At 60.7% G+C, this 114,446-nt stretch carries 98 protein-coding genes and 7 pseudogenes (2 of these 105 running past the window's edge); 56 read left to right on the top strand and 49 right to left on the bottom strand.

Annotated elements, in window-relative coordinates; translation table 11 throughout:
• The 3 genes in view from AABM54_RS26560 to cfaB are tightly spaced (at most 54 nt apart) and all read left to right on the top strand, a layout consistent with a single transcriptional unit that may run on beyond the window.
• A protein-coding gene (locus AABM54_RS26560; protein WP_347902835.1) for a DUF692 domain-containing protein crosses the window boundary here: on the top strand, positions 1-350 show its final stretch. It extends 496 nt beyond the left edge of the window; only the last 350 of its 846 coding nucleotides appear in the window; the start codon falls outside the window, past its left edge; the stop codon is at positions 348-350.
• On the top strand, positions 341-1,159 hold the full coding sequence (locus tag AABM54_RS26555; RefSeq protein WP_347902834.1) for a DNA-binding domain-containing protein: 819 nt from the start codon (positions 341-343) through the stop codon (positions 1,157-1,159). Before AABM54_RS26560 ends, AABM54_RS26555 begins: the two co-directional genes overlap by 10 nt.
• Before the next feature lie 54 nt (positions 1,160-1,213).
• On the top strand, positions 1,214-2,398 hold the full coding sequence (cfaB, locus tag AABM54_RS26550) for a C17 cyclopropane fatty acid synthase CfaB (protein WP_347902833.1): 1,185 nt from the start codon (positions 1,214-1,216) through the stop codon (positions 2,396-2,398).
• Here cfaB and cls read toward each other — a convergent pair.
• Positions 2,395-3,834 (bottom strand): cardiolipin synthase, encoded by a 1,440-nt coding sequence (gene cls / locus AABM54_RS26545; protein WP_347902832.1) that lies wholly within the window; start codon positions 3,832-3,834, stop codon positions 2,395-2,397. The genes cfaB and cls overlap by 4 nt on opposite strands.
• A gap of 131 nt (positions 3,835-3,965) precedes the next feature.
• Between cls and AABM54_RS26540 the strand changes: the two genes are divergently transcribed.
• Positions 3,966-4,487: a DUF3617 domain-containing protein gene (locus tag AABM54_RS26540; protein WP_347902830.1), complete on the top strand. Its 522-nt coding sequence runs from the start codon at positions 3,966-3,968 to the stop codon at positions 4,485-4,487.
• A gap of 40 nt (positions 4,488-4,527) precedes the next feature.
• Here AABM54_RS26540 and AABM54_RS26535 read toward each other — a convergent pair whose 3' ends face one another.
• From AABM54_RS26535 to folE2, 4 genes are read right to left on the bottom strand one after another with little or no spacing between them, the layout of a single operon-like run.
• Entirely contained in the window at positions 4,528-5,502 is a 975-nt protein-coding gene (locus AABM54_RS26535) for a His/Gly/Thr/Pro-type tRNA ligase C-terminal domain-containing protein (RefSeq protein WP_347902828.1), read from the bottom strand.
• Between the two features lie 36 nt (positions 5,503-5,538).
• Positions 5,539-6,876: a dihydroorotase gene (locus AABM54_RS26530; protein WP_347902827.1), complete on the bottom strand. Its 1,338-nt coding sequence runs from the start codon at positions 6,874-6,876 to the stop codon at positions 5,539-5,541.
• 2 nt (positions 6,877-6,878) lie between these two features.
• Positions 6,879-7,439 (bottom strand): DapH/DapD/GlmU-related protein, encoded by a 561-nt coding sequence (locus AABM54_RS26525; protein WP_347902826.1) that lies wholly within the window; start codon positions 7,437-7,439, stop codon positions 6,879-6,881.
• Between the two features lie 25 nt (positions 7,440-7,464).
• The gene (folE2, locus tag AABM54_RS26520) at positions 7,465-8,361 is read right to left on the bottom strand and encodes a GTP cyclohydrolase FolE2 (RefSeq protein ID WP_347902825.1); all 897 of its coding nucleotides are present in this window, start codon (positions 8,359-8,361) and stop codon (positions 7,465-7,467) included.
• Between the two features lie 86 nt (positions 8,362-8,447).
• Here folE2 and AABM54_RS26515 point away from each other — a divergent pair, with 86 nt between their 5' ends.
• Positions 8,448-9,659: an N-acetylmuramoyl-L-alanine amidase gene (locus tag AABM54_RS26515; protein WP_347902824.1), complete on the top strand. Its 1,212-nt coding sequence runs from the start codon at positions 8,448-8,450 to the stop codon at positions 9,657-9,659.
• Here AABM54_RS26515 and AABM54_RS26510 read toward each other — a convergent pair.
• Complete coding sequence (locus AABM54_RS26510) at positions 9,656-10,033, bottom strand: glutamine synthetase (protein WP_347902823.1); 378 nt, start codon at positions 10,031-10,033, stop codon at positions 9,656-9,658. The genes AABM54_RS26515 and AABM54_RS26510 overlap by 4 nt on opposite strands.
• Positions 10,034-10,154: 121 nt before the next feature.
• Between AABM54_RS26510 and dksA the strand changes: the two genes are divergently transcribed.
• The 3 genes from dksA to AABM54_RS26495 are packed head-to-tail and all read left to right on the top strand — an operon-like array spanning position 10,155 to position 12,424.
• Entirely contained in the window at positions 10,155-10,559 is a 405-nt protein-coding gene (dksA, locus tag AABM54_RS26505; RefSeq protein ID WP_347902822.1) for an RNA polymerase-binding protein DksA, read from the top strand.
• 27 nt (positions 10,560-10,586) lie between these two features.
• Positions 10,587-11,795, top strand: a complete 1,209-nt coding sequence (gene zigA, locus AABM54_RS26500; RefSeq protein WP_347902821.1) for a zinc metallochaperone GTPase ZigA — start codon at positions 10,587-10,589, stop codon at positions 11,793-11,795.
• A gap of 2 nt (positions 11,796-11,797) precedes the next feature.
• Positions 11,798-12,424 (top strand): DUF1826 domain-containing protein, encoded by a 627-nt coding sequence (locus tag AABM54_RS26495; RefSeq protein WP_347906305.1) that lies wholly within the window; start codon positions 11,798-11,800, stop codon positions 12,422-12,424.
• Position 12,425: 1 nt separating this feature from the next.
• Here the strand turns inward: AABM54_RS26495 and AABM54_RS26490 are convergent, their stop codons facing one another.
• Positions 12,426-12,782, bottom strand: a complete 357-nt coding sequence (locus AABM54_RS26490) for an NADH:ubiquinone oxidoreductase (protein WP_347902820.1) — start codon at positions 12,780-12,782, stop codon at positions 12,426-12,428.
• Between the two features lie 27 nt (positions 12,783-12,809).
• Here AABM54_RS26490 and AABM54_RS26485 point away from each other — a divergent pair, with 27 nt between their 5' ends.
• The gene (locus tag AABM54_RS26485; protein ID WP_347902819.1) at positions 12,810-13,781 is read left to right on the top strand and encodes a CobW-like GTP-binding protein; all 972 of its coding nucleotides are present in this window, start codon (positions 12,810-12,812) and stop codon (positions 13,779-13,781) included.
• Positions 13,782-13,787: 6 nt separating this feature from the next.
• Here the strand turns inward: AABM54_RS26485 and AABM54_RS26480 are convergent, their stop codons facing one another.
• Positions 13,788-14,186, bottom strand: coding sequence for a DUF3301 domain-containing protein (locus tag AABM54_RS26480; RefSeq protein WP_347902818.1), 399 nt, complete (start codon positions 14,184-14,186; stop codon positions 13,788-13,790).
• A 117-nt stretch (positions 14,187-14,303) separates the two neighbouring features.
• On the opposite strand from AABM54_RS26480, the pseudogene pdxY reads away from it, so the two are divergent.
• Positions 14,304-15,177, top strand: a pseudogene (gene pdxY, locus AABM54_RS26475) (pyridoxal kinase PdxY).
• A 67-nt stretch (positions 15,178-15,244) separates the two neighbouring features.
• Here the strand turns inward: pdxY and AABM54_RS26470 are convergent.
• Positions 15,245-15,727: an acyl-CoA thioesterase gene (locus AABM54_RS26470; RefSeq protein ID WP_347902817.1), complete on the bottom strand. Its 483-nt coding sequence runs from the start codon at positions 15,725-15,727 to the stop codon at positions 15,245-15,247.
• 252 nt (positions 15,728-15,979) lie between these two features.
• Between AABM54_RS26470 and AABM54_RS26465 the strand changes: the two genes are divergently transcribed.
• Positions 15,980-17,743: a cation:proton antiporter gene (locus tag AABM54_RS26465; RefSeq protein WP_347902816.1), complete on the top strand. Its 1,764-nt coding sequence runs from the start codon at positions 15,980-15,982 to the stop codon at positions 17,741-17,743.
• A gap of 21 nt (positions 17,744-17,764) precedes the next feature.
• On the opposite strand, the gene AABM54_RS26460 is transcribed toward AABM54_RS26465, so the two are convergent.
• The 4 genes and pseudogenes from AABM54_RS26460 to uvrD form a co-directional block, all read right to left on the bottom strand.
• Complete coding sequence (locus AABM54_RS26460) at positions 17,765-18,172, bottom strand: SMI1/KNR4 family protein (protein ID WP_217973077.1); 408 nt, start codon at positions 18,170-18,172, stop codon at positions 17,765-17,767.
• 171 nt (positions 18,173-18,343) lie between these two features.
• Positions 18,344-19,220: pseudogene (locus AABM54_RS26455) on the bottom strand (Tim44 domain-containing protein).
• 178 nt (positions 19,221-19,398) lie between these two features.
• Entirely contained in the window at positions 19,399-19,839 is a 441-nt protein-coding gene (locus tag AABM54_RS26450; protein ID WP_347902815.1) for an EamA family transporter, read from the bottom strand.
• Between the two features lie 155 nt (positions 19,840-19,994).
• A complete protein-coding gene (gene uvrD / locus AABM54_RS26445; RefSeq protein WP_347902814.1) occupies positions 19,995-22,178 on the bottom strand; it encodes a DNA helicase II in 2,184 nt (727 codons plus the stop codon).
• Between the two features lie 262 nt (positions 22,179-22,440).
• Between uvrD and AABM54_RS26440 the strand changes: the two genes are divergently transcribed.
• The 3 genes from AABM54_RS26440 (at position 22,441) to AABM54_RS26430 (ending at position 26,806) form a co-directional block, all read left to right on the top strand.
• On the top strand, positions 22,441-25,311 hold the full coding sequence (locus AABM54_RS26440; RefSeq protein ID WP_347902813.1) for an EAL domain-containing protein: 2,871 nt from the start codon (positions 22,441-22,443) through the stop codon (positions 25,309-25,311).
• A 208-nt stretch (positions 25,312-25,519) separates the two neighbouring features.
• Positions 25,520-26,386 (top strand): transcriptional regulator HexR, encoded by an 867-nt coding sequence (gene hexR, locus AABM54_RS26435; RefSeq protein WP_007896526.1) that lies wholly within the window; start codon positions 25,520-25,522, stop codon positions 26,384-26,386.
• Between the two features lie 207 nt (positions 26,387-26,593).
• Positions 26,594-26,806, top strand: coding sequence for a PA3496 family putative envelope integrity protein (locus AABM54_RS26430; protein ID WP_347902812.1), 213 nt, complete (start codon positions 26,594-26,596; stop codon positions 26,804-26,806).
• On the opposite strand, the gene AABM54_RS26425 is transcribed toward AABM54_RS26430, so the two are convergent.
• Positions 26,748-27,710, bottom strand: a complete 963-nt coding sequence (locus tag AABM54_RS26425) for a LysR family transcriptional regulator (RefSeq protein WP_347902811.1) — start codon at positions 27,708-27,710, stop codon at positions 26,748-26,750. The genes AABM54_RS26430 and AABM54_RS26425 overlap by 59 nt on opposite strands.
• 190 nt (positions 27,711-27,900) lie before the next feature.
• Here AABM54_RS26425 and AABM54_RS26420 point away from each other — a divergent pair, with 190 nt between their 5' ends.
• A complete protein-coding gene (locus AABM54_RS26420) occupies positions 27,901-29,316 on the top strand; it encodes an acetyl-CoA carboxylase biotin carboxylase subunit (protein ID WP_095109269.1) in 1,416 nt (471 codons plus the stop codon).
• Positions 29,317-29,327: 11 nt separating this feature from the next.
• A complete protein-coding gene (gene oadA, locus AABM54_RS26415) occupies positions 29,328-31,136 on the top strand; it encodes a sodium-extruding oxaloacetate decarboxylase subunit alpha (RefSeq protein WP_347902810.1) in 1,809 nt (602 codons plus the stop codon).
• Positions 31,137-31,265: 129 nt separating this feature from the next.
• Here oadA and AABM54_RS26410 read toward each other — a convergent pair whose 3' ends face one another.
• The gene (locus AABM54_RS26410) at positions 31,266-33,542 is read right to left on the bottom strand and encodes an autotransporter domain-containing protein (RefSeq protein ID WP_347902809.1); all 2,277 of its coding nucleotides are present in this window, start codon (positions 33,540-33,542) and stop codon (positions 31,266-31,268) included.
• 439 nt (positions 33,543-33,981) lie between these two features.
• Here AABM54_RS26410 and AABM54_RS26405 point away from each other — a divergent pair, with 439 nt between their 5' ends.
• Both AABM54_RS26405 and AABM54_RS26400 read left to right on the top strand, forming a co-directional pair.
• Positions 33,982-35,307 carry a HipA domain-containing protein gene (locus AABM54_RS26405; RefSeq protein WP_347902808.1) on the top strand — a complete coding sequence of 442 codons (1,326 nt, stop codon included), beginning with the start codon at positions 33,982-33,984 and terminating at the stop codon, positions 35,305-35,307.
• Positions 35,304-35,582, top strand: coding sequence for a helix-turn-helix transcriptional regulator (locus tag AABM54_RS26400; protein WP_347902807.1), 279 nt, complete (start codon positions 35,304-35,306; stop codon positions 35,580-35,582). Before AABM54_RS26405 ends, AABM54_RS26400 begins: the two co-directional genes overlap by 4 nt.
• A 105-nt stretch (positions 35,583-35,687) precedes the next feature.
• Here the strand turns inward: AABM54_RS26400 and AABM54_RS26395 are convergent, their stop codons facing one another.
• The 3 genes and pseudogenes from AABM54_RS26395 to AABM54_RS26385 form a co-directional block, all read right to left on the bottom strand.
• Entirely contained in the window at positions 35,688-36,359 is a 672-nt protein-coding gene (locus tag AABM54_RS26395; protein ID WP_347902806.1) for a GNAT family protein, read from the bottom strand.
• Between the two features lie 17 nt (positions 36,360-36,376).
• A pseudogene (locus AABM54_RS26390) lies at positions 36,377-36,824 on the bottom strand (N-acetyltransferase family protein).
• Between the two features lie 2 nt (positions 36,825-36,826).
• Positions 36,827-37,456, bottom strand: coding sequence for an FMN-binding negative transcriptional regulator (locus AABM54_RS26385; protein ID WP_347902805.1), 630 nt, complete (start codon positions 37,454-37,456; stop codon positions 36,827-36,829).
• Positions 37,457-37,546: 90 nt separating this feature from the next.
• Here AABM54_RS26385 and AABM54_RS26380 point away from each other — a divergent pair, with 90 nt between their 5' ends.
• Complete coding sequence (locus AABM54_RS26380; RefSeq protein WP_347902804.1) at positions 37,547-39,097, top strand: PLP-dependent aminotransferase family protein; 1,551 nt, start codon at positions 37,547-37,549, stop codon at positions 39,095-39,097.
• Positions 39,098-39,129: 32 nt separating this feature from the next.
• On the opposite strand, the gene AABM54_RS26375 is transcribed toward AABM54_RS26380, so the two are convergent.
• The 7 genes and pseudogenes from AABM54_RS26375 to AABM54_RS26345 all read right to left on the bottom strand — a co-directional run bounded on the left by AABM54_RS26375 (position 39,130) and on the right by AABM54_RS26345 (position 50,761).
• Positions 39,130-43,716, bottom strand: coding sequence for a hypothetical protein (locus tag AABM54_RS26375; protein ID WP_347902803.1), 4,587 nt, complete (start codon positions 43,714-43,716; stop codon positions 39,130-39,132).
• 129 nt (positions 43,717-43,845) lie between these two features.
• Positions 43,846-44,961, bottom strand: coding sequence for a polyamine ABC transporter substrate-binding protein (locus AABM54_RS26370; protein ID WP_347902802.1), 1,116 nt, complete (start codon positions 44,959-44,961; stop codon positions 43,846-43,848).
• A gap of 12 nt (positions 44,962-44,973) precedes the next feature.
• The gene (locus AABM54_RS26365) at positions 44,974-46,005 is read right to left on the bottom strand and encodes a histone deacetylase family protein (protein WP_347902801.1); all 1,032 of its coding nucleotides are present in this window, start codon (positions 46,003-46,005) and stop codon (positions 44,974-44,976) included.
• A 266-nt stretch (positions 46,006-46,271) separates the two neighbouring features.
• Positions 46,272-47,264 (bottom strand): AraC family transcriptional regulator, encoded by a 993-nt coding sequence (locus AABM54_RS26360; RefSeq protein ID WP_347902800.1) that lies wholly within the window; start codon positions 47,262-47,264, stop codon positions 46,272-46,274.
• A gap of 80 nt (positions 47,265-47,344) precedes the next feature.
• A pseudogene (locus AABM54_RS26355) lies at positions 47,345-48,350 on the bottom strand (asparaginase).
• A gap of 183 nt (positions 48,351-48,533) precedes the next feature.
• Entirely contained in the window at positions 48,534-49,985 is a 1,452-nt protein-coding gene (locus tag AABM54_RS26350) for an alanine/glycine:cation symporter family protein (protein WP_347902799.1), read from the bottom strand.
• A 416-nt stretch (positions 49,986-50,401) separates the two neighbouring features.
• Entirely contained in the window at positions 50,402-50,761 is a 360-nt protein-coding gene (locus tag AABM54_RS26345) for a CesT family type III secretion system chaperone (RefSeq protein ID WP_347902798.1), read from the bottom strand.
• Between the two features lie 203 nt (positions 50,762-50,964).
• Between AABM54_RS26345 and AABM54_RS26340 the strand changes: the two genes are divergently transcribed.
• Positions 50,965-52,353 (top strand): ADP-ribosyltransferase, encoded by a 1,389-nt coding sequence (locus AABM54_RS26340; RefSeq protein WP_347902797.1) that lies wholly within the window; start codon positions 50,965-50,967, stop codon positions 52,351-52,353.
• A gap of 29 nt (positions 52,354-52,382) precedes the next feature.
• Here the strand turns inward: AABM54_RS26340 and AABM54_RS26335 are convergent, their stop codons facing one another.
• The 10 genes from AABM54_RS26335 to aspA form a co-directional block, all read right to left on the bottom strand.
• Positions 52,383-53,384: an aromatic ring-hydroxylating dioxygenase subunit alpha gene (locus AABM54_RS26335; protein ID WP_347902796.1), complete on the bottom strand. Its 1,002-nt coding sequence runs from the start codon at positions 53,382-53,384 to the stop codon at positions 52,383-52,385.
• Positions 53,381-54,520 (bottom strand): GNAT family N-acetyltransferase, encoded by a 1,140-nt coding sequence (locus AABM54_RS26330; RefSeq protein ID WP_347902795.1) that lies wholly within the window; start codon positions 54,518-54,520, stop codon positions 53,381-53,383. The genes AABM54_RS26335 and AABM54_RS26330 overlap by 4 nt, the downstream gene beginning before the upstream one ends.
• A complete protein-coding gene (locus AABM54_RS26325; RefSeq protein ID WP_347902794.1) occupies positions 54,517-55,671 on the bottom strand; it encodes an ATP-grasp domain-containing protein in 1,155 nt (384 codons plus the stop codon). The genes AABM54_RS26330 and AABM54_RS26325 overlap by 4 nt, the downstream gene beginning before the upstream one ends.
• Positions 55,659-57,017, bottom strand: coding sequence for a F390 synthetase-related protein (locus AABM54_RS26320; RefSeq protein WP_347902793.1), 1,359 nt, complete (start codon positions 57,015-57,017; stop codon positions 55,659-55,661). Before AABM54_RS26320 ends, AABM54_RS26325 begins: the two co-directional genes overlap by 13 nt.
• A complete protein-coding gene (locus tag AABM54_RS26315) occupies positions 57,007-57,861 on the bottom strand; it encodes an MBL fold metallo-hydrolase (protein WP_347902792.1) in 855 nt (284 codons plus the stop codon). The genes AABM54_RS26320 and AABM54_RS26315 overlap by 11 nt, the downstream gene beginning before the upstream one ends.
• Positions 57,858-58,865 carry an NAD(P)-dependent oxidoreductase gene (locus AABM54_RS26310; RefSeq protein WP_347902791.1) on the bottom strand — a complete coding sequence of 336 codons (1,008 nt, stop codon included), beginning with the start codon at positions 58,863-58,865 and terminating at the stop codon, positions 57,858-57,860. Before AABM54_RS26310 ends, AABM54_RS26315 begins: the two co-directional genes overlap by 4 nt.
• Positions 58,865-59,884: a beta-ketoacyl-ACP synthase 3 gene (locus AABM54_RS26305; RefSeq protein WP_347902790.1), complete on the bottom strand. Its 1,020-nt coding sequence runs from the start codon at positions 59,882-59,884 to the stop codon at positions 58,865-58,867. The genes AABM54_RS26310 and AABM54_RS26305 overlap by 1 nt, the downstream gene beginning before the upstream one ends.
• Entirely contained in the window at positions 59,885-60,610 is a 726-nt protein-coding gene (locus AABM54_RS26300; protein WP_347902789.1) for a hypothetical protein, read from the bottom strand.
• Positions 60,611-60,719: 109 nt separating this feature from the next.
• A complete protein-coding gene (locus AABM54_RS26295) occupies positions 60,720-61,445 on the bottom strand; it encodes a hypothetical protein (RefSeq protein ID WP_347902788.1) in 726 nt (241 codons plus the stop codon).
• A 223-nt stretch (positions 61,446-61,668) separates the two neighbouring features.
• Entirely contained in the window at positions 61,669-63,093 is a 1,425-nt protein-coding gene (aspA, locus tag AABM54_RS26290; protein WP_347902787.1) for an aspartate ammonia-lyase, read from the bottom strand.
• 180 nt (positions 63,094-63,273) lie between these two features.
• On the opposite strand from aspA, the pseudogene AABM54_RS26285 reads away from it, so the two are divergent.
• Positions 63,274-64,186, top strand: a pseudogene (locus AABM54_RS26285) (LysR substrate-binding domain-containing protein).
• Positions 64,187-64,240: 54 nt separating this feature from the next.
• Here the strand turns inward: AABM54_RS26285 and AABM54_RS26280 are convergent.
• Positions 64,241-64,840 carry a hypothetical protein gene (locus AABM54_RS26280; RefSeq protein WP_347902786.1) on the bottom strand — a complete coding sequence of 200 codons (600 nt, stop codon included), beginning with the start codon at positions 64,838-64,840 and terminating at the stop codon, positions 64,241-64,243.
• 462 nt (positions 64,841-65,302) lie between these two features.
• Here AABM54_RS26280 and purE point away from each other — a divergent pair, with 462 nt between their 5' ends.
• The 4 genes and pseudogenes from purE to AABM54_RS26260 all read left to right on the top strand — a co-directional run bounded on the left by purE (position 65,303) and on the right by AABM54_RS26260 (position 67,870).
• Entirely contained in the window at positions 65,303-65,794 is a 492-nt protein-coding gene (purE, locus tag AABM54_RS26275; protein ID WP_347902785.1) for a 5-(carboxyamino)imidazole ribonucleotide mutase, read from the top strand.
• 11 nt (positions 65,795-65,805) lie between these two features.
• Positions 65,806-66,892 (top strand): annotated as a pseudogene (locus AABM54_RS26270) (5-(carboxyamino)imidazole ribonucleotide synthase).
• A 105-nt stretch (positions 66,893-66,997) separates the two neighbouring features.
• Positions 66,998-67,246, top strand: a complete 249-nt coding sequence (locus AABM54_RS26265; RefSeq protein ID WP_347902784.1) for a GlsB/YeaQ/YmgE family stress response membrane protein — start codon at positions 66,998-67,000, stop codon at positions 67,244-67,246.
• An 87-nt stretch (positions 67,247-67,333) separates the two neighbouring features.
• A complete protein-coding gene (locus AABM54_RS26260) occupies positions 67,334-67,870 on the top strand; it encodes a DUF3299 domain-containing protein (RefSeq protein ID WP_347902783.1) in 537 nt (178 codons plus the stop codon).
• A gap of 168 nt (positions 67,871-68,038) precedes the next feature.
• Here AABM54_RS26260 and AABM54_RS26255 read toward each other — a convergent pair whose 3' ends face one another.
• Together AABM54_RS26255 and AABM54_RS26250 are read right to left on the bottom strand one after the other, a co-directional pair.
• The gene (locus tag AABM54_RS26255; RefSeq protein ID WP_347902782.1) at positions 68,039-68,938 is read right to left on the bottom strand and encodes a D-hexose-6-phosphate mutarotase; all 900 of its coding nucleotides are present in this window, start codon (positions 68,936-68,938) and stop codon (positions 68,039-68,041) included.
• Between the two features lie 57 nt (positions 68,939-68,995).
• Positions 68,996-69,397 carry an acyl-CoA thioesterase gene (locus AABM54_RS26250; RefSeq protein WP_347902781.1) on the bottom strand — a complete coding sequence of 134 codons (402 nt, stop codon included), beginning with the start codon at positions 69,395-69,397 and terminating at the stop codon, positions 68,996-68,998.
• Between the two features lie 501 nt (positions 69,398-69,898).
• On the opposite strand from AABM54_RS26250, the gene AABM54_RS26245 reads away from it, so the two are divergent.
• From AABM54_RS26245 to AABM54_RS26210, 8 genes are all read left to right on the top strand, one after another.
• Positions 69,899-71,197, top strand: a complete 1,299-nt coding sequence (locus tag AABM54_RS26245; RefSeq protein WP_347902780.1) for an MFS transporter — start codon at positions 69,899-69,901, stop codon at positions 71,195-71,197.
• 236 nt (positions 71,198-71,433) lie between these two features.
• Entirely contained in the window at positions 71,434-72,435 is a 1,002-nt protein-coding gene (locus AABM54_RS26240) for a phosphate ABC transporter substrate-binding protein PstS (protein WP_347902779.1), read from the top strand.
• A 542-nt stretch (positions 72,436-72,977) separates the two neighbouring features.
• On the top strand, positions 72,978-75,011 hold the full coding sequence (locus AABM54_RS26235) for an ABC transporter permease subunit (RefSeq protein WP_347906303.1): 2,034 nt from the start codon (positions 72,978-72,980) through the stop codon (positions 75,009-75,011).
• 15 nt (positions 75,012-75,026) lie between these two features.
• Positions 75,027-76,697 (top strand): phosphate ABC transporter permease PstA, encoded by a 1,671-nt coding sequence (gene pstA, locus AABM54_RS26230; RefSeq protein WP_347902778.1) that lies wholly within the window; start codon positions 75,027-75,029, stop codon positions 76,695-76,697.
• Positions 76,698-76,899: 202 nt separating this feature from the next.
• Positions 76,900-77,733 carry a phosphate ABC transporter ATP-binding protein PstB gene (gene pstB / locus AABM54_RS26225; RefSeq protein ID WP_060540210.1) on the top strand — a complete coding sequence of 278 codons (834 nt, stop codon included), beginning with the start codon at positions 76,900-76,902 and terminating at the stop codon, positions 77,731-77,733.
• Between the two features lie 74 nt (positions 77,734-77,807).
• Positions 77,808-78,569, top strand: a complete 762-nt coding sequence (gene phoU, locus AABM54_RS26220) for a phosphate signaling complex protein PhoU (protein ID WP_347902777.1) — start codon at positions 77,808-77,810, stop codon at positions 78,567-78,569.
• Positions 78,570-78,730: 161 nt separating this feature from the next.
• Positions 78,731-79,678: a response regulator gene (locus AABM54_RS26215; RefSeq protein ID WP_347902776.1), complete on the top strand. Its 948-nt coding sequence runs from the start codon at positions 78,731-78,733 to the stop codon at positions 79,676-79,678.
• Between the two features lie 211 nt (positions 79,679-79,889).
• A complete protein-coding gene (locus AABM54_RS26210; protein ID WP_347902775.1) occupies positions 79,890-80,786 on the top strand; it encodes a peptidoglycan DD-metalloendopeptidase family protein in 897 nt (298 codons plus the stop codon).
• A gap of 186 nt (positions 80,787-80,972) precedes the next feature.
• Here AABM54_RS26210 and AABM54_RS26205 read toward each other — a convergent pair whose 3' ends face one another.
• The 3 genes from AABM54_RS26205 to phoB form a co-directional block, all read right to left on the bottom strand.
• Positions 80,973-82,313, bottom strand: a complete 1,341-nt coding sequence (locus AABM54_RS26205) for a hemolysin family protein (protein WP_347902774.1) — start codon at positions 82,311-82,313, stop codon at positions 80,973-80,975.
• Between the two features lie 123 nt (positions 82,314-82,436).
• Entirely contained in the window at positions 82,437-83,723 is a 1,287-nt protein-coding gene (gene phoR, locus AABM54_RS26200; RefSeq protein ID WP_347906302.1) for a phosphate regulon sensor histidine kinase PhoR, read from the bottom strand.
• A gap of 81 nt (positions 83,724-83,804) precedes the next feature.
• Complete coding sequence (gene phoB / locus AABM54_RS26195) at positions 83,805-84,494, bottom strand: phosphate regulon transcriptional regulator PhoB (RefSeq protein ID WP_007896474.1); 690 nt, start codon at positions 84,492-84,494, stop codon at positions 83,805-83,807.
• A gap of 151 nt (positions 84,495-84,645) precedes the next feature.
• Between phoB and AABM54_RS26190 the strand changes: the two genes are divergently transcribed.
• On the top strand, positions 84,646-85,032 hold the full coding sequence (locus AABM54_RS26190) for a hypothetical protein (protein WP_347902773.1): 387 nt from the start codon (positions 84,646-84,648) through the stop codon (positions 85,030-85,032).
• Positions 85,033-85,079: 47 nt separating this feature from the next.
• Here the strand turns inward: AABM54_RS26190 and ubiA are convergent.
• Together ubiA and AABM54_RS26180 are read right to left on the bottom strand one after the other, a co-directional pair.
• Positions 85,080-85,971, bottom strand: a pseudogene (ubiA, locus tag AABM54_RS26185) (4-hydroxybenzoate octaprenyltransferase).
• On the bottom strand, positions 85,971-86,534 hold the full coding sequence (locus AABM54_RS26180; RefSeq protein ID WP_347902772.1) for a chorismate lyase: 564 nt from the start codon (positions 86,532-86,534) through the stop codon (positions 85,971-85,973). Before AABM54_RS26180 ends, ubiA begins: the two are co-directional and overlap by 1 nt.
• A 200-nt stretch (positions 86,535-86,734) precedes the next feature.
• On the opposite strand from AABM54_RS26180, the gene AABM54_RS26175 reads away from it, so the two are divergent.
• The 3 genes from AABM54_RS26175 (at position 86,735) to AABM54_RS26165 (ending at position 88,537) form a co-directional block, all read left to right on the top strand.
• Positions 86,735-86,902, top strand: coding sequence for a rubredoxin (locus AABM54_RS26175; RefSeq protein ID WP_221731915.1), 168 nt, complete (start codon positions 86,735-86,737; stop codon positions 86,900-86,902).
• A 20-nt stretch (positions 86,903-86,922) separates the two neighbouring features.
• Complete coding sequence (locus tag AABM54_RS26170; protein ID WP_347902771.1) at positions 86,923-88,071, top strand: FAD-dependent oxidoreductase; 1,149 nt, start codon at positions 86,923-86,925, stop codon at positions 88,069-88,071.
• Positions 88,072-88,261: 190 nt separating this feature from the next.
• Positions 88,262-88,537, top strand: coding sequence for an HU family DNA-binding protein (locus AABM54_RS26165; protein WP_003213368.1), 276 nt, complete (start codon positions 88,262-88,264; stop codon positions 88,535-88,537).
• A gap of 154 nt (positions 88,538-88,691) precedes the next feature.
• On the opposite strand, the gene AABM54_RS26160 is transcribed toward AABM54_RS26165, so the two are convergent.
• From AABM54_RS26160 to AABM54_RS26135, 6 genes are all read right to left on the bottom strand, one after another.
• The gene (locus AABM54_RS26160) at positions 88,692-91,013 is read right to left on the bottom strand and encodes a lipase family protein (RefSeq protein WP_347902770.1); all 2,322 of its coding nucleotides are present in this window, start codon (positions 91,011-91,013) and stop codon (positions 88,692-88,694) included.
• The gene (locus AABM54_RS26155) at positions 91,010-91,804 is read right to left on the bottom strand and encodes a hypothetical protein (RefSeq protein ID WP_347902769.1); all 795 of its coding nucleotides are present in this window, start codon (positions 91,802-91,804) and stop codon (positions 91,010-91,012) included. The genes AABM54_RS26160 and AABM54_RS26155 overlap by 4 nt, the downstream gene beginning before the upstream one ends.
• 88 nt (positions 91,805-91,892) lie before the next feature.
• On the bottom strand, positions 91,893-92,687 hold the full coding sequence (locus AABM54_RS26150) for a hypothetical protein (protein ID WP_347906300.1): 795 nt from the start codon (positions 92,685-92,687) through the stop codon (positions 91,893-91,895).
• Positions 92,688-92,776: 89 nt separating this feature from the next.
• Complete coding sequence (locus AABM54_RS26145) at positions 92,777-93,571, bottom strand: hypothetical protein (protein WP_347902768.1); 795 nt, start codon at positions 93,569-93,571, stop codon at positions 92,777-92,779.
• Positions 93,568-94,416: a DUF4123 domain-containing protein gene (locus AABM54_RS26140; RefSeq protein WP_347902767.1), complete on the bottom strand. Its 849-nt coding sequence runs from the start codon at positions 94,414-94,416 to the stop codon at positions 93,568-93,570. The genes AABM54_RS26145 and AABM54_RS26140 overlap by 4 nt, the downstream gene beginning before the upstream one ends.
• Positions 94,413-96,440: a type VI secretion system tip protein VgrG gene (locus AABM54_RS26135; protein WP_347902766.1), complete on the bottom strand. Its 2,028-nt coding sequence runs from the start codon at positions 96,438-96,440 to the stop codon at positions 94,413-94,415. Before AABM54_RS26135 ends, AABM54_RS26140 begins: the two co-directional genes overlap by 4 nt.
• 773 nt (positions 96,441-97,213) lie before the next feature.
• Between AABM54_RS26135 and tssA the strand changes: the two genes are divergently transcribed.
• The 19 genes from tssA to tssK form a co-directional block, all read left to right on the top strand.
• A complete protein-coding gene (tssA, locus tag AABM54_RS26130) occupies positions 97,214-98,770 on the top strand; it encodes a type VI secretion system protein TssA (protein WP_347902765.1) in 1,557 nt (518 codons plus the stop codon).
• A gap of 32 nt (positions 98,771-98,802) precedes the next feature.
• Positions 98,803-99,306 (top strand): type VI secretion system contractile sheath small subunit, encoded by a 504-nt coding sequence (gene tssB, locus AABM54_RS26125; RefSeq protein ID WP_347902764.1) that lies wholly within the window; start codon positions 98,803-98,805, stop codon positions 99,304-99,306.
• A 28-nt stretch (positions 99,307-99,334) separates the two neighbouring features.
• Positions 99,335-100,810, top strand: coding sequence for a type VI secretion system contractile sheath large subunit (gene tssC / locus AABM54_RS26120; RefSeq protein ID WP_347902763.1), 1,476 nt, complete (start codon positions 99,335-99,337; stop codon positions 100,808-100,810).
• 15 nt (positions 100,811-100,825) lie between these two features.
• Positions 100,826-101,233 carry a type VI secretion system baseplate subunit TssE gene (gene tssE, locus AABM54_RS26115; protein ID WP_347902762.1) on the top strand — a complete coding sequence of 136 codons (408 nt, stop codon included), beginning with the start codon at positions 100,826-100,828 and terminating at the stop codon, positions 101,231-101,233.
• 4 nt (positions 101,234-101,237) lie between these two features.
• On the top strand, positions 101,238-101,726 hold the full coding sequence (locus AABM54_RS26110; protein ID WP_347902761.1) for a hypothetical protein: 489 nt from the start codon (positions 101,238-101,240) through the stop codon (positions 101,724-101,726).
• 29 nt (positions 101,727-101,755) lie between these two features.
• A complete protein-coding gene (locus AABM54_RS26105) occupies positions 101,756-102,049 on the top strand; it encodes a hypothetical protein (RefSeq protein WP_347902760.1) in 294 nt (97 codons plus the stop codon).
• Positions 102,046-102,432 carry a hypothetical protein gene (locus AABM54_RS26100; RefSeq protein WP_347902759.1) on the top strand — a complete coding sequence of 129 codons (387 nt, stop codon included), beginning with the start codon at positions 102,046-102,048 and terminating at the stop codon, positions 102,430-102,432. Before AABM54_RS26105 ends, AABM54_RS26100 begins: the two co-directional genes overlap by 4 nt.
• The gene (locus tag AABM54_RS26095; protein ID WP_347902758.1) at positions 102,429-102,824 is read left to right on the top strand and encodes a hypothetical protein; all 396 of its coding nucleotides are present in this window, start codon (positions 102,429-102,431) and stop codon (positions 102,822-102,824) included. Before AABM54_RS26100 ends, AABM54_RS26095 begins: the two co-directional genes overlap by 4 nt.
• Positions 102,821-103,042 carry a hypothetical protein gene (locus tag AABM54_RS26090; RefSeq protein WP_347902757.1) on the top strand — a complete coding sequence of 74 codons (222 nt, stop codon included), beginning with the start codon at positions 102,821-102,823 and terminating at the stop codon, positions 103,040-103,042. The genes AABM54_RS26095 and AABM54_RS26090 overlap by 4 nt, the downstream gene beginning before the upstream one ends.
• Entirely contained in the window at positions 103,039-104,007 is a 969-nt protein-coding gene (locus AABM54_RS26085; protein WP_347902756.1) for a hypothetical protein, read from the top strand. Before AABM54_RS26090 ends, AABM54_RS26085 begins: the two co-directional genes overlap by 4 nt.
• Positions 104,000-104,428 (top strand): hypothetical protein, encoded by a 429-nt coding sequence (locus AABM54_RS26080; protein ID WP_347902755.1) that lies wholly within the window; start codon positions 104,000-104,002, stop codon positions 104,426-104,428. The genes AABM54_RS26085 and AABM54_RS26080 overlap by 8 nt, the downstream gene beginning before the upstream one ends.
• A gap of 75 nt (positions 104,429-104,503) precedes the next feature.
• The gene (gene tssF, locus AABM54_RS26075; RefSeq protein ID WP_347902754.1) at positions 104,504-106,291 is read left to right on the top strand and encodes a type VI secretion system baseplate subunit TssF; all 1,788 of its coding nucleotides are present in this window, start codon (positions 104,504-104,506) and stop codon (positions 106,289-106,291) included.
• Positions 106,255-107,262, top strand: coding sequence for a type VI secretion system baseplate subunit TssG (gene tssG, locus AABM54_RS26070; RefSeq protein WP_347902753.1), 1,008 nt, complete (start codon positions 106,255-106,257; stop codon positions 107,260-107,262). The genes tssF and tssG overlap by 37 nt, the downstream gene beginning before the upstream one ends.
• 13 nt (positions 107,263-107,275) lie before the next feature.
• Entirely contained in the window at positions 107,276-109,930 is a 2,655-nt protein-coding gene (tssH, locus tag AABM54_RS26065; RefSeq protein WP_347902752.1) for a type VI secretion system ATPase TssH, read from the top strand.
• 10 nt (positions 109,931-109,940) lie between these two features.
• A complete protein-coding gene (locus tag AABM54_RS26060) occupies positions 109,941-111,458 on the top strand; it encodes a sigma 54-interacting transcriptional regulator (RefSeq protein WP_347902751.1) in 1,518 nt (505 codons plus the stop codon).
• Positions 111,459-111,728: 270 nt separating this feature from the next.
• Positions 111,729-111,869, top strand: coding sequence for a type VI secretion protein (locus AABM54_RS26055; protein ID WP_092276060.1), 141 nt, complete (start codon positions 111,729-111,731; stop codon positions 111,867-111,869).
• 18 nt (positions 111,870-111,887) lie between these two features.
• Positions 111,888-113,087 carry a type VI secretion system-associated FHA domain protein TagH gene (gene tagH, locus AABM54_RS26050; protein ID WP_347902750.1) on the top strand — a complete coding sequence of 400 codons (1,200 nt, stop codon included), beginning with the start codon at positions 111,888-111,890 and terminating at the stop codon, positions 113,085-113,087.
• A gap of 5 nt (positions 113,088-113,092) precedes the next feature.
• The gene (gene tssJ / locus AABM54_RS26045; RefSeq protein WP_347902749.1) at positions 113,093-113,590 is read left to right on the top strand and encodes a type VI secretion system lipoprotein TssJ; all 498 of its coding nucleotides are present in this window, start codon (positions 113,093-113,095) and stop codon (positions 113,588-113,590) included.
• A 2-nt stretch (positions 113,591-113,592) separates the two neighbouring features.
• Positions 113,593-114,446: the 5' portion of a type VI secretion system baseplate subunit TssK gene (gene tssK, locus AABM54_RS26040; protein ID WP_347902748.1), read on the top strand. Its footprint extends 478 nt past the window's final position; only the first 854 of its 1,332 coding nucleotides appear in the window; it begins with the start codon at positions 113,593-113,595; the stop codon falls past the right edge of the window.

Below are 114,446 nucleotides of genomic sequence, written 5' to 3'. Positions count from 1 at the left end.
AGCGCAGCGGCTGCGAGTTGTTGCTGGACGTGAACAACGTTTATGTCAGCTCACGCAATCACGGTTTTGATCCCTGGACGTTCATTCAAGGCTTGCCCGCGGACCGTATTCGCCAACTGCACCTGGCCGGGCACCACGACTATGGCGACTATGTGATCGATACCCATGACCATCCAGTGAGTGATCCGGTGTGGGCACTGTACCAACGGACCCTCGAACACGTTGGCCCGGTGGCGACCTTACTTGAGCGTGACGATCACTTTCCGCCCTTCGAAGAACTTCTGGCGGAGCTGGAGAAGGCCCGGGAGCTGGGAGATGAAACCCTGACACGGAGGCTTCGATGCGCTTGAACGAATGGCAACTGGCCTTTGAAGACTTCCTGCTCGGTGAACAATCCACGGCGAATCTGTCCTTGGGTCGGAGCCTGATCGGAGGCCCGCCCCTGGACGTCGAGACCGGTCTGGCGATTTACCACAATGCCTATCAGGCTCGGCTGCAAGAAGTCCTGCGCGGTGATTTCCCGACCCTCTGGCACTGGCTCGGCGATGATGAGTTCGAGGCACTGGCGGCGGCGTACCTGCGTCATTCGCCGTCATCGAATTTCAGCCTGCGCTGGCTGGGCAAAGATTTCGAGGCGTTCATCCGCCAGCACCTGGTGCCTGAATACGGTGGACCGCTGGCGGAACTGGCCGCGCTGGAATGGGCATTTACTCTGGCGTTCGACGCTCCCGATCACGCCGCATTGACCCTGCAAACCATGGCGAGCCTTCCACCCGCCGACTGGCCGTTGCTGCAAGTCAGCCTGCGCCCTTGCGTGCAGTGGCTGGAGTGCCGCCACAACAGCGTGGCGTTGTGGCGTGCGGTGAAGGATGAAGCGGATTTCCCCGAGAGCCTGTTACTGGACTCACCTCAGGTGTGCCTGATCTGGCGGGCCGAGTTGGTGTGTCATTACCGAAGCCTGTCAGCCGCTGAAGCCGATGCCCTGAATGGCATGGCCAACCTGGGCTGGAACTTCGCCGAACTGTGCGCAGAGTTGGCAGTCATCTATGGAGAGGGCGCGCCACTTCAAGCCGTCACCTGGCTGAAACAGTGGGTTCAGGATGGCCTGTTAGCACGCCGCGAGTCGCTGGGTGAGGAGGGCAAGTCGCTCGCCTGCTAATTTTTCAGGATGGTCTACCCTCATTTCAGACGTCTGAAACAAGGGGGATTTTTCATGCTTGTGCAACTTCCACCGGCCTTACAGAATCTGCAGCTACCGCTTCGCCTGCGACTCTGGGATGGCCATGAATTTGACTTGGGTCCTACGCCCAGCGTCACGATTGTGGTCAAGGACCCGCAATTGGTTGCCCAGTTCACGCGCCCCAGCCTGGACCTGCTGGGGGCGGCGTTTGTCGAAGGCAAACTCGAACTGGAAGGTTCGATCAGTGACGTCATCCGCGTCTGTGACGAGTGGAGCCAGGCGCTGCTGAGTGACGATGAGACTCAACCATTGCGGGCGGTGCATGACAAGGACACCGACGCGGCGGCCATTTCTTACCATTACGACCTCTCCAACGCCTTCTATCAACTGTGGCTCGACAGCGACATGGCGTATTCCTGCGCTTATTTCGAGACCGGCAGTGAAACCCTGGAGCAAGCCCAGCAAGCCAAATTCCGCCATTTGTGCCGCAAGTTGCGGCTGCAACCGGGGGACTATTTGCTGGATGTCGGGTGCGGTTGGGGTGGATTGGCACGTTACGCGGCGCGAGAGTTCGGCGCGAAAGTATTCGGCATCACCCTGAGCAAAGAGCAGTTGGCGTTGGCCCGTGAGCGGGTAAGTGCTGAAGGCCTGGACGATCAGGTCGAGTTGCAGCTGCTCGACTACCGTGATCTGCCGCAGGACGGTCGCTTCGACAAAGTCGTGAGTGTCGGCATGTTCGAGCACGTCGGTCACGCGAACCTGGCCGAGTATTGCCAAACGCTGTTTGGCGCGGTGCGTGAGGGCGGGCTGGTGATGAACCACGGCATTACGGCCAAACACACCGACGGTCGGCCCGTCGGGCGCGGGGCAGGCGAATTCATCGAACGTTATGTTTTCCCAAATGGCGAGTTACCGCACCTGGCGATGATTTCCGCCGAAATCAGCGAAGCCGGGCTTGAGATTGTCGACGTCGAAAGCTTGCGCCTGCACTACGCCCGCACGCTGGACCACTGGAGTGAACGCCTGGAGGACAACCTTGAAGCAGCGGCCAAACAGGTGCCGGAGCAAACGCTGCGGATCTGGCGCCTGTACCTGGCCGGTTGCGCATACGCGTTCGCCAGGGGCTGGATTAACCTGCACCAGATTCTTGCGGTCAAGGCTCACCCCGACGGCAGTCATGAACTGCCGTGGACCCGCGACGACATCTATACCCCTTAGAGGATCGGCGAGATCAGCCGGGCGACCCGCATGCCAAGTTGTTGCAGGCGGTGGGTCTGCTGGCTTTCCTCCTTGGCGATCTCGCGGGCCAGGGCGAAGTCATCGTTAAGCATGTGCTCGACCTCGGCAGCGAAGTCGCTGTCGACGGTCAGCAACATCACTTCGAAGTTCAGGCGGAATGAGCGGTTGTCCAGGTTCGCACTGCCAATGGCGGTAATTTCGCTGTCGATCAGCACCACTTTCTGATGCAGGAAACCTGGTTGGTAACGGAATACGCGCACGCCCGCGCGCACGGCTTCGAAGGCGTAGAGGCTAGACGCGGCATACACGATCCGGTGATCGGGGCGCGAGGGCAGCAGGATGCGCACGTCGACGCCGCGCAACACGGCCAGGCGCAACGCGGCGAAAACCGCTTCGTCGGGAATGAAGTAAGGGCTGGTAATCCACACCCGTTCCTCTGCCGCATGAATGGCTTCGACAAAAAACAGCGAGCAGGTTTCGTAAGGGTCGGCCGGGCCGCTGGCGAGCAATTGGCAGAGCACGCCGTCTTCCGGGAAGGTGTCCGGGAGGATCAACGGCGGCAGTTCCCGTGCGGCCCAGAACCAGTCTTCGGCGAACGACTCTTGCAGGCAGGCCACCACCGGGCCGCGAATATGCACATGGGTGTCGCGCCACGGTGACAGCGGTTGCTTGGCGCCCATGTATTCATCACCGACGTTGTGCCCACCGACAAACCCGATCACGCCATCCACCACCACGATTTTGCGGTGGTTACGGAAATTGACCTGAAACCGATTGAGCCAGCCGCTGCGGGTGGCGAAGGCTTTGACCTGAACGCCGGTATCGAGCAATGGCTGAACGTAACTATGGGGCAGGGTGTGACTGCCGATCCGGTCATAGAGCAGGTAAACCGCCACGCCTTCGGCGGCTTTTTCCATCAGCAACGTTTGCAGGCGGCGGCCGAGTTGGTCGTCGTGGATGATAAAAAACTGAACCAACACCGCTTCGCGGGCACTGCGGATGGCGTCGAAAATCGATTCGAACGTGGCCTGGCCATTGATCAGCAAGCGCACTTCGTTGTTCGCCAGGCACGGCATGAGCCCCAGTTTCGGCATGGCCCGCAGTGCGCCATAGGCTCGTGAGGCCCGGGCCGTCAGGGCTTCTTCAACCCACGGGCGCCAGTTAAGGTCGGCAATGGCCTTGCGCATTTCTTCATTGGCCTGGCGACGTGCCTTGATGTAGGCGTCGAAGGTGCTGCGTCCGAAGACCAGGTAGGGAATCAGTGTCAGATAAGGTATGAATACCAGCGACAAGGCCCAGGCAATCGAGCCTTGGGCGGTTCTGACGGTCAACACAGCGTGAATGGCGGCGATCGTGCCCAGTGAGTGGATGAGCGCGATCAGGTAACCGAAAACGTGTGGGCCAAAATAATCCATGGGGCAGCCTTGCTCCTGAAGAATTAATGCCTAACAGACCATGTTCCATGGCGAATGTCGCTATTTAATTCGCCATGCAACCGAAGTAGATTGGCGACGTCTAACGGCCACTATCGATCCGGAGTTACTTCATGAATATTCGTCTGCTGGGCCTGGCCATGGCTGTTGGCTTGTCGTTTCCTTTGGCCGCTCAGGCTCAGATGTTGCAACCGGGTTTGTGGGAATTGACCTCGAGCAATATGAAAGTCGATGACCAGAACCTGCCGGACCTGCAATTGATTCTGAACCAACTGGGCAGCCAGATGACCCCGGCACAAAAGGCCGCACTGGAGAAACAGGGCATTACCATGGGCGGCAAGGGGATTCGGGTCTGCCTGACCCAGGCCCAGGTTCAAACCGACACCATTCCGCTGCAAGATCCGCAGTCCGGCTGCAAACAGCAGATCACTGACCGCACCGGCAACCAGTGGAAGTTCCGCTTCAGTTGCCCTAAAGCCCAGGGCGCGGGCGTCGCCACATTCCTCAGTGACCGGGAGTTCAACACCACGGTCAATGGCACGTTCAACGCCACGGGCATCCAGCAGAAGGGCAGCATGGACACCCGTGCCGTGTGGCTGGGTCAGGAATGCGGGACGGTCAAACCCCGGGCCTGATGCAGGGAGGTCACGCTTTGCCGGGGGCAAGGCGTGTGCCTTAAGCGTTGAGGTGAACCTGAGCGTTCAGCCACTCGGCGATTTGTCCGACTTTCATTTCCCCCAGATCCTCACCCGTGCACGTCCGTGCACTGACAAACCCGCCCGACATTTCCTTATCGCCGATCACCAGTAGACACGGCACGCCGTGCTCGCGGTGGTGGCGAATCTTGTGGCTGATTTTTTCTTTGCGCAGGTCGCCATTGACGCGCACTCCGGCGCGGCGCAGTTCGTCGACCACCGACTGTGCATAGTCCGCCTGACGCTCATCAAGGTTGACGACAACGGCCTGTTGCGGCGCGAGCCAGGCGTCGAGTTCCTGTTGGCTTTCCCAGCACCCGCCGTAGATCCGTTGCAGCGGTGCGCCATTACGGGTGATGTGGGCCAGTCGGAACGCTTGCAGGATGGCCGTCGAGGGAATGTGCGGGCCGTGACACAAGTCTTCGAAGTTTCCCAGCGAGTACAACCACAGACAGTCGTCTTCCGGCAGGGCGCGAATCAGTTCTGCCTTGTAGTGCTCGCCCAGTGCGATGAAGAACGCCAGGACCTTTTTCCACGGCAGTTCGCGACGGCGGATCGTGTGATTGGTCGCCGCGAGCTGATGCATGCGCGCTTCGATCAGCAAAAGGTCGGTGGCAGTGAAGGCGCGGTCATAGGCGAATTCATAGAAAAAACCATCGCCAAGGGCCGAGCCGGCCAGCAGCTGCGCACGCGGATACACCTGCTTGACCGCCATGGCCAGCAGCAGTGCGCAGGACCTGCGCACGATCTCCAGACCTTCAGGCTCACGCGGGGTGATGATGCTGACACGTGCGTCCTGTTCCAGCATGAAATCACAGTCCACCTGCACGCCGTTCACCCGCCCCGCGACGGCTGCCCTGGCCAGGCCGGGGCTGATACTGGCGGCCATTTCGTGGATGGACAGTGGCTGGTCGTACTCGCGCAGCGAGCCGTCGGGGAGGGTGATGTGAATCATGGTGAGCGTTCCTGGCTACGACAAAAAAAGACTGATTTAACGCATGAACCGCAAAGGCAAACCCTGACAGTCGTCATATAGACGTTCGGCGTGCCAGGCAATTTGCCCCGATACCAGCGTGGTGCTCACGCTGTGGCGAAAACGCCGTCCGGCAAAGGGGGTCCAGCCACACCGGGCAAGAATCGGTTGTTGTGAAACCGGTTGGCCATCGGGTTCGGGTTTGATCAGCACCAGGTCGGCCCAATAGCCTTCACGCAAGTATCCGCGATCAGGAATGGCAAACAGATCGGCCACTCGGTGGCTGGTTTTCGCCACCAGGGTTGTGAGTGGCAGGAGGTTGTCGGCCACCAGTTCGAAAAGTGCAGGAAGCGCGTGTTGTACCAACGGTAAACCAGATGGCGCGTGTTGGTAAGGCCGTTGTTTTTCAGCCCAGGTGTGAGGGGCGTGATCACTGCCGATCACGTCGATCCGATGGCCTGACAGCGCTTGGCGCAAAGCATCGCGGTCGGCCTGGGTCTTGATCGCCGGGTTGCATTTGATCAGATTGCCCAAGTGTGGGTAGTCGCGATCATCGAATAGCAGATGATGCAGGCAGACCTCGGCAGTAATGGATTTGTGGGCCAATGGTTTGTCTTCGAACAGTGCCAGTTCCCGGGCGCTGGTCAGGTGTAAAACGTGCAGGCGCGTACCGAAGCGTTTGGCCAGGCCCACGGCCATCGACGATGACGCGAAGCACGCCTCGGCATTGCGAATGAGCGGATGGGCGGCGGCGGGGATGTCTTCGCCGAACCGTTCGGCAAACTGTCGTTCATTGGCCAGGATGCTGGGCGTGTGTTCGCAATGCGCCAACAGAATGGTAGGTACGTGGGCGAACAGTTTTTCAAGCACGCGTGGATCGTCCACCAGCATGTTGCCGGTGGAGGCGCCCATGAACACTTTGACCCCGGCCACCTCGCACGGATTGAGCGCGGCAATGGTGTCGAGGTTGTCGTGACTGACGCCAAAGTGAAAACCGTAATTGGCCACCGAGTGGAGGGCCGCCCGACGTTTCTTATCGGCCAGTGCGGCGAGGGTTAACGTCGCCGGACGGGTGTTGGGCATGTCCATGAAACTGGTGATGCCGCCCGCCACGGCAGCGCGGGACTCGGTGTAGAAACTGCCTTTGTCCGGCGCGCCGGGATCGCGAAAATGCACCTGGTCATCAATCATGCCCGGCAGCAGCCATTGGCCTTGGGCATCGATTTCCATCTGGGCGTTTTCGTCCTGAATGCTGCTGGCGATTTTCACGATGCGGCCGTGGTCCACCAGCAGATCACCGTCGAACTCACGACTTTCGTTCACCAACCTGGCGTTGCGGATCAGTACGCTGCCCATGCTCAAAACTCGTTCTGCAGGGCTTTGTAACCGCGCACCAGGTCGACATTGGTGCGGGCCACGTCTTCGGAAAATTCCGAGGCGCTGATGCTCACGGGCGGGAACTGCGACAGGTCGGTTGCCGGTCCGATGCGGGTGGTGGAGGGCACGTAGAAGTCGTTCGGCAAATCCCGGCCATCGACCACCGAGTTGTGCCGCACCACGCAACCGTCGCCGACCGCGCAGTTGAACAGCACGCTGTTGAACCCGATGAACACCCGGTTCCCGACGGTGCACGGGCCATGGACGATCGAGCGGTGGGCGATGGACGTGAATTCGCCGATGGTCACCGCCGCACCGGATTTGGAGTGGATGACCACGCCGTCCTGGATGTTCGAATTGGCACCAATGGTGATTGCCTCCATGGCACCTGAATCATCCACTTCGTCGGCGCGAATCACCGCGTAGGGACCGACGAAAACGTTTTCGCCGATCACCACCTTGCCGCAGATGATCGCGGTTTTGTCGACGTAGGCGGACTCGGCAATCACCGGCAAATCACCGGAAGGGTTCTTACGGATCATGGTGTGCTCAGGTCTAGGCAATGGCTCATCGGATCACACCGTTCCAGCGACTTTCAGCCACTGCGTCATGGGCGTGCAGGCTTTCGGCGTGAACCACGCGCAGGTGAAATGCGCGGATGCCGGGGGAGCGTTTCAGGGCCAGGTTCAAGCGGCGTGCGGCGTCTTCGCAGAACATCAGGTTCTGGCCGTTGGCCAAGGCGAATGCTTGTTCATCGGCGCGCTTTACGGCGGTCTGGACGGCGGTGCCAAGCGCAGCTTCAGCGTCATTGATCACGGCAATCAATGGCAACTCGTCCAGGAAATCGTCCAAGTGCAGCTGCAAGTGCGCGGTGCTGCGTTGGCTGTGAGGTGTCGCGATGATGCCTTTTGACGAGCCGAGCCAAGCCAGAACATCGGCGTGTTGCAGTGGATGGTTAGCAAAGTCGTCAATGAACTGCTGCTGAATCAGCTGCCTTGAGAGTGCAGCAGAACAGGGGCACGTGGACGAGTAAGGCACCTCGATTTTGAGTTCCACGTGGAACACCGTGTTTTCGAGGCGCGCTTCAATGCTGATCGGATAGGTTTTCCAGCCGGCCAATGGGCTGACCAAAGCGGGTCGGTTTAACAGCAAGTCGGCATGAATGCGCAGGTACGCAGCGTTGGATAAACCGTCATGGCTGTCGAGAAAACGCTGCAGAACGTTGCGTAAAAGAGCGGGGCTGAGGCTTTCGTGCTCCAACGTTTCCAGCGCCAGGTACAACCGCGACATGTGAATGCCACGCGCTTCACCGTTATCGAGACTGACACCCGCATCGGCCTTTGCGCTCAAACGCTGGCCTTCGAATACAACAGGAAGAGCAATCCCGCACATGCCCACCCACTCCAGTGGCAGGGCTTGGCGTGAGGCCTGCGCGGCGATGTCCGGCAGAGTCAACGCATTCATGAGGAGGTCCATCGTTGGAGTTGATTTTGAATGTTATAGTATAACAACTAAATCGACGATGCATTTTTCGTGAACGGGTCTTCATCATGCACAGACGTCAATTGCTGAATCTGATTTTGGCCAGCGCAACGCTGGCGCTGCCGTTTACGGTGTCGGCCACGAAAATCCGCAATGCCCGGCTCTGGCGATCAAATGAAACGTTACGTCTGGTGTTCGCTCTCAGTGGTCCGGTGCAGTACAAAACGTTCTCGCTGACTGCTCCCGAGCGGTTGATTGTCGATGTAAACGGCGCCCAATTGAGCGGCGACTTCAGCCATTTGGTACTCGCCGACACCGTGATTCGTTCGATTCGTTTCGGGCATTTCGGTCAGGGCGATACCCGCATCGTCCTTGATCTCGGTGTCCCGGTGCGGACCAACAGCTTCCTTTTGCCTGCGCAGGACGGACAGGGCGATCGCCTGGTGCTCGACCTCATCAGCGCTGCGCCCCAATTCTCTGTCGCGCCGGATACAAAGGTTCCACGTGAAACACCGGCCGATACCAAGCATCTCAAGCGCGACATCATTGTGGTGGTCGACCCCGGTCACGGTGGCAAAGACCCTGGCGCGGTGGGCGCGAAAGGTGAGCGTGAGAAGGATGTGGTGCTGTCCATCGCGCAGTTGCTGGCCAAGCGGTTGAAGCGTGAAAAGGGCTTCGACGTGAAGTTGGTACGCAACGACGACTTCTTTGTGCCCTTGCGTAAGCGCGTTGAAATTGCCCGCATGCACAAGGCTGACATGTTCATTTCGGTGCATGCGGATGCGGCGCCACGGCTGACCGCTTCAGGTGCTTCGGTGTACGCCTTGTCGGAGGGCGGCGCGACGTCGGCCACGGCGCGTTTCATGGCGCAGCGCGAGAATGGCGCCGATCTGCTGGGCGCGACCAGCCTGCTCAATCTAAAAGATAAGGACCCGATGCTCGCCGGGGTGATTCTCGACATGTCGATGAACGCGACCATCGCCGCCAGTTTGCAGCTCGGTAACACGGTGCTGGGTTGCCTGGAAGGGATTACCACGCTGCATCAGAAGCGTGTGGAGCAGGCTGGGTTTGCGGTACTTAAATCACCGGACGTACCGTCGATCCTGGTGGAAACCGGCTTCATGTCCAATGCCCGCGACCGTCAACGGCTGGTCACTGCGCGCCATCAGCAGGCTGTGGCAGATGGTTTGTTCGAAGGGTTGCAGCGCTATTTCCAGAAAAATCCGCCGATGAACAGCTACATGGCGTGGCAACAGGCGCAGCAAAAAGTGCAGGTTTAGCAGCCTGTGATTCGGCTGCACGTGAACTTGCCACTGGCGCCGCCCGAGCTGGAAAACCGGTTGAGCGTGGTCCATCCCACGCGGCGGCTGTAGCCCACCCATGCTTCGCCGTCAGACGCCAAGCCAGTGAAGAACGTCAGTTGGCCATAGCGGCTGTTGGTCTGCGCCCAAAAACGGTTGCCAATCACTTCAAACCCCCGCAGATACGTCGTGCTGCCCGCCGTGGCGACGCTGTAGGCGTTGCCGTTTGCGTCGACGCAGGCCAGCAGATTGGCGCTGCGCGTACATGTCGCCAGGTTTGGAGCCTGCGCGTAAATGTTGGTGGCAGTGAGCAGCAGAACGCTCAGCAGCGTGCATTTCAGGGCGTTGTGCATGGCGATTCTCAGCGGACGAGCCGGTTCAGGATCCTGCGCTTTCACACGGCGTGCAACAGGGGATTGGCTTCTTTGTGTTGTTATACTATAACATAAAAGAACAACCCGCCGCGTGACTCCCATGACTGAACAAGAACTCCTCGCCCAACCTTCGGCCCATTACATGGATGACGCTCAGCAGGGTTTCTTCCGCGAATTGCTGCTCGCCCAACGCAGCGAACTGCAAATACGCATCGCCCATGAGTTCGACGTGCTGCGCGAACAAGAACCCAACAGCGATCCCGCGGATGTCGGTAGCGCTGAAGAGCAACGCCAGTGGCAGCTGCGCCTGCTGGAGCGGGAAAAGAAGCTCCTGGACAAGATCGACGAGACCCTCGAACGCCTCGCGCGCGGCGAGTACGGCTGGTGCCGCGAAACCGGTGAGCCGATTGGCCTCAAACGCCTGCTGCTGCGGCCCACCGCCACCCTGTGTATCGAAGCCAAAGAACGTGAAGAGCTGCGCGAACGCCATCAACGGGCGATTTGACCGGCCACTCCTGATGAGGAATACCTGATGCCCAATCGTCTCCCCGTTACCGTGCTGTCCGGCTTTCTCGGCGCTGGCAAGAGCACGCTGCTCAACTACGTTTTGCGCAACCGCGAGAACCTCAAGGTTGCGGTGATCGTGAACGATATGAGCGAAATCAACATCGATGGCAGCGAAGTCCAGCGAGATGTCAGCCTGAACCGCGCTGAAGAAAAACTCGTTGAGATGAGCAACGGCTGCATCTGTTGCACCTTGCGCGAAGACTTGCTCGAAGAGGTCGGCAAACTGGCCAAGGACGGTCGTTTCGATTACTTGCTGATCGAGTCCACCGGCATTTCAGAGCCCTTGCCAGTGGCTGAAACCTTCACCTTCCGTGACGAGGAAGGCCAAAGCCTGGCCGACATTGCACGGCTCGACACCATGGTCACCGTGGTCGATGGCATGAACTTTCTGCCCGATTACCAGGCTGCGGAAAGCCTGGCATCACGCGGCGAAACCCTTGGTGAGGAGGACGAGCGCTCGATCACGGACCTATTGATCGAGCAGATCGAATTCGCGGACGTGATCCTCATCAGCAAGATTGATTTGATCAGCAGTGTTGAGCGCCAGGAGTTGATCGCGATCCTGGAGCGACTCAATGCAACGGCGCGCATTATCCCGATGGTCATGGGTGAAGTGCCGTTGAAAGAGATCCTCAACACCGGCCGTTTCGACTTTGAAAAAGCCGCCCAGGCGCCCGGCTGGCTGCAAGAGTTGCGCGGCGCGCATGTGCCGGAAACCACGGAATACGGCATCGCCTCAATGGCTTATCGGGCGCGTCGGCCGTTCCACCCGCAACGCTTTTTCAGCTTTATCAACCGGCCTTGGGTGAACGGCAAACTGCTGCGCTCCAAAGGGTTTTTCTGGTTGGCCAGCAAGCATCAGGACGCGGGCAGTTGGTCTCAGGCCGGTGGGCTGATGCGCCATGGATTTGCCGGACGCTGGTGGCGTTTTGTGCCGAAGCAGCAGTGGCCCCAAGACCCGGAAAGCATCACCGCGATCATGGAAAACTGGACGCCCGCCAGCGGTGATTGCCGCCAGGAACTGGTGTTCATCGGTCAGAACATCGATTTCGCCCAACTCACCGCACGCCTCGACACGTGCCTGCTCAGCGATGATGAAATGGCCCTCGGCGTCGAAGGCTGGCGTCTGATGGCCGATCCTTTCGGGTCGTGGCACGAAGAGGCGGCTGCGTGAAGTTGGCGCTGCGTTCAGACCCGCTTCAGGTGCAGGGCCAAACCCCTGAAGTCTTCACTCAAATCCTTGCAGACGAGGTAAATCTGGCCCTCTGGCAGCGTCAGTTACCGGCTCACATCGCCGATTTCGGTGCAGTGCTGTTATCGCTGAATGAGCCGCTGGCAGAGTCTTTGTCATTGGCCATGCCGACCGATGATGCAGAGCCGGATCTGCGCGGCCTGGCCGCAGGTTTCAGCGATCTGGTGGGCTATGAAGGCTTCATGGCCGACGTGTCGTGGCTGGTCAGCGCCTTCGCGTGCCTGCTTGGCGCCAAGCGCATTGGTCTGCGGTTGCGGGTGCTGGACAAGGCGATGTGCCCGCGTTTTCACGTTGATCATGTGTCGGTGCGGCTGATCACGACCTACGCGGGCATCGGCAGCCAATGGCTCAGGGAAGGCGCCCTGGACCGTAGGGCACTGAGTACAGAGGCTGCCGAGCCGCAGGACATTCAGCAGATGCTTGCTGGTGAAGTGGCGTTACTCAAGGGCGAAAAATGGCACGGCAACGAAGGGTTTGGCTTGATCCATCGTTCGCCGCAACCGGCGTCCGGTGAGCGGCGGTTGATCCTCACGCTGGACTGGCTCGACTGATTCAGGGTTTGAGCCATGAGCCCTGGCTCTGGGTTTCGCAAAACGGCTTGAGGTATGCCGCGTCGGTGGCCACGCCGTAATAGTGAAAATCCTGCCGGTAAGGCATATTGGCCACATGCGCGTTGCTGCACACGCCAAAGGCACCGCTTGGGCATTGGTCGACGAATTGTACGTCGACTTTTTGCCCGGCGAGGCTTGGCTGGCAGAAGCCGTCGCGGAAGAGTTTGTCCGGAATACTGCGGTTTTGCTGACAGACTTTGACGTCAACCCGTTCGGATTGGCTATGGACCACGCAGGCCTCGGCCAGCGCTTCGCCACTGCCGAGTACTGCCAGCAAGGGCAGCCAGATCAAACGCATCCTTTATCTCCTTAGAAACCGCTGAACATGTTGCAGAACATACCCACACACGTCATTGCCGGGCCGTTGGGCGCCGGCAAGACCAGCCTCATCAAGCACCTGCTGGCGCAACGGCCTGAGGGTGAGCGCTGGGCGGTGTTGATCAACGAGTTTGGCCAGATCGGGCTCGACGCCGCGCTGCTGACCACGGACGCCGATGGTATCGCACTGGGTGAAGTGGCCGGCGGCTGTTTGTGTTGCGTCAATGGTGCGCCGTTTCAGGTCGGCCTCGGGCGATTGTTGCGCAAGTCACGGCCGGATCGTTTGTTCATCGAACCTTCCGGGCTTGGTCATCCCGCGCAGTTGCTCAGGCAATTGAGCGAAGCGCCGTGGCAAGGTGTGCTGGCGCTGCAGCCGTGCGTCCTGGTGCTTGATGCCCAGGCACTGGCCGCCGGAAAACCGCTGCCGGCGTCACAGCGGGACGCACTGCCAAGTGCGGGTTTACTGGTGCTGAACAAGGCTGAGCAACTGAGTGACGCGGATCGCCAGCGCATCACCGCACAATTACCGGACCGCCCGTTGTACTGGACACAACAGGCGGTTTTAGCGCTTTCAGAGTTACCGGGGAGCGAGGTGCTGGCCGTTGCGGGTGTGGATAACTTCGTCGTGCCCAAAGGCCTGGCACAGATCCCGGCGATTTGGCCTGATCCGGAGGTGCCGATGTGCCTCAGTCAACAACAGGAGGGCGGCTGGAGCATTGGCTGGCGCTTTCATCCGGGCTGTTCGTTCGACGCCTCGCGGGTTCAGGCGTGGCTCCAGGGCCTTGATTGGTGCCGGGCCAAGCTGGTTATCCACAGTGCGGATGGTTGGGTGTCGGCCAACGCGCTGGGCAATGCAGATTTGGAGTGGCTAGCGAGTGAATGGCGTCAGGACTCACGCATCGAGCTGATTTTCGACGCGCCGCAAGCCCCCGAGACGCTGCAAAAGAACCTGATGAGTTGTCGCCTGAACCCTGCCTGACGCGGATCAGTGGCGCGACTTGTTGTGATCCTGACGCCACTGGCTCAACTCGATCACTTCAGCGCTGGGTACCACTGGTTTTTCCGCGAACGGAAACGGGTAGGGCGCCAGTTCGATCTGCGCACTGTGGGCACCGAATTGGGTGATGGTGCCCGCGTGGCGGGTTTCGCCGGTCACGGTAAACTCGAAGTTGTATACACGGGCCAGGCGTTGCCGCCCGCTGGCATCCCTCACAAAGCCGATTTTCTTCAAGGCCACATTACCGTCGAGCAACTCGATATCGAGTTTGGCGCAATGCTGCTTGACCCTTTCCAGTGCCCGCTCGCGCAAGCCATGGTTGTGCCAAAGCCACGCAGCACCGGTCGCCAGCAGCATCAGCACGAAGATATTTCCAAGGGTCAGCATGAACAGTGCTCCAACAAGTTAGCGTCAGCTTAACTGTGTCTCCGGTCTGTCGTACAGGCTGCGTTTAGTCGCATACTGCGCCGCTCGAATTTCAATCGGTTTACGGAAAAATCCCGCATGAAACGTACGCCTCACCTGCTCGCCATCCAGTCCCATGTGGTGTTCGGCCACGCCGGTAACAGTGCTTCGGTTTTCCCGATGCAGCGGGTCGGGGTGAACGTCTGGCCGCTCAACACAGTGCAGTTTTCCAACCATACCCAATATGGCCAGTGGGCGGGTGAGGTGTTGTCGCCTCATCAGATCCCCGAACTGGTGGAAGGGATCGCCGCAATCGGCGAGTTGGGCAACTGCGACGCCGTGTTGTCCGGCTATCTGGGCAGTGCGGCCCAGGGGCGTGCCATTCTGGGCGGCGTTGCGCGGATCAAGGCGATCAATCCCAAGGCGCTGTACCTGTGCGACCCGGTGATGGGGCACGCGGAAAAAGGCTGCATCGTGCCAGCCGAGGTCAGTGAGTTCCTGCTGGAAGAAGCGGCGGCGGTCGCGGACTTCATGTGCCCCAATCAGCTGGAGCTCGACAGTTTTTCCGGGCGCAAGCCGCAATCGTTGTTCGACTGCCTGGCCATGGCGCGGGCACTGTTGGCGCGCGGGCCGAAAGCCGTGCTGGTCAAGCACCTGGACTATCCAGGCAAGTTGCCGGAGGGTTTTGAAATGTTGCTGGTGACGGCAGAAGGCAGTTGGCACCTGCGTCGCCCGTTGCTGGCGTTTCCCCGGCAGCCGGTGGGCGTGGGCGACCTGACGTCAGGGTTGTTCCTGGCTCGTGTGCTGTTGGGCGACAGCCTGGTCGAGGCCTTCGAGTTTGCAGCGGCTGCGGTGCATGAAGTGCTGCTGGAAACCCAGGGCCTGCGCCAGCTATGAGCTGGAACTGGTGAGGGCCCAGGACCGCATCGCTCATCCGCGGGTGCGGTTCGAAGCAACGCCGATCAGCCTTTAAAAGCTTCGCGGGCCAGTCGGTGTGGCGATCCGACTGGCCCGCGAAAGCGATCTAAAGGTTCAACGCCTCAGGCATCAGCCTTGATCTCCTGATAACGCTTTTCCAGCTCCTGACGGATCTGCCGGCGCTGTTTACCCTGGATGAAGCGGCGCTGGTCCTCGCTGTTTTGCGGTTGCAGTTGCGGCACCACGGCGGGTTTGCGCTGGTCATCGACCGCCACCATGGTGAAGAAGCAGCTGTTGGTGTGGCGCACGGAGCGTTCGCGGATGTTCTCGGTCACCACTTTGATGCCGACCTCCATCGAGGTGTTGCCGGTGTAGTTCACCGACGCCAGAAAAGTCACCAGCTCGCCGACATGAATCGGCTCGCGGAAAATCACCTGGTCCACCGACAACGTCACCACATAGCGTCCGGCATAACGGCTGGCGCAGGCGTAGGCGACTTCATCGAGGTACTTGAGCAGGGTGCCGCCGTGGACATTGCCTGAGAAGTTGGCCATGTCGGGGGTCATCAATACCGTCATCGACAGCTGGGCGTTTCCGGGTTCCATAGCACACTCACGGTTCAAGGCTGGTTGCGGGGGCACCTCTGTGGGTGCCTGGTTGGCTTTTCAAAACCACCGTTAACGGGACGCCGCGCCAGGGGCGACCGTCACGCACGGAACGATCTGTTTCCATATATTGCACCGCCTTTCTGTCGGAAGTCGCGGTGTTACCCTTCAAAAAGCCCATCCCAAGGGCCTTTTCCTCTATCTGGTGACCCGCAACGACGTCTATTCAGCCCTTCGAAGGAGTCTCGCGCCATGCATGCCATCAGCTTTATTCAGGACCTGGCAGTGATCATGCTGGTCGCGGGTGTGGTGACCATCCTCTTTCATCGGCTCAAGCAACCGGTGGTCCTAGGCTACATTGTGGCCGGTTTCATCATCGGCCCGCACACACCGCCATTCGGGTTGATCCACGACGAGCAAACCATCAAGACCCTGGCCGAACTCGGGGTGATTTTCCTGATGTTCTGCCTGGGGCTGGAGTTCAGCCTGCGCAAGCTGTTCAAGGTCGGCGCCACGGCGTTTATCGCAGCCTTCCTGGAAATCGTGCTGATGATCTGGATCGGCTACGAAATCGGCCGCTGGTTCGACTGGAGCACCATGGACTCGCTGTTCCTCGGCGCGATCCTGGCGATTTCCTCGACCACCATCATCGTCAAGGCCCTCAATGACCTGAAGATGAAGAACCAGCGCTTTGCGCAGTTGATCTTCGGCGTACTGATCGTCGAAGACATCCTGGGCATCGGCATCATCGCCTTGCTGTCGAGCATCGCCGTCAGCGGAAGCGTGAGTTCCGGCGAGGTGTTTTCCACGGTCGGCAAGCTCTCGTTGTTCATGATCGTCGCACTGGTGGTCGGCATCCTGCTGGTCCCGCGTTTACTGGCATATGTGGCGAAATTCGAGAGCAACGAAATGCTGCTCATCACGGTCTTGGGCCTGTGTTTCGGTTTTTGCCTGCTGGTGGTCAAGCTTGAATACAGCATGGTGCTCGGTGCGTTCCTGATCGGCGCAATCATGGCTGAATCGCGGCAACTGGTGAAAATTGAGCGGTTGATCGAACCGGTTCGCGACATGTTCAGCGCCATTTTCTTTGTGGCCATCGGGCTGATGATCGATCCGCTAATCCTGCTGCAATACGCGTGGCCGATTGCGGTCATCACCGTGGCTGTGGTGCTTGGCAAGATGTTGTCCTGCGGCCTCGGTGCCTTTATCGCCGGCAACGACGGACGAACCTCGCTGCGGGTCGGGATGGGGCTGTCACAGATTGGCGAATTCTCTTTCATCATCGCCGCGCTGGGCATGACCTTGCAGGTCACCAGCGATTTTCTCTATCCCGTGGCGGTGGCCGTTTCGGCGATGACTACCTTGCTCACGCCTTACCTGATCCGCTCGGCGGACCCGTTGTCGATGAAACTGGCGGCGGTGATGCCCCAGCGTCTGGGCCGGGTGCTGGGGATGTACGGCGAGTGGCTGCGCAGCATTCAGCCGCAGGGCGAGGGCGCGCTGCTGGCGTCGATGATTCGGCGGATTCTGTTGCAGGTCGGGGTCAACCTGGCGCTGGTGGTGGCAATCTTCTTCTCGGGCGGGTTCTTCGCCGAGCGAATGTCCGCGTACTTGCAAGGCTGGATCAGTGATCCGAGCTGGCAGAAGGCGCTGATCTGGGGCGGGGCATTGCTGTTGTCACTGCCATTTTTGATTGCCGCTTACCGCAAGCTCAAGGCGCTCTCGATGTTGTTGGCGGAGATGGGGGTGAAGCCGGAGATGGCGGGGCGTCACACACAGCGAGTGCGTCGGGTGATCGCCGAAGTGATCCCGATTCTCTCGCTGCTGGTGATTTTCCTGCTGCTGGCAGCCTTGTCGGCCAGTATCTTGCCGACCAACAAGTTGCTGGTGCTGATCGCCGTGGTCGCCGCTGCGGTTGCAGCACTGCTCTGGCGCTGGTTCATCCGCATCCACACGCGGATGCAGGTCGCCCTGCTGGAAACCCTGGACAACCACAAGGATTCGTCCGGACATTGATCGAGCGGGGCGTCAGGCAGATCAGCTTTCCAGCCAGACGTCCCGCGCCCAGTGCCATACCGATTCCCAGGTTTCTTCGGTCACCAGCTCTTCTTCGGCGGACCACAGCACCACGGTGCCGTCTTCTTCGACGCAGTAGTAGTCGTCGCCGTCCTGGCAGATCGGGATCATGCTGCGATCAACACCGGCATCCCAGGCGTTGGCGGCAACGTCTGGCAGGTAGGTGTGCGATTGCGGGTCGGTCACGGTGACCGGCTCCAGGCTGCCGTAAACAACGTCGCTGACGGTCAGCAGGAATTCTCTGAAAACGAACGGGATATCGATGAACAGTTGTTCTTCGATTTCCACCAGCAGGTCTTCGTCAGGCAGCTCCAGCGGAACCGGCACCGGTTCGTTGGCTTCACGCAGTTGTTCGATGATTTCTTCCACGTCCGGGATCCTCTTGCTCAATGGCGCGGTTTGGTTGGGGCGGTTTATACAGTAGCTCGCTATAGATGCAACCGCGAAATAGAAAACCCCGGACAAGTCCGGGGTTTTCATTACAGCATGCTAGGTTCTGTCTGGAACGCGCAGGCACCTTCCAGGCAGAGCCGGGAAGTATCAGCCGTTCTGGCGGATACCGGCCACCAGCCAAGGCTGGTTCTCGCCTTGGGCACGTTCCATGTTCCAGCTTTCGCTGAACACTTCGCCCTGGTCGAAACGCGAGTTCTTCGACACGCCGCTGAAGGTCAGGGTGGCGATGGTCTTGTCAGCGCGATCATCCACGCCGTCCAGTTGCACATTGAGGTTATCAATGAACGTCGACTGGAAGCCATCGCCCAACTCGGCGCGTTCGCGCTTGAGGAACTCCAGCAGTTGCGGGGTTACGAACTCGGCAATCTTGTCCATTTCGTTGGCGTCCCAGTGCTGTTGCAGGGACTGGAAGTGGTTGCGTGCCGCTTCAACGAAACGCTCTTCGTTGAACCAGGGCCGGTGCGTTGATCACCGGGCGAGCGGGTGCAGGTGCTGTCGAACCGCCAAAGATCGAGCCCATGGACGGCTTTTGCTCGAACGCGTCACGGTGCATCGGCGCATGACCGGCAGGGGCCATGTCTTGTTGTTGCTTGCGGCGACGAGCGGCGATGAATCGGAAGATCACAAAGGCGATGAGCGCCATGATCAGGATGTCGAAGATCTGCATGCCCTGGAAGCCGTCGCCCATGAGCATGGAGGCGAGCAGGCCACCGGCCGCGATGCCGGCCAACGGGCCGAGCCAGCGCGAAGCGCCACCGGCCTTGGCCGCAGCGCCAGCGGCGCCGGCAGCACCCGCGGTCGCAGCTGCGCCGCCCATGCCTGGAGAAGAAGGGGCCATTTGGCTTGTCTGGTGGGTCGGCGCGGCGCCAGCGCTTTTACCGCCGCCGAAGCGTTTGGCGTTGGCGTCGAGGCTCATCGTCAGGCCGATGCACAATGCCATGGCGATGCTAAGAAAACGTTTCATAAAGGGAATTCCCATTGGTAGATGGCACGCGCGCCATGTTGCACAGGTGAACTATTACTGGCTAGCGGCAGAGTGTTTCGGGCTTTTGCCTGACAGCTTGGGTTCAGCTTCGTCGGCGCAATAGGGCCTTTGAGCGTTTGTCTGTCAGACGAATGGGTATGTTCAGTAGGAAAGTTGTTTAGCGGCGAAGGGCCAGCATCACCACGCCAGCGGTGATCAAACCGATGCCGCCCCATTGGCGCAGGTCGAGCTTTTCACCCAGCAGAATCACGCCGAGTACCGCCACCAGCACCACACTGAGTTTGTCCACCGGGGCGACCAGCGAGGCTGGTCCGAGTTTCAGCGCGCGGAAGTAGCAAATCCACGAAGCCCCTGTCGCCAGGCCCGACAGCAGCAGGAACAGATAGCTTTTGCCGGTAATCGATCCCAGCGACTGGTATTGGCCCGTGGCGTACAGGATCAGCGCCAGGCTGACCAGCACCACGACGGTGCGCAGCAGCGTGGCGAAGTCGGAATTGACGTTTTCGATGCCGACCTTGGCAAAGATCGCAGTAAGGGCCGCGAACACGGCCGACAGCAGGGCCCAGAATGTCCAGGAAGAAAAGAAACCTGAGCCCATGTTTTGCGCCTTTTCAGATCAACCTGCTGAGGTGGATTCAACACAACCCCTGTGGGAGCGGGCTTGCTCGCGAAGACCGCACTGCGGTTTATCAGGAACGCCGCGTTATCGTTCTTGCGAGCAAGCCCGCTCCCACATAAGGCCTCTGATGAGCTTTAAATCGCTTCCAGCTTGGCGTAACCCAGCATCAGCCACTTGCTGCCTTCGCTGAAGTTCACCTGCACCCGAGCCTGGGCACCCGCGCCTTCGAAGTTGAGGATCACCCCTTCGCCGAAGACCGCATGTTGCACCTGCTGACCGAGACTGAACGCGGTTTCGGGGATTTCCGTGCCGGCGAACAGGCTGCTCGAATTCTGCTTCTGGCCGCCGCCGAACGGACGGCTGACGCTGTTGGACAGTCGCACTTCCTGAATCAGGCCTTTCGGCACTTCGCGTACGAAGCGTGAAACCTTGTTGTAGGTCTCGCTGCCGTACAGGCGTCGGGTTTCAGCATAGGTCATCACCAGGTTTTGCATGGCCCGGGTGATGCCGACATAGGCCAGACGGCGCTCTTCTTCGAGACGACCGGGCTCTTCCAGGCTCATCTTGTGCGGGAACAGGCCTTCTTCCATGCCCACCAGGAACACGTAAGGGAATTCCAGGCCTTTGGCGCTGTGCAGAGTCATCAGCTGAATGCTGTCTTCGTGCTCGTCAGCCTGGGTGTCGCCGGATTCCAGCGACGCATGGCCCAGGAATGCGGCCAGCGGTGTCAGGTCTTCGTCTTCTTCGGCATTTTCGAAGTTACGCGCCGCGCTGACCAGTTCCTCAAGGTTTTCTACCCGTGCCTGGCCTTTCTCGCCTTTTTCCGCTTCGTGATAGGCAATCAGGCCCGACTGCTCGATGACCGTTTGCGTCATCAGGTGCAGGGGCATCTCGGCGGTTTTGGCCGCGAGGTTTTCGATCAGCTCGACGAACGCACCCAAAGCACCGGCCGCGCGGCCGGTCAGGCCTTTATTGGCCACCAGTTGACGCATGGCTTCCCACATCGACACATCGCTGTGGCGGGCATGGTCGCGGATCGCTTCGACGGTTTTCTCGCCGATGCCACGGGCCGGCACGTTGATCACCCGCTCCAGTGCCGCATCGTTGCCGCGACCTTCGAGCAGCCGCAGGTAGGCCATGGCGTTCTTGATTTCGGCCCGTTCGAAGAAGCGCTGGCCGCCATAGATACGGTACGGAATGCGTTCGCGCAGCAAGGCTTCTTCCAAAACCCGCGATTGGGCGTTGGAGCGGTACAAAATCGCGATATCGCTGCGAGCCAAGCCGGTTTTCAGCGCGCTTTCGATGGTTTCCACCACGTAGCGTGCTTCGTCATGTTCATTGAACGCGGCGTAGAGGTTGATGGCTTCGCCTTCGCCGCCGTCGGTCCACAGCTCTTTGCCCATGCGCCCGGTGTTGTTGGCGATCAGGGCGTTGGCGGCCTTGAGGATGCCGGCGGTGGAGCGGTAGTTCTGCTCCAGGCGAATGGTTTCAGCATCCGGGAAGTCGTCGGAGTACTGATAGATGTTCTCGATTTTCGCGCCGCGCCAGCCATAGATCGACTGGTCGTCGTCGCCGACCACCATCAGGCTGTCGCCGCCCTTGGCCAGCAACCGCAACCAGGCGTACTGCACGGCGTTGGTGTCCTGGAACTCGTCCACCAGAATGTGCCGGAAGCGCTTTTGATAGTGTGCCAGCAAGCCCGGATGGTCGCGCCACAGGTCGAGGGCGCGCAGCAGCAGTTCAGAGAAGTCGATGACGCCCGCACGCAGGCACGCGGCCTCATAGGCCTCATAAATGCTGCGCATGGTGGCCAGGAACAGGTCGCCGCTGGCTTGAATGTGTTGCGGACGCAGACCTTCGTCTTTCTGCCCGTTGATGAACCACTGCGCCTGACGCGCCGGCCAGCGTTGTTCGTCCAGGCCCAGTTCGCGGATCACTCGCTTGACCAAGCGTTGCTGGTCATCGCTGTCGAGGATCTGGAAGGTCTGGCTCAGGCCGGCTTCCTGCCAGTGTGCCCGCAGCAGGCGGTGCGCCAGGCCGTGGAAGGTGCCGACCCACATGCCGGCCGGGTTGATACCCATCAGTTGCTCGATGCGGTGACGCATCTCGGCAGCAGCCTTGTTGGTGAAAGTCACCGACAGGATCGAGTGGGGCGAGGCGTTTTCGACCTGGATCAACCAGGCGATACGGTGCACCAGCACTCGGGTTTTACCGGAACCAGCACCGGCCAGGACCAACTGACGACCCACGGAGGCAGCTACGGCCTGGCGTTGGGCATCGTTGAGAGAGTTCAGCAGAAGGGAGAGATCATCGCGCATCGGGGCATTCTAGGGGGCTGCGCCATACCGGGCAAACCCGGCGTTGCATTAGCCGATGAAAGAAACACCGGGGACGACCGGCCGGTCATGCTCTGCAGGCGTGGGTGGGCCTTGCTTGAGGGGTTTCACGGGGTTCGGGTCGTGGATTTGTTTTGTCGTTTTTGTGATCTGGGGCAGTTTGGTCCGGGCGTTCGCTTGTGTATGCTCGCTGCACGTTCGGGCTCAACCATCGCCCGCCATTATAAGAACAAGAACACCGCCTATGACCTTCAGCCCCGGCCTGTCGGGCCCCTCTGTGGAACCGCGGGTTATCCGTAAACAGTACGCCATGGAGATGGCGGTCGAGCGCACGCGCCTGCTGTATCAGGGTTCGCTGCTGCCGACGCTGTTCATGTTGATCAATGGCCTGGTCTGCGCCGGGTTGCTCTGGAGTCCGCAGCGCTATTTCGTGGTCAGCATCTGGCTGATCTGGTTGCTCGTGCTGGTGGCGTTGCGGGTCATTCAGGTCGCGGCGTTCGATGCGGCGATGCCCAGTCGGCAGGCGCAGCCGATCTGGCGGCTCATGTTTCTGTTCGGTTCGGGCCTGACCGGCCTGACCCTCGCCGGTGCCGGCATCGCCCTGGTGCCGGCCGACAACTTCCTGCAACAAGCCTGGGTGTTCGGCCTGATTGGCGCTGCGGTGCTGTCGGCCAGCGTCGCTTATGCGGTCAGCTTGCCGGCGTTCCTGTCGTTTACCTTGCCGTGCCTGTTGCCTGCAATCGGCTACCTGTTCTGGGGCGGCGATGAACAGCAGCAGCGCTGGGGCTGGCTCGGGTTGATTGTGCTGGGCTCGTTGAGTGTGGTCGCCTGGCAAGTCAACCGGCTGATCCAGCGCGAGCTGCTGCGGCGCTTTCAGAATCAGGCGTTGATCGAACATTTGCAGCTGGCCCGGATGCGCAGCGACCAGCTCAATCAGGAGCTGGGCCGTGAAGTTGAGCAGCGGCGCCGTGCCGAAGAAGAGTTGCGCCAGGCTCAGGTCGGACTGGAAGGTCGCGTGGCCCAGCGCAGTCTGGAGCTGGACGCCGCCAACCAGGCGTTGAGCAAGAGTGAGGCGCGGCTGGGGCTGGCGTTGAAGGCCAGTGAGCTGGGCCTTTGGGACTGGAACCTGCAAACCGACGAGGTGCATCACACCCAGCTCAAGGAACTGTTCGGCCTCGCGCCGGAGTATGTCACCGCGATGTTGCGTGACCTCAAGCCGCGGCTGCACCCGCAAGACCTGATGCCGCTCAAGCGAGCGCTGGTCGAGCATTTGAAGGGGCGCAGCGAGGATTACCAGATCGAGTACCGCGTGCGCCACGGCGATGGTCATTGGGTCTGGATCGAGGACCGTGGGCGCGCGGTGGAACGTGGTGCCGATGGGCGGGTGATCCGCATGGTCGGCACCCGGCGTGACATTTCTGCCAGCAAAGAGCTGGAAGAACAGCTACAACTGGCGGCCACGGTATTCGAAGCCGCCAGCGAAGGCATCGTGATTTTCGACCCCCATTACGCGCTGATCGCAGTCAATCAGGCCTTCAGCCGCGTCACCGGATACGGGATGGAAGACCTGCTGGGGCGCAATGTCGTGGAGTTGCCGTGTAGTCGTGATGCGCGGCGGCACTACTCGGTGATCCATCAGGCGCTGGAGCAACACGGCAGCTGGCAGGGCGAACTGGTGGAGGCCCGCAAGAACGGCGAACTCTACCCGCAATGGCTACAGCTCAGTGTGGTGCGTGATGTTCGGGGAAATGTCAGTCATATCGTTGGCTTCTTCGCAGATCTGTCGGCTCGGCGCGAATCCGAAGAGCGCATGCGCTACCTGACTCACTACGACGAACTCACCGGGCTGGCCAACCGTTCACTGTTTCACGAGCGCTTGCGTGAAGCTCACCTCAGGGTGCGGCAGGGTGGACGCAGCCTGGCGCTGCTGCACATCAATCTGGACCGTTTCAAGCTGCTCAACGACAGTCTCGGGCATGAAGTGGCCGATCAGCTGTTGCAGAAAATGGCCCGGCGCTTGGTCAACGCGTTGCCGGAAGCCGACACCATTGCGCGCTTGTCGGGCGATGAGTTTGCGGTGCTGTTCGACGCTTACGGCAACCTGTCGAGCCTGGCGCGGGTCGCCACCCGGTTGTCGGCCAAGCTGCGTTTGCCGCTCACGATCGAAGGCCATGAATTGGTGGTCAGCGCGTCGATGGGCATCAGCATGTTGCCGGACAACGCCCGGGAAATTTCCGCGTTGGTCAGCCAGTCGAACATGGCCATGCAGCACGCCAAGCACCTGGGCGGGAACAACTTCCAGTTCTACACCGACAGCCTGCAAGCCAGCACCCTGGAACGTTTGCAACTGGAGAATCAACTGCGCAAGGCCATCGAAGAGAAGCAGTTGAAGGTGTTTTACCAACCCAAGCTCTGCCTCGCGACGGGTCGGTTGAATGCCGCCGAAGCGCTGGTGCGCTGGGACCATCCGATAATGGGCCGGGTGCCGCCAGGCGACTTTATTGGCCTGGCCGAAGAAACCGGGTTGATCGGGCCGATTGGCGAGTTCGTGCTGCGCCAGGCGTGCTGGCAGGCCTGCGAGTGGCAGCGCCAGGGTTTGGCGCCGATTCGGGTCTCGGTCAATCTGTCGGTGCATCAGTTGCGTCAGGGAAAACTGGTCAGTCTGGTGCGCCAGGTACTTGAGGAAACCGGCCTGGCGCCGCACTACCTGGAGCTGGAGCTGACTGAAAGCCAATTGCTGGACAGCGTCGAACACATCATCGCGACGTTCCAGCAACTGCGCGATCTGGGGGTGAAACTGGCAATCGACGACTTTGGCACCGGTTATTCGTCGCTGAGCTATCTCAAGCGCATCCCCGTGGACTACGTGAAGATCGATCAGGCGTTTATACGTGGGCTGGGGGAGGGCGGCGAGGACGCGGCGATCACCCGGGCGATCATTGCCATGGCGCATGGTCTGTCGCTCAAAGTGGTGGCTGAAGGCGTGGAGAGGCCAGAGCAACTGGAGTTCCTCAAGGATGAATTGTGCGATGAGGTGCAGGGATACTTGATCAGTCGACCGGTCGAGGCTGACGGTCTGGCCGAGTTACTGCGCAGGGACGCGGGCTCTGTGTAGGGGCTGGCGACGGAGGGGGTTCTTACCGGTCGGCACTCAGACGCAGCTTTGTCGGTGGTGACAAGGGCTACGGGTGCTACATGGAGTGCGCGAGGCGTGGAATGGGGGCATTGAGTTACGCATTGGGCAGGCAAAAAGCCGATTCTTGTAGTATAACTACAAGCTCGCTACATCCCCGGCGTCTGCCAATAACAATGAGTCCTGCCCTTTGAACCTGTTGCAACATATCGCCCAGTCTCGCCACCTGTTACGCAAATCGGAGCTCAAGGTTGCCGATCACGTGCTGCTTGACCCTGCGGCGGTGATGCACAGTTCCATGGCCGATCTTGCCCACAGCGTAGGCATCAGCGAACCGACCATCGTGCGCTTCTGCCGCGCCATCGGTTGTTCGGGGTTCCAGGACTTGAAGCTGAAGCTGGCACAAAGCCTGGCGGCAGGCGCGAGCTTCGGACAGTTCGCGATTCATGAAGATGATTCGGTCGCCGACTACAGCCTGAAAATTTTCGACACCACCCTGCACACCCTCATGGAGGTTCGCGAGAAGCTCGATCCGGTGGAGTTGCAGCGGGCGGTGTCGCTCATGTCTCAGGCCCAGCGCGTAGAGTTCTATGGCTTTGGCGCGTCGGGTGCGGTGGCGGCGGATGCGCAGCACAAGTTTTTCCGGTTGCTGCTGACCGCGGCGGCCTATTCCGATCCGCACATGCAGGCGATGTCGGCGGTTACGCTCAAACCCTCGGACGTGGCCATCTGCATTTCCCAGTCCGGCCGTTCCAAGGACCTGTTGATCACTGCCAACCTGGTGCGTGAAAGCGGTGCCTCGCTGATTACCTTGTGCCCGAGCCAGACGCCGTTGGCCGAGTTGTCGACCGTCAACCTGGCTATCGATGTGCACGAAGACACCGAAATCTATACGCCGCTGACCTCGCGCATCGCCCACCTGGTGGTGATCGACGTGTTGGCCATGGGCGTGGCCATGGCGCGCGGTCCGAGCCTGGTCAACCACCTCAAGAGCGTCAAGCGCAGCCTTCGCAGCCTGCGGCTGTCGCCCAAGTCGGTCAAAGCCCTCGACGATTGACCCGGCGATCGTGTGGCGAGGGAGCTTGCTCCCGCTCGACTGCGCAGCAGTCGCAAAAGAGTTGGGGCCGCTTCGCGACCCAGCGGGAGCAAGCTCCCTCGCCACAGAAGCAGAACAAATTTTCATTTTTCTGTCATCGACTCGCCGCCAAACCGTCATCCCCCGCGCCTATCTTGAAACTCCCGTACTCGCCTTGGGAGACTCGAAATGGCTCAGCCCTACGAAGAACGCAACAGCGCCGTCAAAACCCGTCGTCAGCAAGAAGACCAGCGCCGCATGGAATTTCGCCGCGCGATTGAAGATCGTTGCGAGCAGCGTCAACTGCTGGCAGAGATTGGCGATTTTCCCGGCGCAGCGGAGCTCAATTACTGGCAGGCAGCACCGACAGCTTCCCGTCGAAGCGCTCAACCAGCGCGCTGATCTGCACCCGTTCACTGCGGATAAATCCCAGGAACGCGTGTGCAACCGGTGACAGGCGTTTGGCCTTGGCCTGCACCAGGCACCAGCTGCGATACAGCGGCAGCTCTTCGACCGGCAGCTCTTTGAGCCCGCCGGTCGCCAACTCCAGGTTCAGGGCGTGGCGCGTCAACAGTGCCACGCCCAGACCCGCCACCACACATTCACGCTGGGCTTCTGCCGATGAAACCTCCTGGGTCTGGTTGAAGTGCACGCGCTTCTCTTTGAAATATTCCTCGCAGGCCTGCCGGGTTCCCGAGCCTTGTTCGCGTACCAGCAGCGTGTAGGGCTCCAGATCCTGCAAGCGCAGCGGGCCCATGTGGCTCAGCGGATGATCGGGTGGCGCCACGGCGACAATCGGGTTGTTGAGGAACGGCAGGAATTCCAGCCCCATGTCCTGCGGCACCATGGACATGATCACCAGGTCGTCGCGGTTGTCCGACAGGCGTCGAATGACTTGCCCGCGATTGACCACGGTCAAATGCAGGTTCACTTCCGGGTGCTGCCGCTTGAAGGCAGCAAACAGATGCGGTACGAAGTACTTGGCGCTGGATTCCACAGCCAGTTTCAACTGGCCCTGCAACGAGCCTTGCATGTCCGAGAGCTGCATATCGAGGTTTTCCAGGCGCCCGAAAATGTCTCGGCTGGCGCGCTGTAACGCTTCAGCGGCTTCGGTCATGTAGAGTTTTTTGCCGACATAATCGAACAAAGGCTGACCAATCAGCTCTTCCAGCTGACGAATCTGTAGGCTTACGGCTGGTTGTGTGAGCGACATTTCCTCGGCTGCACGGCTGTAGGAACGTAAATCACAGACTTCATTGAAGACCTGAAGTTGACGTAATGTCATACGCATCAAGGACTTACGCATTTTTTATAGGCTCTGGCCGCAGGCTGGTCGTTCAACTATAAGTCTTTGCTTATGCCTGACCCAATAATTATTGATTTTTGTTAATCCCTTGAGCGGGCTAGTGTGACTGTGCGACTGGCTTGAAACATTTAGTCACGCGCCGACCCAGTCCAGGGGTCGTGGGTAGCAACCGGCTCAAGGGAAATTCCAAGTGATAACAAAGATCCTGATCGCCAACCGTGGTGAAATTGCCGTACGAATCGTACGTGCCTGCGCCGAGATGGGCATTCGCTCGGTCGCGATCTATTCCGACGCTGACCGCCATGCCCTGCATGTGAAGCGTGCGGACGAAGCCCACAGCATCGGTGCCGAACCGCTGGCCGGCTACCTGAACCCGCGCAAGCTGGTGAACCTGGCCGTGGAAACCGGTTGCGACGCGTTGCACCCAGGTTATGGCTTTCTCTCGGAGAACGCCGAACTGGCCGACATCTGCGCCGAACGTGGAATCAAATTCATTGGCCCGTCGGCGGAAGTCATTCGCCGCATGGGCGACAAGACCGAAGCCCGACGCAGCATGATCAAGGCCGGTGTGCCGGTCACGCCGGGCACTGAAGGCAACGTCGCCGACATCGCCGAAGCCCTGACCGAAGGCGATCGCATCGGTTACCCGGTGATGCTCAAGGCCACTTCCGGTGGTGGCGGTCGCGGCATTCGTCGCTGCAACAGCCGCGAAGAATTGGAACAGGCTTTCCCACGAGTGATTTCCGAAGCCACCAAGGCCTTTGGTTCGGCGGAAGTGTTCCTCGAAAAATGCATCGTCAATCCCAAGCACATCGAAGCGCAGATCCTTGGCGACAGCTTTGGCAACGTGGTGCACCTGTTCGAGCGTGATTGCTCGATCCAGCGTCGTAACCAGAAGCTGATCGAGATCGCCCCGAGCCCGCAACTGACCCCGGAACAGCGCGCCTACATCGGCGACCTGTCGGTACGCGCGGCCAAAGCTGTGGGTTACGAGAACGCCGGCACCGTGGAGTTCCTGCTCGCCGAGGGCGAGGTGTACTTCATGGAAATGAACACCCGGGTGCAGGTGGAACACACCATCACCGAAGAAATCACCGGCATCGACATCGTCCGTGAACAGATCCGCATCGCCTCCGGCCTGCCGCTTTCGGTGAAACAGGAAGACATCCAGCACCGCGGTTTTGCGCTGCAATTCCGGATCAACGCCGAAGACCCGAAAAACAACTTCCTGCCGAGCTTCGGCAAGATCACCCGTTACTACGCCCCCGGCGGCCCCGGCGTGCGCACCGACACGGCGATCTATACCGGTTACACCATTCCGCCGTTCTACGATTCCATGTGCCTGAAACTGGTGGTGTGGGCGTTGACCTGGGAAGAGGCGATGGACCGTGGCTTGCGCGCCCTGGACGACATGCGTCTGCAAGGGGTCAAGACCACTGCCGCCTATTACCAGGAAATCCTGCGTAACCCGGAATTCCGTAGCGGTCAGTTCAACACCAGTTTCGTTGAAAGCCACCCTGAGCTGACCAACTACTCGATCAAGCGCAAACCCGAAGAGCTGGCCCTGGCCATCGCCGCCGCCATCGCCGCCCACGCAGGCCTGTGAGGAATATGACAATGTCCAAAAAGATCTTTGTAACCGACACCATCCTGCGCGACGCCCACCAATCGCTGCTCGCGACCCGCATGCGCACTGACGACATGCTGCCGATCTGCGACAAGCTCGACAAAGTCGGCTACTGGTCGCTGGAAGTCTGGGGTGGCGCGACCTTCGACGCCTGCGTACGTTTCCTCAAGGAAGACCCGTGGGAGCGTCTGCGCAAACTCCGCGCGGCGCTGCCTAACACCCGTCTGCAAATGCTTCTGCGCGGCCAGAACCTGTTGGGCTATCGCCATTACAGCGATGACGTGGTCAAAGCCTTCGTCGCCAAGGCTGCGGTCAACGGCATCGACGTGTTCCGTATCTTCGATGCGATGAACGACGTACGTAACCTGCGGGTCGCGATCGAAGCGGTGAAAGCCGCCGGTAAACACGCCCAGGGCACCATCGCTTACACCACCAGCCCGGTGCACACCATCGAGGCTTTCGTGGCGCAAGCCAAGCAAATGGAAGCCATGGGTTGCGACTCGGTGGCGATCAAGGACATGGCTGGCCTGCTGACTCCGTACGCCACCGGCGAACTGGTCAAGGCATTGAAATCCGAACAGTCGCTGCCAGTGTTTATTCACTCCCACGACACTGCCGGCCTGGCTTCGATGTGCCAACTCAAGGCTATCGAGAACGGCGCCGATCACATCGACACCGCCATCTCCAGCTTCGCCTGGGGCACTAGCCATCCGGGCACCGAGTCGATGGTCGCCGCCCTGAAAGGCAGCGAGTTCGACACCGGCCTGAGCCTGGAACTGCTGCAGGAAATCGGTCTGTACTTCTACGCCGTGCGCAAGAAGTACCACCAGTTTGAAAGCGAATTCACTGCCGTCGACACCCGCGTGCAAGTCAACCAAGTGCCGGGCGGGATGATTTCCAACCTGGCCAACCAGTTGAAAGAGCAGGGCGCGCTGAATCGCATGAGCGAAGTGCTGGCCGAAATCCCGCGCGTTCGCGAAGACCTCGGCTTCCCGCCGCTGGTGACCCCGACGTCGCAGATCGTCGGCACCCAGGCGTTCTTCAACGTGTTGGCCGGTGAGCGCTATAAAACCATCACCAACGAAGTGAAGCTCTACCTGCAAGGTGGCTACGGCAAGGCGCCGGGCACTGTCGACGAGAAGCTGCGTCGTCAGGCAATTGGCAGCGAAGAAGTGATCGACGTGCGCCCGGCTGACCTGCTCAAACCGGAAATGACCAAGCTGCGCGGCGAGATCGGTGCCTTGGCCAAGTCCGAAGAAGACGTGCTGACCTATGCCATGTTCCCGGACATCGGGCGCAAGTTCCTCGAAGAACGCGAAGCCGGCACCCTGACACCGGAAGTGTTGCTGCCGATTCCTGAAGCCGGTGGCGTGACCTCGGCGAGTGGTGAAGGCGTGCCGACCGAGTTCGTCATCGACGTTCACGGCGAAACCTACCGCGTCGACATCACCGGTGTCGGCGTCAAGGCTGAAGGCAAGCGTCACTTCTACCTGTCCATCGACGGCATGCCGGAAGAAGTGGTGTTCGAACCGCTCAACGAGTTCGTCAGCGGCGGCAGCAGCAAACGCAAGCAGGCCACCGCTCCGGGCCACGTCAGCACTGCCATGCCAGGCAACATCGTCGATGTGCTGGTCAAGGAAGGCGACACCGTGAAAGCCGGCCAGGCCGTGTTGATCACCGAAGCGATGAAGATGGAAACCGAAGTGCAATCGGCCATCGCAGGCAAAGTCACCGCCATCCATGTGGCCAAGGGCGACCGGGTCAACCCGGGCGAAATCCTGATCGAGATCGAAGGCTGATTCAACAGCCTCGTCTCTAACGCTTTAAACCTCGGGGGGGCATGTGCTCCCCTTTTTTTGTCCGCTGTTTGGGGGCGCTGTTGTTGTGAGCAAGGGAGCAAGCTCCCCCGCCACTGAGGTGTCAGTGCATTAGAAGCTCATCCGCCACTGACCCATCACGCCATTGTCGCGATTGTTGCTACCAACCTCGCCGTTGTAGGCAACGCTCAGGGTGTGTTGCGTCGAAACGGCCAGATCCAGCCCTGCTTCCAACAGCACATTGTCCCGATCCAGTGCGCTGCCTTGAACGTTGAACGCCTTTCCACCCGACACCAATGCCTGTCGCGTAGAGCGGCTGATGTCGCCGTACGTGTGCTTCCAGCCGGCACTCATGCGAGGGGTCAGGCTCATACCGTTATCCAGTGGGCTCAGATGTGCCAACCTCAGGCCAAAGGTGCTGTTGAGGTTGTCCTGGATTTGCTTGTCGACCTTCAAGGCTGCGGCGCCACCTTTCTCCTGATAGCTGTCGCGCTGGTAGCGCTCATAGCCCAGGTTGACGAAGGGTTCCGCGCTTAAACGGCCGCTGCCCAGGTTGTAACCGAGTTCGGCAAAGGCTTGCTGGCTGCTGGCGTCATAGCTGCCTTTGGGGGTGTCGCTGAAGCGGTTGAAGGCAATATTGCGTTTGGTGGTTCCGTCATGACTGCCATAGGTCGCGCCGAACCGCAGTGCCAGCGGGCCACTTTGGCGCAGGGCATAGGCGCCGAGGTACCAGTTGTCGAGATCGCCATCGAGCTGTGTTCCGTCGAGACGGGTCTGTGATTTGCCACCCAGCACACCCACGCGCCATTCGCTGTCGAGTGACCAGTCCGCGCCGACTACCAGGCCGTGAGTGTGCTGCTTCAGCACGCTGCTGCTCTGGTGACCGTTGACCGTGGAGGTGTTGCCCAGAGCCTGAACCCAGACCCGACCGTGGGTGCCGTGACCGGTGGCAAGTTGTGGTGTCGAGCGGTCTTGCTGGCTCGCGTCGTTGCTCAACTGGCGCATGGCTGAAAGCATGCTGGCACTCACTGGCCGAACGCTGCTCAAGGTGGCATTGGCGAGGTTGGCGTTGCTGCCACCGGCCAGTTGCTCCAGTGCTGCTCCAGCGGTGGACATACTAGTCGTGAGCAGTGCATTGACGGCGGTATTGTTCGCAACCGTCTTCGGTGTTTGCGTTGTGCTGGCTATGGCGGGAGCAGAGGGGGCAGGTGCTTCAGCAGGCTTTTCGGATTCGAGGCTGTTGGCGACCTGGCGGGCGTTGTCGGTGGTGGCGGCGCTTTTCAGTGGCACATCGTTGCGGGCATAGGTCAGGTCGACAGAGGTGTCGGTGTAGGTCAGGGTGGGCGTCATGTACGCCAGGTTGTTGGTGACGGCGGCGAATGTTCCCACTACGTTGCCAGCCTGAAGCACGGCATGCTTGCTGGTCAGCGGGTGATCGGCATTGGCTGCATTGATTGCCAGCGTGGCGCCGCCGATGGTCGCCGTACCTTCGACAACAACGGTAGCGCTTCGGCCTTCGGTGTCGATGCCGTAGAACACAATGGCGCCCTCGTTCAGGTACAAGTCCTGACGAACCCTGGCGGCGCCAAGCGCTGAACTGACCGACAAGCCGCCGTCTACAAACAGACTGTTGACTGAGCCGGCACCCCCGTAGAGGCCACCGGTTTCGACCATCACATCGCCGGCGATACTGCCCTGGTTGTACAGGGTGCTTGCGTTGAGGACTCCGACGCCATGACTGAAGTCGTTGAAGCCGGTCAGGTTCCAGACACCCTGTTCCACCAGCAGTCCCCTGAAGTTGCGGGTTTCACCCAGCGTGCCACCCTCGACGGCATTGAGTTTCAAACCGTTCAAGCCACCGCCACCATCGATGATGCCCTCCTGCCGGGCACCGGTGGTCAGGATCACCAGGTCATTGCCATCACTGATTTTTTCGGCAAAGCCATCCGTGGTTTCGATATGGGTGTGGTGAGTGGTGGATGCCGCTGCGAAAGCGCTGAACAGCTCCTGGACCGTGGGCCCATCAACGCCCTGTTGCACCGCATCAGGGGCGTTTTTAGCCACTTCGGCTGGGAGTTCAGGCGTCAGCGCAGCGATCAATCCTTCAGGCGCCGCAGGTTCATTGTCGTCAAGGGTCGTGTCGACGAGCAACGGATCATTAACGGGAATCGCCTGACTGCGATTGCGATCGGCTGTGACCGGCTCCATTGCAGGGGGCACGAGGATCTTGGATTTGGGCTTCGTAATTTTTTTGGCTTTTACGGGATGGGGCTTGGCCTCGGTGACGGCGGGCTCTGTTTGCTGCGCGTGGGACATTTCGATGCCGCCGAAGGCGAGGGCGATTGCCAGGGCAAGATGGTGTGGGCGATGAGTGTGCAGAATGGGCATTGAATGCGACCTCTTCCTTGGGGAGGTCGAACTCTAAAAGGCTGGGCGTATGCTCCGATGCCGGGCATTTCCGGCGCTTTCGAAAGACGCTGGAGCTTCGGTTGTAGCAAAGGCCCCGTCCACGAGACAGCATAACGATTGGCCTCCGTGCACTGACGTTTTTCCTTACATCGTTCTCGGATGGATCGATTGGCGAAGGCTTGGAAACTCGTCTGCCACCGTGATCAACCCTGCGTCTAGCAGGCAGAGGTTTTGTACGGATTGATGGATGGGCTTCAATCGCGTGAAGATGCAATTTAATGCACGAGTTTGCCTGGGATTATCTTCTGTTTGCATTTAAATGCAGATTTTGGCTGTGCGCGGACTGAGCATGTGCACTATATTGCATGCATGTCGTATTTTAAGCCTACGCAAGTGCATTAAATTGCAGGAGCACGCAATGCTGGAGCTGACATTACAAATACATGCGAGCGGGGAATGGCAGGACGCCATGGTCTTGACGTTCGATGACCCGGAGCAAGGCTTCGCCAGTCGGTGTAGCTTTGGCTATGAGTTGGGTTATCTGATCGACAACGTCTTTGACATACCCAGTCCTTTCGCTCGGGCTGTGAGTGCCAATGTTCCCATTGCCTGGGAGGGCCAGCGAACCCCGGCGGTTCCGGCGTTTTTGCACGACATTGCGCCTGCGGGGGCAGCCAAACGATTCCTTATGACGCGCATTGGTCACGACAAGCCAGAGGGCATCAGCGCCGACCTGTTTTTACTGGCACGCAGTACACCGGGCCCCATTGGCAATATGCGGATCAAGGAATCGCTTGAAACACTGAGCAGCCGCCCGGCAGTGGGCTTTGCGCGTGACGACGTGATCTCGCGCGACAATCGCTTTCTGGAATACGCCTACGAACAAGGTGCGGCCATTGGTGGTGCGACGGGGGCAGGTGGTGAAGCGCCCAAGCTGTTGCTGACAGAAAACCGCGAAGGCCTGTTGTATCCGGATGCAGTGCTGGATGACACCGAGGTGACACAGCACTGGTTTGTGAAGTTCGCCCGTAACCAAGGCACACAAACCGATAAAGACATCCTCAGAAGCGAATTCCATTACTACAAGGCGCTGCAAACGCTCGGTATCGACACCGTGGCGACAGCAGGGCTGGCTTTGGAAGAAGCGACAAAACCCAGTTTGTGGATGCAGCGTTTTGACCGTCGTTTAAGCGAGCAGGGTGTCGAGCGGCTGGCGGTTGAGTCGATTTACTCGCTGGCCGGAGTGACTACTCCAGGAAGTGCCATGGATCACATGGTGGTGATCCGGCTTCTCTCTGACCTTTGGGAGGCTGCAGGGCAAGGGGCGCAGATTGAGGATCTGGTGGTGGATTACTTGCGTCGCGACCTGCTCAACAAAATATTGGGCAACTCCGATAACCACGGACGTAACACCGCGATCATCCGCCGTGACGCTTCGTTTGAACTGGCGCCGATCTACGACCTGGCACCGATGGTCATGGACGACGAAGGCATCACTCGGACCACAAAATGGCCACGGGATCTGGAGGTGGCGGGGGATGTCGATTGGCGTGGCGTCTGTAATGCATTAACGGGGATTGTCGATTCGCAGGTGGTCTTCGAGCGGTTGCGCGAGCAAGCCAATCGCTTGCGGGCACTGCCGGACATACTGACCGAAAGCGGTCTGCCTGAGGTGACGATGAATCACCCTCGCATTGCTCTGCGACACCTTGAGCAACGTTTTAGAGAGTGGGGACTGCAATGAGCATGACAGTGGCAGAGCGAACGCTGCTGATCGAAAGTATTCAGCAAGGGTTAGCCAACGACACATTGGCCATTGGCGAGGCGGTACGCCGATTGCGGGTTGAGGTGACCGGTTTACACCAAAGCCAGTTCGCCAAGATGTGCAAAATCTCGGTGCGCACGCTGGTGCACATTGAGCACGGAGAAGGGAATCAGACGCTCAAATCACTTAATGCCGTGTTCCGTCCATTCGGGATGCAAATGGGCGTGGTGAAGATTCGACGCACGATCAGCTGAGGGGGTGGATGTGCGCCGATCTCCTGTGGGAGCGAACGGGCTCCCACGGGTTGTGCCCCTTGATTGACTGGTATTTGGGCATGCTCGCGATGGCGGTTCACGGTGTCAGGCGCGGCATTCCAGCAGGCTTTTCAACTGACCTGACGCTGTCTGATTCTCATCCGACAACCATTTTTCAAACCCCGCCCCAATCGCCAGCCATTCCGAGTCCAGGATCGAGTACCACGCCGTGTCGCGGTTCTGGCCCTTGACCACCATGTGTTGGCGGAAGACGCCTTCGAAGCTGAAGCCCAGGCGTTCGGCGGCGTACTTGGAGCGGGCGTTGCCGTTGTTGCACTTCCATTCCAGGCGACGGTAGCCCAGGGCGAACGACTCCTTGGCCAACAGGTACACCGCTTCGGTGCTTTTCGGTGAGCGCTGCATCGGCGCACCGAAGGTGACGTGGCCGATTTCGATGCGGCCCTGGGCCGGGACGATCGACATCAGGCTGAGCATGCCTTGCACGTCGCCGCTGGCGCGGTCGATCACGCAGAAGAAATACGGGTCGCTGCTGGCGGCGTGGTTGTTCAGCCAGTCGTTGAACGTGCTGCGCTCCGGGAACGGACCGTAAGGCAAGTAATCCCACAGCTTCGGGTCGGCGCCCGGGCCTTGCAGGGCTTTGAACAAGCCGTCGGCGTGACGCGCAGGGTCGAGTTTTTCCAGGCGAATGAAGCGCCCTTCGATCAGTTGAACCGAGGGAGGCGGTACGCCTTTCCAGTCGGCGAGTGAAGTCGGCATGTTGCTCTCCTTGAACCTTAAAGGGTTTTGCAAAACTGGATGTAACCCAGACGCTCGGCGATACGCTCGTAGAGCTGGATCGCGGTGGCGTTGGTTTCGTGGGTCAGCCAATGGACCTCAGTGCAACCGTCGGCCCTTGGCGGTGGCGTAGACGAACTCGATCAGTTTGCGGCCGACACCGGTGCCACGTGTTTCGGGTGTCACCAGCAAGTCTTGCAGGTAGCAGGAGCTTTCAATGCTCCAGTTCGAGCGATGGTAGATGAAATGCACCATGCCTACCGCTTTGCCATCGGCCCAGGCGAGGGCGGCGTGGGTCGGTTCGCTCGGGTCGAGGAAGCGCTGCCAGGTGCTGTGGCTGACGGCCTCCGGCAGTTCCGTGTTGTAGAAGCGCAGGTAGGCTTGCCACAGCGGCAGCCAGGCGGCGTGGTCGTTGGCGGTGACACGGCGAATCTCGATCTGACTCATGTTCATTCCTTGGGCATCAAGTGGGCGAGGGCCTGGTCGTGCAGGTCGGGGCTGACGCTCAACCCCTCACGTACGCCGGCGATGTCTGCGGTACTGCGGTTCTGACTGAGTTTGCGTTTGCCTTCCAGGCGCTGGATCGGCAGGGCGAACCCGACGATGGCCTTGAGCATGCCATCGATGTAGTGGGAGGGCGCGTCGTCGACTTTCCACGGTTGGGCGCGGCCGCTTTCATGGCGATCGGTCAGGGCGCTGACCAGGTTGCGCAAGCGATGGGCGTCGCTGAACACGTCGGCCGTGCCATAGGCGTGTACGGCCACGTAGTTCCAGGTCGGTACGACTTTGCCGTGTTCGGCTTTGGCGGGGTAGAACGAGGGGCTGACATAGGCATCGGCCCCGGCAAAGATCACCAGCGCCTCGGCCCCGGCTTCCAGTGCCTGCCACTGCGCATTGGTGCGGGCGAGGTGGCCGTAGAGGGTGCCATTGGGCCCTTGTTCGGGGCTCAGCAGCAGCGGCAGATGGCTGGCCTGCAAGCCTTGCGGGCTGTGAGTGACCAGTATGGCCAGGCGCGTGTCGAGAATCTGCTGATGCAGGGAAGGGAGGTCGTCGATGGCAAAGGCGCTGGGGGTGTACATGGAGATTTTCCTTGGCGAATGTCTGCATCCTAGGCAGGCTATTGGTCTGTTGTAAGAGCCATTACCGACCCATTCAAGAGGTCCAATGCGATGACGAGCCTGCCGCTGTCCTTGTCGTTCAACCCCGCCGGTATCGAACTCGATCGCCGCCAGGGCCTGAGCCGCCAGCTCTATCAAGCCTTACGCATGCGTGTACTCGATGGCCGCCTGGCCAGTGGCACGCGGTTGCCCGCCAGCCGTGATCTGGCGGCAGCCCTGGCGATTTCCCGCAACAGCGTGGTCCGTGCCTACGACCAGCTCTATGCCGAAGGTTTCATCGAAGGGCGGGTTGGCGACGGTACGTATGTGGCTCAATTGCCGCAGGCCGCGTTCCCCACGAAAAAATTATCCACAAAAGTATCCACAGGGTTTTCAACAGGCTTACCCACAGGGTTATCCACAAATTGGTTGAATTTACCTGTGATTACATCCAGTAAAGTTATCCACGGTGGCGCGCTGGAGAGGGTCGAACAGCATCATCTGGCCAAGCCTGCGGGTGGTCCGCCGAGGGCGTTTCGGGTGGGGATTCCGGCCTTCGATCTGTTTCCGTTCGAGGTCTGGGCCAAGCTGAATGCGGCTTTCTGGCGCAAGCCGGATTTGCAGCAATTGTGCTACGGCGCTCCGGAGGGTGACGAGCGTTTGCGTGGCATGATCGCCGCTTACTTGCGCAGTTCGCGGGGCATGCAGTGCAGCGCTGAGCAAATTGTGATCACCAGTGGCGCGCAGCAGGGAATTAGCCTTTGTGCACAGCTGCTGGTCGAGCCCGGTGATGGGGTCGCGGTGGAAAACCCAGGCTATCGCGCCGCCGGCCATGCCTTCGCGGTTGCCGGGGCGCGGTTGCAGGGTGTCTCGGTGGACAGCGACGGCATTAACTGCGCGGAACTCAATGGCCTGAGTGACTGCCGACTGGCCTATGTCACGCCGTCTCATCAGTACCCGACCGGGGTGATCATGAGCCTGGCCCGGCGTCTGGAGTTGCTGGCCTGGGCCGAGCGCACGGAGGGCTGGATCATCGAAGACGATTACGACGGCGAGTACCGCTACAGTGGCGCCCCCCTGGCACCCTTGGCGGCGCTGGATCGGCACGGCCGGGTGATTTACGTCGGGACCTTCGGCAAGGTCGCGTTTCCGGCATTGCGCCTGGGCTATCTGGTGTTGCCGATGGGGCTGGTGGAGGCGTTTGCCCAGCGCCGGGCGGTGGACGTGCGGCACTCCGAGGTCAGCACTCAGGTGGTGATGGCCGAGTTCATGGCCACCGGGCACTTTCAGCGGCATATCCGCCGTATGCGCCGTGCAGCGCTGAGCCGGCGCAACACAGTGCTGGCCGGCTGGCCTGTGGATACTCCAGGAATGGGCAGCCTGCCGAATGTGGTGGCAGGGTTGCATATGACTGTGCCGGTCGAGAGTCAGGCCCGTGAGCTTGAGCTGATCGAAAAGGCCGCCAGCGTCGACGTCGAGATCAACGGCCTGAGCAGCTACTGGCTACTGGACTCAAGCACTCCGGTGGATCAGCGGGCGGGGCTGGTGCTGGGGTTTGCGGCGGTGCCGGAAGCGGCTATCGAGTCGGCGCTGACGCGGTTGCGCAGTGCCTGGCGTCGGTAAAAAGGCTGGCTGGCAACCAGCCTTTTTACGTATCACCGGGGCTCAAGTGTCAGGAACAGTGACTGGGTAGATGCACTGGTGATTCGACGCAGTACATAGTCAATCGGTTGAAGAGTGGCCAATTGTTGTCGAAGCTCGGTCTCCAGCGTCGTCAGGTATTTTTCAGATACTTTCAGGTGGGCTGCGGTGGGTTGAGTGGCGTTGCTCTCAAGTGTTTCGTAGTGGAAGTGCGCAACCCATAGTTCCTGGTCATTGTCGGTGGTGTCGAGAATCCGGTATTCCTGAAAGTAGTCCTTGCGTCCCTTGGTTCTGATCCTGCCCTGCTCGTTGCGGACGATTTTGATCTGTTGATTTTCGTTTAACCATTGAAAGTACTCCTGCCTGGGCTTGCGCTTCTTGAGCATTTTCGTGCGGGTACGGATGCCCTCCTTACGAAGCTCGATAGCGGCTTCACGCATATCCCGGCTCTGGCCTGATATGGGAGGAAGTTGTTTACCGGCACTTCTGATGTTGCTCATGGCCCTGTCGAGGTTCGTTGCAGACTCTTCCAGTTTGAGCGCCTGTTGATCAAACAGGTACTGCATATCGGCAGGGATTCGGTTTGCACGTTCGGCATCCCGGTTAGTGCGTCTGATGAAGTCGTGTACGTCCAGGTTGAGGTTCAGCGCGGCAGCGATGGTATCGAGATCATCCAGGACCAGCCTGGCTGGTTGAGCGTTTTGGGGGACGAGCTTCTGAAACGCCTCCTGTTCTTCCCCCTGCTTGGTGGCTTGGGGTTGTTCACTTTTCGCGACCCGTGGACGGGTCTTGGTGACTTTGGCTCTGGGCCGCGACGGCCCTGCAACGACAGGTTCAAGAGGTTCCTTGAGGAAAGTTTCTTCGGCTTCGGGAAGCAAGCCGTCGAGCTGGGTCAGTGTCAGTGCCTGAAACTCGGAGATCAGCGCTTGAAGGTGGTCGAGCGGCGTTTGCCGGACCATCCCGGGGTATCGGGTTGGCAGGTCCTGGATACGCTGATGGGTATCGGCGTAGATATCGGCCAGCCTGGAGAGTTTTTTGATGCGCTCCTCGGTAGGCTCGGTGTCGCTCGACTGTTTCATCATCTGCGCGACTTCATGGCTGGCGTCGGCGGCATCGACCACAATATCGGCGATTGCTGCCCGAGCCTGTGGCATGGCCTCGTCAGATCGTTCTTCAAGGCACAGCTCGTAGGACATGCCGATTTCGTTGGCCTTGAAGTCCAGTCGGGTGAATTTTGGCAGGAGCCTGGCGATGCTTTGGGTCGCGGTGAGCCCTGCGTGGCCCAGTACCTTGAGGCCTGCCAGGGCGGCTTTTGACTGCTCGAGCCGTTCGATGAGTGCGTTGCCCAGTGCGGTTGCTTGCTCGATGTCGGTCAGGCTCCCGCGCACGGGTTCAGCACTGTTGATAGGAGCTTGCTCCTGCAGCTTTTGCGTGAGCCGAGCGTATTGGTGTTTCTTCACCGTGAACCAGAGTGACAAGAACTTTTCCTGCTCGGTGGTGAGACGCAACAGGTCGTAGGCGTAACCGGTTTCACCGCCCAGCGAACGCCATTCGCGTAGCTGTTTGAGGGCTTCCCCATAGTTTTTGATCCGTTCATCAAGCTTGTCGGCGTAAAGCCTGGACGTTGTTTTGAGGTTCTCGTCGGTAGCCTGAACCATAGCGCTCTGGAGGCGATCGAGTGCTTCCTGATGGGTTTTCTCCTGGCCCTTGAATGCCTCTAACTGAGTGTCGAGTTGGTGTTTACGGTTCTCCTTTGCTTGCTTGAAGGCTTTCAAACGGCTTTTCGGACCACCGCCACGTAACCGCAGCCGTGTATCGACTTTCCACTTGCCGTGCGGGTCATGAGTCAGTAACGGGCCCGGGCGCAAGGGGTGTTCCGGATTGAGGATATGGACTTCCCCTTCGTCATCGATACTGACCTGTAACCAGCGCTCGCCGACCTGTGCATAGTGTGTATTATTGAGCTGATACAGATGGGGCGGTTTCTCATTCAGCGTCTTCAGCCCGGTGCTGTTCAAATCTGGCGCAGAGACCTTGAGCGTGTCCAGAAAGGCGTCCAGTGTCGGACCTGAGCGACGAGGGGCCGATACGCCGATCTCCAGCGATGAGGCATGGTTTGCGGGCAGTTCAAATACCAAGGGGTCCATGGAAATTATCGCGAGTGCGGGTGCCGGCTCGGGTAATGGATGTGGTGCTGGAGATGGCGGCAGCTCCCGCGCTGGTTTTTTGCGCGACGGCCCAGCCCACTCGCTGTAACGCTGCTTGTACGCGCGGTGAGTCAGCACAATCGCAAGAGTCATCAGCACATCCCCCAATGAGCTCCACTCGACCAGCGTGTCGCCTTGTTCATGGGCATCGAGCGCTTGCTGGATCTCGTTGATGCTTTGCCACACCCAGACGGCGGTCCCCACAGGCCCGCTCAAGAAGGTTGATGCAACGTTGAAGATTGCCCAGGCGCTGTCCTTCAAGAGTGCCCAGCGTCTTTCGCCATTGGACAGTGACTGCCGATCCGCCTGCTCGATCATGGCGCTGGCGTTACTGTGAAACAGGGCGGCCAATAGGTCGCCGACGACCTCTTCGGCGCCCAGGTCGATGGGCCCGATCAGGTCCAGAGTGAGTAATGTATCGATATCGGACTGAGCCGCCAGCCATGGCGAAGGCAGGCCCACGGGAAAGACGTATTGCGCATATTCGAAGCTCAGCGCCGGGGTCTCAAGCCACGCCAATATGGAGTCGCGCAGCGCGCCCGGTTGGTGCAGGGCGTAAATCAGGTTTGCCTCCGAGACAAACTGCAACAGAGGTTGCTCAAGCAATGGCCGGTAAAGCAGGCACGGAGCAGCAGGCTTATTGCGCTGGCTGATGATGAACATGTTTGTGACAGTGTCACCGCCAGAGAGCAGGCGATGCCGGGGCTTGAACGTGAGGGGGCGAATCACGATATCGAGAGCACCTTGTTGCGGTTCTCCGAGTGCGATGCCCATCAGTTCGCGGATATAGCGATAGCCTGTTTCATCGACCCCGCCTTCCTGTTCAAGCATGCACTCCAGCGCCTTGAGCTGTAGCAGTTCGGGCAACTGGCTGACGTAGCGCTGCTTCTGTAGCGCGACTTGCAGCGGATCATCGATCAGTTTGCTCTTGAGCAACTGCGGATAGATTTTGCCGACATTGACCTGGGCGGCCATGGCAGTGAGGTAATCAACGGTCAGCCATTGGGGGACGGGATCGTTGTTTTTGAAATGCAGTTCTGCAAGGTAAGGGGCGGTATTTTCCAGGGCGAAATCACCCAGGCTTTCGATATGCCTGTCAAGCGGGTTGGGCAAGGTAAAGCCGCCAGCGGTGAAACTGTTGGTGAGCGTGATTTGCAGGTCATCGAGCGGCAGCTGCGCAGCCCCTTCGGCGGCTTTGTCCGTTTCGATGGCTTCACGCATTTTGGTCTGCGCGTACGCACCTATCAGCGGAATATCGTTCGGGCTTGAGGCGGTCCGCAGTTTTCCCAGACGGGAGAGACGGTGGCTGTAGTCTTGCAAGTGACTGGCCGAGGCGTTTGATAACCAATCGGGTATGGCCGCCTCGAGCTGCTCGATGCGGTTCTTGTCGGCGGGGCTGAAATGTTCTGCCGGGGTGACCGCCGTGCGCAAGCCAGGGGGTGTTCTGGTCCCGGCCGTCGGCCCCGAGGGGATGAGTGCTTCGATGGCGTCCATTTGAGAGCCGATCAGCGCCCAGGCCATGTGATCGAAAATGTTGCCTGCTGGCTCGACCAGTCGCCACTTGAGCATGCGACCTGCCAGGTTCATGTCGATCCGGGCGGGTAGCGACGCGCCCAGTTGCTCCAGAGAATCGAAGGCCTCGTAACCGCCTTCTATCGTGTACAGCATGATCTGCTCGCGCTGTTTGTAAGTTGCCTTCAGAACAATCGCGCCTCCCAGCATGAGGTGGTTGGTGTTGGTGGTTTCGCTGTTGTCTACGTCGATCAGGCAGGCTTCGATATTGGGAATTTCAGTGTTTTTCACCGCTCGTTCGGTTTTGTCCGGGTAGTTGTATACCGCACGGGCCACGGCGCATTGATCGGCGTTCCAGCCCTTTGCCTGTTGGACATTGAACGCGTTTCTCAGCGTCTCGCAGAGTCCATGCCAGCGGGGTTGACCGTTGATCGCCTGATTCCAGAAAGCCAGTTCGCACTGTTGAAACTCGACGGATAGCAGGGGGATGTGATCGTTCAACAATTGGGCTATGTCTTCGACACTGACAGCGAGATGAACGGGAGGCCTGGTAAGGGGATCAGACGTCAAGAAGTGTTCACCCTCGATGAAGTTGGCGACACCTGCGCTCCAGCTCAGATGCACCAGCGCACGGGTCAATGTCTCCACGTATGGCGTGTCGGCACTCAAGGTTCCATCCTCCAGGCGCCATCCTGGAGTGACGATCAGTGTTTGGTCGGGGTCGATGTCGAGCTGCGGATAAAGCTGTTTCAGTGCTTTGCGCAGCACTTGCGAGCTGACGTCGTCGAGCGTGGGGCCCTGACTGGCCAGGCTGGCCAGATGACTTCTGTCCAGCAGCAGCGTTGCGTTGCTTGGGGGAATGGTTGTGGACGTTTGTGTCATGGTCATTTTCCTTTTTGACCGGGGCAGAGACTCGGAAAGTAGTGGGTCGCACGAGGAGGCTGGCGGTACTTAAATATCGTCAGGCAAAAAAAGACCCGCACGGGGCGGGTCTTCAATGGCGCCAGTTATTCAGGTTCCGGACTTGATCTTGGTCCAGGCCCGTGTCCGCGCCCGTTCAGCATCGCGCGGCAGCGGTTGCAGGGTGTACAGCGTGCTCATCGCTGCGTCGGTCGGGTACAGGTTGGGGTTGTTGCGGATGGCCGGGTCGACCAGTTCCGTGGCGTCCTTGTTCGGGTTCGGGTAACCGACAAAATCGCTGACCGGCGCAATCACCTTCGGTTGCAGCAGGTAGTTGATGAAGGTGTAGGCGTCTTCCGGGTTCTTCGCACCTTTGGGGATCGACAGCATATCGAACCAGATCGGCGCGCCTTCTTTCGGCAGTCGCATGTCGACGATCACGCCGTTCTTGGCTTCCTTGGCGCGGTTGGCGGCCTGGGAAAAGCTGCCGGAATAACCGACCGCGACGCAGATGTCACCGTTGGCGATGTCGGCCATGTACTTGGACGAGTGGAAATAGGTGATGTACGGGCGGATCTTCATCAGCAGCGCTTCAGCCTTGTCGTAGTCCGCCGGCTTCTTGCTGTTGGGGTCCAGGCCGAGATGTTGCAGGGCCAGCGGCAGGATTTCCGATGGCGAATCCAGCAGTGCCACGCCGCACTGCTTGAGCTTGCTGAGGTTCTCTTCCTTGAAGATCAGGTCCCAGCTGTCCACGGGCGCGTTGTCCCCCAGCGCAGCCTTGATCTTGTCCGGGTTGAAGCCGATCAGGATGGTGCCGTACATGTACGGCACGGCGAACTTGTTGCCGGGGTCGTTGGCTTCGATCAGCTTCATCAATTTGGGATCAAGGTGGTTCCAGTTCGGCAGTTTGCTGCGGTCCAGTGGCTGGAACACCCCGGCCTCGATCTGCTTGGCGAGAAACACGTTGGACGGCACCACCACGTCATAACCTGAGTTGCCGGTGAGCAGCTTGGCCTCCAGTGCTTCGTTGGTGTCGAAGATGTCATAGACCAGTTTGGTCTGGCTGTTCTGGGTCTTGAAATCTTCCAGCGCCTTGGGGGTGATGTAGTCGAACCAGTTGTACACCCGCAGGGTGCGTTCTTGCGCGTGAGCGGCACTGCTGAGAACCGTGGCGCACAGCACTGTGGTGAAGAGTGCCGGCGCGATAAAACGCTTGAGTCTGTTCATTGTTCTGATTCCTCACTGGGCGCTTTCAAAACCTTCGAGAACGTTCACGGCATTGATGCCGATTTCTTCCACCGCGTAACCGCCTTCCATCACAAACAGGGTCGGCTTGTCGAGGGCCGCGATGCGGGCGCCCATCGCCAGGTAATCCGGGCTGTCGAGCTTGAACTGGGAGATCGGGTCGTCCTTGAAGGTGTCCACGCCCAGGGACACCACCACGATGTCGGCGCCGTAGCGTTCGATCTCTGTGCAGGCCTGTTCCAGCGCGGTGCTCCAGGTATCCCAGCCCGAACCTGAGGGCAGAGGGTAGTTGAAGTTGTAGCCAACGCCTGCCCCTTCGCCGCGTTCGTCTTCGTAGCCGAGGAAGAACGGAAACTCGGCTTCCGGATGGCCATGGATCGAAGCGAACAGCACGTCGCTGCGCCCATAGAAAATCGACTGGGTGCCGTTACCGTGGTGGTAGTCGACGTCGAGGATCGCGACTTTCTTGTGACCCTGATCGAGGAAGGCCTGGGCGGCGATGGCGGCGTTGTTGAGGTAGCAATAACCGCCCATCAAATCACTGGCGGCGTGATGTCCCGGCGGGCGGCAGAGGGCGAATGCACTGTGGGCGCCACGCTGGATCGCGGTGTGGGCAGTCAGCGCGACTTGCGCCGCGCTGTACGCCGCTTGCCAGGTGCCGGCGGTAATCGGTGCACCGCCGTCGAAGCTGTAATAGCCGAGCTGACCGTGCAGGCTTTTCGGGATGACCGTGCGCAGGGTGCGCGCCGGCCAGGTGTAGGGCAGCAGATCGCCGTCGCGCTCGTACTCGGTCCAGCGTTGCCAGGCGCCTTTGAAGAAGTCGAGATAGTCGCGGCTGTGAATGCGCTGGATCGGCGTCAGGCCAAAGTCCTGCGGCGCTTCCACCGGCCCCAGCCCACGGTGTCGAACGCGCTCCAGAACATGATCGGCCCGTGACGGCATTTCGAAGCAGGGCATCAGTTGCCCGTCCATCAATTCGCAGCGTCCGTGGTGCAGGTGGTGATCGTGCGAGTAGATCGTCAGCATTGTTCTTGTTCTCCGCAGGCTGATTCGGTTGAACACAGTCTTGCGGCGCGCGGTGATTCAGAGAACGACAGGAAAGGCCAAAAGGGGATAAATACGGCCAAAGTGTTTGACCGAAATTCGCCCCTTTGTGGCGAGGGAGCTTGCTCCCGCTCGGCTGCGCAGCAGTCGTAAAACCGGTAACTGCTATTTAAATGGAAGAGCGCAGTGTTCGGTTTGGGTCTGCTGCGCAGACCAGCGGGAGCAAGCTCCCTCGCCACAGGAGAGCGTCAGGGGCGGAACTGGCTGGGCGCTACACCGCTCCAGCGCACGAAGGCATGACGGAAGCTTGCGGTCTCGCTGAATCCCAGCGCCTCGGCGATGCGGTAGACCGGCAACTGGTCTTCGCAGAGCATCTGCTTGGCGCGCTCAAAGCGCAGTTCATCGAGCAGTTCCTGATAACTGCACCCCAGGTCCTTGAGGTGTCGGCGCAGGGTCCGTGCCGAGCAGTTCATCTGTTCGGCCAGCCCTTCAAGGCCCGGCGCCGCGTCGAGTTGGGCGCTCAACAACTGGCGAATCCGCCCCAGCCACGCCTGGCGCCCGGTGAACTCCAGGTTCTGCTTGCGGCAGCGTTCGGCCATGGCTTGGTGGGTGATGGGGTCGGCCAGCGGCAGCGGTTGGTCGAGCCAGCGTTTGTCGAAGGCGAAGGCGTTATCGCAGGCATCGAAGTGCAGCGGGCAGTCGAAGCGTTCGGCATACCGTGCCTGATAGTCCGGCGCCGGGTGTTCGAGGCGGGCAGCGAGCAAGGGCAGGGGATGGCCCAGTAAGTCGTCGCAAATGACTTTCAGGGACACCACACAGAATTCGGCGTTGAACACCGCCAGCGCCGGGTTTTCCCGATAGTCGCGGGCGCAGAACCAGATACGCTCGCCATCGTCCTCAAGGCTCAATTCGAACAGTGTTCCCAACAGCGCCGGATAGCGCAGCGCCAGGTGCAAAGCGTCACCGAAGGTGGCACTGGTGAGCAGGGCGTAACCGAGCATCCCGTAGGATGAAACGTGCATCCGCCGACCCAGCTCCAGGCCGATATCACGCTTGAGCGCGACCGCGTTGGCGCAGACCTGCATCTCCTGGTTGGTGGTGATGCGGGTGTCGGTCCGGCTCAAGTCCGCCGCGCTGATCCCACTGCCGGCCAACAACGCCTCGCTGGACAGGCCTTCGGCCTTGAAGGTGCTGAGCACCAGGGAAACAGCGTTGAGGGTGGTGAGGTGGGAGTGCAGCATGGGCGGCTCCAGCCTTGGGTTGGCTGGAAATGGAGCAAGTTGTGTGCCGCTGTTGGTGAGGGGTGGATCTCAAACCTCACTCAGATCAACTCGCCACACAGATCCAGTTCAACCAACCGCCGAACTTCAGCGGTCTCCAGCCCCGCACCCAACAGCGCATGCAGTTTGCCGAACGCCGCTTCACGGGTCATGCCGCCGCCGGACAGTACGCCCACGCCGCGCAAGCGGCTGCCGGCCTCGTACACGTCCAGTTCAACGCCGCCTTCATGGCACTGGGTGATCGCCACCACCACGATCCCTTGGTCCCGCGCCCGCGCAAGGCTGGCCAGGAATTCCGGGTTGTCGCTCGGCCCGGTGCCGCTGCCGAAGCATTCGAGCACCAGCCCCTGAACACCGCTGTTCAGCACGCCATCGAGTTGCCCGGCGCTGATACCGGGGAACAGTGGCAGCACGCCGACGTTCGCCAGTTGCTTGAGCTTGCGGTAATGCAGTTCCACCGGCAGCGAAGGCACTTTAACGCCGCCGCCCTGACGCTCCAGGTGCTTGAACGGATGGCGACCGAAACTGCGGACTTTCGCGCAGCGGGTCGGGTCCAGCAGTTCGCCGTGGAAGTACAACTGAACGCCGGGCGCCAGGGCCTTGGCCGAGGGTGACCAGTGCGCCGCCGAGGTTTTCCCAGGCGTCGCTGTCGGGGACGCCGGCCGGCAGCATGGAGCCGGTGAACAGCACCCGTGCCTGCAGGCCAAGCAGTTGGAAGCTCATGGCGGCGGCGCTGTAGGCCAGGGTGTCAGTGCCGTGCAGGATCAGCACGCTGTCGCAGCCGTCGACGTCGACCGCTTCGACGACAGCTTCACGCAGGCGCCGCCAGTAGGCCGGGGTCATGTTGGCGCTGTCGATCAGCGGGGTCATTTCGCGAAAGCGCCAGTTCGGCACGATCAGCTCGGGCTGGCTGTGCAGGTAGTCGCGCATCCGCGCTTCGAAACCGGAAGCAGGGGCCAAGCCATGGGCGCTGGCTTGCATGCCGATGGTGCCACCGGTGTAGAGCACCATGACGTGCTGCGCGGCGGGGTACGTGGTGGGAATCATGTGGGAGTCTCCGAAAACGATGACTTCTTGTGGGAGCGGGCTTGCTCGCGAAGGGAGCGCCGCGGTCTTGAGCGCGAACCAGAACGGCAGCCTCGACAAGCTGCCACACCATGCGACCGAGCATGACGCCGGTCGCACGCTGTGTCACGTCGGGCGCAGGGGATGCGCCCGGGTTTTAACCGATCAGCGTTGCGCTGCGGTCACGCCTTGCGGCTCAGCTTCGGCTTTTTGGGCGGCGGCTGGCGGGTTGGCTGGCCAGGCTTTCAGGTCCAGGTCCAGGTCCGGGAACTTGCTGGAATCGAACACCGGCGTCTTGATGCCCGCCGCACGCTGGTCATCGTAGTCACGCAGGATGCGCATGCCGACTTTGAACAGCAGGAACAGCGCGATCAGGTTGACGAACGCCAGCATGGTCATGGTGATGTCGGCAAACGCGAACACCGTGCTGAGGTTCTCGATGGCGCCCCAGAAAATCAACACCAGTACCAGTGCGCGGTAACCGATCAGCGCCTTGCGGTTGTCGCCGATCAAGAAGCGCAGGTTGCTCTCGCCCAAGTAGTAGTTGTAGAGAATCGAGGTGAACACGAACAGCGCCAGCGCCACGGAGATGAACATCCGGCCCCACTCGCCGACGACGGCGGCCAGGGAGTTCTGGGTCAGGGCAATGCCGTCGCCTTCAAAACCTGGGGTGTAGAAGCCCGACAGCAGGATCAGCAACGCGGTGCAGGTGCAGATCACGAAGGTGTCGAGGAACACGCTGAACGCCTGAACCACGCCTTGCGCGACCGGGTGTTCGACCGAGGCCACGGCGGCCACGTTTGGTGCACTGCCCAGGCCGGCTTCGTTGGCGAACACGCCACGCTTCACGCCCATGATGATGGCGCTGCCGACCAGGCCGCCGAAGGCCTGATCCAGGCCGAAGGCGCTTTTGACGATGGTCATCAGCATGCCCGGCACGTGGTCGAATTGCAGCACGATCACGTACAGGGTCACGGCGATGTAGACCAGGGTCTTGACCGGCACCAGCAGGTCGGCGATGGCGGCGATGCGCTTGATCCCGCCAATGAACACCAGGCCCAGCAGCACCGCCAGGCCGAGGCCGGTGTAGGTGGTGTCGAGGCCAAAGGCGTTATTCAGCGAGTGCGTTACCGCGTGCGCTTGCAGGCCGTTGAAGGCAAAACCGAAGGTCACCAGCAGCAGGAACGCCATGATCATCCCCAACCAGCGCTTCTGCAGACCGTGCTGGATGTAATAGGACGGGCCGCCGCGATACTGGCCTTCGGAGTCGCAGCGCTTGTAGAGCTGGCCGAGGGAGCATTCGAAGAAGCTGCTGGACATGCCGACCAGTGCGGTCACCCACATCCAGAACACCGCACCCGGGCCGCCGAGCGTGACGGCAATGCCGACACCGGCGATGTTGCCCGCGCCCACACGTCCGGCGAGGCTGAGCATCAGCGCCTGGAACGAGCTGAGCTGGCCGGCGCTGCTGCGCAGGCTGTCGCGGAACACGGAGAACATGTGGAAGAAGTGGCGCAATTGGACGAAACGCGAGCGGATCGTGAAGTAGCTACCGAGCCCGACAATGAGCACGATCAGTACTTTCCCTGAGAGGAAGTCGTTAATGACTTCAAGCATGGAGTATTCCTCGCTGTTTTTTCTGGAGCAAAAGCTGGGCGGCTCGACACATCGCGTTACACCCGGTTGCGCACGGCACAACAGGTGGGGCGAGGGTTCGACCCGGTTCCATTTCGCGGGTTGTTATAAGTGCGGTTTTCGCATGAGGGGGAGCCTCGTTACCGACGGCTGCTCACGCGAAGAGGGCGGGCACTATACCTAGGCGCGCGCCAGCCGTCTGCACAGCCGTGGTGCAGGCGACAAAACGTGAGGGGGGGGCGTCACGCTCGGCGCGAAAATTCCGGGCGGGTAAAATCGCTGCCCTGACAGGCCCAGGGCCCGCCCGCCAAGGCGTTGCGAACCTTGGGATGTGAGCCGGGCAGAAACCCTGGGGCGGCCCGCGGGTTGGCCAACGATTGACCTGTTTTGCTCATGGATCAGGCAATCTGGGTCAGCTGACGGGCCGCGTGCACCAGTTGTTCCAGTTGATGGTGGGCCATGGCGCGGTCCAGTTGCAGCAGGGGCTGGCGGTTCCACAACACCCGGTCCTGGCTTACGGGATCACGCCCCAGCACCGGTTTGCAGACGTCCTGGCTGAACAGGTTTTGCTCTTCGACCGGAGCGTGCCCGGTTGGCGTCACGTTGACGAACATCAACAGGTAACCGACCGGATGCTCGGTCAGGTGGCAGACATGGCTGTCGAGTTGCAGGCTGGTCACCGGATCGATGGTCGAGGGTGCCGGCAGTGACAGCGAGAGGTAGAGCTGCTTGATCGCTTCTTGAAAGTGCGCGGTCATGATGATTTCCGAGGGCTAAAAGAACGCATTAGAGCAGTACGGAAAATCGCTAACTATCAGCCATGGTTGGAGTTTTTTAACTTTGGTGAACAAATTTTCCGAACCGTCGCGTCTGCAAAAATCACGACCAATCCTGATAGGTCGCCCCTGCAAATCTCCCTAGACTTCCCGGCAAATCAAGGGCAACACAGAAGGAAGTCACCTTGCAGATCAATTCGCTGGCTCATAGCCACGGCACACTCCCAACCCAGGCTCCAGGCATACAGGAAGGTCGGTTGGGCAACCTCAGTGCTCGTCCGGTCGACACCGACGCTGCCGCAAAACTGCTCGCCGGGCGAAATGAGTCACCCCAGGGGGGCGGCTTGCTCTCACGAATCCTGGCCCAGATCAGCCGACCGTTTGCGGCGGTGCGGGAGTGGATCGGCAACTTGCTGGGTCACAGCGCCCCTCGTGCCCCGCAGGCGGCGCCCCAGGCCCAGACGCCGCCCGTTTCTGCGGCGGAACTCAAATTGATGATGCAGCATTTTGCGCTCAAAGAAGCCCCTAACGGCCTGGCCAAGGCGGGTCAGTTGGCCGACGTCACTGCCGCGAATCTGCTGGAAAAACACAGCGCGCTCGCCACCGGCAATGGCGCCTTGCGCTCCGTGGCTACCGCGTTGAAAGCCGTCAAGGATCACTCGCAGAACGCTGACAATCGTTCGGTGGCGACCACGCTGCTGGATCAGAAAGTGGCAGGCATTTCCTTGCAGCAATGGGCCACGGTCGGTGGGCAGGCCAGCGCTTGGCTGCAAGAGGCGGCCGCGCCGCAGTTGGCGGAAGCCGCGCAGCAACTCAATCAATTGGCCAGCGATGTCAGCCAGTTGGAGCAGGCGGTCGGTCGGGAGTTGAGGGGCGAACCCGTGACCCCGCCACCCGCCGATAAGCTGGCCGATGCGCTGCTCGAGCATTTCGGGCTGGAGGCCGAGCAGTACCTGGATGAACCCAAGGATGGCCAAGCCTCGGCCTTCAGCGATGGGGAAGTGATGGCCATCGGGCTCTACACCAATGGTGAGTATCAGCCACTGAACCGCGCTTTGCGGGCCGGCAAGGAACTGGATCAAGGCCAGTCGGCAATTGCCGAGGGGTTAAGTTCGGCCTTTGGCAAAGTCGACGCTGACGAAACCGTCGTCAAGACCTTCCGGGGCACCCGCGGCGGCGACGCGTTCAGCGGTGTCGCAGAGGGCCAGAAAGGCCAGGACGCGGGCTACCTGTCGACGTCCATGAATGCGCAGACCGCCAAGGACTTTGGCAACCATGGCACCCAGTCGACCGTGTTCGGCAAGTCCGGGTTGGATGTCAGCGCCATTTCGATCGAGGCAAACGAGCAAGAGATCCTCTACAACAAGGATACCGAGATGACCGTGCTGTTCAGTGCGAAGGACAGCCAGGGCGTGACCAAACGCGTGTTGGAGGAGTCCGCGTTGTCCGCAGACAGCGGACGTCAGAAGGGTTTGCTCGATGCGCTGGATTTACCCGCCGCACCGAAGGCGCAGGCAGGTGATGCACTGAGTCAGGACCCGCGTTTGAGACTGCGTGGCCTGGATCTGGCCTGATCGCCACTCGGCGACTTTTCGTACAGACCCTAGAGCCAGATCTCGAGCTGGCGTTCCTCAAAGGCAATCGGCTGGCCCTGTTCAAGCAACCGCCGAATGCTCGGCCCGAGCAAGTCTTGCGGGCCGTCCAGCGGCGTGGCGGGGCTGGCCTGGAAGCGCCGCTGATTGGCGCTGACCTGTTCCAGGATCTGCCGGTCCTGGCGCAGGATCACCCGGAATAACTGGCGCAACACGCTGCGCTTGAGCGCTGCCGGAAGCCAGCCCTGCGCCGTGGCGATCCGCGCAAACAGGCGTAACTGGCCGTCGCCGCAAGGCGTCAGCCAGGCGCTGACCAACAGATTGAGGCCGTCGCGGCGGTCACGGTACTCGATTTCCGCCAGGCCCGGCAGACGGAAACGGCCCATGCTGGCGCCGCGCTCACCTTCGAACAGTCGCGAGATCAGCCCTGACTGTTTGCCTTCCTCGCTGTACACCGCCTCGACGCCATCGGCGAGGGGGCGAACCCGTGTGTTGATTTTCTGCCGTTGCTTGTCGTGACGGATCCAGCCGGCGTGGACGAAATGGGTATGGAAACCGTCGAGGAAATTCTCCGCCGCGTCCTGCAACGAACACTGCACCTGATCGGTAATCCAGAACGTGTCGAGTTTCTGCCGGTGTTCGGCGGGGGCAACGGGCGGCGCCAGCGGGCGCTCGGCGCCCAGGCTGACCCACACCAGCCCATGGGCTTCGCAACTGGGCAGGCTGTCCAGCAGTGGTTTGCTGCACGGTGCCAGGTTGGTGCCGGGCACGCGGGTACAACGCCCGTCAGCGGCAAACCGCCAGCCGTGATAAGGGCATTCGATCTGCCCGTCGCGGACCTTGCCCGCGCTCAAGGGTGCGAAGCGGTGCGGGCAGCGATCCGGCAGCGCGGCGGGGCGCCCGTCGTCGGCGCGGAACAGCACCAGCGGCGTGCCGTGCACCTGGCACGCCAACGGCGTGTTTCGCAGTTCATGGCTGAGCGCTACCGGCCACCAGTGAGCAAGCGGATTCACAGTTTGAGCTTCCTCATCATGGGCACGCCGATGCCATGCAGCAGGCGGCTGAGCACGGTCCACACCAGCCGCCGCCCCCAGGACAGATGGGCGACGTGGATCAGGCTGTATTCGATCTGCGGCTGGCCGCCGCGCAAGCGTTTGAACTCGGCGGCGCCGGAGCTGAAGTTCAGCACCTGGCGGCGTTCGACGGCTTCTTGCAGGCACAGACGCGTCAGTTGCCGATACAGCCCGGCCCGTTGGGGCAGCGCGGTGTCGTAACCGACAATCGGGGTGCTGATCACTGTCGCATTGGCGAACCAGCCCAGCGCGCCGTCGATACGTCCGTCAGGGCTGCGCAAGGCGTGCAGTTCGAGCCAGCCTTCGCGTTGGCCGCGCTGCATCCATTGGGCGCTGTAGTGCGGGTTCAGCGTGCAGTACTTGTCCAGGTACAGCAGGTTGTAGAGGTGCTCGATGCGCTGGAAGTCGGCGTCGCTCAATGCCGAACCCGGTACCACTTCATACGGGCTGCGTCGTAGCAGCGTGGCGTCCAGCCGGGTGTTGTGGTGCTTGAGAAACGGCGCCTGTGCCCCGGCCCGACCGTCGAACAGATAGACCTGGCGGCTGGGAATGCTCAGGTAGCCGAGGGCTTCCAGGCATTGGCGCAACTCACGGTTGCTGAAGTCGTTGAGCGAGCGAAAGCCGAACCCGTGATCGGGAAAGGTTCGCCGCAGCAGCGCGGTGATCGCTGGCAGTTCGGCGACGTTCCAGCCGCTCGGATAAAGGTTGGTCGACAGCAGCCAGTTGTTCACCTGCACCAGTTTGTCGACCTTGGCCGCGCTCAGCAGGCGGTCGACGCCTTGGGTCAGCCGCTTCAGCGGCCAGGTCAGCCATGGCCGGCCGAGGCGCTTGAGTTCTTCGCGGGCATAACCGCTGTAGGCGGTTTGGGGCGACACCACGTAGCAGTTGTCGGCCGGTTCGTTGCCTTCGGTGATGCTCACCGGAAACTGCTGCGCGCCGGTGTCGAGCAGCGCCATGCGGGTGCTGACATTGCCGATCAACGCACCCCCGGCGCAGGCCCGCACGTAGTGCCGGGCGAGGCTGTCATTAGGGCTGGCAGGCTCGCTGAGGAGTTGTTCTTCAAACAGCAATTTCATCGCACGTGCTCGCTTAACGGCTGGCCGTTCCACTCGATGTCTGCCGTGGACGCGGCCAGCAAACCGCAGCGCCGGGATGCAGCCCGGGTGATGATTTCTGCGAGGCTCAACACTTGCGCGGCCAGCGGCCAGACGTCGCCTTTCTGGACGATCACATCGCGGGCAGCCGCGTAGTCACGCCAGAACGGCGCACTCAAGGCGTGTTGCGGTGCCGCCAGCAAAAGCATCGCCAGCGCGATCATCCGGGGTTCCGGTGTCGGTTCCAGCACACGCTCGGGCCGCTCGCTCAAGCTGCTCACCAATGACCGGCGCTGGTTGTCGAACAGGTGCACGCCGCTGGTGGCCCGTGGGTTGCACTCCAGTACATGGAAACGGCCATCGCGGTCCTCGATAAAGTCGAAACCCACCTGGCCGGTGTAGCCGGTTGCGCGGCCGAACTGCTCGAGAAACCGGTGCACCGGTTCCGGCGCGCTCGGCTGGAAGTAGATCCCCGAGCCACGGCCCACCCGGTAGCGCGGGTGATAACAACTGTGAGCGCGCAGGTCGCCGTCGATCAGCACGCTGAAACTGCAAAACTCCCGCCCTTCGATAAACCGCTGCGCCACCCACGGCGCGGCGTGAGTGGGCTGCACGTTGCTCAATTGTTGGGGCGACGGGCGAATCAAGGTCTGCGAGGCGAAGCGCGAGTACGCCGGTTTGAACACCCACTGCGCGGCCTCGTCGGCGAGGGCCAGCAATGCCTGACGGTCCGTCAGCAAACGGGTTTCGGGGGCGGCCAGGGCCCAGCCATCGGTCATGGCCGCAAAGTGACCTTTGTGATGCAAGCGGTGCAACAGCGCAAAGTCGCTGGTCAGCACCCGACACAACGGTGCCAGGCGTTCGAGACCGTGGGCCAGGTAAAACACTTCTTCGCAGGTTGGCAGCAGCAGGTCGATGCGCTGGGTTTCGATCACCGTCGCGAGGGCTTCGACCCAGGCCGTTGGGTCCTGTCGTGGCTCGGGCAAGCGCACGAAGTGCTGCGCCGAGCGGCTGAAACGGCTGAGCGGCTGGCTCAGCGAATCGCCGACGCTGACGGTCCATCCGGCCTCGTCAAAGGCTCGCGCCCATTCCAGGCAGGCCGGCGCACGTGCGCCGAGAATCAGTACGTGCATGGCAAACCCTCGGGCAATTGCAGGAGTTTCAGGCGTCGGCGCTTGGCGTGTGGCGGCGGCGCTTGCCAATGGCCGAAGCTCAGCGCCGGAGGTTGCAGGCCCTGTTGGGCACACAATGCGTGGACGCTGGCGCTGAGGGCCGCGCACAGGCTGGCGTGGTCGTCGGCGGTGCGCAGGTTGATCTGCCAGTGCAGGCCTTGTTGGTGGATTTCATACTCCTGCAACGAGGCGCCGTGCATCAGCAAGGCGCGGCGCAGTACGTCGGGATAGAGCGCCAACAGTTGACGACCGGCCAGGTCAGGCAGCCAGAGAACGTCATCGGCGCGGCCCTCGACCGCAGCAATCGCCCGTTCGACCCGCCCGCAGGCGCAAGGCGTTTCGGCAACCCGCAGGATGTCGTTGAGGCGGTAGCGCACGATCATCTGCGTGCGCCGGGAAAAGTCAGTGATGATCGGCTGAAACCGTGTGCGCGCGGCGTCCAGCCAGTCTGGCTCGATGTGTAGATGGCTTTCGTTCAGGTGCAGGGTGCCTTGCTCGCAGGTGTAGCCGAGGAAGCCTTCGCTGGCCTGATAAATCTGCTGCGGCGCGACGCCGAACGCTGTGTGAACGGCATCGGCGTCAGCGCTTTCGAGGACTTCAGCCACCGACAGAATGTGCGTGGGGCGGATCGTCAGGCGCCCGGCCAGCGCCGCTTCGGCGAGGCCGCGCAGCACGGTGGCCGGGGCCACCAGCACATCGGGGTTTTGCGCGTTGAGGCGTGCCAGCGATGCGTCCAGGCCAAGGGTCAGGTCATGAAAGGCGAAGTCGATCCGGCGGCTGGCCAGGGTGGTGTAGAGGCGGCTGTTGGCGCGCAGGAAAAACGCGATCCGCAGCGGCGCACGCCAAGGGCAGAGCAGGCGTGGCAGCAGGTGGCGGGGCAAGGTCCGCGCCAGCAGGATGCCGGCCCAGCGCTGGCGCTCCAGCGCACTGACCAGAAACACCCCTTGATTGCCCGAGGTGCCGCTCGACAGCCCGACGGTGATGTCGCCCAGCGTCGGGCTGAAGTCGCGGGACTCTTCCGCCTGACGCGCCACTGGCAGCACCTGTTCCAGGCTCAGGCCACGGCTGTTGAACCCGGCGAAATCGCCCATCAACGTGGCTTTGTCCATCAGCGGCAGGTCGGCCAGGTCGGTGACAGTCAGGCCTTTGAAGCGCTGGGCCTTTGGCAACACGCGTTGCAGGAAGTGCTTCAACTGCCGGGCCTGCCAGGCTTCCAGTTGTTCGCGTCGGGTGAATCGCAGCCGGTAGCGGCTGTGGATAAAACTCAGCGCGCTGCGCAGCGTCCCGATCAATCGTTCACTGCTCATCGCTGAACGCCTCCCAGGCCTGGGTGCAATGGGACGGCAACACCGCCACGGTCGGTTCACGGCGGATCAATGTGCCCAGGCCGCTGTAGGTCTGGCGGTACTGCTTGGCGTCGTGGCTGGCAAACCATAACGCGGGCGGAGCCGGCAGGCGCTCGGCGCGGCAGGCGGGCACCGACCAGCAGGCGTCCGCCACCAGAAACACCGGGCGACCCTGGGCATCCGGGATGAACAAACCGAGCTGGCCCTCGCTGTGCCCCGGCAGCGGCACGCCGATCAGGCTGCCGTCGCCGAGCAAGTCGAGACCCTGGCTGAAGGGCGCCATCCACTCCGGCAGCGCAACGTTTTTACAGGTGTCGGCGAGGGTCAGGCGGGCGCCAAAATCGTCCGGCAGCAACGCGGGCAGATGACCGCCGAGGGTGGCGCGCCAGCGGTGGCCGCGCAGGCTTTCGATGTGTCGACGGTCGGCATCCAGGGCAATGAACGAAGCCTGGGGAAAGTCCCGCAGCCCGGCGATGTGGTCGCTGTGAAAGTGCGAAATGATCACTGTTCGAATGTCGTTCGGGCCAATGCCGAAGGCCTTCAATTGGGCGAGCAGTTGTTCCTGCACCGGCAGTTGCACTGGCACCGCGCCGCGATACAGACGTTCGGGCAGCGCTTGGGTCGCCTTGAAAAAGTGTTCGGCGTAACCGGTGTCGTACAGCATCCACCCCGCATCCGGGTGGCGAATCAGGCCACACAGCGCCGGAAAGCGTGTCGGCGCCCAGCGCCCGCCACGATCGGCCATGCATTCCAGGTGTTGGCACCAACCGGCACGCAACACGTTGAGGCTGACTGTCCGGCTCATGCTCGCGTGCCTTGTTGGGCGAGCCACCACTGCGCGTGCTGGTGAATGCCTTCGTCTTGAGTGATCACCGGGCGGTAACCCAACTCGGTGCGGATGGCGCCGAGGTCCAGGGTCTGACTGAACGCCAGCACGCCCGCACCATAGCGAGTCAGCAAAGGCTCGCCGCTGCCGCGCAGGCGAGCGCTGGTTTCCAGTATCCGCGCCACCGCGTCCACCAGCCGCCATGGCAGGCGCCGGGTGCGCAGGTTCAGGCGAAATTGCTCGGCGACGCGGTGCAGCAAGTCTTCGAAGGCCAGCGGCGTGCCGTTGCTGACGTTGTAGGTGCACACGGCTCGTGGCAGTGGCTGGGTCAGGCTCAACTGCACCGCGTGCACCAGGTTGTCGACGCAGGTCAGGTCCAGTTGTGCCCGGCCACCGCGCATCAGCGGGATCGGCCCGCGCTGCATGACGCGCAGCAAGCGCGGCATCAGCGTCCCATCCCACGGGCCGAACACCGCACGCGGGCGCAGGATCACCGCTTCGGCGAGCCCGGCCTCACGCACCCGCGTTTCGGCCAGCGCCTTGCTGCGGGCGTACTCGTTGACCGGCGGCGGCATCGGCTCGTCTTCGCGGATGCCGAGGCGATCACGGAAGGCGAAATACAGGCTTGGCGTCGACAGGTGCACCAAGCGTTTCACCGCGTTGGCGTGGCAGGCCTGGAGCACTTCGTCGGTGGAGTCCAGGTTGGCCCGGACGAAGGCCTGCGGCGTACCCCACGGCGAGGACAGCGCCGCGCAATGCACGATGGCCGCGCAACCCCGCGTGGCGTCGCTCAGCGTGGTGGCCGCTGCGGGCGTACCGTGTTCCAGCGGGACCCAGCGCACCGCGGCGGGGCTGTGGCGAATGACCTCGGCCGCCGCCACGGCGTTGCGGCCGCTGAACTGCACCTCGCAGCCTTGGGCCGCCAGCCGCCAGACAATGTGCCGGCCAATGAACCCGGTGCCGCCTGTGACCAGAATCTTCATCAGTACTCCAGGACCATGCCGCCGAGGGACAGGCCTGCGCCGGTGCCGATCAGCATCAGCCGTTGCCCGCGCTGGATGCGCTGGTCGCGGATGGCGATGTCCAGCGCGGTGGGCAGCGAAGCGGCGACTTGATTGCCGTGTCGGGAAAAGATGTCGATGACCTTTTCGGGGCTGAAGCCCAGCCGCTTGGCCGCATGTTGCATCGCCTGCTGGCTGGCCTGATGGGGGATGACCCAGTCGATCTGCGCCTGGCTCAGCCCGGCCTGGGTCAGCAATTCATCCATCAGCGTGGGCAGGTGCTTGGCCGCAAGACGGAACACGCCTTTGCCGTGCATCGAAAAACTGGTCAGCGGTTCGAACGGGGTGTCGATGCGGCGCGGGTGAAAACGCGAGCCACCGGCGGGGATCTGGCACAGGTGCGCGCCTTCGGAAAAGGTCTTGAGGCTGGAGGCAATGATCTTCGGCCCGCCATCGCTGACGCCCAGCACCACGGCGGCCGCGCCGTCGCCGAAGATCCCGCAGACTTCCACGTGCTGCCAGTCCAGCCCGCACGAAGCGATGTCCGAACAGACCAGCAGGATGCGCCGGTAGCGCCCTGCAATCAGGGGCCACGACAGGGTGTCGACGGCGGCGATGAAGCCCAGGCAACTGGCGTTGATGTCCATGGCCGGAATGCCGGACTGGCCCAGCCCCAGTTCCCGGTGCAGCAGGGCGGCGTTGCACGGCATGCCTTGGTCCATGGTGCCGCTGGCGCAGGCGATCAGGTCGATCTGGTCCAGCTTAAGGCCGGCCGCGCGCAAGGCGTGGTGCGCCGCAATGGCGCCAAGGCTGGCGGCGGTTTCGGCGCGGCTGGCGACATGCCGTTGGACCACGCCGCTGATGCGCGCGACGCTGCCCGCCACCAGGCCCAGCTCAGCGTCCAGTTCGGCGCTGGTGACCACTCGCTCGGGCAGGGCATGCCCGGAACCCAAAATGGTCACGGGGCGGGGGGCAAGGGGCAAAGGCTGTGAAGTCTGCATTCAAATTCCGTTTGGCGAGGATATAGCGTCGTGCGATGAATCGGCGGGAGGGGCTTGCGGGCCGCGCACAATCTCGCCCGGCGCGACTGGTGATTTCTGTAGCAGCAGCTCCAGCCCTTTCTGGTAGTGCTCGGGGTCCATGTCGTCGCTGTGTTTGGCGATCAGCAGCACCTGCTTTTTACGCAGCAGGGCGGCATCGGCCACTTCGTAGAAGTCTTCGCATTGGCTGATCAGGACAATTTTGTTCCAGGCCAGTCGCGAGGCGCGGCGCTTACCCCGGCTGAGGACTAACTGTTCGTCTTCGATCAGCAGCCGGTAGGCGCCCTCGGACCGGCTCAACATAAACTGCACTTTGGCGCGGATCACGCGCTCGTTAATTGCGCGAAAGTCTTTGTGTGGCCGGGTACGGCGTTCGGCAATCTGCTGGCGCAGCGGCTGTAGCCAGCGGCTGGAATAACGTCGCCAGACCCAGAGCAGGCCAACGGCAAAGATGATGTTGGCGATGACTTTTTCCGGGGTGATTGCCTGCTGCGCAAAATAACTCGCCGTGAAACCGGCCACCAGCAACAGGAGCAGTAGCAGGGGCGAGAGCAAGCGGTCCTGCCAGTACGTCGTGCGCTGTTGCAGGCGTGCGCTTTGCTGGTCGTGCTTGTGCATTTCATGGGGCAGCAGGATGCCGATCCGTTTGGCGGTATGTTCGGGGGTAATGTGAAAGTGAAGTTCCATCGTTCGGTCCTGGCGTCCATGTCCTCGAATGCGGCCGCATCTTAACCGTTTCAGCTTTTACACGGTGCAAGCATCTTGTCGGGATGGCGAGCAGGCGACGGGCAACAAGCTACCTGGGGAAGGTTTCGATAGTCGTTTGTGCCAGATTCACCAGCGCCGCATCGAGCACATGCCGCTGCCGGGCGTAGGCCTCACCGCATGCAGTGATGGCCTCGTCCTGATTGATCAGCTCAGCCATCTCTGTCGACGTTGCTGTGCCGGCATGGCTGTTTCGCAGGTGCCTCTGGCGCTGGTCTGCGTGTTCGAGCGCGTCCGCCAGTTCACTCATCTGCAAATACCGAAGCTGGGCGATTGCCTGCGGCAGATGAAAACACAGGGCGCTGTCAAAACCCTCCCACTCTTCATGGAGGGTCCATTCGTAGAGCGTCATGAAGCAGCGCAGCGGCGGCGCGAGCCGTTCGATGTCGTCAAACGACAGCCAGTACTGGCGTTGCAGGTTTTCCACGTGCTCAATCGCATCGGCGATCAGCCCAATGGCTCGGCTGTTGTCCTGGGGGTTCTTGCGCAAAATGCGTTCGGTCAGCGTAAAGCGTGCGTCCTCAATGGCGGACAACGCTTGAGGTATGTCGTAGTGAGCGCGTTCCAGGTAGGGCTGTGCCTCGGTCGGCGGCAAACCGGACTTGGCCACCAGCAATTGCAGCAGCTCGCTTTTGAACCGCTCGGCCGCACGTTCCGCGTTGCCGGTGCACTGGTCGAGCAGCGTCTGTGCATGCCGCAGACTCACCGGGACGAGTTGGCGCAGGCGTGTGATTGCTTGGAGGTGCGTCGTGTCCATGGGCTTGCGAGGCCTCCCTGCCAGAAACATTCAGAACATTTGCTCAGTCGACCACAGGTTGCAACCTTAATGAAGGCGCCCGGCGTTTGTCTTTCAGCAGATAAAAAAAAGGGCCTGGAGAGTGATCTCCAAGCCCTCAAAAGGTGAGAGGTGTCTAGTCCCTCAACCTGGTGAGCGTGGCTCCTGGTGCTCTTCGTTAAAAGAGCAAGGAGCCGGCGTTTGGTCAGGCCTTCAAAGGCACCAGACGCGGGGCAATCATGTTTTCCGGGCGCAGGATGTCGGCGAGCATTTCTTCGTCGAGCAACTTCTCTTCGCGCACCAGTTCCAGCACGCCACGGCCGCTTTCGAGGGCGATACGGGCGATGCGGGTGGCGTTTTCATAGCCGATGTACGGGTTCAGCGCGGTGACCAGGCCGATCGAGTGCTCGACCAGTTCGCGGCAGCGGGCTTCGTTGGCGGTGATGCCGACGATGCAGTGCTCGCGCAGCATGTCCATGGCGCGTTGCAGCAGGCGGATCGAGTCGAAGATCTTGAAGGCGATCAGCGGCTCCATCACGTTCAGTTGCAACTGGCCGCCTTCGGCCGCGATGGTCAGGGCCAGGTCGTTACCGATGATCTGGAAGGCCACCTGGTTAACGGCTTCCGGAATAACCGGGTTGACCTTGCCTGGCATGATCGAGCTGCCTGGCTGACGCGCTGGCAGGTTGATTTCGTTGATGCCGGTGCGTGGGCCGCTGGACAACAGGCGCAGGTCGTTGCAGATCTTCGACAGCTTGACCGCGGTACGCTTGAGCATGCCGGAGAACAGCACGAAGGCGCCCATGTCGGAGGTGGCTTCGATCAGGTCGGCGGCCGGTACCAGCGGTTGACCGCTGATCAGTGCCAGACGCGAAACGGCCAAGTGCTGGTAACGCGGGTCGGCGTTGATGCCGGTGCCGATCGCGGTGCCGCCCAGGTTCACTTCGGTCAACAGTTCTGGTGCCAGTGTTTTCAGGCGTGCCAGGTCTTCGCCCAAGGTGGTGGCGAAAGCGCGGAATTCCTGGCCGAGGGTCATCGGCACGGCGTCTTGCAGTTGGGTACGACCCATCTTCAGGACGTGGTTGAACTCTTCACCTTTGGCCGCGAACGACTGGATCAGGCTGTCGAGGCTGGCGAGCAGGGCATCGTGACCCAACAGCAGACCCAGGCGGATAGCCGTCGGGTAGGCGTCGTTGGTCGACTGCGCCATGTTCACGTCGTTGTTGGGGTGCAGGTATTGGTATTCGCCCTTGCTGTGGCCCATGGCCTCCAGCGCGATGTTGGCGATGACTTCGTTGGCATTCATGTTGGTTGAAGTGCCAGCGCCGCCTTGAATCATGTCCACCACGAACTCTTCGTGGAAATCGCCGCGGATCAGACGGGCGCAAGCTTCGCTGATGGCAGCGTGCTTGGCTTCGCTCAGGTGACCCAACTCGCGGTTGGCGTCAGCGGCGGCCTGTTTGACCATGGCCAGGCCCACCACCAGCTTCGGGTAATGCGAAATCGGAACGCCGGAGAGACGGAAGTTATTCACCGCTCGCAGGGTCTGGATGCCGTAATACGCTTGAGCCGGTACGTCGAGTACGCCAAGCAGGTCTTTTTCGGTGCGGAAAGATGCAGCGGAGGACATGATAGAAATCATCTCGATATGGACCCGGTCTGTGCCGGAACGCTGCGAATGCTAGGCGTGTGCGAAATTTTGGGCCAATGCTGTTAAACACTGGCCTATGCACATTCGGCATAATGCCGGTGTGACGCCGCGTGTGTGGCGAACGTGTGACCTAAATTGGTGCGTGTCCGGGAGGACGTGATGAATCTGGAAAGCAAATGGCTCGAGGACTTCAGTGCCCTGGCCGCCACCCGCAGCTTCTCGCAGGCCGCCGAACGGCGCTTCGTGACCCAGCCAGCGTTCAGTCGGCGGATCCGCAGCCTGGAAGCCGCGCTGGGGCCTGCAGTTGGTCAACCGCTCGCGCACGCCGATCGAACTGACGGCGGCGGGGCAACTGTTTCTGGTCACCGCACGCACCGTGGTCGAACAGCTCGGCGAAGTGCTGCGCCACTTGCATCACCTTGAAGGCGGGCAGGGCGAAGTGATGCAAGTCGCGGCGGCCCACTCCTTGGCGCTGGGGTTCTTCCCGCGCTGGATCGCCCAACTGCGCAACGAAGGCCTGAACATCGCCACGCGGCTGGTGGCCACCAACGTGGGCGACGCGGTGCACGCGTTGCGCGAAGGCGGCTGCGACCTGATGCTGGCGTTCTACGACCCGGACGCCGCGATGCAAATGGACCCGGAGATTTTCCCGTCGCTGCACCTGGGCCATACCGAAATGCTCCCGGTGTGCGCGGCCGATGCCGACGGCAAACCGTTGTTTGACCTCGAAGGCGAGGCCAGCGTGCCGCTGCTCGCCTACAGCGCCGGGGCCTTTCTGGGGCGTTCGGTGAACATGCTGCTGCGCCAGCGCGCCCTGCGCTTCACCACCATTTATGAAACGGCGATGGCCGACAGCCTCAAGAGCATGGCGCTGGAAGGGCTGGGCATCGCCTGGGTGCCGCAACTGAGCGTGCGCGCCGAACTGGCACGCGGTGAACTGGTGGTCTGCGGCGGTCCGCAATGGCACGTGCCGCTGGAAATTCGTCTGTATCGCTGTGCGCTGGTACGCAAGGCGAACGTCAGGTTGTTGTGGCGCAAATTGGAGGGTGGTGCCGCGAGTCCTAACGTTTAAGTGGATACAGGCAGATACGTTCATTTTGCGCCTCTGCCAAACAAGGTTGAAACATCACTTTTTGTCGGCCAGATAGTTTTTGATATTCTGTCGATTGGCGGAGCTAAAGGTGTAAGAAATGGATCTGATCATGTTTCGTTCTGGCACCATGTAGGTTTCGGCCCACCAGCCGTTGTACTGAACTTCCCAGTTCTCATGGTTGGCCCCCAGTAAGTGGCCAATCTCATGGCCGACATGCAGAAAGCTGTTGAGTGATGCAATTGCAAATGTCCCGGTATTGGTCGGGGGCCAAAGAAGAGCGATGCCTGCGATCTTAATGTTCACGTTTTGGTGGGTGACCAGAATGACTTTGGTCAACGGGTCGCTTAAATCAAAGCCCTCTTTTCTCATTTCGTCTAAGAACTTGTAACCTAGAGCTTCCCAGCCCCGCAGGATGGTCATCGTATCCTCGCCTCTATATGCAAAGTTGCTATAGGGCGCGCCGCCACCGAAGATGACGTTGACTTTTCGGTCGGTGAAGCTTTCCAACTCTTTTACGAGAGGCTGGAAATGGTCAGCATAAATCGTCTTTCTTGTTGCTTCTGGCACGTCATCATGAACGATGGCGACTATGTTAATAGCATTCTTTTGTGGTTGTTCGATGTTCGGAGTCATCCTTGAATCCCTTGTTTAAAAGTTCCTCGAGTTTCAGTTGAGTTCGAGGTGATCGTTAATTGTAGTTGCTGAGTGATAAGGGTGATAAATGGAGATGATCAGACTATTCCGCGAAGTGTAAGTTTGGCGACTGAACGTGTATTTCCTTCTATTGCATAGCAGTAGAAACTGGAGATCAAGTCAACGTCTTTAAGTTTATTTAGGTGTGCTGGGTCGTGCATTCGGCTAGCTGAGTTGTCCTTTCTGGACTGGCCGTGTCAGCTGACTTTCGAGTCAATAAAGTCGTCGTTTGTGCCACATGACAGATGGTCACTCAAGGGGCTGTTTATCTGCTTCATTACGGTATACTGCGCGGCCTTCGGCCGGTTCGCCCGGCCATAATTCGTACATTCAAGCCACGCATTTCGCGTGGCTTGTTGTTTTTGACGCGCCTGCGGGCGCCCAGAGAGAAGAGGCACGACGATGAGTGCACTGGTTGGCGTGATCATGGGCTCCAAGTCCGATTGGTCCACCCTTAGCCACACCGCCGATATGCTGGAAAAGCTCGGCATTCCTTACGAGGTTAAAGTGGTCTCTGCCCACCGCACCCCGGACCTGCTGTTCCAGTACGCCACCGATGCCGAGTCGCGTGGCATCGAGGTGATCATCGCCGGTGCCGGTGGCGCGGCCCACTTGCCAGGCATGTGTGCGGCCAAGACCCACCTGCCGGTACTGGGCGTGCCGGTGCAGTCGTCGATGCTCTCGGGCGTCGATTCGCTGCTCTCTATTGTGCAGATGCCTGCGGGCATTCCGGTTGCCACGCTGGCCATCGGCAAGGCCGGCGCGATCAACGCGGCCCTGCTGTCGGCAAGTATCCTGGGCGCCAAGCACCCGCAATTCCATGCGGTGCTCAAAACCTTCCGTGCTGAGCAGACAGACAGCGTCCTGGACAATCCAGACCCACGCATCGCCTGAGGTTGTTGACGATGAAGATCGGTGTAATCGGTGGCGGCCAGTTGGGCCGCATGTTGGCCCTGGCGGGAACTCCGCTGGGCATGAACTTCGCTTTTCTGGACCCCGCGCCGGATGCCTGCGCAGCCGCGTTGGGCGAACACCTGCGGGCCGATTACGGCGATCAGGATCACCTGCGTCAATTGGCCGATGAAGTCGACCTGGTGACCTTCGAATTCGAAAGCGTCCCGGCTGAAACCGTGGCGTTCCTGTCGCAATTCGTGCCGGTCTACCCGAGCGCCGAAGCCCTGCGCATCGCTCGCGACCGCTGGTTCGAAAAAAGCATGTTCAAGGACCTGGGCATTCCGACGCCGGCCTTTGCCGACATCCAGTCGCAAGCCGACCTGGACGCCGCAGTCGCCACCATCGGCCTGCCCGCCGTGCTGAAAACCCGCACCTTGGGTTACGACGGCAAGGGCCAGAAAGTCCTGCGCAAACCTGACGATGTCGTCGGCACCTTCGCCGAGTTGGGCAGCGTGGCGTGCCTGCTGGAAGGCTTCGTGCCGTTCACCGGTGAAGTGTCGTTGATCGCCGTGCGCGCTCGCGACGGTGAAACGAAGTTCTACCCGCTGGTGCACAACACCCACGACAGCGGCATTCTCAAGTTGTCCGTGGCCAGTACCGACCATCCGTTGCAAGCCTTGGCCGAGGACTACTCCAGCCGCGTGCTCAAGCAGCTGGATTACGTCGGCGTGATGGCGTTCGAGTTCTTTGAAGTCGACGGTGGCCTGAAGGCCAACGAAATCGCCCCGCGCGTGCACAACTCCGGGCACTGGACTACCGAAGGTGCCGAGTGCAGCCAGTTCGAAAACCACCTGCGCGCCGTTGCCGGCCCTGCCGCTGGGTTCGACCGCCAAGGTGGGCGAGAGCGCGATGCTCAACTTCATTGGCACTGTACCGCCGGTGGATAAGGTCATCGCCATCGATGATTGCCATCTGCACCACTACGGCAAGGCGTTCAAGGTCGGCCGCAAGGTCGGTCACGCCAACCTGCGTTGCGCTGACAGGGCCACGCTGGCGCAACAGATCCTCAAGGTCGAAGCGCTCATCGCCGAGCAATAAACCTTGTGCGAGGCGGGAACCTTCGGTGACCGCCGTTCTCTGATGGCAGGATGCCAAAGTCTGACTAGGCTTTGGCATACAGCTCCTTCATTCAGAGGAAACGCCATGGGTATTATCGGAACCATCTTCATCGGCTTGATCGTCGGCCTGCTGGCCCGTTTCCTGAAACCGGGTGACGACAGCATGGGCTGGATCATGACCATTCTGCTGGGTATCGGCGGTTCGTTGGCCGCGACGTATGGTGGCCAGGCACTGGGTATCTACCATGCCGGTCAAGGGGCAGGGTTCCTCGGCGCGCTGGTGGGCGCGGTGGTGTTGCTGGTGATCTACGGCCTGATCAAGAAAAACACCTGATTTAAGCGACAAAGCCCCCTCTGCCTCAACCGCAGAGGGGGCTAGAATGCTCGGCGTTACACCGTCCTTCCCTTGCCGAGCACCTTCATGCGCCGTCTTCTGCTGACTCTACTTTTACTGGGCACGGGCCTTGCCCATGCCGGCGAACTGCCGGAAACCGACTGGCTCGAACTGATGCCCAAGTCGGACCAGAAAGCCCTCGAAGCCATGCCCGAAATCGACCACGACTCGCCCGAGGCCAACGGCACCTTCACCGACAAGGGTGGCCTGAAGCAGAGTAAAGGCCTGCCGGCGGTGATGTACTCGACCAAGACCGTGGCGTCGATGAACGACAAGAACATCCGCATTGGCGGTTATCCGGTCCCGCTGGAAACCGATGCCAAGGGCCGCAGCACGCTGTTCTTCCTGGTGCCGTACCCTGGCGCCTGCATCCACGTGCCGCCACCGCCGCCTAACCAACTGGTGCTGGTGCGTTATCCCAAGGGTTTGAAGCTGGACGATATCTACATACCGCTGTGGGTCACCGGCACGCTGAAAGTCGAAAAGGTCAACAACGACCTGGCCGATGCGGCGTATGCGCTGGATGCGGCGAAAGTGCGAGTGGTTAAAGAGTCGGATTTATAAGGAAAGGCTGCGCAGAACCTGTGGCGAGGGGGCTTGCCCCCGCTGGGCTGCGAAGCAGTCCCAAAACCTGCAATCGGGTTCTGCCAGAAGGAATCCATTGGCTGGCTCTGCGGCCGCTTCGCGCCCGAGCGGGGGCAAGCCCCCTCGCCACAATGGTCCGCAGTTTCTCTATAGCGGTGTGCTGGCGATACTCACGCCCAGCGTATGACTCGCCCCCGGTGCCAGATTCACCACATCACCCATCACATTCGCCGTTTCGATGCACAGCATGCGCTGCCAGCCATCGTCGGCCATGTCACTGAACGCCGCCGCGCGGTCGATCCACGGGTTCCAGACCACTGCTGTCCGTGAACCGCTGGCCGTCAGCTCGATGCGCCGCTCCCAGGTCGGGTCGACGATGCTCAGCGTTGGCGGAGCATCGAGGTAGATGCGGTCGGTTTCCCCGGTAAATCGCAGATCACCGGCCTGCGTGACGGTTTTCCAGTTATCCAGCGTCTCGATATAGCTCAAGCCATCCAGTCCTTCGAGATGCACGTTGCGCACATCGCTGATCGCGAAGTAACTGTGCAGCGCCTGGCTGATGCTCACGCTGTCGGTGCCACGGTTATGGCTGATGAGGCGGATGTGCAATTGCTCGTCCAGATGAATGCTCAGTGTCAGGTCGACCTGATGGGGCCAGCCGGGCAGGCCGCCTTCAGGGTAGGGCAACACAAATTCGACCTTCAGGCTGTCACCTTCGGCTTCGATCCCGTCGAGCTCCCAATCCATGGCGCGCACCAGCCCGTGGGCGATGGCGGGTTGGTCGCCGACGCGCATCGCCTGCACGCTCGGCGGGTTGCGGTCCAGGTTGCCAAACCACGGCCAGCACACGGGAACGCCTGCACGGATGCTCTTGCCGGTCTTGAACACCGCCTCATCGTTGAGCCAGATCAGCGGCGGTTGCCCGGCCAGTTGATAACTGAGGATGTGCGCGCCTTGCTGGGCCACCAGTAATTCGGCCTGACCGTGACGGATGCGCCAGCAGTTCAGTTCATCCAGTTTCACGGCTTCAACGTTGGGCGTATTCATGATGCACATCTCGTTCAGGATCAATGACTGCAAGGGACCGCAAAACGGTCACCGGGTTTAACGCCGTGGCGGCACCGAGCGGGTGCGACCGCTGCCATCGATGGCGACAAACACAAACACCGCTTCAGTCACCTTGCGCCATTCGCTGGACAGCGGGTCGTCGCTCCACACCTCAACCATCATCTTGATCGAGCTGCGGCCGATTTCCGTTGCCTGGGTATAGAAGGATAGCTGCGCGCCGACGGCGACCGGCACCAGGAATGCCATGCGATCGATGGCCACGGTCGCCACGCGACCACCGGCTACCTTGCTGGCCATCGCCGTGCCGGCCAGGTCCATCTGTGACACCAGCCAGCCGCCGAAAATATCGCCAAAGCCGTTGGTTTCGCGGGGTAATGCGGTGATTTGCAGGGCCAGGTCGCCTTGCGGAATAGGATCTTCTTGTTCGAGCTCTATCATGCCAGGGGTGCCTCTGAGCCGTGACTCTTGGGGTGTGTAGCGGGTGAATAGCCGTCTTGTGGCTCTGCACGCAAAGTGCCTGCGCTCGGTCATGCTGCGTTAAAAACAGGCTCGGACTGCTCATTTACAAACCGTAAACTCCGCGTCCTCGCCTGTTTTTGCCTTGCCTGACCTTCACTCGGCGACGTTGCGCACTAGAGCCTGGAAAAACGTTTCAGCCCGAACATACTACGTTCGTCACGTTTCTCGTAAGGCGTACTAAAGGGAAACTCTGCGAAAGCGGCTGACGGAGGCCAACGACGTTTTCGCACAGCAACCCCTTACAGGGTGTAACAAGGTTGCGAGTATATCGAGCGGTAGACCGCACGACGACCATCGGGTTCTCATTTTGACCGCCCTATGTGCTATTTCGAACAATTTGCTATCGTGCCGAACCTGCCCAATCCCCGGCCAGCGTTGTCGGGGTTGCAGATCCGACTATAAGAAAGAGAAATCCTTGCCATGACCACAGCGCCATCGAGCATCGCGACACCTGCGCAACCCGCACGTCCCTTGACCCGCAGTGACTACAAGACGCTGTCGCTTTCAGCCTTGGGCGGAGCGCTGGAGTTTTACGACTTCATCATCTTTGTGTTCTTCGCCACCGTGGTCGGCAAGCTGTTCTTTCCGTTGGACATGCCCGATTGGCTGCGTCAAATGCAAACCTTCGGGATCTTTGCGGCCGGTTACCTGGCCCGGCCACTGGGCGGGATCGTCATGGCGCACTTTGGCGACCTGCTGGGGCGCAAAAAGATGTTCACCCTGAGCATTTTCATGATGGCCGTGCCGACGCTGATCATGGGTTTGCTGCCGACTTACGCGCAGATTGGTATCTGGGCACCGATCCTGTTGCTGCTGATGCGGGTCATCCAGGGCGCGGCGATTGGCGGTGAGGTGCCGGGGGCCTGGGTCTTCGTTTCCGAACACGTGCCCCAGCGGCACATCGGCTACGCCTGCGGCACGCTGACGTCGGGCCTGACGGCGGGGATTCTGTTGGGTTCGCTGGTCGCCACGGCAATCAACAGCCTTTACACACCGGAACAAGTGGCCGATTACGCCTGGCGGATCCCGTTCCTGCTCGGCGGTGTGTTTGGCCTGTTCTCGGTTTACCTGCGCCGCTGGCTGCACGAAACCCCGGTGTTCGCCGAGCTGCAACTGCGCAAGGCCCTGGCCGAAGAAGTGCCGTTGCAAGCGGTGCTGCGCGATCATCGTGGTGCCATCGTCATCTCGATGCTGCTGACCTGGCTGCTGTCGGCCGGAATCATCGTGGTCATCCTGATGACCCCGACCGTGTTGCAAACCATCTACCACGTCTCGCCAACCACCGCATTGCAGGCCAACAGCCTGGCGATTGTGTTCCTGAGCCTGGGCTGCGTGGCCTCGGGCGCGCTGGCGGACCGTTTCGGCGCTGGCCGGGTGTTCGTGTTCGGCAGCGCGGCGTTGCTGATCAGCTCGTGGACCTTCTACCACAGCCTGTTCGATCACCCTGAGTGGCTGTTCCCGATGTATGCCCTGACCGGTCTGCTGGTCGGCACCATCGGTGCCGTGCCCTATGTGATGGTCAAAGCCTTCCCGGCGGTGGTGCGCTTCAGCGGCCTGTCGTTCTCCTACAACCTGGCCTACGCGATCTTCGGCGGCCTGACCCCGATGGTGGTGACACTGCTGATGAAGGAAAGCCCGCTGGGGCCTGCTTATTACGTGGCGATCATCTGCGGCATCGGGATTCTGGTGGGCGGCTATCTCTGGAAGAACAACCGCTAAGCCACTTCTGACTGCACTGGCCCCTTCGCGAGCAAGCCCGCTCCCACATTGGTTCTGTGTTCACCGCAGATCCCCTGTGGGAGCGAGCCTGCTCGCGATGAAGGCGACGCGAATCATCCTGCAAAAGATCGAATACTGGCCTTTCATCCAATTGTCATATTTCAGCCATAGAGTGTTCACACGGCCTGCTGATACTTGGCCCCGACTTAACACCCCCTATCTGCTAGGAGTAAGGCATGAAACTGAAGCGTTTGATGGCGGCAATGACTTTTGTCGCTGCTGGCGTTGCGACTGCCAACGCAGTTGCCGCTGTTGACCCTGCTATCCCGAGCTACACCAAGACCACTGGTGTGTCGGGCAACCTGTCCAGCGTCGGCTCCGATACCCTGGCCAACCTCATGACCCTGTGGGCCGAGAACTACAAAAAAGAATACCCGAACGTAAACATCCAGATTCAGGCCGCTGGCTCCGCCACTGCGCCACCTGCGTTGACTGAAGGCACCTCTAACCTGGGCCCGATGAGCCGCAAGATGAAGGACACCGAACTGGCGGCCTTCGAACAGAAATACGGCTACAAGCCAACCGCAATCCCGGTTGCCGTGGATGCCTTGGCCGTGTTCGTGCACAAGGACAACCCGATCCAGCACCTGACCATGGAACAAGTCGACGCGATCTTCTCCTCGACTCGTCTGTGCGGCGCTAAAGAAGAAGTCAAAACCTGGGGCGACCTGGGCGTGAAAGGCGACCTGGCCAACAAGCCGGTTCAACTGTTCGGCCGTAACTCGGTATCCGGCACTTATGGCTACTTCAAAGAAGAAGCCCTGTGCAAAGGCGACTACAAGCCAAACGTCAACGAGCAACCAGGTTCAGCCTCGGTCGTGCAATCGATCAGCTCTTCGCTGAACGGCATTGGCTACTCGGGCATTGGCTACAAAACCGCCAGCGTGAAGACTGTGGCCCTAGCCAAGAAAGGCAGCACTGACTTCATCGAAGACACCGAAGAAAACGCCCTGAACGGCAAGTACCCGCTGTCGCGTTTCCTCTACGTGTACGTCAACAAAGCCCCGAACAAGCCTCTGGCCCCGCTGGAAGCCGAGTTCGTGAAACTGGTTCTGTCCAAACAGGGCCAGGAAGTTGTAGTGAAAGACGGCTACATCCCACTGCCAGCCAAAGTAGCCGCCAAGGCACTGGCTGACCTGGGCCTGCAAGAAGGCGGTGCTGAAGTCGCAAAAAAGTAACACCCTGAACCCGAGTTAATCCCGGGTTCAGTGTGGGAGCGGGCTTGTGTGGTGAGGGGGCTTGCCCCCGTTCGACTGCGAAGCAGTCGTAAATCGGTCGATGCATAAAATAATGCGATGACTGACTTCAGGGGGGCGCTTCGCTCCCCAGCGGGGGCAAGCCCCCTCGCCACAACCCGCTCCCACATACCCCAAAAATTTTCGATCCGCTGCCAGTTCACACGGGCGGCGGATTTGCTGCGTCACTGCATTGTCATCTTTCTGTCATACAGGATCGCTAGGGTGTGCGCATGAATGATCTGGCCAATTCCCCCATGACTACGACATCTCCTCCCAAGCGCATTGACTTCAATACGCCTGAGCTGCAACGCAAGCGCCGCATTCGTGCGCTCAAGGATCGCCTGACACGCTGGTACGTCCTCGTCGGCGGCCTCGCCGTCCTGGGTGCGATCACGCTGATCTTCTTCTTCCTTGGCTACGTTGTTGCGCCCCTGTTCCAGGGCGCCGACCTGACCGCCAAAGACGCGATCACCCCGGCCTGGATGCAAGACGCCGGCAAACCCCTGATGATCTCCCTCGAAGAGCAGAACCAGGTCGCCATGCGGGTTTCCGACAAGGGCCAGGCGCTGTTCTTTGACATCGACAGTGGCGCTGAACTCAAGCGCGTCGATCTGCCGGTTCCGGCCGGCACCACCGTGACGTCCATTGGCGAAGACCAACCGGGCCATCCGCTGGTGGCGGTGGGCTTGTCCAATGGCCAGGCACTGGTATTCCGTCACACCTACAAAGTCAGCTACCCGGACGGCAAGAAAACCATCTCGCCGGCCATCGAATACCCGTACGGTGAAACCCCGGTCGCGCTGAACGAGGCGGGCGGTGCGCTGGAGCATGTCAGCCTCAATGCCACCGACTCGACCCTGGTGTTGGCCGGCTCCACCGGTTCGCAGCTGCATGTACTGTCAGTGACCAGCGAAGAAAACATGATGACCGGTGAGGTCACCAACGAGCAGAAGCGCATCGACCTGCCGCAAATGACCGAGCCGGTGAAGAATATCTTTGTCGACCCGCGTCAGCAGTGGCTGTACGTGGTCAACGGTCGTGCCCAGGCCGACGTGTTCAGCCTGCGCGACAAGAGCCTCAACGGTCGCTACAAACTGCTTGAAGACGGCGACGCCCAAGTGACCGCGAGCACCCAACTGGTGGGCGGGATTTCGCTGATCATCGGTGATTCCAAGGGTGGCCTGGCCCAGTGGTTCATGGCCCGCGATACCGATGGCGAACAGCGCCTGAAGCAGATCCGTACGTTCCAGATGGGCACCACGCCTATCGTTGAAATCACCGCCGAAGAACGTCGCAAAGGCTTCATCGCCCTCGACGCTTCCGGCAAGCTCGGGGTGTTCCACAGCACCGCCCACCGCACCTTGCTGGTGGACCAGGTGGTCGAGGGCGCTGGCGTTTTCGGCCTGTCGCCGCGTGCCAACCGGGTCATCGTTGAAGCCGGCGGCAAGCTGCAACCGCTGCTGCTCGACAACCCGCACCCGGAAGTGTCGTGGAGCGCGCTGTGGAGCAAGGTCTGGTACGAAAACTACGACGAACCCAAATACGTCTGGCAATCGACTGCCGCCAACACCGATTTCGAACCCAAGCTGAGCCTCTCGCCACTGACCTTCGGTACGCTCAAAGCCGCGTTCTACGCGATGCTGCTGGCCGCCCCGCTGGCCGTTGCCGCCGCGATCTACACCGCGTACTTCATGGCGCCGGGCATGCGCCGCAAGGTCAAGCCGGTGATCGAACTGATGGAAGCGATGCCGACGGTGATCCTCGGCTTCTTCGCCGGCCTGTTCCTCGCCCCGTATGTCGAAGGCCACTTGCCGGGGATCTTCAGTCTGTTGCTGTTGATGCCGGTCGGCATTCTGGTCGCCGGTTTTACCTTCAGTCGCCTGCCTGAATCGCTGCGCCTGAAAGTGCCGGATGGCTGGGAAAGCGCAATCCTGATCCCGGTGATCATCTTCGTGGGCTGGCTCTCGCTGTACATGAGCCCGTACATGGAAACCTGGTTCTTCGGCGGTGACATGCGCATGTGGATCTCCCACGACCTGGGGATAACCTACGACCAGCGCAACGCACTGGTGGTCGGTCTGGCCATGGGCTTTGCAGTGATCCCGAACATCTACTCCATCGCCGAAGACGCCGTGTTCAGCGTGCCACGCGGTTTGACCCTGGGTTCCCTGGCACTGGGCGCCACGCCGTGGCAGACCATGACCCGCGTGGTGATCCTCACCGCCAGCCCGGGCATTTTCTCGGCGCTGATGATCGGCATGGGCCGTGCGGTCGGGGAAACCATGATCGTGCTGATGGCCACCGGTAACACCCCGGTCATGGAAATGAACCTGTTCGAAGGCCTGCGCACCCTGGCTGCCAACGTTGCGGTGGAAATGCCGGAGTCGGAAGTTGGCGGCAGCCACTACCGCGTGCTGTTCCTCTCGGCGCTGGTGCTGCTGTTGTTCACCTTCGTCATGAACACCCTCGCGGAACTGATTCGTCAGCGTCTGCGCAAGAAATACTCGTCGCTTTAAGAAAGGTAGAAGTCTGTGAAACAGAACTCCCTGAAAGGATGGTTCAAGAGCGGCGCCCCCGGCGTCTGGATCAGCGGTGGCGCGGTGTCCATCGCGGTCATCATGACCATTGGCCTGCTGGCGGTGATTGCCGTGCGCGGTCTGGGTCACTTCTGGCCGGCGGACCTGGTGCATGCCAGTTACGACGTGCCGGGCCAGGCCAATCACATCGTGATCGGCGAAGTCGTGCAAAAGGAAGAAGTGCCCCGTGAACGCCTGAAAAGCGCCGGCCTGCCGGTGCCGGACCAGGGCCCGGAATTCATGACGCGCGAGCTGATCAAGGTCGGCAACCGCGACCTGAACGGCACCGACTTCACCTGGATCGTCGGCGAGTGGCTGACTGACCAGAAGACCCCGCCTGAGCTGATGACCCTTGAGCGTCGCGAGTGGGGCAACTTCTACGGCACCCTGGTCAACGTCAAACAGGATGGCAAGGTCATCGCCGAAGGCGAGGCCGCGTGGCCAGAGCTGCAAGCGCGGATCGAGCGGGTCAGCAAACTCGCCGCGCAACTCAAGAGCCTGGAAAAAACCGACATCGGCGCGATCAACTCAGGCCTGGAGCGCATCCGTCTGCACGGTCGCAAGCTGGAACTGGACGGCAAACTCGATGCCGCGGCCCAAGCCGACATGGATGGCGAGCGCGCTGAACTGAATGCGCGTTATCAGGACATCGAAGCACGCTTGAGCGACCTGCACGCGCAGTTCAACCGCGACAGCCTGACCGCTCGCGATGCCAACGGCAAAGAAGTTGAAATCGGCATCGGTAAAGTGGTGCACGCCTATCAGCCGAACGCCATGGGCACCTTCACCAAGATCGGCTTCTACTTCAGCAAGGTCTGGGAGTTCCTCAGCGACGACCCGCGTGAAGCAAACACCGAAGGCGGGATCTTCCCGGCCATCTTCGGCACCGTGATGATGACCCTGATCATGGCGATGATCGTCACCCCGTTCGGCGTACTGGCGGCGGTGTACCTGCGTGAATATGCGCGTCAGGGCACCATGACCCGTTTGATCCGGATCGCGGTGAACAACCTGGCGGGCGTCCCGGCGATTGTCTACGGGGTGTTCGGCCTGGGCTTCTTCGTCTATGTACTGGGCGGTTCGGTTGACCGGTTGTTCTTCCCGGAAGCCTTGCCGGCGCCGACCTTCGGTACGCCGGGCCTGCTCTGGGCTTCGTTGACCCTGGCGCTGCTGGCGGTGCCGGTGGTGATCGTGGCCACTGAAGAAGGCCTGGCGCGGATTCCTCGCACCGTGCGTGAAGGCTCGTTGGCCCTCGGCGCGACCAAGGCGGAAACCTTGTGGAAAATCGTGCTGCCGATGGCCAGCCCGGCGATGATGACCGGCATGATCCTCGCCGTGGCCCGTGCCGCTGGCGAAGTGGCGCCGCTGATGCTGGTGGGTGTGGTGAAACTGGCGCCGTCGCTGCCGCTGGACGGCAACTACCCGTACCTGCACCTGGATCAGAAGATCATGCACCTGGGCTTCCACATTTATGACGTCGGCTTCCAGAGCCCGAACGTCGAGGCCGCGCGACCGCTGGTGTATGCCACGGCGCTGCTGCTGGTGCTGGTGATCGCCACGCTCAACCTGTCGGCGGTTTATATCCGTAACCACCTGCGCGAAAAGTACAAAGCACTGGATAGTTAAGCAAGGTCGACGCGACCCCTTGTGGGAGCTGGCTTGCCTGCGATGGCATCACTGCGGTGTTACTGAAAAACCGCATCGTCTGCATCGCAGGCAAGCCAGCTCCCACAGGGACCGGCGTCAGACATAGATTTTGGGTAACCCGCTGGCCCGATCACGAGGCCCGCGGAAAACGAACCGAATTTGTTAGCACAGGGAGCTTCCCATGCAGCACGAAACACATACCCACGGCATCAACATGTCGGCCCTGGGCCGCGACAAGCAGAGCCTGAGCCTGGAACAGGAAACCGTGGCCATCGAAGTGCCCGGCCTGAGCCTGTTCTACGGTGACAAGCAAGCGTTGTTCGACGTCAGCATGAACATCCCGAAACAACGCGTGACGGCCTTCATCGGCCCGTCCGGCTGCGGCAAGTCCACGCTGCTGCGCACCTTCAACCGGATGAACGATCTGGTGGACGGCTGCCGCGTCGAGGGTGCCATCAACCTCTATGGCAACAACATCTACCGCAAGGGCGAAGACGTGGCCGAGCTGCGTCGTCGCGTCGGCATGGTGTTCCAGAAGCCCAACCCGTTCCCGAAGACCATCTATGAAAACGTGGTCTACGGCCTGCGCATTCAGGGCATCAACAAAAAACGCGTACTCGACGAAGCAGTCGAATGGGCGCTCAAAGGCGCGGCGTTGTGGGATGAGGTCAAGGACCGCCTGCACGAATCGGCACTCGGGTTGTCCGGTGGTCAACAGCAACGTCTGGTGATTGCCCGTACCATCGCCGTGGAGCCGGAAGTATTGCTGCTCGACGAACCGTGCTCGGCACTCGACCCGATCTCGACGCTGAAAGTCGAAGAACTGATCTACGAACTGAAATCCAAGTTCACCATTGTGATCGTGACCCACAACATGCAACAGGCCGCGCGGGTTTCCGACTACACGGCGTTCATGTACATGGGCAAACTGGTGGAATTCGGCGACACCGACACCCTGTTCACCAATCCGGCGAAGAAGCAGACCGAAGACTACATCACCGGTCGTTACGGCTAGGATGCCGCTGGCGTTGCTCACTGAACCACCGCTGCGGCCCACCGCACCTTACCGGACGCTCCAAGGACGCCAACATGATTAGTAAAGAAGGCCTTACCCACCACATTTCCGCGCAGTTCAACGCCGAGCTTGAAGAGGTGCGCAGCCACCTCCTGGCCATGGGCGGGCTGGTGGAAAAGCAGGTCAACGACGCGGTGACCGCGCTGATCGAGGCCGATTCGGGTCTGGCCCAGCAAGTGCGCGAGATTGACGACCAGATCAACCAGATGGAACGCAACATCGACGAAGAATGCCTGCGCATTCTGGCCCGTCGTCAGCCGGCGGCGTCCGATTTGCGGTTGATCATCAGCATTTCCAAGTCGGTGATCGACCTGGAGCGCATCGGCGACGAAGCGACCAAAATCGCCCGCCGTGCCATTCAGCTGTGCGAAGAAGGCGAGGCCCCGCGCGGTTACGTCGAGGTGCGTCACATTGGTGATCAGGTGCGCAACATGGTCCGCGATGCGCTGGATGCTTTCGCTCGTTTCGACGCCGACCTGGCGTTGTCGGTGGCCCAGTACGACAAGACCATCGACCGCGAATACAAGACCGCGCTGCGTGAGCTGGCCACCTACATGATGGAAGACCCGCGCTCTATCTCGCGGGTCTTGAGCATTATCTGGGTGCTGCGTTCGCTGGAACGAATCGGCGACCACGCGCGCAACATTTCCGAGCTGGTGATTTACCTCGTGCGCGGCACCGATGTGCGCCACATGGGCCTCAAACGCATGAAGCAAGAAGTTGAAGGCACAAGTGGCGAAACCGCTAATGTTCCGGACGAAGCTGACGATAAGTAGTATTGCCCAAGTAAAGCGCCCGGCCTTTTGGCCGGGCGTTTTTGTTTGCGGTTTTTGAATTCATAGCACCCGCGAACGAAAAGTCCCGGCGTGACTGAAGAGTTTTGGCAATGTGCCATCAGCCAGCGTTATGCTTGCCGGGATTTTTATAGGGGTGTTGGATGAGCAAGATCAGTGTGTTGGTGGTGGACGATGCGTCGTTCATTCGTGACTTGGTGAAGAAGTGCCTGCGCAACTACTTCCCGGGCATCCGGACCGAAGATGCGGTCAACGGCAAGAAAGCCCAGGCCATGCTGGCCCGGGAAGCGTTCGACCTGGTGCTGTGCGACTGGGAAATGCCGGAAATGTCGGGTCTTGAGTTGCTGACCTGGTGCCGCCAGCAGGACAACCTCAAGAGCATGCCGTTTGTCATGGTCACCAGCCGTGGCGACAAGGAAAACGTGGTTCAGGCGATTCAGGCCGGCGTTTCCGGTTACGTCAGCAAACCCTTCACCAACGAACAGCTGCTGACCAAGGTCAAGCAGGCGTTGAACAAGGTCGGCAAGCTCGACACTTTGATGAACAGCGCCCCGACCAAAATGAATTCGGCGTTCGGCAACGACTCCTTGAGCGCCCTGACTGGCGGCAAGTCTGCCGTGGTCGCCCCGTCGGCGGCGCCGGTCAACCCGTTCGCCAAACCTGCTGTCGTAGCGCCCACGCCAGCGGCAGCGCCTTCGCGTGGTCTGCTCAACAGCCCGCCCGTGAAAGCGACGACCGCCGCCGCACCTGCCAGTGGTCGTGGTCAGGGTCAACTGCGCCTGCCAAGCGGCACCCAGCCGTGCGTGATCAAGGCCCTGAGCATCAAGGAAGCGCTGTTGGTGGTCAAACGCACCGACACCCTGCCGCAAGTGCTCGACAGCGCTGTGCTCGATCTGGAGCAGGGTGACAACGCCGAAGTCGCACGCCTCAACGGCTACCTGCACGCCGTCGTCGCCCTTGAGCCGAAGCCGGACAGCGAGTGGCTGCAACTGACCTTCCGCTTCGTCGACCAGGACGCGCAAAAGCTCGACTACATCTCCCGCCTGATTGCCCGTGGCACGGCGCAGAAGCACTTCGTACCGGGCGCTTAAACTCAGCGTTGCCTGATAGTCCACCTTCACGAGCAAGCCCGCTCCCACATTGGAATGCATTTCAAATGTGGGAGCGGGCTTGCTCGCGAAGGGGCTATCCAACTCACTACACCTTTCCCTGATACGCCCATTTTGAAACATCTGCCGATTACCCTGGTCTGTCTCAGCTGCTAGGCTCCTCCCCAAGCCTCACTCGACAGAACCTTTGCCCATGCTCGCGCGCTTGCTGTTTTTCTGTGGTCTCTTCATGGCCTCCACCTCGGCTGTGGCCATGACCATTTACAAATCCACCGATGCCAATGGCGTGGTCTCCTACAGCGACCGACCTTCGAAGGGCGCGCAGGTGTTTGTATTCCGCGATCGAATGGACGAGCACCTCGAGCGACAGGTTCACCTGGACATCAGGAAGCAGAAGGGCGCTGACAGCGTCTTTGTGCGCAATGACCTGTTTGCCCCGGTGGAGATCGAGCTGAGCTTCAGCGGCGTGAAGAATGTCAGCGGTGCGCCGAGGCAACCGATCCGCCGGGTCTTGCCGGCGCGCAGCAACCTGCGTGTAGCGCTGCTCACGGCTACCCAGGCCGGCAAGCCGCTGGCGTATACCCCGAAGTTTCGTTATTCCCTGGGCGATCCCTCAGGCGCCTCCCTGGCTTACCGTTATCCGTTCCCGTGGCGCGGCGGGCCGTTTCGCCTGACTCAGGGCGCCAACGGTCAATACAGTCATTTCGGGGCCAAGAGCCGTTATGCCATGGACATTGCCATGCCCGAAGGCACGCCGATCATCGCCGCGCGCGGTGGGGTGGTGGTCAAGACCGAGAACAGCCAGAACGGGCGCGGCACCGACCCGTCCGGCAATTTCGTGCGGGTGTTGCACGATGACGGGACCATGGGCGTGTACCTGCACCTTAAACAAGGTTCGGTGAATGTTCGTGAGGGGCAGCGAGTGGGGGTGGGCAGCGCGTTGGCGCTGTCGGGCAACACCGGCAACAGCAGCGGGCCGCACTTGCACTTCGTGGTGCAGCGCAATACCGGGTTGGGGCTGGTGTCGATTCCCTACCAGTTCCGCCAGCCGGTGGGGGCATTGCCCAACTTTGCGTTGGGCAAGCAGTAGACGCGAGACCCATTGTGGAGGGTTCTTTGTGGCGAGGGAGCTTGCTCCCGCTCGGCTGCGAAGCAGTCGTGATAAAGGAGAATGAGGTGTTTCAGGGTTAATGTGGCTGCAGGGTTGGGGCCGCTACGCGCCCCAGCGGGAGCAAGCTCCCTCGCCACAAGAGCCCGCTCGTCACCAGTCCTGCATTTAGTCGAGCATCAACACCTTGGCCAGAATGATTTTCGGGCCTTTCATCTTCTTGATGATGATCCGCAACCCTTCGACTTCCAGTACTTCTTCCTCTTCGGGCACCCGTTTCAGGGTTTCGTAGATCAGCCCGGCGAGGGTTTCGGCTTCGATGTGGTCCAGGTCGATGCCCAGCAGACGCTCAACCTTGAACAGCGGCGTGTCGCCACGCACCAGCAACTTGCCTGGCTGGTAGGCGAGGATCCCGCGTTCAGCCTTGCGGTGTTCGTCCTGAATGTCGCCAACCAGCACTTCCAGCACGTCTTCCATGGTCAGGTAGCCGATGATGTTGCCGTCGGCCTCTTCAACTACGGCGAAGTGCGAGCCGCCCTTGCGGAATTGCTCCAGCAACTGCGACAGCGGCATGTGGCGCGACACGCGCTCCAGCGGGCGGGTCAGTTCGGCCAGGTTGAACGACTCGGGAATGTGGTCCAGCGCGGCCAGCTCCAGCAGCAAGTCCTTGATGTGCAGCAGGCCCACGAACTCCTGGCGCTCGCTGTCATACACCGGATAGCGGCTGAACTTGTGACGACGGAACAGCGCGAGGATTTCCTTGAGCGGCGCGTTGAACTCCAGCGTCACCAGGTCTTCCCGGGAGTTGGCCCAGTCGACCACTTCCAGCTCGCCCATTTCCACGGCCGAGGCCAGCACACGCATGCCTTGGTCACTCGGATCCTGGCCACGGCTGGAGTGCAGGATCAGTTTCAGTTCTTCACGGCTGTAATGATGCTCGTGATGCGGGCCGGGTTCACCCTGGCCTGCAATGCGCAAAATGGCGTTGGCGCTGGCGTTGAGCAGGTAAATGGCCGGGTACATGGCCCAGTAGAACAGGTACAGCGGCACGGCGGTCCACAGCGACAGCAGCTCGGGTTTGCGGATTGCCCAGGATTTGGGGGCGAGTTCGCCGACCACGATGTGCAGGTACGAAATGATGAAGAACGCGGTGAAGAACGACACGCCCTTGACCACTTCGGCAGATTCCACGCCCACCGCGCTCAGCACGGGTTCGAGAATGTGCGCGAATGCCGGCTCACCGACCCAGCCAAGGCCCAGGGAGGCGAGGGTGATACCCAACTGGCACGCCGACAGGTAGGCATCGAGCTGACTGTGCACGGTGCGCAGGATGTGTCCGCGCCAGCCGTTTTTATCAGCGATGGCCTCGACGCGGGTCGAGCGCAGTTTGACCATGGCAAATTCGGCCGCAACGAAGAATCCGTTGAGCACAACCAGGATCAGAGCAAAAAGAATCATGCCGAAATCGGCGAAGAGTGTCGCGAGGGTCAAGCCAGGGGAAGGGTCCATGATGGAGTTTTGCGGGTTCCGTATATTCGAATAGAAAGGGGATTGCCGAGCCTGAAGGGCAGGCCCAAGTCAGCCAATGTAGCGGCTGACAGGGCAATTGCCTAGGGGCAGTGGCCTGTGTGGCTACTCGGTCAGGCTGCCGGCGCGTGATTTTGCGACCTGTGCCGGGGCGAAATGGCAGGTGAAGGTGCTGCCGTGGCCCGGCACGCTGCTGATCTCCATCCGCGCCCGATGGCGCAACAGCACGTGCTTGACGATGGCCAGGCCGAGCCCGGTACCGCCGGTGTTGGAGTTGCGGCTGGAGTCGACGCGGTAGAAGCGTTCGGTCAGGCGCGGCAGGTGTTTGCTGTCGATGCCGATGCCCGAATCCTGCACGCTCAGGTGCGCGCCCTGGTCGTCGCCCCACCAGCGGATGCGGATATTGCCGCCGTCCGGGGTGTATTTGACGGCGTTGAACACCAGGTTGGAAAACGCACTGCGCAGTTCCGCTTCGCTGCCCTTGAGCAAAATCGTCGCGTCGGCTTCCAGGGTGATGCGCTGGTTGCGCTGCCCGGACAGCGCCTGAGCATCGCTTTTGATCGATTGCAGCAAGCCGTCGATGGGCACTGGCTGGTTGTCCGACGGGTAATCGGTGGCTTCAAGCTTGGCCAGCAACAGCAAGTCGTTGAGCAGCGTTTGCATGCGCCCGCCCTGTTGCTGCATTTGCTGCAGGGCGCGGCTCCAGCGCGGATTCACTTCTTCAACGTTGTCGAGCAGGGTTTCCAGGTAGCCGCAGATCACCGTCAGCGGCGTGCGCAGTTCGTGGGAGACGTTGGCGATGAAGTCTTTGCGCATTTGTTCGAGCTGATGAATGCGCGTCACGTCGCGCACCAGCATCAAGTGCTCGTTGTTGCCGTAGCGGGTGATGTAGAGCTGAATCCGCATCCGGTCGTTGGTCGGCGACGGGATTTCCAGCGGCTCGGCGTAGCTGTCCTGCTCGAAATATTCCTTGAAGCGCGGGTGACGCACCAGGTTGGTCACGGGTTGACCGCTGTCCTGTGGCGTCTTGAGGCCCAGCAGGGTTTCGGCGGCGCGGTTCCACCATTCCAGGTTGCCGTCGCTGTCGAGCATGATCACGGCGTCTTTCAACGCGGCGGTGGACTCCTGAACCCGGTCGATCACCGCTTGCAGGCGCCCGCGCACGCGCTGGTCGCGACGTTGCAGGTGGTAGATGCTGTCGAACACCTCGCCCCACAGGCCGTAGCCATCGGGCGGTGCTTCATCGGGTTTGTGCAGGCGCAGCCACTCGTGCAAACGCAGCAATTGCTTGAGGGTCCAGGCCAGGTAAATGCCCAGGCCCGCGGCCAGGCTCCAGCCGTAGTAGCCGGTAATCAGGCCGATCACCAGGCAGCCGGTGACCAGTAAAAGCATGTGGCGGATCAGAGTGCCATGCCAGTTTTGGTTCACTTAAACACGCGTCCTTGTCAGCTTGTCGAGCACGTAAGGGCCGGCTCAGGCTTTCGTCGAAAACCGGTAGCCGGTGCCGCGCACGGTTTGTACCAGATTCTCGTAGGCATCGCCGAGGGCTTTGCGCAGGCGACGGATGTGCACGTCGACGGTGCGCTCCTCGACATAAACGTTGCCGCCCCAGACCTGGTCGAGCAGTTGCCCGCGAGTGTAGGCGCGTTCCTGGTGCGTCATGAAAAATTGCAGCAGGCGGTATTCGGTCGGGCCCATCTCGGCCGGTTTGCCGTCGATGGTCACGCGGTGGCTGATGGGGTCCAGCAGCAGGCCGCCGACTTCGATCGGCGCTTCGCCATCGGTCGGGCCGGCGCGGCGCAGTACGGCCTTGAGGCGCGCCACCAGCTCACGGGGAGAAAAGGGTTTGGTGATGTAGTCGTCGGCGCCGACTTCCAGGCCCTGGATCTTGTTGTCCTCTTCGCCCTTGGCGGTGAGCATGATGATCGGGATGTCCCCGGTCAGCTCATCGCGTTTCAGGCGGCGGGCCAGCTCGATACCGGAGGTGCCGGGCAGCATCCAGTCGAGCAGGATCAGGTCGGGTTTGCGGTCGACGATAATGGCATGGGCCTGCTGGGAGTTTTCCGCCTCCAGACAGTCATAGCCGGCCATTTCCAACGCAACGGCGATCATTTCGCGAATGGGCGCTTCGTCGTCGACGATCAGAATGCTCCTGCCAACCATGCCTTAATCCTCTTGTCATTTAACTGTCTTGCGCCGCATTAGATAACGGAATTATTGCAGTCGTGTGACAGTATTTTAGACCGCAGGAGAATGGCGCATTCCTGGGCTACGCTTTAAGTCCGAATCCTGACAACCACAAAAGAAGGTTTCCATGACTCACTACGCTCAATCCTTCAAAGCCCTGATGCTGGCTGCTGCCCTGGCATTGCCGACGATGGCCTTCGCTGCCGAACCCGCCATGATGAAAGGCGGCATGATGGTCGACCATAAGGGCATGACGGTGTACACGTTCGATAAGGACGCCGGTGGCAAGTCGATGTGTAATGGCGATTGCGCCAAGAACTGGCCGCCGATGATGGCCCCGGCGGATGCCAAGGCCGAAGGCAAATGGACGGTCATCAAGCGTGAAGACGGCATGATGCAATGGGCGTATGGCGGCAAGCCGCTGTACACCTTCATGAAAGACGAAAAACCCGGAGAAATGAAGGGTGACGGTATGAAGGACGTCTGGCACGTCGTCCACGAGTCGCAGAAGTAACCGACCCCGCCGATGCAGCCTGCTCCGCTTGCCGGAGCAGGCTTTGATCAGCGCAACGCGTAGTCGAGCACCAGCCCGACGAAAATCGCCATCCCCGCCCAGTGGTTGTGCAAAAACGCCTTGAAGCACTTGAGCCGATCCTTGTCGCGGGTGTACCAGAACTCCCAGGCAAAGCACCCGACCGCCACCAGCAAGCCGCCGTGGAACCAGGCGCCGAGCCCAAATCTCGAGCCGGCCAGCAGCAGGCAGCCCAGCGACAACAGCTGCAAGGTCAGGATGATTACCCGGTCAGCATCGCCAAACAGAATGGCCGTGGATTTCACCCCGATCCGCAGGTCGTCGTCGCGGTCGGTCATGGCGTAATAGGTGTCGTAGCCCACGGTCCACAGGATATTGGCGATGTACAACAACCAGGGCCGTGGCCGGCAGGTCGCCGGTCTGGGCGGTGAACGCCATCGGGATGCCCCACGAGTACGCGGCGCCCAGCACGACTTGCGGGTAGTAGGTGTAACGCTTCATAAACGGGTAGCAGGCCGCCAGTGCCAGGGCGCCGAACGAGAGCCAGGCCGTTGTTGCATTGGTGCACAGCACCAGCAGGAAACTCACGCCCATTAACAGTGCGAACGTCGCCAGGGCTTCTTTGGAGCTGATTCTGCCAGCGGCCAGCGGGCGTTGGGCGGTGCGCTTCACATGGCCGTCGACCTTGCGGTCGGCCCAGTCGTTGATCGCGCAGCCACCGGCGCGGGTCAGCACCACGCCCAGGGTGAAAATGACCACGTTGGCCAGTGACGGCGAACCGTTGCCGGCAATCCACAAGGCGCACAAGGTCGGCCACAGCAGCAGGTAAATGCCGATCGGCTTGTCCATGCGGGTCAGTTGAATGAAGTCCCAGGCCCGTGGGTGCAGGCGGTTCAGGGATTTGAGCAGATTTTGATACATCAGCAGTGCTCCGCGTCGAGGCCGGCGGCGCGCCACAGGCTCGGAAGGAATATTTCCGCGACCAGCACGCTCAAGCCGTCCCGGTCGAAACGCGAGCGCCGGCCCCAGAGTGCCGGGGCTTGGGACGCCAGTGGCAACCATTCGGCAGGATAGCGGCACACCTCGATGGCGCGGCGCTGGAACGCGTGATCGCAAAACAGCAGTTCGCCCAGCGAGCGGCTGCCGAGTTCGTCCATGTTCAGCCCACCGTCCTGCAAGGCACTGCGCGACGCGACACTGCGGGCGAACACCCAGGCTTCGCCATGACCGCGCAAATACACCTCGCGAACCCAGCCCTCGCTGCCTTCGGGTAGCGCCAGCGATGCACATTCGTCGGCGCGCAACGGTTGCCAGCCTTCGAACAGCGGGGTCACGCTGAAACCGTCGTCCGACAAACGGGTCAGGCGGCGGGTGAGCGAGCCTTCATCGAACAGCCAGTCGAGGATTTGCGCATCGGGGCGGGGCGTCAGTTGGTTGTCTGGCAGCCAGACCGGGGCAGGGGGCAGGGGTTTTGAGTGCGGCACAGTGAGTCATTATTGGCAGCAAATGAGGCGGCGAGCTTACCATGGTGACGGGTGATTTTGACCGACCCGGCAGGCATGCGCAGCGATCAGGCTTGCATCTGCCGACCCCGATCAGTACAAAACGCCCTGAGCCGGGCGGCAGGCCTTTACCTATCGACCGTCCGCGCCAGAAAAAGCCTGAAAACCTGAGGAAACAAGTGATGAAGAAGTGGCAATGCGTGGTCTGTGGGCTGATCTATAACGAAGCCGACGGCTGGCCGGATGACGGCATCGCACCGGGAACCTTGTGGCAAGACGTACCGCAAGACTGGCTGTGCCCGGACTGCGGCGTGGGCAAGATGGATTTTGAAATGATCGAAATCAACTAAGACATTTAGAGGAGTAAGGAATGAACGCACCTGTCGTGATCGTCGGCACTGGGCTGGCTGGCTACAACCTGGCCCGGGAGTTTCGCAAACTCGATGGCGAAACTCCGCTGCTGCTGATTACCGCAGATGACGGACGCTCTTACTCCAAGCCGATGCTCTCCACCGGTTTTGGCAAGAACAAGGACGCCGATGGCCTGAGCATGGCCGAACCCGGCGCCATGGCCGAACAGCTCAAGGCCGAGGTGCGCACCCATACGCGCATCAGCGGTATCGACCCGGGCCACAAGCGTTTGTGGATCGGCGAAGAGGCCGTGGCCTACCGCGACCTGATTCTGGCCTGGGGCGCCGAGACCGTGCGGGTGCCGATCGGGGGTGACGCGCCCGAAGCGATTTTCCCGATCAACGACCTTGAAGACTACGCACGCTTTCGTGTGGCCTCGGCCGGCAAACGCCGGGTGCTGCTGCTCGGTGTCGGGCTGATTGGCTGCGAATTTGCCAACGACCTGATCCTGGGGGGGTACGAAGTGCAACTGGTGGCGCCGTGCGAGCAGGTCATGCCGACCCTGTTGCACCCGGCGGCGGCTGCCGCTATCCAGGCAGGGCTGGAAAGCCTCGGCGCACGCTTTCACCTCGGGCCGGTGCTCACTCGCTTGCAGCGGGTCACGGACGGGCTCGAAGCCCACCTGTCCGACGGTCAGGTCATTGCCTGCGACGTGGTGGTCTCGGCCATTGGCCTGCGCCCACGAATCGACCTGGCGGCTGCGGCCGGTTTGCAGGTCAATCGCGGGGTGGTCGTTGATCGCCAGCTCAAGACCTCCCACGCCAATATCTACGCCTTGGGCGATTGCGCCGAAGTCGATGGGCTGAATCTGTTGTACGTGATGCCCCTCATGAGTTGTGCGCGAGCGCTGGCCCAGACCCTGGCCGGCAAGCCGACGGCGGTCAGCTATGGTCCGATGCCGATTACCGTGAAAACCCCGGTCTGCCCGCTGGTGGTATCGCCGCCACCTCGTGGCATGGAAGGCGTCTGGACCGTTGAAGGGCAGGGCGCCGACATCAAGGTGCTGTGCCGCGATGCCAGCGGCAAGCTGCTGGGTTACGCACTGACGGGTACGGCGGTGATGGAAAAACTCGCGCTGAACAAAGAACTTCCCGGCTTGCTGGCGTAAATACTGGTCGTTCTGTCGGAATCACCCCTCTTTTGCCCTGACAAAGGTCGCGGGGAGACTGGCGCCGCTCTTGAACGCGTGCCATCCTCACTCCCGTCTGCCGCAGAGTAGAGCCTGCGGCGCCTTGGGCGCTGTTCCCGCAAGGGCAGCACGGACATAACAACAAAAAACCGTCAAAGAGGCTTCACTAATGCGTAAACCAGAACTCGCCGCTGCAATCGCGGAAAAAGCGGATCTCACCAAAGAGCAGGCCAACCGCGTCCTTAATGCCGTTCTCGAAGAAATCACCGGTGCGTTGCATCGCAAGGACAGCGTGACGCTCGTGGGCTTCGGCACCTTCCTGCAACGCCACCGCGGCGCGCGCACCGGCAAAAACCCGCAAACCGGCGAGCCTGTGAAAATCAAGGCCAGCAACACCGTCGCCTTCAAACCTGGCAAATCGTTGAAAGACAGCGTCAATCCATAAGCATTGCGCGCACTGCACACCGCAGGGCGCGATCAGAAAAATGGGCACACCGATCAGGTCGGGTGTCCATTTTTTTTGCCCGTGAAGATGAGATGGATAGGGCAGGTCGGGCGGATAAGATGCAATGCCAACCCGACTCTCCGAGACTGAACACCTAGGCAATCGAATCAATATCCAGGTGGAAGGGGGCTCCCACCGTGTGGCCACCCGTTATTGCAGCTATCGCCCGGTCATTGTCATCGGCCGCGGGTGGGATCATTGCCAGTTGTTCCTGGGCTATGTTCTCCACATGAGCTTTCCAGCGAGGCAAATTATCCTCAGCCAGCTCGGGCATTCCAGCGAATAGACCATACACATCGATCTCGGTGACGGCCTGAACATGCAGGGTGCTTAGACGGACACGCGTATCGTTGATGTTGTCGACTTCTTTGCGAAGAGCGGTGATGGCCGCTGCTTGAGCAATGACATAGGCGTCGGGGCGCGCCGCCAGGCTGCCCGCCAGGGTGCGCAATTGCTTCTGGATGCTCGTTAACGCCCCATCCACCGAATCAAACTCACGGTCAGTGACTAATGGGCGATTGAATTTCTGAGCTTCCTGCCAGCGGCGCAGGCTGGCCCAGCAGTTTGGTATGTAGCTGACGACCATTTTGTGGTCGGCATTATCAACTATCTGTCGCAGGAATGAGCCGCGATCCGGCAGGCCGTCGGTTGCCTTCAGCGCTTTGGCACAGCCGTGGTCGTTGATGCTGCTGCAGCCTGGTTTCCAGAGGATCGAGGACTTGTGGCCTGCTCCAAAGTTAACCGGCATAAAGTGTCGCAGTGTGCCGTGGTGCGTGTAGGGTTCGCCGGTCATGTTGATCATGCCTAACACCAGCCATGACACCCCGACAGGCGGGCTCAGCACCGTCGCGACACCCTGTGCGAGGTACTCCCGCTTGGTGGACGTATTCATCCATGTCGATGGGACGCTTGGCACCGGGTCGTTGTGGTTGACGGTGCGGTGGTGAATCAGCGGCGCAGCCCCTTCTGCGAAGACTTTGTCACCGGCCCGTGGGGCACCGTAGGTGTAAAGCACAATGTCATAAGTGAAATCCGGTCGACGTCGCAGCATTTCAGACACTATCAGCGCAATCGCGCCGCCCAGGCTGTGCCCGGTGATGATCAGCTTTTGCCCGCTGTAAAACTTATCCAGGTAACGGGCTGCAAAACGATAAGCCACTTTGGCCGCGCCATAAAATCCGTTGTGCACCTTGCCAACCCCTTGTTCAAAGGGCACTTGAGTGGCATCCATGTCACGCAGGGCATCCGCCCCACTGGCGGTGCCCCGTATCGAGATCAGAATCAGCACATCATGGTGAGTGATGAAGGCTTGGGTATCGGTACCATCGTCAGCTGTACTGTCATCAAACCAGTGAATGTTTGCCGGATTTTCCTGTTTTTCACCCAGGCATGGGTTGTTAACTTCCGAGTACAGTTCTGGGTCGAAGGGCACCACTTCCAGGCGCTTGGAGTACGGCACCTCCTCATACAAGGGGTAATAGGCTTTCCCCCCGGCCTGCGCCGCATCCACCTGCCAAAGCTCGTCAAATTTTGGCAGCGCGTCACCAAACCAGTTGCCTATGCTTGGTTGCAACGGAAAGCTCACGTTGTCGGCTTCTACCGGGTGTGAAATGGGTTGCTGACCAAAGTCGCTGTAACTCAGGGTCGCCATCAGCGCCAGTTGGTACAGGTTGAGTGCGCAGAAATCGTTGCTAGGCGAGAGCATTGGGCGCAGGGCGCGCAGTGGGCGCACCTCCAGCACGCTATGCCGGTTCGGCATCAGGCCAACGCCTCGTGGTGGGCGTGAAGACGGTGCAAACCCCTGCACTGACATGGCCAGATCGTTGTGCGTGACGACAGTGTTCTTGCCACCCTCCAGAAACCCGGTCTGCTGGACCTTGGCGTTTTTTACCTGAGATTCCTGCCGAAACAACGAGAAAACATGGGCGTTTGGGGGGAAGTTACGTTTAACCAGTGGCGGCAAGTGCGCGTCAAACTCCACCAGTTCACGTACCTCAACCTGAAAGTAGCTGTGGTCTTTGCCCCTGGCGGGATTGGAGCGGGTCGGTACCCCCGATTTATGCCGAAAGCGAGTTTTCTCGGCCCGTACTTGCAGCTCGGTGATGGGCAGGGGGTAATGTTTACGGCGCATTAGTTCGCTGTAATCATCGTTACTTCCTTGGTAAGGCTGATTTAGTTTCAGCACCACCGGACCACAATAATGCTTGTCCACCTTGCCGGAACCGGTGGCGTCCAGCTTGCCGGTGTAGACAGCATTCTCATAGTCGGTGACCACATACGCCAAGCCTGCATAGGGCTTGCCGTCCCCCAACTCATCCACCAATTGAAAACTGGTCGAGTGCTCGCGTAACGGGCAGGTATGAATACGACCGTCAAAGGACGGTTTGTCATCGTCTTTCAGGGGAGCAAGGCTCATGGGGTCACCTCCTTGTTTTCGGTGCAGCCTGGGTAAATGCTGCAGTTGCGACCATCGGGCATTTTGAAGGTGCTGAAGTCCTTATAGTTACCATTGCAGTAAGCATGCTGATCTTCAAAGCTGTCTCCCATGCAGCGCTTCCAACCACCGGGTACCTTGACCCAAGTATCTCCCCAGCCAGGCTTTTCCTCATCGGCCAGCTTGATCTTCAGCTTCACGGTTTTGCCTGGGAGTTGATCGAGGGTGTACGCGGCAAACGGACGACCTTTGGTGACATTGCCCTGTGCATCGGTGTTTTTGCAGTAGAGAATTTTTACAATGCGGCGCTTAAGGCCAACCGTGCGGAACAACCACTGGCACTGCCCGGAAAACTCGCTTTCGCCAGCAGCATTGAAGGTGCCTTTGTCGTGGGGGGCGAGGTAGTCCCGCACCGCGATAAACCCGGAATCACCACCAGAGTCCCCGATGTCTTTCCCGTACGCCGCGTTGATCTCAAGCTCTATTCTGCTCACCACCAACTCGCAGCCTTTGCGGGTGCGGCGTATTTCGATCTGCGCATCGGGCTTGTATTCGGTCTGCCATTCGCGGTTGAACTGCGGTTTCAAGTTGTCACGTTTGCCCAGGTTGCAGGATTGGCCAGGGACGGGCACGTAGGTCACGGTTGCGACATAGGCAAAGTCCGGTGGCAAGTCGGCGGTAAAGGTAAAAGTGTTGGACTTACCGGTGGCTGAGCAGCCCATGCTCAGGGCCAGGCAACTGCCAAGGATTAAACGGTGAATGACGCGCTTCATACGGGGGCATCTCCCTGCCAATACAGCGTTTCCTGATAAACCCGGTCAAAGTGCATCGCCGGGGGTTCATTGGGCTGGGGTAGCCCGTTCATGGGGTCACCTCCTTGTTTTCGGTGCAGCCTGGGTAAATGCTGCAGTTGCGACCATCGGGCATTTTGAAGGTGCTGAAGTCTTTGTAATTGCCGTAACAAAAAGCGTGTTGGTCTTCAAACCCCTTGCCCATGCAACGTTTCCAGCCTCCAGGCACCTTGACCCAGGTATCGCCCATGTAGGGTTCTTCCTCATCCGCCAGCTTGATCTTCAGCTTCACGGTTTTGCCTGGGAGTTGATCGAGGGTGTATGCGGCAAACGGACGACCTTTGGTGACATTGCCCTGGGCATCGGTATTTTTGCAGTAGAGAATTTTTACAATGCGGCGCAAGCCTCCCGAGGTCCTGAAAAACCACTGACACTGCCCGGAAAACTGGCTTTCCCCGGCAGCATTGAAGGTGCCTTTGTCGTGGGGGGCGAGGTAGTCCCGCACCGCGATAAACCCGGAATCACCACCAGAGTCCCCGATGTCTTTCCCGTACGCCGCGTTGATCTCAAGCTCTATTCTGCTCACCACCAACTCGCAGCCTTTGCGGGTACGGCGTATTTCGATCTGCGCATCGGGCTTGTATTCAGTTCGCCACTCGCGGTTGAACTGCGGGTTCAGGTTGTCACGTTTGTCCAGGTTGCAGGATTGGCCAGGGACGGGCACGTAGGTCACGGTCGCAACATAGGCAAAGTCCGGTGGCAAGTCGGCGGTAAAGGTAAAGGTGTTGGGCTTACCGGTGGCTGAGCAGCCCACGCTCAGGGCCAGGCAACTGCCAAGGATTAAACGGTGAATGACGCGCTTCATACGGGGGGCATCTCCCTGCCAATACAGCGTTTCCTGATAAACCCGGTCAAAGTGCATCGCCGGGGTTTCATTGGGCTGGGGTAGCCCGTTCATGGGGTCACCTCCTTGTTTTCGGTGCAGCCTGGGTAAATGCTGCAGTTGCGACCATCGGGCATTTTGAAAGTGCTGAAGTCTTTGTAATTGCCATAGCAAAAGGCATATTGGTCTTCAAAATTGTCGCCCATACAACGCTTCCAGCCACCGGGCACCTTGACCCAGGTGTCGCCGATAGCGGGCTTTTCCCCATCCGCCAGCTTGATCTTCAGCTTCACGGTTTTGCCTGGGAGTTGGTCGAGGGTGTACGCGGCAAACGGACGACCTTTGGTGACATTGCCCTGAGCATCAGTGTTTTTGCAGTAAAGGATTTTGGTGATGTAACGCTTTGGGCCAATCGTGCGGAAAAACCACTGGCACTGGCCCGAAAACTGGCTTTCGCCAGCAGCATTGAAGGTGCCTTTGTCGTGGGGGTCGAGGTAGTCCCGCACCGCGATAAATCCGGTGTCTCCGCCGAACTCACCGATGTCCTTTCCGTAGGCTGCGTTGATATCGAGTTGAATGCTGTTCAGCACCAACTCGCAACCTTTGCGGGTACGGCGTATTTCGATCTGCGCATCGGGCTTGTATTCGGTCTGCCACTCGCGGTTGAACTGCGGGTTCAGGTTGTCACGTTTGTCCAGGTTGCAGGATTGGCCAGGGACGGGCACGTAGGTCACGGTCGCAACATAGGCAAAGTCCGGTGGCAAGTCGGCGGTAAAGGTAAAGGTGTTGGGCTTACCGGTGGCTGAGCAGCCCACGCTCAGGGCCAGGCAACTGCCAAGGATTAAACGGTGAATGACGCGCTTCATACGGGGGCATCTCCCTGCCAATACAGCGTTTCCTGATAAACCCGGTCAAAGTGCATCGCCGGGGTTTCATTGGGCTGGGGTTGCCAGTTTTTTGGTGGGGTGTAATCCGGCGCTTGCAAGCTTTGCGTCAGTAAAAAATGAATGCTGTCCGGTTCCTGCCAACCCCAGGTGTGCGCCAGGTCGAACTGGCCGCGTAGCCAGGTATCAATGTCCTGCTGCTGGGCCAGGCTGAGCAGGTTGTCGGTGTGTTCGCGGACCAGGTAGCGGCGCGTATTGTCGAACTGTACGCCCTTGAATGTGGCTTCTGGCGTAGGGGTATGACACCAGGCGGGGTCTGTTGGCAGCGGGTACTGGCCCGGCGCGGGGTTGTCAGTGACCCTCCATTGCTCAACCTGCCAATAACATACGCTGGCCATCGACCCCAGATACTCCGGGCGCTGTTCAGGTGGCAGGTAGGCCAGCGCACGTGCTAACACGCGGTTATCGTGGAAACGATAGACGGCTTGATGGGGGCGTTCGCCAGTCACCAGACGCTCGCGCCAATGGGCGCTCAGCGTATCGAGGTCGGTGTTTTCAGCGCTGGCCAGCCAACCCCAGTTGCGCTCTGGCGACGTGAGCAAGGTCCGGAGCGCCGGGAGATCAAACGAGTCGAGTTCAAACAGGTACGGCCCGTTTTTCGCCAGCGACTCAGCGGGTGTACCAATGTACAGGTTACGGTAGCGCTGAGTTCCCAGCTCGCTGACCAACGTATTGCGCTCATCTGCTTGCCCGAGGGAGTCCAGCACCAGGTAAAAGTGCCGCCCTGTCGCGGACTGGTCGTGTAGCCATTGCTCCAACGTGCTCATGCGTTATCTCCAATACTGCACAGGCCATCGCGACAAGCCTCGCAGAGCGGGCAGTAGTCAGTCGCTCTTTGCTGGGTCTCTAAAACGAGGGATTGCGGACTGAGGATGATGGCAGGCAGTTCACTAGCCAGCGCCTCTGTTGCTTGCAGTGGCGCCATACCGGGCACGGGCGCCCCGCCCTCGACAATGGCCACGCTGCTGAAAATCCCCGCTGCATTGATCACGAGGTGGTGGCCGCCAGCCTTGAGCGACAGGCTCATCCCTGCGTCGATCACCACCTGGGCGGCGGTGAGGTGCGCGTGGGGGCCGGCCTGAATCACCAGCGTGCCGCCCGCCGTGGTGCTGCTGTTGCCGGTGATGCTGATTAATTCGTTGCCGCCGACAACGGTGTTGCGCACGCCCTGGGTGGTGTGCAATTCGTCGCCCTTGATCAGGCTGTGGCTGTCGCGCGTGATCTGTTCGCGGCGGTCGTTGCCGATTTTGGTGTCGCTGTCGTTGAGGATCAGTTGTTCGAGGTCGCGCTGGGCGCGCAAGTAGATTTTTTCCTGCCCGGCGCGGTCCTCAATCGACAGTTCGTTGTAACCACCGGTGTGCGGAGAGCTTTGGCTGCGCAGTACGGTTTTGGTTTTGTTCGCGGGCAAGAGATGGGGTACGGACGTGACCTTGTTGGGCACGCAACCGGTAATCAACGGTTGGTCGGGATCGCCTTCCAGGTAGGTCACGACCACTTCCATACCGATACGCGGGAGGGTCACAGCACCAAAGCTCTCTCCCGCCCAGCTCGATGAAACCCGTAGCCAGCAACTGCTTTTATCGCTGTTGAGTTCCGCCCGGTCCCAGGGCAGCTCGACCTTTACTCGGCCAAACTCATCACAAAAGATCTCCTCTCCAACCGGCCCGGTGACGCGGGCGGTCTGGCTGACCTGCACGGTTTTTCGCGGGCGCAGCGGTGGACGGTAGAACACGTCCCATGGGATGGCGCTGAAGCGGTTGCGGTAGCCTTGCGTGAAGCCGTCTTGCGGTTTGACGTCGCTGGTGATGGCCTCTTCCAGCACCTGAGGCTGTTTCCCCTGGTGCGTCACACTGAGCAATAGCCACAAATCGTTGCAGGACTTGCGCGGGTGTTCGGTCAAGTCGAAGAAGTGACCGCTACGCAGAGTCGGCTGGTCACTTTTGCCCTCGGCCAACTGGTAATCGGTACGGTGCCGCTCAAGGGCTTGGCGGGCGAGTTGTTTGCCGCGCTTTTCATTCTCGATAGGCGCCGGGTAGCGATAGTCTTCGAGCGCAGGGCTGAACTCGGCGGTGAAGCTGCTTTCCAGCAACTGACTCGGGCGTTTCAAGTCATAGTCGCGGCACGTAGTGGTGCTGGTACGGGTGCTGAAGCGTTGGGAAAACTGGCTGACGGTCGGGTTGTCTGCCACCTGGCCAGAGCCTTGCTGATAAGGGGTTTCACCCAATTTGGGAAACCAGGCCTGATCATCGGTGAACACCAGCAGATGGCCTTCAGGCGAATGCTGATGGTGCCACGCGATACCGTCCTCGGCACACAGGCGCTGGACGAACTCAAAATCACTTTCCCCATACTGGGTGCAATAGTCGCGCACCGGGCGGGTACTGACCTTGAAGGTAAAGGCATCCGCCTGAATACCGTGACCTTTGAGCACCTGCGCAATGATGTGCGGCACCGTCAGGTTCTGGAAAATCCGTTGCTGATGGCTGAACTGCAAATAGTGCAGCGCGGGCACCAGGGTCAGTTGGTAATGGGTCAGGCGTTGACCGCTTTCACCCACCAATACCTCTTCGATACGGCCATGAATGCCTTCGCCCTTCAGGCCGAACTGGAGAAAGGCGGGTTGGCTGAGCAGGCTTTCCAGATCGAAATCAGGGTGCTCGCTGACCAGTGACACCTGGATTGCGTACAAGGCGCTGATGGCTTCAGTCCCTGCAAAGGCCAGTACCTGGAAGACGTTGCGAACAGCAGGGATTTGAAGTGCGAAGTGCGCAGTGTTGGCCGACGCAAACATACGCTTATCCTTAAGCTGGGAGGCGATGAAGCGCGATGCCCAGGCCATCCTTGGCCTGCACGCGTAAATTGCCGGGCACGCTAACAAGATGGCAAAAGGATGGCTGTAGGACGACTCCCGAAGCTCAATCAGAAACTTCCGCACTTCAGGATGGTCGGCAGCGACTGCGAGGGGTCATGAAATGATGCTGAGTTAATTCCTTACCCATAGTGAAGAGAAAGCCATCGATACTGTTGGCCGCAGCTCAATGTGATGGGGGTAAGTTCATGTGTTTTTCGCGGTGCATGGCCGAAATTGAGGTGTTTGCTGAAATACGAAGTGCTGTCAGATTAGTGGCACTTTTTTATTGGCTGTTGTCGCCTATCGGCTTGGAAATTGACTGCAGCAACTTTTCAGAGATTTCCTACATTTATCAGTTTTTATTCTAGTCATGCTTTTCGCCGGTCTCAGAGAGCGACTGTATCAATGATTCCGGTCAGGTCTGCGAAACCCTCTGGCTCAACGGTTTCGGGGCGATTGGCAGAAAGCGACAATATTAAACTGACATCAGGGTCTCCCCTGTCACATATAGGGAGATCACCTACGCGCTACAGCGAACACTTCGTCTTGTTGTTTAATCGGATGCTTGCTAGTGGCCATCATCGTGAGTACGATGCGCCGACTTATAGAGCACGACACTCAATCGGATGAGTCTTTTACGATGCTCTTGATACTGTCCAGCGCCGCCGAAACTTCGGCTGGTGATTCGACCGTTATCTCAATAAAGGCCATGGATGTCCTACTCAAGCAAACTCTCTGCTCATTACCTTGAACTCGCTAAGTCCTCTGTTTCCAAAGAGAATTTTGCGGGCGAGGATGTTCGCTTTTCGAGCGAATTCGAAGCGTTGGAGAGTGAATTGGGCAAAGCCCAATCCATGCACGAAAGCGGTCAGATCGACTGGCTGAAAATCCTCGAAAACAGTGAAACCCTGCTGCGAACCCAGTCCAAGGATTTGCGCGTGGGCGCCTGGCTGACGTGGGCGCTGTACCAGCGCGAATCGTTCCAGGGCTTGCTGGCGGGCATCGGTTTATTGCATTACCTGTGCGAGAAGCACTGGGAGCAGGTGCATCCGGCCAAATTGCGCACCCGCGCCGCCGCGGTCGGTTGGCTGGTACCGCGCCTGGAGCAGGTGCTCAGCGAGAACGTTCCGATCAAGGAGCAGTTGCCGCTGTTCCGCCGCCTGGTGGAAAACCTTGAAGGCCTGGACACTGCGCTGACCCAGCACCTGGGCGATGACGCGCCGCTGTTGCTGCCGATCTGCCGCCGCGTCAAAAACATGGTCCAGCGCGCCGCCGACAACCAGCCGGAACCCGGTGCGGTGGGTGCGGTGGTGGCCCAGGTCAAGCAGGCCGCGACCCAGCTGTTCACCCCCGGCGCCCCGATCGATAACGAAAAAGAAGCCCACAAGGCCCTGCGCGCGCAGCAGGAAAATGCGCGCCCGCTGTGCGCCTGGTGGCTGAAACAGAAAGCCACCGACCTGCGCGCCCTGCGCCTGAACCGCACCTTGCTGTGGTTGCCGATCGACGCCGTGCCCGAGCGTAACGCCGAGCAGATCACCGCGCTGCGCGGGCTGCCGGCAGACAGGCTGAAGACCTATCAGGACCGCTTCGACCAAGGTAAATACGCCGACCTGCTGGTGGAACTCGAAGCTAGCCTGGGCAAGGCGCCGTTCTGGTTCGACGGCCAGCGAATGGTCTGGGAGTGCTTGCAGAACCTCAACGCCGAACTGGCCATGCGCGAAGTGGAAATCCACTTCGCATTGTTGATTCAGCGTCTGCCGGGGATCGTCGAGCTGCGTTACCACGACGGTGCGCCGTTCGCCGACCCGGCCACCCGTGCCTGGATCAGCGCCAACGTGATGCCCCATCTGCAAACCGCCAGCGCGCCGCGCAAGGTCGAAGTCAGCGCCAGCCAACCGGCGTGGGAGCTGGCGCTCGAAGAAGTGCTGCCGGTCCTGCGCAAGGACGGCCTCAAGGCCGCCGTGCAGGTGCTCAAGCAGGGCCTGCAAGCCGCACAGGGCGGGCGCGTACGGTTTTTCTGGCAGTTCAGCCTGGCGCGGCTGTGCTTCCAGGCCAAGAAGTACGAACTGGCCAAGACCCAGCTCGAAACCCTCGATTCAGAATTACAGAACTCAGGCTTGCACGCCTGGGAGCCTGATCTTGCGTTGGAAGTGCTGCACCTCCTGCATAGCTGCTGTGAGTTGTTGCCGCAGAACCACGCAGTGCGAGAACGCAAGGAAGAGATTTATCGCAGGCTGTGCCACCTCGACCTCGAAGTGGTACTCGAATAGGCCCCAGGGCCACAACCGCAAGGAGAAAAGCCATGGCCAAAGAAGGCTCGGTAGCCCCCAAGGAACGCATCAACGTCACCTTCAAACCCGCCACCGGCGGTGCTCAGGAAGAGATTGAACTGCCGCTGAAACTGCTGGCAATCGGTGACTACACCCACCGTGCGGACGAACGCAAAATCGAAGATCGCAAGCCGATCAGCATCGACAAGATGACCTTCGACGAAGTGCTCGCCAAGCAAGAGCTGAGCCTGACGCTGAGCGTGCCTAACCGCCTTCAGGAAGACAGCGAGACTGACGAGCTGGCAGTGAAACTGCGCGTCAACTCGATGAAGGACTTCAACCCGGCCAGCCTGGTCGAGCAAGTGCCTGAGCTTAAAAAACTGATGGAACTGCGCGATGCGCTGGTGGCCCTCAAAGGTCCACTGGGTAACGCCCCGGCCTTCCGCAAAGCCATCGAAGGCGTTCTCGCCGACGACGAATCCCGCGGTCGCGTACTGGGTGAGCTGGGCTTGAACGCCGCAGCCTCGGACGCCTGAGTCTCCATCAGCCAAGGAAGCCAACACTATGAGCACCAGTGCAGCACAGCAGAAAGACAACGAGAGCGGCGAGTTCAGCATTCTCGACAGCATCATCGCTGAAACCCGCCTGACCAAGGACGACGAAGCCTACGACATCGCCAAGCGCGGCGTGTCGGCGTTCATCGAAGAACTGCTCAAGCCGCAGAACAACGGTGAGCCGGTCAAGAAGGCCATGGTTGACCGCATGATCGCCGAGATCGATGCCAAGCTCAGCCGTCAGATGGACGAAATTCTTCACCACCCTGACTTCCAGTCCCTGGAATCGGCATGGCGTGGCCTGCAGTTGCTGGTCGACCGCACCAACTTCCGCGAAAACATCAAGATCGAAATCCTCAACGTCTCCAAGCAGGACCTGCTGGACGACTTCGAAGATTCGCCGGAAGTGATGCAGGCAGGCCTGTACAAGCACATCTACACCGCTGAATACGGCCAGTTCGGTGGTCAGCCTGTGGGCGCGATCATCGCTAACTACTACATGTCGCCAAGTTCGCCAGACGTGAAACTGATGCAGTACGTGTCCAGCGTCGCCTGCATGTCTCACGCCCCGTTCATTGCGGCGGCCGGCCCGAAATTCTTCGGCCTGGAAAGCTTCACTGGCCTGCCGGACCTCAAGGATCTGAAAGATCACTTCGAAGGCCCGCAGTTCGCCAAATGGCAGAGCTTCCGCCAGTCCGAGGACTCGCGTTACATCGGCCTGACCGTGCCACGTTTCCTGCTGCGCAACCCGTACGATCCGGAAGAAAACCCGGTGAAATCGTTTGTGTACAAAGAAACCGTCGCCAACAGCCACGAGCACTACCTGTGGGGCAACACGGCCTACGCGTTCGGCACCAAGCTGACCGACAGCTTCGCCAAATTCCGCTGGTGCCCGAATATCATCGGCCCGCAAAGCGGTGGCGCGGTTGAAGATTTGCCGTTGCACCACTTCGAAAGCATGGGCGAAATCGAAACCAAGATTCCGACCGAAGTGCTGGTGTCCGACCGTCGTGAATACGAACTGGCCGAGGAAGGCTTCATTTCCCTGACCATGCGTAAAGGCAGCGACAACGCCGCGTTCTTCTCCGCAAGCTCGGTTCAAAAGCCGAAGTTCTTCGGCATCAGTGCCGAAGGCAAGGCTGCAGAGCTGAACTACAAGCTCGGCACCCAACTGCCGTACATGATGATCGTCAACCGCCTGGCTCACTACTTGAAAGTGCTGCAGCGCGAGCAACTCGGTTCGTGGAAAGAACGTACCGACCTCGAGCTGGAACTCAACAAGTGGATCCGCCAGTACGTGGCCGACCAGGAAAACCCGAGCGCCGAAGTCCGTGGCCGTCGTCCGCTGCGCGCTGCCCAGATCATCGTCAGCGATGTTGAAGGCGAGCCTGGCTGGTACCGCGTCAGCCTGAATGTGCGCCCGCATTTCAAGTACATGGGTGCCGATTTCACCCTGTCGCTGGTTGGCAAGCTGGACAAAGAGTAAACCCGGAGCTCACTCATGACTGGATACGGCAGCCTTTTCGAACGCCTGGGTGGCGACGCGGACAAACGCGTCGGCTGGAGCCGCGAGGCCTCCGCCATGGCGTCGGTGGCTGCCCATCTGGCCAAGATGCTCAGCACCCGTGCGGGCAGCGTGCAAACGCTGTCCGATTACGGGTTACCCGATCTCAACGACATGCGCCTGAGCCTGCACGACTCTCTGAGTCAGGCCCGCCTGGCCATCGAAAGCTTCATCGAAGCCTACGAACCGCGCCTGAGCAATGTGCGTGTCGTTTCACTGCCGCGTGACAACGACCAGCTGCGACTGTCCTTCAGTATCGAAGGCCTGTTGGAGGTGGAAGGTTTCAAGCGTCAGGTCAGTTTTGCCGCGCGCCTGGATGGCAGTGGCCAAGTCAAGATCAACTAGGGACATGCAATGGGCAGTTCTGAACCAGGGTGCGATGGTCATGAAGGGACGTAGCGTTTTGCTGTTGATTGCCCTGACCTTTGTGGCTGTGGTCTCAGGCGCCTGTTATGTGAAAGTGGAGGCGGGACGGCTGGCTCATGTCTATTCCACCACTTGGAACGACAGCGAGACGTGCTACATCAACTCCTACATTCCCCAGTACTCGGCCCTCGGTGTCGCCGGAAGCCTGGTGCGCATTTTCGCCAGCGAAGCCTATTTCAAGGTGTACGCCAAGGACGGGACATTGCTGAGGTCGTCCGAATGGATGATCTGGCAGAACGAGTTCACGGTGGACGAGGCTTCGCAGTGGGCATTCAACCGCGCGATCTATCCGACCGTTAAAGGTTATCAGGGCTGGTCTGTTCCGGAGTGTGGTCAAGCCAGGGTCAGTCAGGCTTTTTTCGCGCCACCGTCAGCCAACAACGCCCCCTTTGAAACCGGGGGGGACAGCTGAAAATGAGGTTGCGCCCGACCCTTTGGCCAATGACCGCTCTCGTAGCGGTTTTGGCGTTCCTGGCCTGGACGACGCCAGTGGTTTCCAACGCCTTGATGCTGCTCATGGACCGGGTGAATTTCATCCCCGCAGAGTCATCGATCTGGACCTTCGAACCCTATGAAATCAACCAGGGATCGAGCTCTTGGTGGGTCTATGGCAAGGACGCGCAACACTATTACTACTTTAGCTACGAACCGGATGCCCCTTATCTCGCGTTCGCCAAGACAACCGAGTGCGCAGGCTTCGACTCGCGTGACTTCCGCACATGGTGCACGCGATGAAGGGGCTCGGTGTGGCATGGAAGTGGTTGCGCCACTTCCTCAGTGTGGTCGGGGCGCTGGCGATCATTCTTGGCGGGGTGTTTCTCGGCGGTGCGAGCTTCGACAAGCCTGCACCACGGGTGTTGGCCGATCACCCCAAGGCTGAATGGCTGGGGGCCGAGGACGGCGGGTATTACGTGGAGATCACCCGGTCCAACCCACCGGATTACTGGGTGCAGGTGCGCTATGAAAGCGGAAGTCTGCTGAGCGAGGGCTGGATTCGTTATGGAACCCAAAGCGGTACGCCCCTGACGGTGTCCCAGATCAGCAGTGCCGACATCAAAGAAATCTCGGTCACGGCGTATCTGCCCATTACCAAGAACAAAGGAGATCGCCGGCAGTGAGCGTTAGAACATTCATGCAGATGTCGTTGGCGGTGGGCGGCGCGTTACTGGCGGGTTGCACCACACAGCTGACCTACAACAACGACATTGTTCTCGTAAACACCTGTGGGGTGCCGCTGGAGATCGAGTCCCATGGCAGCAGCAATTTTTTGCCGCCAATACCTGCGCATGTCATCGCGCCGGGCGAGCGCGCCTATGTGGCCAGTTACCTGTCCTACGGCGAAGACGTGAGCCCGCAAATCACCTGTAGCTACTGGTTGACCGTCAAAGGGCCTGAACGAACCCGCACCGTGACCGCTGACGAACTGCGTTACGCCGTGGCCAAGGTCAAACGGGAAAAGAACGGCCGCTTACGCAGCTGGAGCATCGTCGACGGGTCATTTTGCCCATGATCACCCTGCCGGACGAACTGCGCTTTTACCTGATGGTGGTGGCCGACAGCATTCTGTTCGGTGGCCTCGCGTTCCTGAGCCTGCTGCTGATCGTCAGCGGTCTGAGTCGCACCTTACGCGAATCGTGGTTGCACCGCGGCCTGACCTTCATGGTGCTGGCGACACTCATTGCCATGGAACTGGTCGGTTCCTGGTACGCCAATGTGAGTCCGGCATGAACCCCGTGGCCCGAATTCTTTGCAGCGTGCTTATCCACAGTCTTTTCTGTGTCGGTTACGTGCTTCTCAACAACTGGGTGGCGGACACCTACAGCGCGATCAACGGCGGCTTGACCTCCCGTGGCGTGAATATTCGCCTGACCAGCAAGTTTTTGTTCGAGTTGTTTCTGGTGGTCAACCTGCTGATCGCCCTGTTACCGAACCTCAAGGCCAAGCTGGGGCTATGGGCGGCGATGGTGCTGCTGATTCCGTTGTGGCTGCTGCCGCACCATCCGCTGCGAACGTTGTTTTATGGCCTCGGGCAGGGCACGTTCACCTTGATGGCGATTGTGCTGAGCGTCGGGCTGGACCGGTGGTGGAAGCGCAGAGCGGCGCCCCCGAAACCAACCGGGCTTGCACAGGAGTTGCAGGAGATTGCCGAGTACTTCCCGCTCGGCGGCCACGCTCCCGGCGGTGGCTATCCGTGGGTGCGTGCGTTGGACTCGGTAGGCCTTGGGGCTTATCAGATGGCCTTCATGCCGTGCGCCGACAGCCTTGCCCGGTTGCACCGGTTGATCGAGCGCGAAGGCTTCGTCAGCGAAGTGGCGCACACCGAGCGATTCCGCACGCTGAAGAAAGCTCATGGCGCGGTGGTGTCGTTGCGCGAATACGACGAATTCAATGCACGGGTGGTGATTCTGGTCACCAACAGCCTGGCGCTGGTCGAAGCCGTGCGCGACCTGCCGATCACGCCGCCCGGACCGTGGGTGGTGTTTCCGGAAGTCGACCCGAGTGAGTTGCTTGGCCTGCAAGGCAGCCTTGAGTGGTGGTGGGACGTCTATTGGCAGCCGTTCTGGGAAAACCTCGACGAACCCGCGCAGCAGGCGTTTTTCCAGCAGAGCGGGGCGCCTCAGGCCTGGGTCGAGTTTTTCGAGCGGCGTGAAGTAGTGGGCGCCGCGCTTGAGTTGCGGTGTCGCCATGCTTAGTGCCGGTCAACGGTGGTTCTTCAGGGTTGCCCTGTGGCTTCCGCTCGTGTTGTTGCTGGGGGCGATGCTGGGCGAGTGGCTGGACGGTAGCGCCCAGCGGCTGGATACACGGCAGGTGGTGATGATTTGCGTGTTCGCGTTCGGCCCGCTGGCGTACCTGGTGTTTGCCGTGTGGGCAACGCGCTCGTTGAACGGGCGGACCGAGAAACAAGTACTGCGCAGCGTATGGCTGGCCCCGCTGTTGTTCATCCCTTTTTATGCCGGGGCATGGGTGTTGTATGGCGTGGTCACCCTGTTGACGGGGGACCTGGTCGGTTTCGGGATGATGGTCATGTGGGTGGTACTTTTGCCGTATCTGCTCATCGCCGGCTATTTCATTTCAGGGCTGACGGTTGCGCTCTACTGGACGTTTTATCGATGAGTTTCGCTCCCTTGAATACAGCCGCACGCATGGACGTGGCGGGCTCAACAGCAACCCGAATCAGGCAGGTAACCCGTGTCCTTTAATCACTACTACCAAAGCGAACTCACCGCGCTGCGCCAGTTGGGTCGCCGCTTCGCCGAACGTAGTCCGGCGCTGGCCCCTTTCCTGGGTCAGGCCGGGCGTGACCCGGACGTCGAGCGCCTGCTGGAGGGTTTCGCGTTCCTGACCGGACGCCTGCGCCAGAAGCTCGACGACGAATTGCCGGAGCTCAGTCACTCGCTGATGCACCTGCTGTGGCCCAACTACATGCGCCCGCTGCCGGCGTTCAGTATCTTGCAGTTCGACCCGCTCAAGCGTTCCGGCCCGGCCCTGCGCGTAGAGCGCGATACACCGGTGGAGAGCGTGCCGATCGATGACGTGCGCTGCCGCTTCCGCACCTGCTACCCGACCGAAGTCCTGCCACTGGACCTGACCGCGCTGACCTACTCGGTCAAGGGCGACGGTTCGCTGTTGAGCCTGCGCCTGGACATGGCCTGCGACGGCCACATCGGTGAACTGGACCTCAGCCGCTTGCGCCTGCACCTGGCTGGCGAGCGCTACATCAGCCAGATGCTTTACCTCAGCCTGCTGCGCAACCTTGCGGGCATCGAACTGATCCCGCTGGACGGTTCGGGCAAGCCGCTCAATGGCGTCAACGGCATGCCGATGGCGTTCAAAATGCCGGGCGACCGCGTGCAGCCGGTGGGTTTTGCCGAAGAAGAGGCACTGATCCCGTACCCGCTGAATACCTTCCGTGGCTACCGCTACTTGCAGGAATACTTCGCCTTCCAGGACAAGTTCCTGTTCGTCGACCTGACCGGCCTGGACCTGCTCAAGGCCTTGCCCGAGGACACCCTCAAGCAGATGCGTGGCCTGGAATTGCGCTTCGACATCCGCAAGAGCGGCATCCAGCGGCTGCGCCCGACCCTGGACAACGTGAAGCTCTACTGCACGCCGATCGTCAACCTGTTCGAACACGACGCGCTGCCGATTCGCCTGGACGGCAAACAGGACGAGTACCTGCTGCTGCCGGCCGAGTTCGACCTGGAAAACTGCGGCGTGTTCTCCGTTGAAGGCGTGACCGGATGGAAGCCCGGCGGCCTCGGTTATCAGGAATACGTGCCGTTCGAATCTTTCGAGCACGACCCGAGTTTCGACGTGCCGCAAAGCCGTCCGCATTACAGCATCCGCCAGCGTTCCTCGTTGCTGCACGATGGCCTCGATACCTACCTGAGCTTCGGCATTCGTCACACCGAAGCCCATGAAACCCTGTCGATCGAGCTGATGTGCACCAACCAGAACCTGCCGCGTCGCCTCAAGCTGGGCGACATCTGTATGGCCTGCGAAGAGACGCCGGAGTTCCTCAGTTTCCGCAACATCACCCCGGCCACGTCGAGTTTTGCGCCGCCGCTGAACCGTGACTTCCTCTGGAAGCTGATCAGCAACATGTCGCTCAACTACCTGTCGCTGGCCAACGTCGACGCGCTCAAGGTGATCCTCGAAACCTACGACTTGCCGCGCTACTACGACCAACACGCCGAGAAGGTCAGCAAGCGTTTGCTGGGCGGGCTCAAGTCGATCCGTCACCAGCATGTCGACCGTTTGCATCGCGGTTTGCCGCTGCGCGGGTTGCGCACCGAGCTGACCATCGACCCGGAAGGCTACATCGGCGAAGGCGACCTGTTCGTGTTCGCCTCGGTTCTTAACGAGTTTTTCGCGCTTTACGCCAGTCTCAATTCGTACCACGAGCTGCGGGTAAAAAGCACACAGGGAGAGGTGTACCAATGGACACCACGTATGGGCCTGCAGCCCCTGCTTTAAGCGGGCTGAGCCGGGTAATACGCGAGTACTCGCTGTTTCAGGGCGTGCTGCTGGTCATCGACCGGCTGCGCGAGGCGCACCCGTTCCTGAGCGAAGAGGACCTGTACGACCAGCTGGAATTCCAGGCCAACCCGAGCCTGGGTTTCCCCGGCAGCGACGTCGACCGCGTGGAGTTTTTCGAAGAGCACGGGCAACTGCGCGCGCGCATGCGTTTCAACCTGATCGGCCTGGTCGGTTCCGGCTCGCCGCTGCCGGCGTTCTACGGCGAACAGGCCCTGGGCGACAGCGAGGACGGCAACCCGACGCGCAACTTCTTCGATCTGTTCCATCATCGCCTGCAACGCCTGATGCTGCCGATCTGGCGCAAGTACCGCTACCGCGCCAGCTTCCAGAGCGGCGCCCTCGACCCGTTTTCCTCTCAGCTGTTTGCGCTGATCGGGCTGGGCGGCGAAGACATTCGCCGGGCCAAGGAACTGAACTGGAAACGCTTGCTGCCATACCTGGGCCTGTTGAGTTTGCGGGCGCACTCGGCGGCATTGATCGAAGCCGTGTTGCGGTACTACTTCAAACACGCGGAGCTGACCATCGAGCAGTGCATCGAGCGCCGCGTGGAAATCCTCGAAGAGCAGCGCAACTGCCTCGGTCGCGCTAATAGCCAGCTCGGTGAAGACCTGGTGCTGGGTGAGCGGGTGCGCGACCGCAGCGGCAAGTTCCGGATTCACATCCGCGAACTCGACTGGCAGCGCTTCCACGAATTCCTGCCAATCGGTTTCGGCTACCAGCCGCTTTGCGCGCTGGTGCGGTTCACCCTGCGTGATCCGCTCGATTACGACATTCGCCTGGTTCTGCGCCAGGAAGAAATCCGCGAACTGCGCATCGGTGAGCAGAACGCCTGTCGCCTGGGATGGACCAGTTGGCTGGGCCGCGAAAAAGCGGACGGCGTGGTGACTCTGGGCAGCAAAATTCATTAAGGATGTGAGACCTATGATCAACGTAGACCTGCAACAACTGATCCAGGCGCTGGACGCCGAAACCCGTCGCGACCTGGAAAGTTCTGCCGAACGCTGCGTCGCGCGCGGCGGCAGCAAGATCCTCGTCGAAGACCTGCTGCTAGGCTTGCTGGAGCGTCCGCAAGGCTTGCTCGCACGCGCGTTGCAGGACGCTGAAGTGGACGCCGGTGAACTGAGCGCGGCCCTGCAATCGCGGGTCGAGCACAGCGCCTCGCGCAACCCGGTGTTCGCCCCGGAGCTGGTGCAGTGGCTGCAAGATGCGTTGCTGGTGGCCAACCTTGAACTGGGCCAGAGCCAGGTCGAACAGGCTGCGTTGATCCTCGCCCTGCTGCGCAACCCGATGCGTTATGCCGGTAGCCGCTACCAGCCATTGCTGGCGAAATTGAACATTGACCGGCTGAAAGATTTCGCCCTGTCGCAGAAGGAAGAACCGGCCACCGGCAAACCCGCCGTGCCGGGCGAATCCCTGCTGCAACGCTTCACCCACAACCTGACCCAACAGGCCCGCGACGGCAAACTCGACCCGGTGCTGTGCCGCGATGGCGCGATCCGTCAGATGGTCGACATCCTCGCCCGTCGGCGCAAAAACAACCCGATCGTGGTCGGTGAAGCCGGTGTCGGCAAAACCGCCATCGTCGAAGGCCTGGCCTCGCGCATTGCTGCCGGTGAAGTGCCGCAAGTGCTCAAGGGTGTTGAGCTGCTGTCGCTGGACATGGGCCTGCTGCAAGCAGGCGCCAGCGTCAAAGGTGAATTCGAACGTCGCCTCAAGGGTGTGATCGACGAAGTCAAAGCCTCGCCGAAACCGATCATCCTGTTTATCGACGAAGCCCACACCCTGATCGGTGCCGGTGGCAACGCCGGTGGTTCGGACGCCGCCAACCTGCTTAAACCGGCCCTGGCCCGTGGCGAATTGCGCACCATCGCCGCCACCACGTGGGCGGAATACAAAAAATACTTCGAAAAAGATCCGGCCCTGGCCCGTCGCTTCCAGCCGGTTCAGTTGCACGAACCGACCGTCAGCGAAGCGGTGACCATCCTGCGTGGCCTGGCTCAGGTGTACGAGAAGAGCCACGGCATCTACCTGCGTGATGACGCGGTGGTCGCGGCGGCGGAGTTGTCCGCTCGTTACCTGGCCGGTCGGCAGCTGCCGGACAAAGCCGTCGACGTCCTCGACACCGCGTGCGCCCGCGTACGCATCAGCCTGGCCGCCGCTCCGGAAAGCCTGGAACGCCTGCGCGGTGAACTGGCCGAAGGTGGCCGTCAGCGTCAGGCCCTGCGCCGCGACGCCGAAGCCGGTTTGCTGATTGATCACGAAGCGCTGGACGCGCTGGAAGATCGCCTGGCCGCCGCCGAAGACGAAATGGTCGCCCTGGAAACCCTCTGGACCGAGCAGAAGGAACTGGCCGAGCGCCTGCTGGAGCTGCGTCAGCAACTGGCCAAGGCCCGTGAAGCCGCCGCCGTTGAACCGACCGTGACCGTGGAAGAAGACGCCGAAGGCACGGTCATCGAAACCCTGGAAACACCGGTCGATGAAGCGCACAGCGTCGAGACGCTGGAAGCCGCGCTGAACGAAACCCACCGCGCCCTGACCGATGCCCAGGTCAAGGAACGCCTGGTGAGTTTCGAGGTGTGCCCGCGTCTGGTTGCCGAAGTGATCAGCGCCTGGACCGGCGTGCCGTTGGCGCAACTGGCCCGTGAGCACAACGCCAAGGTTGCGAGCTTCGCCACTGATTTGCGCACCCGCATTCGCGGTCAGGAGCAAGCCGTCCACGCCCTCGACCGTTCGATGCGTGCCACCGCGGCTGGCCTGAACAAACCCGATGCACCGGTGGGCGTGTTCCTGCTGGTGGGGCCAAGCGGCGTCGGCAAGACCGAAACCGCGTTGGCATTGGCCGACCTGCTGTACGGCGGTGATCGTTTCATCACCACCATCAACATGTCCGAATTCCAGGAGAAGCACACCGTTTCGCGCTTGATCGGCGCACCGCCGGGCTACGTCGGTTACGGCGAGGGTGGCATGCTCACCGAAGCCGTGCGCCAGAAACCGTACTCGGTGGTGCTGCTCGACGAAGTCGAAAAAGCCGACCCGGACGTGCTGAACCTGTTCTATCAGATCTTCGACAAAGGCGTGGCCAACGACGGCGAAGGGCGTGAAATCGACTTCCGCAACACGCTGATCCTGATGACCTCGAACCTGGGCAGCGACCGCATCAGTGATCTGTGTGAAAACGGTGCGCGTCCCACCGCCGAAGTGCTCGAAGAAACCATTCGCCCGGTGCTCAGCAAGCACTTCAAACCGGCGCTGCTGGCGCGTATGCGCGTGGTCCCGTACTACCCGGTGGGCGGCCCGGTGCTGCGCGAGCTGATCGAAATCAAACTGGGCCGGTTGGGCGAACGCCTGAACCGTCGTCAGCTGGACTTCACGTACTGCCAGAACCTGGTCGATCACCTGGCCGAACGCTGCACCCAAAGCGACAGCGGCGCACGCCTGATCGACCACTTGCTCGACCTGCACGTGCTGCCGTTGGTGGCCGACCGTTTGCTCGATGCCATGGCCACTGGTGAAAGCCTCAAGCGCGTGCATGCGACGCTCGACGGCGACGCTAGCGTGACGTGCGAGTTCGCGTGAGGTGTCACTGATGTTCACTCGCGTGGCGCAGCCGCTGATTTATGCCGAAGCCTTGCTGGCGCAGTTCGCCAGCCTGTCGCGCGCGGCTGACGGCGCGGCGCTGCTCGGTGATTTTGTGCGCGCCGTGTGCGAGCTCAGCGGTTGCGAGTTGAGCCAGTTGTACTTGCTCGACGCGACCCACACTTGCCTGGGTTTGAACGCCGAATGCTTGCAGGGTGTGTTGCAGCCACGCGAGGCCGCGAGCCTGCCGGCGGACTACAACGGTGAACAACTGTTGCAGTTTTCGTTGTGCCAGAACCGCGTGCTGAGCCTGAACGAATTGAGCGGCAGCCTGCACGAAACCAGTTTCCTGCCGACCCAAAGCACGCCATGGCAATCGCTGCTGTGTGTGCCGTTGGTCAACGCGCAGCAGGCGGTGGTCGGGCTGTTGTTGTGCGCCAGCCGTGAACACGTCGAGCTGCAAGGCTTTGCCGATTCGCTGGGGCAACTGGGCTCGTTCGTGCTCGGTCAGTTGCACTTGCTGCACCGCTTGCGCCGGCCGGTGGGGGAAGTCGTGCCGATTTCCACCAGCGTGCCGAGCGCCAGCGGTTACGGGCTGATTGGCAAGAGCGCCGCGATGCGCGACACCTGTCGCCTGATCAGCAAAGTGCTGCACAGCCCGTACACCGTGCTGCTGCGCGGCGAGACCGGCACCGGCAAGGAAGTGGTGGCCCGCGCGATCCACGATTGCGGGCCGCGTCGCTCCCAGGCGTTCATCGTGCAGAACTGCGCGGCGTTCCCGGAGAACCTGCTGGAAAGCGAGTTGTTCGGCTACCGCAAAGGCGCCTTCACCGGCGCCGACCGCGACCGCGCCGGGCTGTTCGATGCGGCCAATGGCGGCACCCTGTTGCTGGATGAAATCGGTGACATGCCGCTGTCGTTGCAAGCCAAGTTGCTGCGGGTGTTGCAGGAAGGCGAGATTCGTCCGTTGGGTTCCAACGACACCCACAAGATCGACGTGCGCATCATCGCCGCCACTCACCGCGACTTGGCGGTGCTGGTCAGCGAAGGCAAGTTCCGCGAGGACCTGTATTACCGCCTCGCGCAGTTCCCCATCGAGTTGCCGCCCCTGCGTCAGCGCGACGGCGACATCCTTGACCTGGCCCGGCACTTTGCCGACAAGGCCTGCACGTTCCTGCAACGCGATGCGGTGCGCTGGTCCGATGCGGCGCTCGATCACCTGTCCGGTTATGCCTTCCCCGGCAACGTGCGGGAGCTCAAGGGCCTGGTCGAACGCGCCGTGCTGCTGTGCGAGGGCGGCGAGTTGCTGGCCGAGCATTTCTCGTTGCGCGTCGATGTCGTGCCGGAAGACAGCAGCCTGAACCTGCGCGAACGCCTGGAACAGGTCGAGCGCAGCCTGTTGCTCGATTGCCTGCGCAAGAACGACGGCAATCAAACGCTGGCGGCCCGCGAACTGGGCTTGCCGCGCCGAACCCTGCTCTACCGCCTAGGGCGCCTGAACATCAATTTGGGTGACTTCGATGGTTAACCCAATGTTGAGCCACGCACGACCTGTGGCGAGGGAGCTTGCTCCCGCTCGGCTGCGTAGCAGTCGTAGTCAAGCCAACACGGTCTGCCTTAGTAAACGGGGCAGCCAGTTTTTGGGCTGCTTCGCAGCCCAGCGGGAGCAAGCTCCCTCGCCACAGGGGTTTGCGTCAAGGCCCCGGGTTAGAGCGTTTGGCTTCACCCCAATCAATTTCGATAGCGCCGCCCGAACGGGTCGGCGCTTTGTGCATTTCCTGATCATGGAGACCCTCTGATGCCTGTACGTCACTGGCAAGCTGTCCTGCTGACCCTCGTCGTTCTATGCGGCCTCGGTGGCTGTAGCGGCAATTACAAATTCAACGACAACACCTATCGCCCACTGGGTGATCCGCAGGCGGTCAATCGCGGCAAGTGACCGCAAGGAGCGACATCAATGGAACTGGTTTTCGAAATGCTGAACACCAAGCAATTCGTGCCTACCGATCTGTGCCAGAAGACCTTCAAACAGGCTGGCGGCGTGATCGGGCGGGGCGAGGATTGCGACTGGATCATTCCGGACCGTAAACGCCACCTGTCCAACCATCACGCGCTGATCAGCTACCGTGAGGGCACGTTCTACCTGACCGATACCAGCAGCAACGGTATCCAGGACAGCGAAAGCGGCGCGCGCCTGCGCAAGGGTGAAGCGCAGCGCATCGAACACGGCAGCGTTTATGTGCTCGGGGACTTCGAAATCCGTGCACGGCTGGTCCGCGATCCGGCAGCGTTCGAGGCTGAAGTCGGCCGTCCGCAAGCGGCGGGCAGCATCATTCCTGACGATGCGTTCCTCGACCTCGACCCGCTCAACGCCCTCGATCAGCAAGAGCGCGTGTACTCGGAAATCGACGAGCTGGGCGCCCTCAACGCGCCGCGCCAGGAACCCCGTCAGCGTGCCGACTATGCGCGCATCGACATGGAAAGCCTGATGGTGCCGGAGCTGATTGACGCCCCGGCGCCCGTGGTTCCTGCCCCCGCGCCCAAAGCGCCGGAGCGTCAGAGCGAAGGTTTCTGGGAACACTTTGGCGACGCCCTGGGCGTGGACCTCAAGGGCCTCGACCACGAGAGCCGCGAAGCCCTGGCGATCAACGCCGCACGTTTGCTCAAGCAAAGCGTGGGCGGTTTGCAGCAGAGCTTGCGCACCCGCTCGGAGCTGAAAAACGAACTGCGTCTGGCGCTCACCACCGGCCAGGCCACCAGCAAGAACCCGCTGAAATTCGCCGTCGATGCCGGTGAAGCGCTGGGCATTCTGTTGCAGGGCAACAAGCCCGGCCAGTTGCCGGCCGAACAGGCGATCTCGCGTGCGTTCCGCGATTTGCAGGCGCATCAGGTCGCGTTGCTCACCGCCAGCCGTGCGGCGGTGCGCGGGACCCTGGAGCATTTCTCGCCACAGCAACTGACCCTGCGTTTCGAGCGCGACGGCAACAAGCCGTTGATCGCCACCTCGGGCAGCCGCTGGAGAGCCTACGGCCGTTACCACCAGGCGCTGCGTCAGGACGATGACTGGAGCGAGCGCTTGCTGGCGCGCGATTTCGCCCAGGCCTACGAAGAACAGATCCGCCTGATCTCCACCCTCCACACCGACCACCAAGGATGATGCGCATGTCTCGCTGCTCGACCGCTTTTTTCAAGACGCTGACTGCGCTCACCGCCCTGGTGCTGCTGGCCGGTTGCTCGTCGATGTCGCCGTATTCCACCATGACCAAACTGAACCTCAAGCTGACCGCCAGCGATCAGCTGAACCCGGACCTCAACGGTCGGCCGTCGCCGATTGTCGTGCGGCTGATGGAACTCAAGCACCCGGTGGCCTTCGAAAACGCTGATTTCTTCAGCCTGTACGAACGCGCCAAGGACTCGTTGTCGCCAGACCTGGTGGCCAGCGAAGAGATGGAGTTGCGCCCGGGCGAAACCGTCGAACTCAAGCTCAGCGTGGAAGAGGGCAGCCGCTTCGTCGGCGTGCTCGCGGCCTATCGCGACCTGCCTGAAAGCCAATGGCGCTACGTGGTGCAACTTACCCCGGTCGAGCTGACCGAGGCCGAGCTGACCCTCGACCAGACCGGCATTCGCCCCACCCACGCAACGATCGCCAAGGCTGACTGAACATGAACGTGCATAAAGTCATTTGGCAGGAAGGCATGCTGCTGCGTCCGCAGCATTTCCAGCACAACGATCGCTACTACGACAACCAGATGAAAACCCGCACTCAGTTGCTGGGCAGTTACACCTGGGGGTTCCTGGGGCTGGAGATCGACTTGCAGTTCCTCAACATGGGCAAACTGGTGATCAGCCAGGCCTCGGGGATTCTGCCGGACGGCAGCCTGTTCGAACTGGGTGGCAACACCGAGCCGCTGGCGCTGGACGTACCGCCGAACACCGGTAACACACCGATCTACCTGGCGTTGCCGCTGGTGACCGGTAATCACATCGAGTCCCGCCGCCCCGAGCAGTCCGACGTGCTGGCGCGTTACACCGCGTACGAAGCGGAAGTCGCCGACTCCAACGCCGGTGACGACTCCAGCAGCCAGGTCAGTTGCGCCCGTCCGGACTTCCGCTTGCTGCTCGGCGAGCAACAGAGCGACCAGGCCTACGTGAAACTCAAGGTCTGTGAAGTCCTCGACACCACGCCCGACGGCGTAATCAGCCTCGACCCGGACTTCGTCCCGACCTACATTCACGCGCACGCTTCGGGCTATTTGCTGTCGTGCCTGAAAGAAGTCATCAGCATGCTCGGTCACCGGGGCGACACCATTGCCGACCGGATTCGTTCCAACGGCAAGGTCGGTGGCGCGGAAGTCGGCGACTTCATGATGCTGCAACTGATCAACCGTACCGAGCTGGTCCTGCGCCATTTCCTGGGCCTGGAACAGGTTCACCCCGAAGAGCTGTACCGCACGCTGCTGTCGATGCTGGGCGATCTGGCGACCTTCGCCAGCGACAGCAAACGCCCGCGTCTGGA

The organism is Pseudomonas purpurea, assembly GCF_039908635.1.
GTDB lineage: Bacteria > Pseudomonadota > Gammaproteobacteria > Pseudomonadales > Pseudomonadaceae > Aquipseudomonas > Aquipseudomonas purpurea.
Note: the sequence above shows the minus strand (reverse complement) of the source record. Positions and strands in the feature narration are given on the sequence as shown.

Excerpts from the sequence above, each read along its gene's own strand:
- AABM54_RS26555 (WP_347902834.1), top strand. The coding sequence starts at position 341 with ATGCGCTTGAACGAATGGCAACTGGCCTTTGAAGACTTCCTGCTCGGT.
- cfaB (WP_347902833.1), top strand. The coding sequence starts at position 1,214 with ATGCTTGTGCAACTTCCACCGGCCTTACAGAATCTGCAGCTACCGCTT.
- cls (WP_347902832.1), bottom strand. The coding sequence starts at position 3,834 with ATGGATTATTTTGGCCCACACGTTTTCGGTTACCTGATCGCGCTCATC.
- AABM54_RS26540 (WP_347902830.1), top strand. The coding sequence starts at position 3,966 with ATGAATATTCGTCTGCTGGGCCTGGCCATGGCTGTTGGCTTGTCGTTT.
- AABM54_RS26535 (WP_347902828.1), bottom strand. The coding sequence starts at position 5,502 with ATGATTCACATCACCCTCCCCGACGGCTCGCTGCGCGAGTACGACCAG.
- AABM54_RS26530 (WP_347902827.1), bottom strand. The coding sequence starts at position 6,876 with ATGGGCAGCGTACTGATCCGCAACGCCAGGTTGGTGAACGAAAGTCGT.
- AABM54_RS26525 (WP_347902826.1), bottom strand. The coding sequence starts at position 7,439 with ATGATCCGTAAGAACCCTTCCGGTGATTTGCCGGTGATTGCCGAGTCC.
- folE2 (WP_347902825.1), bottom strand. The coding sequence starts at position 8,361 with ATGAATGCGTTGACTCTGCCGGACATCGCCGCGCAGGCCTCACGCCAA.
- AABM54_RS26515 (WP_347902824.1), top strand. The coding sequence starts at position 8,448 with ATGCACAGACGTCAATTGCTGAATCTGATTTTGGCCAGCGCAACGCTG.
- AABM54_RS26510 (WP_347902823.1), bottom strand. The coding sequence starts at position 10,033 with ATGCACAACGCCCTGAAATGCACGCTGCTGAGCGTTCTGCTGCTCACT.
- dksA (WP_347902822.1), top strand. The coding sequence starts at position 10,155 with ATGACTGAACAAGAACTCCTCGCCCAACCTTCGGCCCATTACATGGAT.
- zigA (WP_347902821.1), top strand. The coding sequence starts at position 10,587 with ATGCCCAATCGTCTCCCCGTTACCGTGCTGTCCGGCTTTCTCGGCGCT.
- AABM54_RS26490 (WP_347902820.1), bottom strand. The coding sequence starts at position 12,782 with ATGCGTTTGATCTGGCTGCCCTTGCTGGCAGTACTCGGCAGTGGCGAA.
- AABM54_RS26485 (WP_347902819.1), top strand. The coding sequence starts at position 12,810 with ATGTTGCAGAACATACCCACACACGTCATTGCCGGGCCGTTGGGCGCC.
- AABM54_RS26480 (WP_347902818.1), bottom strand. The coding sequence starts at position 14,186 with ATGCTGACCCTTGGAAATATCTTCGTGCTGATGCTGCTGGCGACCGGT.
- AABM54_RS26470 (WP_347902817.1), bottom strand. The coding sequence starts at position 15,727 with ATGGAACCCGGAAACGCCCAGCTGTCGATGACGGTATTGATGACCCCC.
- AABM54_RS26465 (WP_347902816.1), top strand. The coding sequence starts at position 15,980 with ATGCATGCCATCAGCTTTATTCAGGACCTGGCAGTGATCATGCTGGTC.
- AABM54_RS26450 (WP_347902815.1), bottom strand. The coding sequence starts at position 19,839 with ATGGGCTCAGGTTTCTTTTCTTCCTGGACATTCTGGGCCCTGCTGTCG.
- uvrD (WP_347902814.1), bottom strand. The coding sequence starts at position 22,178 with ATGCGCGATGATCTCTCCCTTCTGCTGAACTCTCTCAACGATGCCCAA.
- AABM54_RS26440 (WP_347902813.1), top strand. The coding sequence starts at position 22,441 with ATGACCTTCAGCCCCGGCCTGTCGGGCCCCTCTGTGGAACCGCGGGTT.
- AABM54_RS26430 (WP_347902812.1), top strand. The coding sequence starts at position 26,594 with ATGGCTCAGCCCTACGAAGAACGCAACAGCGCCGTCAAAACCCGTCGT.
- AABM54_RS26425 (WP_347902811.1), bottom strand. The coding sequence starts at position 27,710 with ATGCGTAAGTCCTTGATGCGTATGACATTACGTCAACTTCAGGTCTTC.
- oadA (WP_347902810.1), top strand. The coding sequence starts at position 29,328 with ATGTCCAAAAAGATCTTTGTAACCGACACCATCCTGCGCGACGCCCAC.
- AABM54_RS26410 (WP_347902809.1), bottom strand. The coding sequence starts at position 33,542 with ATGCCCATTCTGCACACTCATCGCCCACACCATCTTGCCCTGGCAATC.
- AABM54_RS26405 (WP_347902808.1), top strand. The coding sequence starts at position 33,982 with ATGCTGGAGCTGACATTACAAATACATGCGAGCGGGGAATGGCAGGAC.
- AABM54_RS26400 (WP_347902807.1), top strand. The coding sequence starts at position 35,304 with ATGAGCATGACAGTGGCAGAGCGAACGCTGCTGATCGAAAGTATTCAG.
- AABM54_RS26395 (WP_347902806.1), bottom strand. The coding sequence starts at position 36,359 with ATGCCGACTTCACTCGCCGACTGGAAAGGCGTACCGCCTCCCTCGGTT.
- AABM54_RS26385 (WP_347902805.1), bottom strand. The coding sequence starts at position 37,456 with ATGTACACCCCCAGCGCCTTTGCCATCGACGACCTCCCTTCCCTGCAT.
- AABM54_RS26380 (WP_347902804.1), top strand. The coding sequence starts at position 37,547 with ATGACGAGCCTGCCGCTGTCCTTGTCGTTCAACCCCGCCGGTATCGAA.
- AABM54_RS26375 (WP_347902803.1), bottom strand. The coding sequence starts at position 43,716 with ATGACACAAACGTCCACAACCATTCCCCCAAGCAACGCAACGCTGCTG.
- AABM54_RS26370 (WP_347902802.1), bottom strand. The coding sequence starts at position 44,961 with ATGAACAGACTCAAGCGTTTTATCGCGCCGGCACTCTTCACCACAGTG.
- AABM54_RS26365 (WP_347902801.1), bottom strand. The coding sequence starts at position 46,005 with ATGCTGACGATCTACTCGCACGATCACCACCTGCACCACGGACGCTGC.
- AABM54_RS26360 (WP_347902800.1), bottom strand. The coding sequence starts at position 47,264 with ATGCTGCACTCCCACCTCACCACCCTCAACGCTGTTTCCCTGGTGCTC.
- AABM54_RS26350 (WP_347902799.1), bottom strand. The coding sequence starts at position 49,985 with ATGCTTGAAGTCATTAACGACTTCCTCTCAGGGAAAGTACTGATCGTG.
- AABM54_RS26345 (WP_347902798.1), bottom strand. The coding sequence starts at position 50,761 with ATGACCGCGCACTTTCAAGAAGCGATCAAGCAGCTCTACCTCTCGCTG.
- AABM54_RS26330 (WP_347902795.1), bottom strand. The coding sequence starts at position 54,520 with ATGAAATTGCTGTTTGAAGAACAACTCCTCAGCGAGCCTGCCAGCCCT.
- AABM54_RS26325 (WP_347902794.1), bottom strand. The coding sequence starts at position 55,671 with ATGCACGTACTGATTCTCGGCGCACGTGCGCCGGCCTGCCTGGAATGG.
- AABM54_RS26320 (WP_347902793.1), bottom strand. The coding sequence starts at position 57,017 with ATGAGCAGTGAACGATTGATCGGGACGCTGCGCAGCGCGCTGAGTTTT.
- AABM54_RS26315 (WP_347902792.1), bottom strand. The coding sequence starts at position 57,861 with ATGAGCCGGACAGTCAGCCTCAACGTGTTGCGTGCCGGTTGGTGCCAA.
- AABM54_RS26310 (WP_347902791.1), bottom strand. The coding sequence starts at position 58,865 with ATGAAGATTCTGGTCACAGGCGGCACCGGGTTCATTGGCCGGCACATT.
- AABM54_RS26305 (WP_347902790.1), bottom strand. The coding sequence starts at position 59,884 with ATGCAGACTTCACAGCCTTTGCCCCTTGCCCCCCGCCCCGTGACCATT.
- AABM54_RS26300 (WP_347902789.1), bottom strand. The coding sequence starts at position 60,610 with ATGGAACTTCACTTTCACATTACCCCCGAACATACCGCCAAACGGATC.
- AABM54_RS26295 (WP_347902788.1), bottom strand. The coding sequence starts at position 61,445 with ATGGACACGACGCACCTCCAAGCAATCACACGCCTGCGCCAACTCGTC.
- aspA (WP_347902787.1), bottom strand. The coding sequence starts at position 63,093 with ATGTCCTCCGCTGCATCTTTCCGCACCGAAAAAGACCTGCTTGGCGTA.
- AABM54_RS26280 (WP_347902786.1), bottom strand. The coding sequence starts at position 64,840 with ATGACTCCGAACATCGAACAACCACAAAAGAATGCTATTAACATAGTC.
- purE (WP_347902785.1), top strand. The coding sequence starts at position 65,303 with ATGAGTGCACTGGTTGGCGTGATCATGGGCTCCAAGTCCGATTGGTCC.
- AABM54_RS26265 (WP_347902784.1), top strand. The coding sequence starts at position 66,998 with ATGGGTATTATCGGAACCATCTTCATCGGCTTGATCGTCGGCCTGCTG.
- AABM54_RS26260 (WP_347902783.1), top strand. The coding sequence starts at position 67,334 with ATGCGCCGTCTTCTGCTGACTCTACTTTTACTGGGCACGGGCCTTGCC.
- AABM54_RS26255 (WP_347902782.1), bottom strand. The coding sequence starts at position 68,938 with ATGAATACGCCCAACGTTGAAGCCGTGAAACTGGATGAACTGAACTGC.
- AABM54_RS26250 (WP_347902781.1), bottom strand. The coding sequence starts at position 69,397 with ATGATAGAGCTCGAACAAGAAGATCCTATTCCGCAAGGCGACCTGGCC.
- AABM54_RS26245 (WP_347902780.1), top strand. The coding sequence starts at position 69,899 with ATGACCACAGCGCCATCGAGCATCGCGACACCTGCGCAACCCGCACGT.
- AABM54_RS26240 (WP_347902779.1), top strand. The coding sequence starts at position 71,434 with ATGAAACTGAAGCGTTTGATGGCGGCAATGACTTTTGTCGCTGCTGGC.
- AABM54_RS26235 (WP_347906303.1), top strand. The coding sequence starts at position 72,978 with ATGCAAGACGCCGGCAAACCCCTGATGATCTCCCTCGAAGAGCAGAAC.
- pstB (WP_060540210.1), top strand. The coding sequence starts at position 76,900 with ATGCAGCACGAAACACATACCCACGGCATCAACATGTCGGCCCTGGGC.
- phoU (WP_347902777.1), top strand. The coding sequence starts at position 77,808 with ATGATTAGTAAAGAAGGCCTTACCCACCACATTTCCGCGCAGTTCAAC.
- AABM54_RS26215 (WP_347902776.1), top strand. The coding sequence starts at position 78,731 with ATGAGCAAGATCAGTGTGTTGGTGGTGGACGATGCGTCGTTCATTCGT.
- AABM54_RS26210 (WP_347902775.1), top strand. The coding sequence starts at position 79,890 with ATGCTCGCGCGCTTGCTGTTTTTCTGTGGTCTCTTCATGGCCTCCACC.
- AABM54_RS26205 (WP_347902774.1), bottom strand. The coding sequence starts at position 82,313 with ATGGACCCTTCCCCTGGCTTGACCCTCGCGACACTCTTCGCCGATTTC.
- phoR (WP_347906302.1), bottom strand. The coding sequence starts at position 83,723 with ATGCTTTTACTGGTCACCGGCTGCCTGGTGATCGGCCTGATTACCGGC.
- phoB (WP_007896474.1), bottom strand. The coding sequence starts at position 84,494 with ATGGTTGGCAGGAGCATTCTGATCGTCGACGACGAAGCGCCCATTCGC.
- AABM54_RS26190 (WP_347902773.1), top strand. The coding sequence starts at position 84,646 with ATGACTCACTACGCTCAATCCTTCAAAGCCCTGATGCTGGCTGCTGCC.
- AABM54_RS26175 (WP_221731915.1), top strand. The coding sequence starts at position 86,735 with ATGAAGAAGTGGCAATGCGTGGTCTGTGGGCTGATCTATAACGAAGCC.
- AABM54_RS26170 (WP_347902771.1), top strand. The coding sequence starts at position 86,923 with ATGAACGCACCTGTCGTGATCGTCGGCACTGGGCTGGCTGGCTACAAC.
- AABM54_RS26165 (WP_003213368.1), top strand. The coding sequence starts at position 88,262 with ATGCGTAAACCAGAACTCGCCGCTGCAATCGCGGAAAAAGCGGATCTC.
- AABM54_RS26160 (WP_347902770.1), bottom strand. The coding sequence starts at position 91,013 with ATGAGCCTTGCTCCCCTGAAAGACGATGACAAACCGTCCTTTGACGGT.
- AABM54_RS26155 (WP_347902769.1), bottom strand. The coding sequence starts at position 91,804 with ATGAAGCGCGTCATTCACCGTTTAATCCTTGGCAGTTGCCTGGCCCTG.
- AABM54_RS26150 (WP_347906300.1), bottom strand. The coding sequence starts at position 92,687 with ATGAAGCGCGTCATTCACCGTTTAATCCTTGGCAGTTGCCTGGCCCTG.
- AABM54_RS26145 (WP_347902768.1), bottom strand. The coding sequence starts at position 93,571 with ATGAAGCGCGTCATTCACCGTTTAATCCTTGGCAGTTGCCTGGCCCTG.
- AABM54_RS26140 (WP_347902767.1), bottom strand. The coding sequence starts at position 94,416 with ATGAGCACGTTGGAGCAATGGCTACACGACCAGTCCGCGACAGGGCGG.
- AABM54_RS26135 (WP_347902766.1), bottom strand. The coding sequence starts at position 96,440 with ATGTTTGCGTCGGCCAACACTGCGCACTTCGCACTTCAAATCCCTGCT.
- tssA (WP_347902765.1), top strand. The coding sequence starts at position 97,214 with ATGTCCTACTCAAGCAAACTCTCTGCTCATTACCTTGAACTCGCTAAG.
- tssB (WP_347902764.1), top strand. The coding sequence starts at position 98,803 with ATGGCCAAAGAAGGCTCGGTAGCCCCCAAGGAACGCATCAACGTCACC.
- tssC (WP_347902763.1), top strand. The coding sequence starts at position 99,335 with ATGAGCACCAGTGCAGCACAGCAGAAAGACAACGAGAGCGGCGAGTTC.
- tssE (WP_347902762.1), top strand. The coding sequence starts at position 100,826 with ATGACTGGATACGGCAGCCTTTTCGAACGCCTGGGTGGCGACGCGGAC.
- AABM54_RS26110 (WP_347902761.1), top strand. The coding sequence starts at position 101,238 with ATGCAATGGGCAGTTCTGAACCAGGGTGCGATGGTCATGAAGGGACGT.
- AABM54_RS26105 (WP_347902760.1), top strand. The coding sequence starts at position 101,756 with ATGACCGCTCTCGTAGCGGTTTTGGCGTTCCTGGCCTGGACGACGCCA.
- AABM54_RS26100 (WP_347902759.1), top strand. The coding sequence starts at position 102,046 with ATGAAGGGGCTCGGTGTGGCATGGAAGTGGTTGCGCCACTTCCTCAGT.
- AABM54_RS26090 (WP_347902757.1), top strand. The coding sequence starts at position 102,821 with ATGATCACCCTGCCGGACGAACTGCGCTTTTACCTGATGGTGGTGGCC.
- AABM54_RS26085 (WP_347902756.1), top strand. The coding sequence starts at position 103,039 with ATGAACCCCGTGGCCCGAATTCTTTGCAGCGTGCTTATCCACAGTCTT.
- AABM54_RS26080 (WP_347902755.1), top strand. The coding sequence starts at position 104,000 with ATGCTTAGTGCCGGTCAACGGTGGTTCTTCAGGGTTGCCCTGTGGCTT.
- tssG (WP_347902753.1), top strand. The coding sequence starts at position 106,255 with ATGGACACCACGTATGGGCCTGCAGCCCCTGCTTTAAGCGGGCTGAGC.
- tssH (WP_347902752.1), top strand. The coding sequence starts at position 107,276 with ATGATCAACGTAGACCTGCAACAACTGATCCAGGCGCTGGACGCCGAA.
- AABM54_RS26060 (WP_347902751.1), top strand. The coding sequence starts at position 109,941 with ATGTTCACTCGCGTGGCGCAGCCGCTGATTTATGCCGAAGCCTTGCTG.
- AABM54_RS26055 (WP_092276060.1), top strand. The coding sequence starts at position 111,729 with ATGCCTGTACGTCACTGGCAAGCTGTCCTGCTGACCCTCGTCGTTCTA.
- tagH (WP_347902750.1), top strand. The coding sequence starts at position 111,888 with ATGGAACTGGTTTTCGAAATGCTGAACACCAAGCAATTCGTGCCTACC.
- tssJ (WP_347902749.1), top strand. The coding sequence starts at position 113,093 with ATGTCTCGCTGCTCGACCGCTTTTTTCAAGACGCTGACTGCGCTCACC.